Source organism: Amphritea sp. HPY (assembly GCF_050870985.1).
In the GTDB taxonomy this organism is placed as follows: Bacteria; Pseudomonadota; Gammaproteobacteria; order Pseudomonadales; family Balneatricaceae; genus Amphritea.
Window position 1 is genome coordinate 57,672 of the sequence record NZ_CP194015.1, and the last position, 114,000, is coordinate 171,671.

General features: G+C 49.5%; 113 protein-coding genes and 1 tRNA gene (2 of these 114 running past the window's edge). 74 read left to right on the forward strand and 40 right to left on the reverse strand.

Annotated elements, in window-relative coordinates; all coding sequences use genetic code 11:
- The 6 genes from ACQUQM_RS00240 to ACQUQM_RS00265 form a co-directional block, all read right to left on the reverse strand.
- Window positions 1–410, reverse strand: the beginning of a protein-coding gene (locus tag ACQUQM_RS00240; protein ID WP_432472457.1) for a GTP-binding protein. 619 nt of this gene lie to the left of the window's left edge; only the first 410 of its 1,029 coding nucleotides appear in the window; the start codon lies at window positions 408–410; its stop codon lies beyond the left edge, outside the window.
- Window positions 411–591: 181 nt separating this feature from the next.
- The gene (locus ACQUQM_RS00245; protein WP_432472458.1) at window positions 592–1,098 is read right to left on the reverse strand and encodes a disulfide bond formation protein B; all 507 of its coding nucleotides are present in this window, start codon (window positions 1,096–1,098) and stop codon (window positions 592–594) included.
- Between the two features lie 106 nt (window positions 1,099–1,204).
- Window positions 1,205–1,846, reverse strand: coding sequence for an SGNH/GDSL hydrolase family protein (locus ACQUQM_RS00250; protein ID WP_432472459.1), 642 nt, complete (start codon window positions 1,844–1,846; stop codon window positions 1,205–1,207).
- A 23-nt stretch (window positions 1,847–1,869) separates the two neighbouring features.
- Window positions 1,870–2,529: a putative 2OG-Fe(II) oxygenase gene (locus tag ACQUQM_RS00255; RefSeq protein ID WP_432472460.1), complete on the reverse strand. Its 660-nt coding sequence runs from the start codon at window positions 2,527–2,529 to the stop codon at window positions 1,870–1,872.
- Window positions 2,530–2,570: 41 nt separating this feature from the next.
- Window positions 2,571–2,810 carry a TIGR02647 family protein gene (locus ACQUQM_RS00260; protein WP_432472461.1) on the reverse strand — a complete coding sequence of 80 codons (240 nt, stop codon included), beginning with the start codon at window positions 2,808–2,810 and terminating at the stop codon, window positions 2,571–2,573.
- Window positions 2,811–3,290: 480 nt separating this feature from the next.
- A tRNA-Tyr gene (locus tag ACQUQM_RS00265) sits at window positions 3,291–3,374 on the reverse strand.
- A 440-nt stretch (window positions 3,375–3,814) separates the two neighbouring features.
- On the opposite strand from ACQUQM_RS00265, the gene nrdA reads away from it, so the two are divergent.
- The 5 genes from nrdA to ACQUQM_RS00290 all read left to right on the forward strand — a co-directional run bounded on the left by nrdA (window position 3,815) and on the right by ACQUQM_RS00290 (window position 8,459).
- Window positions 3,815–6,082, forward strand: coding sequence for a class 1a ribonucleoside-diphosphate reductase subunit alpha (gene nrdA, locus ACQUQM_RS00270; protein WP_432472462.1), 2,268 nt, complete (start codon window positions 3,815–3,817; stop codon window positions 6,080–6,082).
- 108 nt (window positions 6,083–6,190) lie between these two features.
- Window positions 6,191–7,321 (forward strand): class Ia ribonucleoside-diphosphate reductase subunit beta, encoded by a 1,131-nt coding sequence (gene nrdB / locus ACQUQM_RS00275; RefSeq protein ID WP_432472463.1) that lies wholly within the window; start codon window positions 6,191–6,193, stop codon window positions 7,319–7,321.
- Window positions 7,281–7,604 carry a 2Fe-2S iron-sulfur cluster-binding protein gene (locus ACQUQM_RS00280; RefSeq protein WP_432472464.1) on the forward strand — a complete coding sequence of 108 codons (324 nt, stop codon included), beginning with the start codon at window positions 7,281–7,283 and terminating at the stop codon, window positions 7,602–7,604. Before nrdB ends, ACQUQM_RS00280 begins: the two co-directional genes overlap by 41 nt.
- A 454-nt stretch (window positions 7,605–8,058) precedes the next feature.
- Window positions 8,059–8,214 carry a DUF2986 domain-containing protein gene (locus ACQUQM_RS00285; RefSeq protein ID WP_432472465.1) on the forward strand — a complete coding sequence of 52 codons (156 nt, stop codon included), beginning with the start codon at window positions 8,059–8,061 and terminating at the stop codon, window positions 8,212–8,214.
- Window positions 8,211–8,459, forward strand: a complete 249-nt coding sequence (locus ACQUQM_RS00290) for a VF530 family DNA-binding protein (protein WP_432472466.1) — start codon at window positions 8,211–8,213, stop codon at window positions 8,457–8,459. Before ACQUQM_RS00285 ends, ACQUQM_RS00290 begins: the two co-directional genes overlap by 4 nt.
- 8 nt (window positions 8,460–8,467) lie before the next feature.
- Here ACQUQM_RS00290 and ACQUQM_RS00295 read toward each other — a convergent pair whose 3' ends face one another.
- Complete coding sequence (locus ACQUQM_RS00295) at window positions 8,468–8,803, reverse strand: helix-turn-helix domain-containing protein (protein WP_432472467.1); 336 nt, start codon at window positions 8,801–8,803, stop codon at window positions 8,468–8,470.
- Window positions 8,804–9,227: 424 nt separating this feature from the next.
- Between ACQUQM_RS00295 and ACQUQM_RS00300 the strand changes: the two genes are divergently transcribed.
- Entirely contained in the window at window positions 9,228–10,226 is a 999-nt protein-coding gene (locus ACQUQM_RS00300; RefSeq protein WP_432472468.1) for a cysteine synthase A, read from the forward strand.
- Between the two features lie 36 nt (window positions 10,227–10,262).
- On the opposite strand, the gene ACQUQM_RS00305 is transcribed toward ACQUQM_RS00300, so the two are convergent.
- From ACQUQM_RS00305 to ACQUQM_RS00325, 5 genes are all read right to left on the reverse strand, one after another.
- On the reverse strand, window positions 10,263–11,309 hold the full coding sequence (locus ACQUQM_RS00305; RefSeq protein WP_432472469.1) for an MBL fold metallo-hydrolase: 1,047 nt from the start codon (window positions 11,307–11,309) through the stop codon (window positions 10,263–10,265).
- A 924-nt stretch (window positions 11,310–12,233) separates the two neighbouring features.
- Window positions 12,234–12,866 carry an endonuclease III gene (gene nth, locus ACQUQM_RS00310; RefSeq protein ID WP_432472470.1) on the reverse strand — a complete coding sequence of 211 codons (633 nt, stop codon included), beginning with the start codon at window positions 12,864–12,866 and terminating at the stop codon, window positions 12,234–12,236.
- 312 nt (window positions 12,867–13,178) lie between these two features.
- Window positions 13,179–13,403, reverse strand: a complete 225-nt coding sequence (locus ACQUQM_RS00315; RefSeq protein WP_432472471.1) for a hypothetical protein — start codon at window positions 13,401–13,403, stop codon at window positions 13,179–13,181.
- 320 nt (window positions 13,404–13,723) lie between these two features.
- On the reverse strand, window positions 13,724–13,936 hold the full coding sequence (locus ACQUQM_RS00320; protein ID WP_432472472.1) for a hypothetical protein: 213 nt from the start codon (window positions 13,934–13,936) through the stop codon (window positions 13,724–13,726).
- A 438-nt stretch (window positions 13,937–14,374) separates the two neighbouring features.
- Complete coding sequence (locus ACQUQM_RS00325) at window positions 14,375–15,274, reverse strand: LysR family transcriptional regulator (RefSeq protein ID WP_432472473.1); 900 nt, start codon at window positions 15,272–15,274, stop codon at window positions 14,375–14,377.
- Window positions 15,275–15,483: 209 nt separating this feature from the next.
- Between ACQUQM_RS00325 and ACQUQM_RS00330 the strand changes: the two genes are divergently transcribed.
- Together ACQUQM_RS00330 and ACQUQM_RS00335 are read left to right on the forward strand one after the other, a co-directional pair.
- Complete coding sequence (locus ACQUQM_RS00330; RefSeq protein ID WP_432472474.1) at window positions 15,484–16,683, forward strand: NADH:flavin oxidoreductase/NADH oxidase family protein; 1,200 nt, start codon at window positions 15,484–15,486, stop codon at window positions 16,681–16,683.
- Window positions 16,684–16,864: 181 nt separating this feature from the next.
- Window positions 16,865–17,161 carry a hypothetical protein gene (locus ACQUQM_RS00335; protein WP_432472475.1) on the forward strand — a complete coding sequence of 99 codons (297 nt, stop codon included), beginning with the start codon at window positions 16,865–16,867 and terminating at the stop codon, window positions 17,159–17,161.
- A gap of 320 nt (window positions 17,162–17,481) precedes the next feature.
- Here the strand turns inward: ACQUQM_RS00335 and ACQUQM_RS00340 are convergent, their stop codons facing one another.
- The 8 genes from ACQUQM_RS00340 to cysD all read right to left on the reverse strand — a co-directional run bounded on the left by ACQUQM_RS00340 (window position 17,482) and on the right by cysD (window position 27,283).
- Window positions 17,482–18,192 (reverse strand): electron transport complex subunit E, encoded by a 711-nt coding sequence (locus ACQUQM_RS00340; protein ID WP_432472476.1) that lies wholly within the window; start codon window positions 18,190–18,192, stop codon window positions 17,482–17,484.
- Window positions 18,192–18,833: an electron transport complex subunit RsxG gene (gene rsxG, locus ACQUQM_RS00345; RefSeq protein ID WP_432472477.1), complete on the reverse strand. Its 642-nt coding sequence runs from the start codon at window positions 18,831–18,833 to the stop codon at window positions 18,192–18,194. Before rsxG ends, ACQUQM_RS00340 begins: the two co-directional genes overlap by 1 nt.
- A gap of 1 nt (window position 18,834) precedes the next feature.
- Entirely contained in the window at window positions 18,835–19,890 is a 1,056-nt protein-coding gene (rsxD, locus tag ACQUQM_RS00350; protein ID WP_432472478.1) for an electron transport complex subunit RsxD, read from the reverse strand.
- A gap of 22 nt (window positions 19,891–19,912) precedes the next feature.
- Window positions 19,913–23,086 (reverse strand): electron transport complex subunit RsxC, encoded by a 3,174-nt coding sequence (rsxC, locus tag ACQUQM_RS00355; protein WP_432472479.1) that lies wholly within the window; start codon window positions 23,084–23,086, stop codon window positions 19,913–19,915.
- The gene (gene rsxB, locus ACQUQM_RS00360; protein WP_432472480.1) at window positions 23,083–23,679 is read right to left on the reverse strand and encodes an electron transport complex subunit RsxB; all 597 of its coding nucleotides are present in this window, start codon (window positions 23,677–23,679) and stop codon (window positions 23,083–23,085) included. Before rsxB ends, rsxC begins: the two co-directional genes overlap by 4 nt.
- Before the next feature lie 13 nt (window positions 23,680–23,692).
- Window positions 23,693–24,274, reverse strand: a complete 582-nt coding sequence (gene rsxA / locus ACQUQM_RS00365; protein ID WP_432472481.1) for an electron transport complex subunit RsxA — start codon at window positions 24,272–24,274, stop codon at window positions 23,693–23,695.
- Between the two features lie 206 nt (window positions 24,275–24,480).
- Window positions 24,481–26,196 carry a sulfate adenylyltransferase subunit CysN gene (gene cysN, locus ACQUQM_RS00370; RefSeq protein WP_432472482.1) on the reverse strand — a complete coding sequence of 572 codons (1,716 nt, stop codon included), beginning with the start codon at window positions 26,194–26,196 and terminating at the stop codon, window positions 24,481–24,483.
- A gap of 169 nt (window positions 26,197–26,365) precedes the next feature.
- Entirely contained in the window at window positions 26,366–27,283 is a 918-nt protein-coding gene (cysD, locus tag ACQUQM_RS00375; protein ID WP_432472483.1) for a sulfate adenylyltransferase subunit CysD, read from the reverse strand.
- A 467-nt stretch (window positions 27,284–27,750) separates the two neighbouring features.
- Between cysD and ACQUQM_RS00380 the strand changes: the two genes are divergently transcribed.
- The 6 genes from ACQUQM_RS00380 (at window position 27,751) to ACQUQM_RS00405 (ending at window position 34,499) form a co-directional block, all read left to right on the forward strand.
- Window positions 27,751–28,536: a sulfite exporter TauE/SafE family protein gene (locus ACQUQM_RS00380; protein WP_432472484.1), complete on the forward strand. Its 786-nt coding sequence runs from the start codon at window positions 27,751–27,753 to the stop codon at window positions 28,534–28,536.
- A 98-nt stretch (window positions 28,537–28,634) separates the two neighbouring features.
- Window positions 28,635–30,296, forward strand: coding sequence for a nitrite/sulfite reductase (locus ACQUQM_RS00385; RefSeq protein WP_432472485.1), 1,662 nt, complete (start codon window positions 28,635–28,637; stop codon window positions 30,294–30,296).
- Window positions 30,280–30,762: a DUF934 domain-containing protein gene (locus ACQUQM_RS00390; RefSeq protein WP_432472486.1), complete on the forward strand. Its 483-nt coding sequence runs from the start codon at window positions 30,280–30,282 to the stop codon at window positions 30,760–30,762. Before ACQUQM_RS00385 ends, ACQUQM_RS00390 begins: the two co-directional genes overlap by 17 nt.
- 61 nt (window positions 30,763–30,823) lie before the next feature.
- The gene (locus ACQUQM_RS00395; RefSeq protein ID WP_432472487.1) at window positions 30,824–31,579 is read left to right on the forward strand and encodes a phosphoadenylyl-sulfate reductase; all 756 of its coding nucleotides are present in this window, start codon (window positions 30,824–30,826) and stop codon (window positions 31,577–31,579) included.
- A 246-nt stretch (window positions 31,580–31,825) separates the two neighbouring features.
- Complete coding sequence (gene cysG, locus ACQUQM_RS00400) at window positions 31,826–33,259, forward strand: siroheme synthase CysG (RefSeq protein WP_432474879.1); 1,434 nt, start codon at window positions 31,826–31,828, stop codon at window positions 33,257–33,259.
- Window positions 33,260–33,596: 337 nt separating this feature from the next.
- Window positions 33,597–34,499, forward strand: coding sequence for a pseudouridine synthase (locus tag ACQUQM_RS00405; RefSeq protein WP_432472488.1), 903 nt, complete (start codon window positions 33,597–33,599; stop codon window positions 34,497–34,499).
- Between the two features lie 245 nt (window positions 34,500–34,744).
- Here ACQUQM_RS00405 and ACQUQM_RS00410 read toward each other — a convergent pair whose 3' ends face one another.
- The 3 genes from ACQUQM_RS00410 to mtnK form a co-directional block, all read right to left on the reverse strand.
- A complete protein-coding gene (locus tag ACQUQM_RS00410; protein ID WP_432472489.1) occupies window positions 34,745–35,218 on the reverse strand; it encodes an NUDIX hydrolase in 474 nt (157 codons plus the stop codon).
- 129 nt (window positions 35,219–35,347) lie between these two features.
- Window positions 35,348–35,725: a hypothetical protein gene (locus ACQUQM_RS00415; protein ID WP_432472490.1), complete on the reverse strand. Its 378-nt coding sequence runs from the start codon at window positions 35,723–35,725 to the stop codon at window positions 35,348–35,350.
- A gap of 83 nt (window positions 35,726–35,808) precedes the next feature.
- Window positions 35,809–37,011, reverse strand: a complete 1,203-nt coding sequence (gene mtnK, locus ACQUQM_RS00420; RefSeq protein ID WP_432472491.1) for an S-methyl-5-thioribose kinase — start codon at window positions 37,009–37,011, stop codon at window positions 35,809–35,811.
- A 478-nt stretch (window positions 37,012–37,489) separates the two neighbouring features.
- On the opposite strand from mtnK, the gene ACQUQM_RS00425 reads away from it, so the two are divergent.
- Window positions 37,490–38,782, forward strand: a complete 1,293-nt coding sequence (locus tag ACQUQM_RS00425; RefSeq protein ID WP_432472492.1) for a TolC family protein — start codon at window positions 37,490–37,492, stop codon at window positions 38,780–38,782.
- Between the two features lie 62 nt (window positions 38,783–38,844).
- Window positions 38,845–43,146, forward strand: coding sequence for an Ig-like domain-containing protein (locus ACQUQM_RS00430; protein WP_432472493.1), 4,302 nt, complete (start codon window positions 38,845–38,847; stop codon window positions 43,144–43,146).
- 271 nt (window positions 43,147–43,417) lie between these two features.
- Here ACQUQM_RS00430 and ACQUQM_RS00435 read toward each other — a convergent pair whose 3' ends face one another.
- Together ACQUQM_RS00435 and ACQUQM_RS00440 are read right to left on the reverse strand one after the other, a co-directional pair.
- Entirely contained in the window at window positions 43,418–45,499 is a 2,082-nt protein-coding gene (locus ACQUQM_RS00435) for a VCBS domain-containing protein (RefSeq protein ID WP_432472494.1), read from the reverse strand.
- A 98-nt stretch (window positions 45,500–45,597) separates the two neighbouring features.
- The gene (locus ACQUQM_RS00440; RefSeq protein ID WP_432472495.1) at window positions 45,598–46,884 is read right to left on the reverse strand and encodes a TolC family outer membrane protein; all 1,287 of its coding nucleotides are present in this window, start codon (window positions 46,882–46,884) and stop codon (window positions 45,598–45,600) included.
- Between the two features lie 527 nt (window positions 46,885–47,411).
- On the opposite strand from ACQUQM_RS00440, the gene ACQUQM_RS00445 reads away from it, so the two are divergent.
- The 4 genes from ACQUQM_RS00445 to ACQUQM_RS00460 all read left to right on the forward strand — a co-directional run bounded on the left by ACQUQM_RS00445 (window position 47,412) and on the right by ACQUQM_RS00460 (window position 52,122).
- Window positions 47,412–49,520 carry a type I secretion system permease/ATPase gene (locus ACQUQM_RS00445; protein ID WP_432472496.1) on the forward strand — a complete coding sequence of 703 codons (2,109 nt, stop codon included), beginning with the start codon at window positions 47,412–47,414 and terminating at the stop codon, window positions 49,518–49,520.
- A complete protein-coding gene (locus tag ACQUQM_RS00450; protein WP_432472497.1) occupies window positions 49,517–50,824 on the forward strand; it encodes an HlyD family type I secretion periplasmic adaptor subunit in 1,308 nt (435 codons plus the stop codon). Before ACQUQM_RS00445 ends, ACQUQM_RS00450 begins: the two co-directional genes overlap by 4 nt.
- A 171-nt stretch (window positions 50,825–50,995) precedes the next feature.
- Window positions 50,996–51,844: an alpha/beta fold hydrolase gene (locus tag ACQUQM_RS00455; RefSeq protein WP_432472498.1), complete on the forward strand. Its 849-nt coding sequence runs from the start codon at window positions 50,996–50,998 to the stop codon at window positions 51,842–51,844.
- Complete coding sequence (locus ACQUQM_RS00460; RefSeq protein WP_432472499.1) at window positions 51,844–52,122, forward strand: GIY-YIG nuclease family protein; 279 nt, start codon at window positions 51,844–51,846, stop codon at window positions 52,120–52,122. Before ACQUQM_RS00455 ends, ACQUQM_RS00460 begins: the two co-directional genes overlap by 1 nt.
- A 32-nt stretch (window positions 52,123–52,154) precedes the next feature.
- On the opposite strand, the gene ccoG is transcribed toward ACQUQM_RS00460, so the two are convergent.
- Entirely contained in the window at window positions 52,155–53,558 is a 1,404-nt protein-coding gene (ccoG, locus tag ACQUQM_RS00465; protein ID WP_432472500.1) for a cytochrome c oxidase accessory protein CcoG, read from the reverse strand.
- Between the two features lie 155 nt (window positions 53,559–53,713).
- On the opposite strand from ccoG, the gene ACQUQM_RS00470 reads away from it, so the two are divergent.
- The 3 genes from ACQUQM_RS00470 to ACQUQM_RS00480 all read left to right on the forward strand — a co-directional run bounded on the left by ACQUQM_RS00470 (window position 53,714) and on the right by ACQUQM_RS00480 (window position 57,301).
- Window positions 53,714–55,126 carry a PLP-dependent aminotransferase family protein gene (locus ACQUQM_RS00470; RefSeq protein ID WP_432472501.1) on the forward strand — a complete coding sequence of 471 codons (1,413 nt, stop codon included), beginning with the start codon at window positions 53,714–53,716 and terminating at the stop codon, window positions 55,124–55,126.
- 174 nt (window positions 55,127–55,300) lie between these two features.
- Entirely contained in the window at window positions 55,301–56,368 is a 1,068-nt protein-coding gene (locus ACQUQM_RS00475; protein WP_432472502.1) for a threonine aldolase family protein, read from the forward strand.
- Window positions 56,369–56,491: 123 nt separating this feature from the next.
- Window positions 56,492–57,301: an AraC family ligand binding domain-containing protein gene (locus tag ACQUQM_RS00480; RefSeq protein WP_432472503.1), complete on the forward strand. Its 810-nt coding sequence runs from the start codon at window positions 56,492–56,494 to the stop codon at window positions 57,299–57,301.
- 78 nt (window positions 57,302–57,379) lie between these two features.
- Here ACQUQM_RS00480 and ACQUQM_RS00485 read toward each other — a convergent pair whose 3' ends face one another.
- The 3 genes from ACQUQM_RS00485 to ACQUQM_RS00495 form a co-directional block, all read right to left on the reverse strand.
- Window positions 57,380–57,940 (reverse strand): DUF2231 domain-containing protein, encoded by a 561-nt coding sequence (locus tag ACQUQM_RS00485; RefSeq protein ID WP_432472504.1) that lies wholly within the window; start codon window positions 57,938–57,940, stop codon window positions 57,380–57,382.
- Between the two features lie 178 nt (window positions 57,941–58,118).
- Complete coding sequence (locus ACQUQM_RS00490; RefSeq protein ID WP_432472506.1) at window positions 58,119–58,550, reverse strand: hypothetical protein; 432 nt, start codon at window positions 58,548–58,550, stop codon at window positions 58,119–58,121.
- A gap of 203 nt (window positions 58,551–58,753) precedes the next feature.
- Window positions 58,754–59,671: a LysR substrate-binding domain-containing protein gene (locus tag ACQUQM_RS00495; RefSeq protein WP_432472508.1), complete on the reverse strand. Its 918-nt coding sequence runs from the start codon at window positions 59,669–59,671 to the stop codon at window positions 58,754–58,756.
- Between the two features lie 230 nt (window positions 59,672–59,901).
- Between ACQUQM_RS00495 and ACQUQM_RS00500 the strand changes: the two genes are divergently transcribed.
- The 13 genes from ACQUQM_RS00500 to ACQUQM_RS00560 all read left to right on the forward strand — a co-directional run bounded on the left by ACQUQM_RS00500 (window position 59,902) and on the right by ACQUQM_RS00560 (window position 72,491).
- Window positions 59,902–60,375, forward strand: a complete 474-nt coding sequence (locus ACQUQM_RS00500; protein WP_432472510.1) for a TRAP transporter small permease — start codon at window positions 59,902–59,904, stop codon at window positions 60,373–60,375.
- A gap of 1 nt (window position 60,376) precedes the next feature.
- A complete protein-coding gene (locus ACQUQM_RS00505) occupies window positions 60,377–61,675 on the forward strand; it encodes a TRAP transporter large permease (protein WP_432472511.1) in 1,299 nt (432 codons plus the stop codon).
- 33 nt (window positions 61,676–61,708) lie between these two features.
- Window positions 61,709–62,701: a TRAP transporter substrate-binding protein DctP gene (dctP, locus tag ACQUQM_RS00510; protein ID WP_432472513.1), complete on the forward strand. Its 993-nt coding sequence runs from the start codon at window positions 61,709–61,711 to the stop codon at window positions 62,699–62,701.
- A gap of 290 nt (window positions 62,702–62,991) precedes the next feature.
- Window positions 62,992–63,372, forward strand: coding sequence for a (2Fe-2S)-binding protein (locus ACQUQM_RS00515; protein ID WP_432472514.1), 381 nt, complete (start codon window positions 62,992–62,994; stop codon window positions 63,370–63,372).
- Window positions 63,365–64,843, forward strand: coding sequence for an FAD-dependent oxidoreductase (locus ACQUQM_RS00520; protein ID WP_432472517.1), 1,479 nt, complete (start codon window positions 63,365–63,367; stop codon window positions 64,841–64,843). Before ACQUQM_RS00515 ends, ACQUQM_RS00520 begins: the two co-directional genes overlap by 8 nt.
- Window positions 64,840–65,967: an NAD(P)/FAD-dependent oxidoreductase gene (locus ACQUQM_RS00525; protein WP_432472518.1), complete on the forward strand. Its 1,128-nt coding sequence runs from the start codon at window positions 64,840–64,842 to the stop codon at window positions 65,965–65,967. The genes ACQUQM_RS00520 and ACQUQM_RS00525 overlap by 4 nt, the downstream gene beginning before the upstream one ends.
- A gap of 193 nt (window positions 65,968–66,160) precedes the next feature.
- Entirely contained in the window at window positions 66,161–66,508 is a 348-nt protein-coding gene (locus ACQUQM_RS00530) for a RidA family protein (RefSeq protein WP_432472520.1), read from the forward strand.
- A gap of 249 nt (window positions 66,509–66,757) precedes the next feature.
- Window positions 66,758–67,792 (forward strand): dihydroorotase, encoded by a 1,035-nt coding sequence (gene pyrC, locus ACQUQM_RS00535; protein WP_432472521.1) that lies wholly within the window; start codon window positions 66,758–66,760, stop codon window positions 67,790–67,792.
- Between the two features lie 166 nt (window positions 67,793–67,958).
- Window positions 67,959–68,987 carry an asparaginase gene (gene ansA / locus ACQUQM_RS00540; RefSeq protein ID WP_432472523.1) on the forward strand — a complete coding sequence of 343 codons (1,029 nt, stop codon included), beginning with the start codon at window positions 67,959–67,961 and terminating at the stop codon, window positions 68,985–68,987.
- Between the two features lie 126 nt (window positions 68,988–69,113).
- Window positions 69,114–69,752: a DUF2796 domain-containing protein gene (locus ACQUQM_RS00545; protein WP_432472524.1), complete on the forward strand. Its 639-nt coding sequence runs from the start codon at window positions 69,114–69,116 to the stop codon at window positions 69,750–69,752.
- A 183-nt stretch (window positions 69,753–69,935) separates the two neighbouring features.
- Window positions 69,936–70,673, forward strand: a complete 738-nt coding sequence (locus ACQUQM_RS00550; protein ID WP_432472525.1) for an ABC transporter ATP-binding protein — start codon at window positions 69,936–69,938, stop codon at window positions 70,671–70,673.
- The gene (locus tag ACQUQM_RS00555) at window positions 70,670–71,929 is read left to right on the forward strand and encodes an ABC transporter permease (RefSeq protein ID WP_432472526.1); all 1,260 of its coding nucleotides are present in this window, start codon (window positions 70,670–70,672) and stop codon (window positions 71,927–71,929) included. Before ACQUQM_RS00550 ends, ACQUQM_RS00555 begins: the two co-directional genes overlap by 4 nt.
- Window positions 71,930–71,933: 4 nt before the next feature.
- Window positions 71,934–72,491, forward strand: coding sequence for a DUF3299 domain-containing protein (locus tag ACQUQM_RS00560; protein WP_432472527.1), 558 nt, complete (start codon window positions 71,934–71,936; stop codon window positions 72,489–72,491).
- A 52-nt stretch (window positions 72,492–72,543) separates the two neighbouring features.
- Here the strand turns inward: ACQUQM_RS00560 and ACQUQM_RS00565 are convergent, their stop codons facing one another.
- The gene (locus ACQUQM_RS00565; protein ID WP_432472528.1) at window positions 72,544–72,783 is read right to left on the reverse strand and encodes a hypothetical protein; all 240 of its coding nucleotides are present in this window, start codon (window positions 72,781–72,783) and stop codon (window positions 72,544–72,546) included.
- Window positions 72,784–72,885: 102 nt separating this feature from the next.
- Window positions 72,886–73,785: a LysR family transcriptional regulator gene (locus ACQUQM_RS00570; protein WP_432472529.1), complete on the reverse strand. Its 900-nt coding sequence runs from the start codon at window positions 73,783–73,785 to the stop codon at window positions 72,886–72,888.
- 184 nt (window positions 73,786–73,969) lie between these two features.
- Here ACQUQM_RS00570 and ACQUQM_RS00575 point away from each other — a divergent pair, with 184 nt between their 5' ends.
- From ACQUQM_RS00575 to ACQUQM_RS00645, 15 genes are all read left to right on the forward strand, one after another.
- The gene (locus tag ACQUQM_RS00575) at window positions 73,970–74,581 is read left to right on the forward strand and encodes a glutathione S-transferase family protein (RefSeq protein WP_432472530.1); all 612 of its coding nucleotides are present in this window, start codon (window positions 73,970–73,972) and stop codon (window positions 74,579–74,581) included.
- Window positions 74,582–74,613: 32 nt separating this feature from the next.
- A complete protein-coding gene (locus ACQUQM_RS00580; protein WP_432472531.1) occupies window positions 74,614–74,973 on the forward strand; it encodes a nuclear transport factor 2 family protein in 360 nt (119 codons plus the stop codon).
- A gap of 55 nt (window positions 74,974–75,028) precedes the next feature.
- Window positions 75,029–75,706, forward strand: coding sequence for a DsbA family oxidoreductase (locus ACQUQM_RS00585; RefSeq protein ID WP_432472532.1), 678 nt, complete (start codon window positions 75,029–75,031; stop codon window positions 75,704–75,706).
- 56 nt (window positions 75,707–75,762) lie between these two features.
- The gene (locus tag ACQUQM_RS00590) at window positions 75,763–75,966 is read left to right on the forward strand and encodes a 2-hydroxymuconate tautomerase family protein (RefSeq protein WP_432472533.1); all 204 of its coding nucleotides are present in this window, start codon (window positions 75,763–75,765) and stop codon (window positions 75,964–75,966) included.
- A 274-nt stretch (window positions 75,967–76,240) separates the two neighbouring features.
- Window positions 76,241–76,534, forward strand: a complete 294-nt coding sequence (locus ACQUQM_RS00595; protein WP_432472534.1) for a DUF1330 domain-containing protein — start codon at window positions 76,241–76,243, stop codon at window positions 76,532–76,534.
- A 121-nt stretch (window positions 76,535–76,655) separates the two neighbouring features.
- Window positions 76,656–77,870 (forward strand): winged helix-turn-helix domain-containing protein, encoded by a 1,215-nt coding sequence (locus ACQUQM_RS00600; protein WP_432472535.1) that lies wholly within the window; start codon window positions 76,656–76,658, stop codon window positions 77,868–77,870.
- 114 nt (window positions 77,871–77,984) lie between these two features.
- A complete protein-coding gene (locus ACQUQM_RS00605; protein ID WP_432472536.1) occupies window positions 77,985–78,293 on the forward strand; it encodes a hypothetical protein in 309 nt (102 codons plus the stop codon).
- Between the two features lie 93 nt (window positions 78,294–78,386).
- A complete protein-coding gene (locus ACQUQM_RS00610; RefSeq protein WP_432472538.1) occupies window positions 78,387–78,788 on the forward strand; it encodes a DUF2784 domain-containing protein in 402 nt (133 codons plus the stop codon).
- 160 nt (window positions 78,789–78,948) lie between these two features.
- A complete protein-coding gene (locus ACQUQM_RS00615; protein WP_432472539.1) occupies window positions 78,949–79,299 on the forward strand; it encodes a rhodanese-like domain-containing protein in 351 nt (116 codons plus the stop codon).
- Window positions 79,300–79,442: 143 nt separating this feature from the next.
- Window positions 79,443–80,213 carry a ceramidase domain-containing protein gene (locus ACQUQM_RS00620; protein WP_432472540.1) on the forward strand — a complete coding sequence of 257 codons (771 nt, stop codon included), beginning with the start codon at window positions 79,443–79,445 and terminating at the stop codon, window positions 80,211–80,213.
- Between the two features lie 357 nt (window positions 80,214–80,570).
- Window positions 80,571–81,662 carry a TRAP transporter substrate-binding protein gene (locus ACQUQM_RS00625; RefSeq protein ID WP_432472541.1) on the forward strand — a complete coding sequence of 364 codons (1,092 nt, stop codon included), beginning with the start codon at window positions 80,571–80,573 and terminating at the stop codon, window positions 81,660–81,662.
- 80 nt (window positions 81,663–81,742) lie between these two features.
- The gene (locus tag ACQUQM_RS00630; protein ID WP_432472542.1) at window positions 81,743–82,279 is read left to right on the forward strand and encodes a TRAP transporter small permease subunit; all 537 of its coding nucleotides are present in this window, start codon (window positions 81,743–81,745) and stop codon (window positions 82,277–82,279) included.
- Window positions 82,280–82,291: 12 nt separating this feature from the next.
- Window positions 82,292–83,581, forward strand: coding sequence for a TRAP transporter large permease (locus tag ACQUQM_RS00635; RefSeq protein ID WP_432472543.1), 1,290 nt, complete (start codon window positions 82,292–82,294; stop codon window positions 83,579–83,581).
- Window positions 83,582–83,990: 409 nt separating this feature from the next.
- A complete protein-coding gene (locus ACQUQM_RS00640; RefSeq protein WP_432472544.1) occupies window positions 83,991–85,349 on the forward strand; it encodes a cache domain-containing protein in 1,359 nt (452 codons plus the stop codon).
- 20 nt (window positions 85,350–85,369) lie between these two features.
- Entirely contained in the window at window positions 85,370–86,023 is a 654-nt protein-coding gene (locus tag ACQUQM_RS00645; protein ID WP_432472545.1) for a response regulator transcription factor, read from the forward strand.
- A 47-nt stretch (window positions 86,024–86,070) separates the two neighbouring features.
- Here ACQUQM_RS00645 and ACQUQM_RS00650 read toward each other — a convergent pair whose 3' ends face one another.
- Window positions 86,071–86,619 (reverse strand): DUF924 family protein, encoded by a 549-nt coding sequence (locus ACQUQM_RS00650; RefSeq protein ID WP_432472546.1) that lies wholly within the window; start codon window positions 86,617–86,619, stop codon window positions 86,071–86,073.
- Window positions 86,620–86,881: 262 nt separating this feature from the next.
- On the opposite strand from ACQUQM_RS00650, the gene ACQUQM_RS00655 reads away from it, so the two are divergent.
- The 3 genes from ACQUQM_RS00655 to ACQUQM_RS00665 all read left to right on the forward strand — a co-directional run bounded on the left by ACQUQM_RS00655 (window position 86,882) and on the right by ACQUQM_RS00665 (window position 88,936).
- Window positions 86,882–87,577, forward strand: coding sequence for an aspartate/glutamate racemase family protein (locus tag ACQUQM_RS00655; RefSeq protein ID WP_432472548.1), 696 nt, complete (start codon window positions 86,882–86,884; stop codon window positions 87,575–87,577).
- A 20-nt stretch (window positions 87,578–87,597) separates the two neighbouring features.
- Window positions 87,598–88,419, forward strand: a complete 822-nt coding sequence (locus ACQUQM_RS00660; protein ID WP_432472549.1) for a PhzF family phenazine biosynthesis protein — start codon at window positions 87,598–87,600, stop codon at window positions 88,417–88,419.
- Window positions 88,420–88,492: 73 nt separating this feature from the next.
- Complete coding sequence (locus ACQUQM_RS00665) at window positions 88,493–88,936, forward strand: Lrp/AsnC family transcriptional regulator (protein ID WP_432474880.1); 444 nt, start codon at window positions 88,493–88,495, stop codon at window positions 88,934–88,936.
- A gap of 39 nt (window positions 88,937–88,975) precedes the next feature.
- Here the strand turns inward: ACQUQM_RS00665 and ACQUQM_RS00670 are convergent, their stop codons facing one another.
- On the reverse strand, window positions 88,976–89,860 hold the full coding sequence (locus ACQUQM_RS00670; protein ID WP_432472550.1) for a DMT family transporter: 885 nt from the start codon (window positions 89,858–89,860) through the stop codon (window positions 88,976–88,978).
- Window positions 89,861–90,159: 299 nt separating this feature from the next.
- Window positions 90,160–90,609 carry a MarR family winged helix-turn-helix transcriptional regulator gene (locus ACQUQM_RS00675; RefSeq protein ID WP_432472551.1) on the reverse strand — a complete coding sequence of 150 codons (450 nt, stop codon included), beginning with the start codon at window positions 90,607–90,609 and terminating at the stop codon, window positions 90,160–90,162.
- A 184-nt stretch (window positions 90,610–90,793) separates the two neighbouring features.
- Between ACQUQM_RS00675 and ACQUQM_RS00680 the strand changes: the two genes are divergently transcribed.
- The 4 genes from ACQUQM_RS00680 to ACQUQM_RS00695 all read left to right on the forward strand — a co-directional run bounded on the left by ACQUQM_RS00680 (window position 90,794) and on the right by ACQUQM_RS00695 (window position 91,855).
- Complete coding sequence (locus ACQUQM_RS00680; RefSeq protein ID WP_432472552.1) at window positions 90,794–91,003, forward strand: hypothetical protein; 210 nt, start codon at window positions 90,794–90,796, stop codon at window positions 91,001–91,003.
- A gap of 77 nt (window positions 91,004–91,080) precedes the next feature.
- Window positions 91,081–91,290: a hypothetical protein gene (locus ACQUQM_RS00685; RefSeq protein WP_432472553.1), complete on the forward strand. Its 210-nt coding sequence runs from the start codon at window positions 91,081–91,083 to the stop codon at window positions 91,288–91,290.
- A gap of 78 nt (window positions 91,291–91,368) precedes the next feature.
- Entirely contained in the window at window positions 91,369–91,578 is a 210-nt protein-coding gene (locus ACQUQM_RS00690; RefSeq protein ID WP_432472554.1) for a hypothetical protein, read from the forward strand.
- A 76-nt stretch (window positions 91,579–91,654) separates the two neighbouring features.
- Window positions 91,655–91,855, forward strand: coding sequence for a hypothetical protein (locus ACQUQM_RS00695; RefSeq protein ID WP_432472555.1), 201 nt, complete (start codon window positions 91,655–91,657; stop codon window positions 91,853–91,855).
- A 144-nt stretch (window positions 91,856–91,999) separates the two neighbouring features.
- On the opposite strand, the gene ACQUQM_RS00700 is transcribed toward ACQUQM_RS00695, so the two are convergent.
- Window positions 92,000–92,686 carry a hypothetical protein gene (locus tag ACQUQM_RS00700; protein WP_432472556.1) on the reverse strand — a complete coding sequence of 229 codons (687 nt, stop codon included), beginning with the start codon at window positions 92,684–92,686 and terminating at the stop codon, window positions 92,000–92,002.
- A 336-nt stretch (window positions 92,687–93,022) separates the two neighbouring features.
- Window positions 93,023–94,003 (reverse strand): D-alanyl-D-alanine endopeptidase, encoded by a 981-nt coding sequence (gene pbpG, locus ACQUQM_RS00705; RefSeq protein WP_432472558.1) that lies wholly within the window; start codon window positions 94,001–94,003, stop codon window positions 93,023–93,025.
- 299 nt (window positions 94,004–94,302) lie between these two features.
- On the opposite strand from pbpG, the gene ACQUQM_RS00710 reads away from it, so the two are divergent.
- The 5 genes from ACQUQM_RS00710 (at window position 94,303) to ACQUQM_RS00730 (ending at window position 99,165) form a co-directional block, all read left to right on the forward strand.
- Window positions 94,303–95,241 carry a nucleoside recognition family protein gene (locus tag ACQUQM_RS00710; protein ID WP_432472559.1) on the forward strand — a complete coding sequence of 313 codons (939 nt, stop codon included), beginning with the start codon at window positions 94,303–94,305 and terminating at the stop codon, window positions 95,239–95,241.
- 64 nt (window positions 95,242–95,305) lie between these two features.
- Complete coding sequence (locus ACQUQM_RS00715; protein WP_432472560.1) at window positions 95,306–95,665, forward strand: GFA family protein; 360 nt, start codon at window positions 95,306–95,308, stop codon at window positions 95,663–95,665.
- Between the two features lie 126 nt (window positions 95,666–95,791).
- Window positions 95,792–96,946: a pyridoxal phosphate-dependent aminotransferase gene (locus tag ACQUQM_RS00720; RefSeq protein ID WP_432472562.1), complete on the forward strand. Its 1,155-nt coding sequence runs from the start codon at window positions 95,792–95,794 to the stop codon at window positions 96,944–96,946.
- Window positions 96,934–97,713, forward strand: coding sequence for an amidohydrolase (locus ACQUQM_RS00725; protein WP_432472563.1), 780 nt, complete (start codon window positions 96,934–96,936; stop codon window positions 97,711–97,713). The genes ACQUQM_RS00720 and ACQUQM_RS00725 overlap by 13 nt, the downstream gene beginning before the upstream one ends.
- A gap of 240 nt (window positions 97,714–97,953) precedes the next feature.
- Entirely contained in the window at window positions 97,954–99,165 is a 1,212-nt protein-coding gene (locus ACQUQM_RS00730; RefSeq protein WP_432472564.1) for a multidrug effflux MFS transporter, read from the forward strand.
- Window positions 99,166–99,198: 33 nt separating this feature from the next.
- Here ACQUQM_RS00730 and ACQUQM_RS00735 read toward each other — a convergent pair whose 3' ends face one another.
- The gene (locus tag ACQUQM_RS00735) at window positions 99,199–99,690 is read right to left on the reverse strand and encodes a hypothetical protein (RefSeq protein ID WP_432472565.1); all 492 of its coding nucleotides are present in this window, start codon (window positions 99,688–99,690) and stop codon (window positions 99,199–99,201) included.
- Window positions 99,691–99,921: 231 nt separating this feature from the next.
- Between ACQUQM_RS00735 and ACQUQM_RS00740 the strand changes: the two genes are divergently transcribed.
- The 6 genes from ACQUQM_RS00740 to ACQUQM_RS00765 all read left to right on the forward strand — a co-directional run bounded on the left by ACQUQM_RS00740 (window position 99,922) and on the right by ACQUQM_RS00765 (window position 106,474).
- Window positions 99,922–100,281 carry a hypothetical protein gene (locus ACQUQM_RS00740; RefSeq protein ID WP_432472566.1) on the forward strand — a complete coding sequence of 120 codons (360 nt, stop codon included), beginning with the start codon at window positions 99,922–99,924 and terminating at the stop codon, window positions 100,279–100,281.
- Window positions 100,282–100,492: 211 nt separating this feature from the next.
- Window positions 100,493–101,014 carry a hypothetical protein gene (locus tag ACQUQM_RS00745; RefSeq protein WP_432472567.1) on the forward strand — a complete coding sequence of 174 codons (522 nt, stop codon included), beginning with the start codon at window positions 100,493–100,495 and terminating at the stop codon, window positions 101,012–101,014.
- Between the two features lie 235 nt (window positions 101,015–101,249).
- Window positions 101,250–101,651: a phnA protein gene (locus ACQUQM_RS00750; RefSeq protein ID WP_432472568.1), complete on the forward strand. Its 402-nt coding sequence runs from the start codon at window positions 101,250–101,252 to the stop codon at window positions 101,649–101,651.
- Between the two features lie 112 nt (window positions 101,652–101,763).
- On the forward strand, window positions 101,764–102,621 hold the full coding sequence (locus tag ACQUQM_RS00755; RefSeq protein WP_432472569.1) for a hypothetical protein: 858 nt from the start codon (window positions 101,764–101,766) through the stop codon (window positions 102,619–102,621).
- Between the two features lie 254 nt (window positions 102,622–102,875).
- Window positions 102,876–105,515 carry an ATP-dependent helicase HrpB gene (gene hrpB / locus ACQUQM_RS00760; protein ID WP_432472570.1) on the forward strand — a complete coding sequence of 880 codons (2,640 nt, stop codon included), beginning with the start codon at window positions 102,876–102,878 and terminating at the stop codon, window positions 105,513–105,515.
- Window positions 105,516–105,796: 281 nt separating this feature from the next.
- Entirely contained in the window at window positions 105,797–106,474 is a 678-nt protein-coding gene (locus ACQUQM_RS00765) for a haloacid dehalogenase type II (protein ID WP_432472571.1), read from the forward strand.
- 296 nt (window positions 106,475–106,770) lie between these two features.
- On the opposite strand, the gene ACQUQM_RS00770 is transcribed toward ACQUQM_RS00765, so the two are convergent.
- Complete coding sequence (locus tag ACQUQM_RS00770; protein ID WP_432472572.1) at window positions 106,771–107,451, reverse strand: pirin family protein; 681 nt, start codon at window positions 107,449–107,451, stop codon at window positions 106,771–106,773.
- A 195-nt stretch (window positions 107,452–107,646) separates the two neighbouring features.
- On the opposite strand from ACQUQM_RS00770, the gene ACQUQM_RS00775 reads away from it, so the two are divergent.
- Window positions 107,647–108,396, forward strand: coding sequence for a sulfite exporter TauE/SafE family protein (locus ACQUQM_RS00775; RefSeq protein ID WP_432472573.1), 750 nt, complete (start codon window positions 107,647–107,649; stop codon window positions 108,394–108,396).
- Between the two features lie 15 nt (window positions 108,397–108,411).
- On the opposite strand, the gene ACQUQM_RS00780 is transcribed toward ACQUQM_RS00775, so the two are convergent.
- Complete coding sequence (locus tag ACQUQM_RS00780) at window positions 108,412–109,248, reverse strand: pirin family protein (RefSeq protein WP_432472574.1); 837 nt, start codon at window positions 109,246–109,248, stop codon at window positions 108,412–108,414.
- Between the two features lie 190 nt (window positions 109,249–109,438).
- On the opposite strand from ACQUQM_RS00780, the gene ACQUQM_RS00785 reads away from it, so the two are divergent.
- The 4 genes from ACQUQM_RS00785 (at window position 109,439) to ACQUQM_RS00800 (ending at window position 113,513) form a co-directional block, all read left to right on the forward strand.
- Entirely contained in the window at window positions 109,439–110,353 is a 915-nt protein-coding gene (locus tag ACQUQM_RS00785) for a LysR family transcriptional regulator (protein WP_432472576.1), read from the forward strand.
- A 73-nt stretch (window positions 110,354–110,426) separates the two neighbouring features.
- Window positions 110,427–110,813, forward strand: coding sequence for a DoxX family protein (locus ACQUQM_RS00790; protein WP_432472577.1), 387 nt, complete (start codon window positions 110,427–110,429; stop codon window positions 110,811–110,813).
- Between the two features lie 66 nt (window positions 110,814–110,879).
- Window positions 110,880–111,887 (forward strand): glutathione S-transferase family protein, encoded by a 1,008-nt coding sequence (locus ACQUQM_RS00795; protein ID WP_432472578.1) that lies wholly within the window; start codon window positions 110,880–110,882, stop codon window positions 111,885–111,887.
- Window positions 111,888–112,529: 642 nt separating this feature from the next.
- The gene (locus ACQUQM_RS00800; protein WP_432472580.1) at window positions 112,530–113,513 is read left to right on the forward strand and encodes a phytoene/squalene synthase family protein; all 984 of its coding nucleotides are present in this window, start codon (window positions 112,530–112,532) and stop codon (window positions 113,511–113,513) included.
- A 101-nt stretch (window positions 113,514–113,614) separates the two neighbouring features.
- On the opposite strand, the gene ACQUQM_RS00805 is transcribed toward ACQUQM_RS00800, so the two are convergent.
- Window positions 113,615–114,000: the 3' portion of a prephenate dehydratase gene (locus ACQUQM_RS00805; protein ID WP_432472581.1), read on the reverse strand. The gene runs 481 nt beyond the window's last position; 386 of the gene's 867 nt are visible here — the last part of the coding sequence; its start codon lies off the right edge, out of view — the gene reads right to left on this strand; its stop codon occupies window positions 113,615–113,617.

The window sequence follows — 114,000 nt, forward strand, 5'->3', positions numbered from 1 at the left end:
TCAGGGTAGGGGCTGATGTCGGAGCGGGTTACGGCGATGATCAACGGCTTGTTTTGAACCAACTTATTGAATTCCCGGATATAGAATTCCAGATCCTGTCGGGGATAGTTGCGGCTATTATCTAACAGCAGGATCTGACCGCTACAGTCTGCAGCCAGTTCAGTGCTGATCAATTCCCACATAAACTGAAACCGTTGCTGGCCCGGTGTGCCGTATAAGTGGATCTGTTGACTAGTGTCTGTTTTCAGACGGCCATAATCCATCGCAACGGTGGTGGCTTGCTTGAGTGAGTTTGTGGTATCAGACGGACTCACGTCGGTATCAATACAATCGATTTCACTAACACTGCGGATCGCTGTGCTTTTACCAGCACCTACCGGGCCAAAGAAAATTATCTTATGGTCGATCATCTCTTATGCTTCCTTTCCTGGAACAATGTTACGTTAAGTTGATTGTCCTGGGAGATTCCTGCGTAACCTGAATTAAATCAGCGTCAGAAAACAGAACTATCTGAGCCGGGTCCTTTCGGCTTAGTGGAAAACTTAGGTTGCACTTTAGGGAAGTGATGATGAATCATAACTGAACCTGGGTTTATTTACGGCTGATCACGGCGATCGTAACCAGAACGGTTATAACAAGGGCGCCTGCGGCCATTACCAGAAGGCCTTCAGCCATAGTGATGCCAAATAATAGTTCCGGGGTCCAACCACACAGCTCCCAAGCTTCAAATACGGCAGGGAACCACTGGTCCAGCGCGAACCATGCCGGGAGGCCAGTGGACATCGAACAACTGCCTTCAACCAAATTACGTTCAACGGCAAAAGTCATCCAGGATCGTTCCAGCAGGCCCGCTGCCGCAATCACACTCAGTATATGGGCTGATATCAGAAGTGTTCGGTTATGCCGTAGTAACAGGGCCAGAATAGCCAGCAGTATAAAAGCCATGACCCAGATCCGGATATGGATACAGAGCACGCAAGGGCCGTAATCGAGGCCGTATTGATAAAAAAGAGCAACAGATTCCATCGCCAGTCCGACAACTATGATTGCGAGCCAGTACCTGCTGCTGCGGCCGATGGTTGCTAATGAACTGAGCATGAAAAGATTCCTTGAAAGTGGCACTGAATAGTAAATGTTAAGGCATCAGATTGGTCAGGTGAAGAAAGGTTCCCAAATAAAGCAGAATTGAATTAAATCTTCAGTATCAATCGGTTATTAATTGAGCGATTAATGGGCTTAGCGCTTTACCTAGCGCCATGTGTTGATCCTGATCGAGATGGATACCGTCGACTTTACTGGCGCTGGTGGCCATAGCTGCATCATAGAAATGGCAGTCCTGCTGACTTGCGATTTGTTCTAAGGCTTCTTTAAACCCCTGCCATTTTTCTGCTGCACCACGGAACTTAGCTGCGATTGCGCCTTTAGGTTGAATGATCGGCGGGGGGCAGACAATCAGTATATCCGGTATTGGCATACCGGGTTCGATCGGTGCCTGGCGGATCGCACTGACCAGTGTTGCTACGCCTTGCGCTGTTTCCGCTGCAGTGAAGTTATGCGGACTCTGGAAATCATTATTGCCGAGTAAAATAACGACCAGTGACAGCGGTGAGTTTATTTCGATCCGCTGTTGTAACCCTTGCAGGCCGTTGCGTCCCGGTTTAAATGGATCATCCAGAACCGTGCGCCGCCCATTAAGGCAATCCTCAATGATCCTAACGCTGTGCTGTTCTGCGTGAAGTTGTTGCTCGAGGACTCCCGGCCAGCGCTGCTCAAAACTGAAGCGCTGTCGGGTATTCGGAATGATGCCCCAGGTGAGTGAATCGCTATAGACAAGAATCTGTTTCATAGTGAAGCTCCGGGGCGAGGTATTCAGATAAAGTTTACCTGGCTGTTAAATGCAATAATGACCCGATCCTGTTTGCCGAAGTAGGGCATAGCAGCATGCTTAAGATAGGACGGGAAGATGACAATCTGGCCTTCAACCGCAGAAAAATCCCAGGTGCCGGTGCCATTAAGATAGGCGGTGCCAGCATCGAGGTACTGATCTGCACCGTGGCGTGGATCATAAAACCGATTGATTCCGTTACGGTCTTCTAAGGCGCACTCTCCTGCATCTATATAGTAGATACCACACCAGGAGCAGTTTGGGTGGGAGTGGGTGTCATGGTAGCCGCCATGCTCAGTAACATGGAACCAGGACTCGACGATACTGGCCTGGGCTTCAGCTCCTTCAGGCCAGAACTCCTGATTAACTGAACTGGCGACCATGGTGATCATATCTTCAATAAACAGGCGCAGCTCTTGTATCGCTGGGTCGGGCTGGTCCAGCAGATCCAGGTTGCTTTCATATAACGCCCGCTTTGCTGTGGGTGCAACTTCACTCTCAATAGCCTGGCTTTGCTGGCTTTTTATATGATAGATAAGATCCAGAAGAGGCTGTTTCTGTTGCGTGTGTTGCGGATTGTTTACCGTGAACATCTGGGTTTGCCAGACGCTGATATCCTCGATCAGGATCTCATCTTCATACATCGCTCAGGTTTACCTTATTACTGATTTAAAATGTGACAGGTTTAACTTTTTGCCGAGAGAATATTAAGCAGGGCATGGGCCTGGTCAGCAGCTTCGTGACCGAGTGGGGTCAGGTAGCCTCCATCCATCTGGGTTGTCAGGCCTTTGTTAAACAGGCTCTGTACTGCGGTTACCATGTCCGGTGAAGCATCCTGATGTACCTTTATACCCTGATGATCACTGCTTTGGCTGAAACGCACCAGCAGGTTGATCTCGTTCTGAATGTCGTCGTTATAAGGCATAGTGTATCTCCGAATCGGATAAATAATATCGGCTTTAAAGAAGCTGATAACACCATCGCATAGAGCTATGAAAAGATACAGGGGTAAAAGCAAAAAATACTTTGGAAGTGATACGGCGCAATTGAAGGCGCAAAGGGGCAGACCGTCGAACAAGTTCGACTAGCCAGATCGCTGAACAAGTTCAGCTAGCTAGATGTCGCTCCGCGACTTGTTAGTGGCTAGAAAAAGCCTTCTTACGAAAGTTCAGTGTATGGAGGTCGTAACCCACTTCGTAAGTGATAGCTTTTACATCTTCTTACAGCGTAAAAATCTAGTTTTCATGTATCTGAAGGTATAAAGAAGGCTTTAGGTTTTTCTAGCCACTAGCAGGAAGGTTTACCTTCCGATCTAGCAAGTTGCGTAGCGACGATCTAGCCACTGCTTTTCTGCAGGCACAAAAAAGCCCCGCTATAAAGCGAGGCTCTTTCGTATCGTATTCGATGGTGGTGGGGGGTGGATTCGAACCACCGAAGCTCGCGCGTCAGATTTACAGTCTGATCCCTTTGGCCACTCGGGAACCCCACCACAAGGAGCGCGTATATTATTGATTTATCCTGGGGCTGTAAAGCGTTTTTAATTAAGTTTTTACCCACTTTGCAGAATTAGAATGGTTATTGATTTTATCTATCATAAGTCAGTTTTTAGTAAAAAATTTTCAAAATACTGGCCTGTATTGCAGAGTCCCGGAATACGGGCTCTTGCCCTGATAAACGAGCCGATTACACCCATAAAAATACAAAATCAAGTATTGTATTTATCTACATTCTCACTATATTTAGTGGCTGTTGTTTTGGTGTGCACAAGATGTAGTGCTGGCGGCTAAATAAATACCACAGTATGACCCGCTCACCCCATAGCCATGAAATACCGGGGGGTTAATTGAGTAACCAGACACCGGATACAAGGCAATAAAGCCCGCAGAGGCTTTTAGTCGATAAAGAATTCTACAAATTTGGGAAAGTGCAATGCAGGAACTATTGGTAACGAAACGGAATGGAGTTCAGGAAAAACTGGACCTGGAAAAGATTCACCGGGTAGTTATCTGGGCCGCCGAAGGTTTACAAAATGTTTCTGTATCCCAGGTAGAGCTGAAAGCCCATATTCAGTTTTACGAAGGTATTAAAACTGCTGATATTCATGAAACACTGATTAAATCAGCAGCGGATCTGATCTCTGAAGATGCACCCGATTATCAATATCTGGCAGCACGTCTGGCTATCTTCCATCTGCGTAAGCGCGCTTTCGATAGCTTCGAACCACCACATCTGCTGACCCATGTAGGAAAAATGGTCGATGCCGGTCGTTACGATAAGCATCTTCTGGAAGATTACACCGAAGCAGAATTCAACGAACTGAACGATTACCTGGATCACAGCCGGGATATGAATTTCAGCTACGTAGCGGTAAAACAGCTGGAAGGTAAGTACCTGGTACAGAACCGGGTTAGCGGTGAGATCTTCGAGAGCCCGCAAATTCTGTATATGCTGGTATCAGCCTGCCTGTTTGCTAACTATCCGCAAGAGACGCGTCTGCAATATGTTAAGCGTTTCTACGATGCCTGTTCCCTGTTTAAACTGTCACTGCCGACGCCAATTATGGCGGGTGTGCGTACACCGACCCGTCAGTTCAGCTCCTGTGTCCTGATTGAGGCTGATGACTCTCTTGATTCAATCAATGCAACCTCCAGCGCTATTGTGAAGTATGTTAGTCAGCGTGCCGGCATAGGTATCAACGCTGGCCGTATTCGTGCGCTGGGTAGTCCTATTCGCGGTGGTGAAGCATTCCATACCGGGTGTATTCCTTTCTATAAACATTTCCAGACGGCGGTTAAGTCCTGCTCACAGGGCGGCGTTCGCGGAGGTGCTGCGACACTGTTTTACCCTCTGTGGCATCTGGAAGTCGAATCCCTGTTGGTATTGAAGAATAACCGGGGTGTTGAAGAAAACCGGGTTCGTCACCTGGATTACGGTGTTCAGCTGAATAAGCTGATGTACACCCGTCTCATTAAAGGCGGAAATATTACCCTGTTCAGCCCGGATGAAGTTCCTGGATTGTATGATGCATTCTTTGCTGATCAGGACGAATTCGAACGTCTTTATGTGAAGTACGAGCAGGATGACAGCATCCGTAAGAAAACTATCAAGGCGGTTGAGCTGTTTGGTGTTATGGCGTCCGAGCGTGCATCCACCGGGCGTATCTATATCCAGAACGTTGACCACTGTAATACCCACAGTCCGTTTGATCCGGCGGTTGCACCTGTTAAGCAGTCCAACCTCTGTCTTGAGATCGCGCTACCGACTAAGCCGCTGAAAGATATTAACGATCCTAATGGTGAAATTGCGCTCTGTACGCTGTCGGCATTTAACCTCGGGGCTCTGGAAAATCTGGACGAACTGGAAAACCTGTCGGATCTGATTGTTCGTGCCCTGGATAGCCTGCTGGATTATCAGGATTACCCGATTGAAGCGGCGCGTACCGCTTCTATGAACCGTCGTACTCTGGGTGTGGGCGTGACTAACTTCGCTTACTACCTGGCTAAGAATGGTGTTAAGTATTCAGACGGTTCAGCTAATGGTCTGGTACATAAAACGTTTGAAGCGGTGCAGTATTACCTGCTTAAAGCGTCTAATGAGCTGTCGAAAGAGCTGGGTCCATGCAAGCTGTTTGAAGAGACAAATTACGCTAAGGGTCTGTTGCCAACCGATACCTATAAGCGTGAAGTGGATGAGTTCTGTGAAGAACCTCTGCACTATTTCTGGGAAACCCTGCGTGAAGATATCCGCGAGTTTGGTTTGCGTAACAGCACCCTGACTGCGTTGATGCCATGTGAAACCTCTTCCCAGATCACTAACTCGACTAACGGTATTGAGCCACCACGGGGTTATGTCAGTGTTAAGGCGAGCAAGGACGGTGTAATGAAGCAGGTGGTGCCTGACTTCACCACCCTGAAGGACGAGTATGAGTTGCTGTGGGATATCCCGACTAACGAAGGTTATCTGCAGTTGGTGGGGATCATGCAGAAGTTTGTCGATCAGTCTATCTCGGCTAATACCAACTATGATCCTGCCGCATTCCCTGGCGACAAAGTGCCGATGAAGGTGTTACTGAAAGATCTTCTGACCGCCTATAAATACGGCGTTAAGACCCTTTATTACCATAACACCCGCGATGGTGCGACCGATCAGCATGATGATCTGACCGGTGGTTGTGAAGGCGGTGCCTGCAAACTGTAAATAGCCTTTTAGCTATTTATAAAGGATTAACGGTCTGCAGCCGTAATGCTGCAGACTATCAGTTTTGTGATATCGGGCGCTGTACGGCGCAATTAACTAAGAGCCGAAATGTTATATTCAACTTTTGATCCAACCTTTAATGACGCTACTAAAGAGCCGATGTTCTTCGGCCATAATGTTAACGTCGCCCGCTATGACAAACAGAAATACCCGATTCTTGAAAAGCTGATTGAGAAGCAGTTGTCATTCTTCTGGCGTCCGGAAGAGGTGGATCTGTCTACCGACCGTAAAGACTTTATGGTTATGCCGGAACATGAGAAGCATATCTTCCTCAGCAACCTGAAATATCAGACCCTGCTGGATTCGGTGCAGGGCCGTTCACCGAACATCGCGTTCCTGCCGGTAGTGTCTCTGCCTGAGCTGGAAACCTGGTTGGAAACCTGGTCCTTCAGTGAGACTATCCACAGTCGTTCTTATACCCATATCATTCGTAACATCATGACCGAACCGGCCGAAGTGTTCGATGAAATTGTGACCAACGAAGAGATCGTTAAGCGCGCTAAGAGCGTCACAAAATTGTACGATGAATTCATCGAGTTGATGAACATCTATATGATTCAGGGCCCGGGTCAGCATACTATCGATGGCAAGACATACGATGTCAGCATGCGTAACCTGAAAACCAAGCTGTACCTGACGATGGTTTCGGTGAACGTGCTGGAAGCTATCCGTTTTTATGTCAGCTTCGCCTGTTCTTTTGCATTCGCAGAACGCGCCATAATGGAAGGCAATGCCAAGATCATTAAGCTGATTGCCCGTGATGAAGCGCTGCATCTGACAGGTACCCAGTTTATGCTCAATGTGCTCAGCTCCGGTGCCGATGATCCTGAGTTTAAAGAGATCGCCAAAGAGTGCGAGCCTGAGGTCTATGAGATCTTCCGCGAAGCAGCAGAGCAAGAGAAAGAGTGGGCGGAATACCTGTTTAAAGACGGTTCTATGATCGGTCTGAATGCCAGGATTCTGGCTGACTATGTTGAGTACATTACAAACGTGCGGATGAAGGCACTGAACCTGGAACCAATTTTCCCGGAACAGCAGAATCCGCTGCCATGGATGAATGCATGGCTGGTCAGCGACAACGTACAGGTCGCACCGCAGGAAGCGGAGATCAGCTCATACCTTGTAGGAGCTATAGATAATGAAGTGGACGAAAGTGACTTCGACGACTTCGACCTCTGAGTCAAAGGATCAGGTGATGTCGGGAATTCCAAGAATTAAAGTCAATCACTACAATACGTTCTACTTCCAGTACGAGTTTTCGTTACTGGATGCCCTTGAAGCGCAGGAAATTCCTGCGCCTTATAACTGCCGCGGAGGATACTGCGGTTGCTGTAAGGTACGCTTGATCGAAGGTGAAGTCGAAGAGGTGCAGGATGCCCTTTTCGATACCGTCGGCGATGAGATCCTGACCTGTTGTACTAAGCCTAAAGGTCATATTGAGATAGAACTGCCCGAAGAGTAATAATAACGCTCTTCAGGTAGTTGAAATTCCCGCATCTATATCCTTCCTGGTCTGCCCTGTAAGTGGCTACTACCTGAAAAGTTCTGCACAGCTTTGCTTTAGTTTCTTTAAGGTTCTTTGCAGGCTGCGTTTCGACGCCTCAATAAAACGTTTGTTGGCCTCTAAGTGATTGAATTGTAAGAAGCAATTATGAGACGGGTGTTTTTGTAGACAATCTGCTGAAGGTCCCGTGATATGGGCTTTACAGCGATCTATTAAAAAGTAATTAACAGAGTTATGCACAGAAACTGTGGGTTAAATAGGGGGAGTTATCAGTGCGTTTAAGTATCCTGATTATTGCTATTCTAAGTTCAGACGGTAGAGCCGGAATAGGATAGAATAGGGGCTGATTGTCGAGATAAACAGAGAAGGGTAAGGTTGTGATATTTACCCCATCGCAGCAGGTTTGGATGGTATGAACAGAAAGAAAAAGCTTAACAGTATTCTTAAAAAACGGGCTAAAAAAGCCAATGCCAAAAACAAGATCACTAATAAGCCGCGTTATGTCGCGAAAGCTGATCGTGATGAACAAGATGCTGCAGGGCAGGAATCTGTGGATGAGGTGTCATGACAGATAGTAAGAGTCAGGGCCAGAAAAATAATCCTCTGCACGGAGTTACACTCGAGCAGGTAGTCACCGAGCTTGAAGCGAATTACGGTTGGCAGACGCTGGGTGAATTGATTAATATTCGTTGCTTTCAGAGTGACCCGAGTATTAAATCCAGTTTAAAGTTTTTACGTAAAACGCCCTGGGCAAGAGATAAGGTCGAAGCGCTCTGGATTGAGATGCATGAGCGGCAGAACTGTTGGTCATAACACTGTAATCAGCGTTCTCTGGCGAGCATCTCGGTAATCTTCAGGATACGTCGTTGCATTCTCGGCGTTAGCTTTTCATATGCGCTAAGCAGGCGTGCCTGTAGCTTGGACAGTGGCGTTCCCTGATCTTTGTTGCCAAGAATATACCACTGCAGTGATATGTCATAGACATCACATAACCGCACCACATCATTCAGTGACGCGGGTTCCGCCCCGGTCGGGGATTCCCATTTCTTAATAGTGGCAAGCGATTTGAACAGCAAGTCTGCGACATCCTGTTGCTTTAATCCCTTTGTAATTCTTGCCTGTTGTAATCGCTCAGCTCTTAACGCCCTGTTTTTCATGGCGATGATGATCTATTAAAGCCAGTAGTGAGTCACTTAAAGTGTAAAACGATTATATGTTAAGGAATAAAGGTATAAGCGTAAGACACCTTGCTTTACATAATTCGCAGCTCTCTATAGATTCACTCCTCCGGCTGAAGTCCCGTTTATGTAGTTGTACGTAGATAATGGAGTGTCGGATCTTTTCTCTGATGTTGTCAGGCTGCATCTAGAGCCTAGAACCTAGGCCATAGTTTGCCTGTTTCAGAGGTTAGATAAGGCCGGAGCATATTTGTTCCGGCCTTTTTGTTTTTGTAGTCTGTACTTAGTTAAACGTGAAATTCTGTTGCGGCTTTCAATTTACCGCTTACGGTTTTCATCTACTGGATTATTGCTCATAGTTCGTTGGCTATACTTGAGGCTGTAATACTCACCAGAGGCGTTTATGAACAGCTCACCCGCACTACTTTCTCTGATCGGCAACACGCCGCTGATTCCGCTAAAAAAAGCATCTGAACTGACCGGTTGTCGAATACTGGGTAAGGCTGAATTCCTTAATCCAGGTGGCTCGGTGAAAGACCGGACGGCTCTGGGCATTGTCAGGGATGCGGAACAGCGGGGTGAACTAAACCCTGGCGGTACTATCGTAGAAGGCACTGCGGGGAATACCGGAATCGGCTTAGCTCTGATCGCAAATGCGTTGGGTTATAAGTCAGTTATCGTGATGCCGGAAACTCAGAGTCAGGAGAAGAAAGACACCTTGCGTCTGTTTGGTGCCGACCTGCGCCTGGTACCCGCCGTGCCATTAGCTGATGATGACCATTACACTAAGGTTTCCCAGCGTCTGGCGGTTGAATTAGACCGTACAGAGAAGCTAGGTGCTATCTGGGCCAACCAGTTTAATAACACCGCTAACAGAGATATACACTACCGGACAACCGGTGCTGAGATCTGGCAGCAAACCGCAGCCAGAGTCGATGCCTTTAGTTGTGCGGTAGGTACCGGAGGGACGCTGGCCGGGGTTAGTGCTGCATTGAAAGAGCATAACCCGAATATAGTGATCGGGTTGACTGACCCCCAGGGCGCGGCGCTATATCATTACTATACCAAAGGAGAGCTGCAATCTGAGGGCAGTTCTATCATGGAGGGGATCGGTCAGAGCAGGATTACTGATAACCTGCAGGGAGCGATTGTTGATACCGCTTTTGAAATTCCAGACCGGGACGCGTTGGAATGGATATTCGATCTGCTTATTCATGAGGGATTATGCCTGGGAGGCTCGTCCGGGATTAATATCGCGGGAGCGGTACAGCTAGCTAGAGAATTAGGGCCAGGACACACTATAGTGACAATCCTCTGCGATATTGGTTTACGCTACCAGAGTAAACTCTATAACCCTGAGTTTTTACGCGCGAAGGATCTTCCTGTGCCGTCCTGGTTGTAATAGTCTGAGCATCACCGCTCTGCCGTACTGACCAGATTATTGCTCTTTGTTTATCAGTGGATAGCCTTTCTCACGCCACACACTGATTCCACCATCCATTGCTACTGCACGATCAAATCCCAGCTCTTTAAGTGTCGCCGCCGCAAGGGTCGATATCTTGCCAAATTCACAATAGGTAACGATGCGCTGGGTCGGGTCTTTAAGCTGGTCATTGACCTTTAGCTCAAGTTGCCCGCGGGGAATATTGATGGCGCCGGGTAAATGAGCTTTGCGAAAGGCTTCATGTTCACGCATATCAAGCAGCAAAATATCAGTTGGCCGTTGTTGTATTCGGCGCAGCACCTCTTCCAGTGACATAAAGGGAATCTTTTCTGCAGCATCAGATATCAACTGAGATACCGTTTTACCACCGGTCAGGTTAGTACGGAGCGCTTCGGTAAGATGGGTCGGCATCTCAAGATTCAGACTGTTCATCTGCTCGATAAAGTCTTCCCGGGTGTGTTTCTGCAGGCGTGGATTGTTGGCAATTTCATCAGCCAGAGAAGAGTGAGTTCGCTTACTGTAAATGTGGGCTGGGAAAACCTTCGTTGCGGGATCAAGTTTTAACAGGCGATTGAACAGGCTGTCATATAGCTGATCCGGGTCGCCGCCGGGAAGGTCCGTGCGACCGGTTCCTCCGAGTAACAACGTATCGCCGGTCAGAACCAGGTCTTCGATTTTGACACATATTGAATCTACAGTATGCCCCGGCGTGTGAAGGATCTCTAAACGAAGGTTACCAAGGATGATCAGCTCGCCATCATCGACATGGATGCTGACAAAAGGAGCCGGGCTGGAGCGGTGCATAATCACGGGAATTTGCAGCTGCTGTGCCAGAGTTTGAGTCGCTGAGAAATGATCTGCGTGAGTATGCGTATCAAGCAGATAATGAATTCTCAGGCCCTCTTGAGAAGTCAGGGCCAGGTAATTATCGAGTTGACTCAATTCGGGGTCGATGATGATTGCAGTACGGCTAGCCTTGCATCCGATCAGATAGGACTGACAACCTCTTTCTGTAGCTATTTGATGGAATATCATATCCATTACCCTGTTCCTGAATAATTTTACCTGTGTAATTTTTTCGTCAACTTTATTGCGGATTTCAGTATAGCAGTCTGCTTTTCTACTGTGCCGGTTATGACACTGAATGGCGGTCATCGGGTTGCGTCAGAACCGGTTATCAAAGCAGCGTTGGCAATGGCAAAAAGATAGCTTCGGCTTGGTTAGGAACTACTACGGTTGCAGCCCTTAAATAGCAGGTGGTTTTGTATTTTGAAAATTTAATTCACAGCGTGAAACATCTGTTTAAAGTGTTTCACAAATAATAAAATAAAAGTTTAATATAAACCTATTGATTTATGTAACATGCTGAAATAAAAGGGTTATTTTGCATGTGATGTTTATGTGAACGATTTGTTTCAGTTCCTTTAATAACGGGCCTTATAGCCATCTGCCCCAATACTTTCAACAGAGTTATCCACAGAATATGTGCACAACCATGAGCGTCTGAAAAAGCGGTTTTTTTGACCTATGACGTTGAGCAGGAATTGTGTTTTTGACACTAAAGCTAAGCTTGTAATAAGCGCAATTGTCAACTGATATGGATCAATCTTCAGACGTATGAGATGACCAGGTATTGTCTTTGCCAAGTAGCAAGTTTGCACAGGAAAAAGTCTTAACTGATATTGGTGGAGCTATAAAATTTAGCGATGAAGATAGAGTGGATGTGATGGAATAGGTGACTTATTAATTTCAACTTAAATAAGCATTTCAGTCACGCTATGCTGTCATGGCCGATTGGATTGATGAGTGGTTAAGCGCTGATGAATTGTTGTTTGCTGATACCCTGGCAGTAATTAGCCAGAAAAACTGCTTAGGGGCTTAAGGGGGCGCCTGAAAGTCGTAGAGTAATACACGAAAGTTAAAACCTGTCACTGCAGGCCAATGCCGGGCTGGGAATGCTACCTGCTACTCAGTTTTATCCTTGAATTCACACAGGTCTTCGATGATGCAGCTGCCACAACGCGGTTTACGAGCTACGCAGGTGTAGCGACCATGGAGGATCAGCCAGTGATGGGCATCGATCAGAAATTCCTTCGGCACGAAACGCATAAGTTTCTTTTCAACTTCCAGTACATTCTTACCAGGTGCGATCTTAGTACGGTTGGAAACCCGGAAAATGTGCGTATCGACCGCCATTGCTGGGTGGCCAAAGGCGGTATTGAGTACCACATTCGCTGTTTTGCGTCCGACGCCAGGCAGGGCTTCAAGGGCCTCCCTGTCTTCGGGAACGACTGAGCCATGCAGATCGATAAGCATCTTGCAGGCTTTATGAACATTCTCAGCTTTAGAGTTATACAAGCCGATAGTCTTTATATACTCCTTTAAACCATCAATCCCCAGGTTGTAGATCGCTTCAGGCGTGTTTGCCACCGGAAACAGCTTCCGGGTCGCCTTATTGACGCCAACGTCTGTCGCCTGCGCTGAGAGCGTAACAGCAACCAACAATTCGAAAGGATTACTGTATTCCAGTTCGGTTTCAGGGTTCGGGTTTGCGTCCCGCAGGCGGGTAAATATCTGGTGGCGTTTCGCTTGGTTCATAGCACGGCGTTTGGTAGTGATCGGTTTAGTGTGGGTATGGTATCGGGGTCTGGAGTTTCGGGCAAGCGCGAAACGAGACCGGCGGCAAGCTGCCTTGCCAGACGTCACTACGTGACTTGCTAGCGGCTAGACGCGGCTGCGCCGCTTGCTAGAAAAAGCCTGAGAACTACTGTGCGACAAGGCAGCATCTATAGGGTTTTCGGAATGGATGTTTTTGTAGTGTTCTGCTGCTGTGTAGGGTTAGAACTGAGCAGAAACAATATTTGCTACTTGCCAGAATAAATAAATAGCATATACAGATTAAAGTCAGGCTCAGGATAAAGATCGCTGCGCCAGTGGCCGGCGGCTTTGATTGAGCATCATCTTGATGGCTTGCTTACGTAATGCATCCAGGTAGGCCTGATAATCACCGTAGCCGTGCTCATGGGCTGCCAGGTTAAGGGACTGATTCTCAGTCAGGGCGCGTTGCGATTTCAGCTGTCTGGCCCGTTGTTGGATTCTGGATATGCCGAGCAATTGCTGATTACCTGGATTCATGCCGTATCACCCTTTTCGGTTAACAGAACTTCAAGTGTAGAACGTAATTTAGAAGTTGCCAGAGCGATAATGGTCTGCTGGTGCTTGATTGATCCTGATCAGTTTGTTGGCTTTATCTTTGTTGGCTGATATTGCAAAAAGGTGAGGATCGTCTAAGACCAGATCGTTGTTTGTGCTAAATAATATGCAGAGTTTTTAGGTCTGCTTTTAACGTGAGGCGACATTAAGGTTCTATGACCTGAATACATCCATAGCTTAAGTTGCCCCAAAAGCGGACATTAAGTAGAAGGACAAAGTCCGACTCATTACTGCTTAAGGCGTCAATTTGTCGTTACATTCGTCGAACTGGCGTCGTGCTGTTTGAGAATGTCTTCAATTTCAGGCTCGGTTTCATCCGCTATCATCACCTTGATTTGTTGGTTTTCCTCATCAATATAAATTTGTTCCTGCGGAATTCCGATTGCAATCAGGTCGTTTCGTGCGTTCCTAATTTGATTAGCGGACTCGTACGTTCCGGTAACGGTCTTGGTCATGAAGTAGCCCTCCAGGATTCGGATTAAATTTACATAGGCATAAATTTAGAATAGATGCTCTTCAGGGGCGGCGTCCAGAATGTCGCATACTTATCTATCTGGAGCTGTTGATGCGGTGTTGAGTTAACAATTACTATAGAAACTAGTGTTGGTATTGCATTGTTTGAACGCTTTGATATGAACACTACACTGACTATTCATTAAAAATATAATGGCGTTGAATGTTCACCTTATGTGGGTAGGTGCCGTCCGTTAAAGCACAGCTGAGTCCCCCCAATGTTCGCAGTGTGTTGGTAAGCGATCCGGATCAGGTCTCAGGCGCGTTATGGTCGGCTACGTGCCAAAAGCGTACATTGATAGTTACAATCGGTTTAGATTCTTAACGACCCAATAAAGGCATAGCGGGGGCTTTGAGCCGACCAATTTATTGTAGATAGATTAATAATCAGCAAGCATTACTGCGCATTTTTCTCTAAGTACTTCCCTGAACATGATCACAGCTGGTGTTACTTGTTTTCTGCTAGGGCACAGTAAATAGAGTTGTACTGGTGGTGATTGAAAATCTGATAATACCTGTACTAATTTTCCGCTACGCAGATCTGAAGTGATATCTATCTGAGACCTGTGCACGATACCTTTTCCAGCAACAGCCCAGCGTCTGACAATATCAGTATCATTACTTACTCTATTACTGCTTACTTTTATTTTGTAACTGCCAGAGTTATCAATATATTCCCAATTATCGAACAGCTGACGGTCAAGCCTGTATAACAAACAATTGTGCTTTCTCAGATCTTCAGGGTGCGAAGGTTCTCCAAACTCAGATATGTAGGCAGGAGAAGCGCAGGTTATTCTGCCAATAGTCGCAATATGAAATGAAACCATCGTTGAGTCTTCTGGCTTACCATAACGAAGAGCAACATCAACCTGATCCAGGAAAAAGTTCGAAAGGGAGTCACCTACATTTAAGTTGATTGACAGGGAAGGATGCTTATCCATTATTTCATCTATCCAGGGTAAAACTATATTGCGCCCTAAATCTGATGATACTGAGAACCGTAATTCTCCACCGATCTTGCCCTGCACCTGATGGGCCGATAAACGCCCTTGTTCAATCGATCCAAGTGCCTGACGACAATGAAACAGGAACTGTTCCCCTTCTGTTGTAATTCGTAACTGTCTGGTTGTTCTTATAAACAGTTGTATATCTAGCTGTTTTTCTAGTCGCCTGAGCGCCAAACTGGCCGCTGCGGGCGTGATACTCAGTTGTTTCGCTGATTCGGTGATGCTGCCAGTTTCTGCAATTCGAATGAAGAGGCTCAGATCTGAAGTATTCATTATTAACTTTTTTTTAATAGTGATTAATAAATAACAGCGTTTTTAGTTTATAGATTGTCGTTGATAATGTCTTTAATACTCTTTGTCACTGTTAATCGGAGTTGTTTATTACGTCTAGCCCAGACATCTGTAATTGCTAAAGTTTGTGGATAATTCTGCATGTTGAAGTGCGTAAAAGCATAATGGATTTAGACTCTTAAGAGGTCGCTATGATCGAGATATCAGATTCAATTGATTTACTTAAACGCTCACTGGAGCTGCCTTGCGGTGCTGTTTTAAAAAACCGAATTGCAAAATCAGCCATGTCAGATTCGCTTGCAGACGGAGCGGGCGATCCAACAGAGGCACAGATTCGGCTCTATGAGCGATGGGCTGAAGGAGGGGGAGCACTATCGATTATTGGTGAAGTACAGGGAGATCCACGCTTTCCTGAAAAACCTGGGAATCTGGTTTTTGGAGCTAATTCTAATCTTAAGGCTTTAAACGCATTAGCCACTCGAGCTTCGATTGAGGGGGCGCATATATGGCCTCAGATAGGTCATGCAGGAGCGTTATCGTACTCACCGATAAGCCAGCCTACAGGGCCGTCAGCTCTTGAGATTGGAAGCTTTCAGTGTGCTGGTATGTCGATGGCAGAGTTGAAGAAATTACCTGATATGTATGCCAATGCTGCGGTACTTGCAAAAGGTGTTGGATTTACTGGTGTTCAGATTCATGCGGGTCACGGTTTTTTACTTAGTCAATTTCTGTCACCACTATTCAATCGTCGTAATGATCAGTATGGCGGTTCTATTGAAGCGCGATGTCGCATTATTGTCGAGGTGATTGATAAAGTGCGACGTGCAGTTGGTCCTTCATTTCCTCTCGGGCTTAAGGTTAACTCGTCTGATAAACTAGAAGGCGGGTTAACACAAGAAGATGCTTTAGAAGCTATTCGTATTCTGGATCAGACTTCAATTGATCTGATAGAAATAAGTGGAGGCACCTATTTCCCAGAAGCTAAGGCAAGCTCTTATAGCTCAACTGGTGGCCCATACTTTGTTGAATTTTCCCAAAACGCACAGAATGTAACCAGCGTGCCTTTGATGGCAACAGGCGGAGTTAAAACTCGAGAAGAGGCGCTAAACTTGCTGGCTAGTGGTGCTGTTGACATGGTCGGATTAGCACGCGCTATGGTATTGAATCCTGAGCTTGCAAAAACTTGGTTGAGTGAGGCGGGTGGTGATCCTTATTTTCCTAAATTTATGACATCACCTCCAGGTGGAGTAACAGCTTGGTATACGATGCTTTTAACTGCTTTAGGCAATGACAGTGAGAGTAGCTTCAGGCTAGATCTCCACTCTGCTATTCGCATTTATGAAGAACGTGACGGGAATCGTTGCGCGAAGTGGAAAAAGAAGTTTTCGTGAGAAAAAAAACATATCAAAACCGCCTTGGTGATATGTCTGCTTTGGGGGGATCGACTATTGAGCCATTGTCATTGCTGGACAGTTCAGAAAAGTTATTAAGGGGATAGAAGCCGACTTTTAGAAACTCTGTGTTAGCCTATAGACAGCAGTATCTTTTCTCACAACTAAAAAAGGGGTAAGTATGGCAAGAAATCCTAAAGGATCAGGGTACAGAAGTCCCAATCCGAAGAAGGTCGCTCGGGGAATAGTGGAAGCTGTTGAAACAGAGGGGCCTTTTAATGACTGGGTTGGCATGCCTCAATATTATATCCACCACTTAACCGTTGATTCTCTGGGGTATCGCTATCTGTCGCCTGACAAGGAACTGGGAATTGAATTAGGGAAAAAAGTGACTTTTCGGTACAAAGAAACCACCAATGACAGGGTCATCGACAAAAGATCCCTAGGGGTTGTTATCGATCCGAGTGAACTACTGTAGACGCCCTTGACAGCTAGCTGTTCTGGCGAGAAACGTTTGGATTGTGTCAATATGTGACCAAGACGGGAGCAAAGGATAGGTATTGCTGGAGTCCATAAATTGGGTCAACTACGGTCATACCTTTACGACCTTGTTAAGGCCAGGCCGATAATATCTTCATCATAAAAAAGGAGGCAAATAGCCTCCTTTTTTGATTTTGATTTTGATTTTGATTTTTCTAGCCACTAGCGAGCGGCGAAGCCGCGTTCTAACTACTAGCAAGTCGCGTAGCGATGTCTGACAAATTTCCGCTTTACGGGCAATATCTGAAACGGAACGCTTCAGATATTGCCCGTTACCCGTACCCGTTTAGCTTCACCAGACGGTGCTATCGGTGTGGCTTCTTTACGGCGTTCTTCGAGGCGGGCATCGATGATATTCTTGAGGGCGATCAGCAGTCCCATGCCGACGAATGCGCCGGGTGGCAGGATGGCGAACAGGAAGCCGGTGTAATCGTCGATCAGAACGATTTTCCAGCTCTCAGCCATCGGACCAAATAACAGCTGCATATCAGAAAACAGCGTACCCAGGCCGAGTATTTCGCGCATTGCGCCAAGAATCATTAGTACAGCAGTAAAGCCAACACCCATCATGATGCCGTCCACGAGGGAAGCGCCGACGGGGTTTTTACAGGCGAAAGCATCGGCGCGGCCCATGATGGCGCAGTTGGTCACGATCAGAGGAATAAAGATGCCGAGAATCGTGTATAGCTCGTAGGTAAACGCCTGCATCAGCAGTTCGATGCAAGTTACAAACGAGGCGATAATCATGACAAAGATCGGCAGACGGACTGAGTCCGGCACGAACTTTCGGAACATCGAAATAGTCAGGTTAGAGCCGACCAATACCAATGTACTGGCTATACCCAGGCCCAGAGCGTTAACTACCGTACCGGTAACTGCCAGCAATGGGCAGAGCCCCAATAACTGTACCAGCGCCGGGTTATTGTCCCAGAGTCCGTCGAGGCTGATTTTCTTATAATCGGTAGCCATTATTCTGTGCCTGTCAGGTTGGGTTTACTTTCCATCAGTGCTGCTTTGTTTTCACGGAAGTAGTGAATAGCCCTGGCGGTTGCGTTAACGATTGCCCTGGGCGTAATCGTTGCGCCGGTAAACTGATCGAAGCGGCCGCCATCTTTCTGCACCGCCCAGCTGGGATCGTTACTGCCTTCATAGCGCTGGCCGTTGAAACTCAGTACCCAATCCGATTTTTTCAGGTCGACTTTGTCGCCCAGTCCCGGTGTCTCTTTGTGGGATAAAACCCTGACGCCGGCAATACTCTCATCGGCATTGATGCCAACGATGATATTTATGTTGCCCGTATATCCGTCCGGTGCGGTGGTCGGAATAATAACGGTGACGACCTGACCATCCCGACGTGCCCGGAATACGTCTACCGGTTGTTCGGAAGCAGTCAGGTAGGGCGCGGTAATCGTAACGGTATCTTCAAGCAGACTATTATCGATACTGTCTTTCGGTACTATCTCGTACAAAGCACGGGCGCGCTGTTCCCGCTCGTTGATCTCGATACGTTCTTTGGTAGATACCTGGGTCAGCGCGATAGCGCCGGAGGTGATCACGGCAAAGATACTCAGGCCCAGAGCGCTGTTTCGGATAGCTGTCAGCATTTCCATCTTAGTTATCCCCCTTCATGCCGCGATTAGCTTTGTGGTGACCGTAGGAACGGGGTTGGGTGTACTGATCGATAAATGGCGCGCAAAGATTCATCAGCATGATGGCAAACGCGACGGCATCGGGATAGTTGCCCCAGGTACGGATGACAAAGATCAGTACGCCGATACCGGCACCGAACCATAACTTACCTTTGTTACTGGTTGCTGAGGTAACAGGGTCGGTAGCAATAAAGAACGCGCCTAACATAGTCGCGCCAGCGGTCAGGTGGAAGAACGGGTCAGGGTAATTATCCGGTGCAATCAAGAAGAACAGGGTAGAGATGACAGCCAGGCTGCCCAGCATTGCTACCGGCGTGTGCCAGGTAAATATTTTACGGTACAACAGGAATACGCCACCCATTACGTAAGCGGCGCTGACTGCATGCCATGCGCCGATGCCGTTGGCCAGCAGTGGATCGTTAGCCCACATCTCTTCGGTGGTAAAACCACCACGGTGTTTCATAATATCCAATGGCGTAGCCATCGTATGAGCATCGATAACCAGCGGGCTGCCTGCACCGAAAATGGCACTCAGAGTATCGCCTAGTCCCATTACAGCCCAGCCTTCGCCGGTCATAACAAAAGGCGCAGTCCAGCTGGTCATCTGTACCGGGAAGGAAACCAGTAGCAGGGCGTAAGCGACCATAGCCGGGTTAAACGGGTTATTACCCATACCGCCATAAAGGTGCTTAGCAACAGCGATAGCGATAATAATGCCTACCGTCATGACCCACCAGGGGGCGAACGGTGGTAATGCCAGGCCGAGTAAGACAGCGGTGACGGCGGCACTGTAATCCTGCAGGTAGAAGCTAACCGGCCGCTTGCGCAGCTTGATGATGAGGGCCTCGAGTCCGATCGCCAGAATAAGGCCCCAGATAACCTGAATCAGCGTTCCCCAACCAAAAAAGAAGGTCATTGCCGCCAGCCCTGGAAGGGTTGCCAGCAATACCGTCTGCATCACGTTACCGGTATTGCCGGGGCGGTGGGCATGGGGTGAAGTAATTCGAATTAATGCCATGTCTGCTACTCAGAAAAAGGAGTTACCCGGAGAAACGTTCCAGGGTTGAGTTCAATTGCTCAGCTTGCGCTTTTGCTGTCACCAGAGACGCCTCGAGCTCGTTTTTTTCGGTTTCTTCTGCTTTGCTCAGGGCGCGCTCGGCTTTAGTAACGGCGGCGCGGGCCAGGGCTGCATCTATCTTCAGCTGCTTAAGGTCGACACCCTCAGCAGCAGCAGCGGCGATCTTTACCGCTTCTGCAGCATCAAAGGTTGCTTTGGCTTGATTGTGGCGTAGCTTAAGCTCTGCAATCTCGGCTTCAAGTTCTGCTGTATCCGTGCCTTCTTCTGCCTGATTCAGCTGTTTTTCAGCTTTTTTCAGCTTGGTACGCATAATCGATACCTGCTGCTTGAGCTCTTTCATATCGATCGGTGCTACTTCGGCAGATGTATTTGCAGTCGGTTGCGACAGTCCCAGTGCTTGTGCCAGCTCTTGATTCAGTTCGGCTAGCTTACCCTTTAGCTTGTCGACGCCTGCTGCCATTTTTTCGGCGGCAGGGCTTTCAGATGCAACGGCTTTATCAAGGGCCACCTGGGCTTTATTTACTTTGCCCTGCATTGCGCTGATGTCGGCTTTCAGCTCATCAAGGTTTACAGCTGCTGCTGGTTGTGCCTGCTGCTGAGCTGATGCCAGCTCCTGTTGCAGCTCAAGCAGTTTGCCTTTCAGCTTGTCGACGCCTGCTGCCATTTTCTCGGCGGCAGGGCTTTCAGATGTAACGGCTTTATCAAGGGCTATTTGCGCTTTATCTACTTTACCCTGCATTGCGCTGATGTCGGCTTTCAGCTCATCAAGGTTCACCGCTGCTGCTGGTTGCGCCTGTTGCTGAGCTGATGCCAGTTCCTGATTTAGTTCGGCCAGCTTACCCTTTAGCTTGTCGACGCCAGCTGCCATTTTTTCGGCGGCAGGGCTTTCAGATGCAACCGCTTTATCAAGGGCTATCTGGGCTTTATCGACTTTGCCCTGCATCGCTGTGATGTCGGCTTTCAGTTCATCAAAGTTCACAGCTGTTGCTGGTTGCGCTTGTTGAGCTTGAGTTAATTCCTGCTCAAGCTCGATCAGTTTGCCTTTCAGCTTGTCAACGCCAGCTGCCATCTTATCGGCGGCGGGGCTTTGTGATTCGACGGCAGCTTTCCAGGCAGTTTCTGCTTTACTGACTTTGCCTTGCATCGCTTCAATGTCAGCCCGCAAGGCGGTCAGATCAACGGTCGGTTTTGCGCTACCACTAGTAATAGTGTCGCCAGCTTCAGCCTCTTTAAATGCTTGTTCAGCTGCGGCTGATTTGGCCTGTAGTTGCGATACTTGTGTCTGCAGAGCGGCCAGATCACCTTCACCAGTTTCTTCGGCGTTCAGCAGTTGTTTTTCAGCTTTTTTCAGTTTAGTACGGGCAACGGCAGCGTTAGTCTTGAGTTGCTTAATATCAACGGTAACGGCAGGCGCTGGCGCTTGTTGAGCTTGTTCGTAAGCTTGCTGGGCAGTATCGCATTTAATCTGCAACTGAGTGACCGTTTGTTGCAGTGTCTCGATACCCTCAAGCCCTTTGTCCCGAGCGTTGCTTAGCGCTTTCTCAGCTTTCTTCAGTTTTGTACGGGCGATCGCAGCGTTGCTCTTGAGCTGTTTCAGATCCGGCGTGGCATTGACCTGAGCTGCTGCCTCTGTGGTGGTGCTCTTAGTTACGGGAGCATCTTTTTTAGCCGCCTGAGCTTTAGCTGCTTGCTCAGCGCGGGCTTTACGCCGCTCTTCTTTCTCGATTTTCTCTCGTTCCAGACGCTCCTGACGGGCTTCAAAACGAATTCTGGCGTGATCCGCCTTACGCTGCTCAGCGTCCTCTTTGCGGATCTCTGATTTGGCGAAACGGTAGTACTGGACCAGCGGTATGTTGCTGGGGCATACGTAGGAGCATGCGCCGCACTCGATGCAATCGAATAGATTGTGGTGTTTAGCCTTATCGAATTCGCGACCTTTAGCAAACCAGTGCAACTGCTGCGGCAACAGCTCTGCCGGACAGACCTGCTCGCACATTCCGCACCGGATGCAAGCTTGTGCCGGCGGTTGAGGGGGCAGTTCTGCAGCCGAGCCTGCGATCAGACAGTTGGTGGTCTTGATCATCGGAATCTGATCATTATCCACAGTGATACCCATCATCGGGCCACCGACTATCAGGCGGTATAAAGTGTCGTAGTTAACGTCACAGTGCGCCAGTAACTCCGCAAACGGCGTACCGATACGGGCTTCTATATTCTGTTTGCGGCCAGTCGCTTCGCCGGTAATAGTAACGACTCGGGAAATTAGCGGTTCACCATGGTTGACGGCACGATGGATCGCCGTCGCTGTACCGACGTTCTGACACACGATACCAACATCGGCGGGAATCTTGCCGCTGGGTACTTCTACGCCGGTGAGTAGCTTTATCAGCTGTTTTTCACCACCGGAAGGGTACTTGGTCGGGACGGTAACAATATCCAGATTCAGGGTGCTGTTATCCAGAGCTTCATGCAGGGCGCGGATCGCCTGAGGCTTATTATCCTCAATACCGACCATAATATGCAGTGGCTTAAGCAGGTGAGCGATAATCTCGATACCACTTAGAATCTGATCGGCGCGTTCGCGCATCAGCATATCATCGGCGGTGATATATGGTTCGCACTCGGCGGCATTGATGATCAGGGTGTTGACGATATGATCATCACCGAGATGCAGTTTTACATCGGTCGGGAAGCCTGCCCCTCCCATCCCGGCAACGCCGGACTGACGGATAAATTCGATTAGTTCCTGCTTAGGTAAAACAGTGTAGTCGTCCAGCCCCTCATGCTCTATCCACTGATCGTCGCCATCCGCTTCGATAATAAGGCAGTTGGCGGTCATACCTGACATGTGGGGGACCGGGTGCTGTTCGATGGCGGTTACTATGCCTGAAGTCGAGGCGTGTATATTAGCGCTGATACGGCCGATCGCTTCTGCGACCAGCTGACCTTTAAGTACCTGATCACCGACTTTAACCACTGGATCTGCAGGCAGGCCAATATGCTGCTGTAGTGGCAGGACAATTTTTTTCGGCACAGGTGCGAGACTGATTGGCGCACCGGTGGATTGCTTCTTGTTCTCAGGTGGATGAATACCGCCGTGGAAGCTATGGACTCTAACCTGATTCTTAAGCGTCATGCATCACCTCCCAGGGCAATGCCGGGCTTGCGGTCGGTAGCGATCAGTTCAACGCCAGGCTTTGGCGCAGACCATTGCCAGGTGTTGAGGGTGGTTTCAATCGGATTCATATCAATACAGTCGACCGGACAAGGCTCCACACAGAGGTCACAACCGGTGCACTCTGATTCGATAACGGTATGCATCTGCTTGGCCGCGCCAAGGATGGCATCTACCGGGCAGGCCTGAATACATTTGGTGCAACCGATGCACTCATCCTCGCGGATATAGGCGATCGATTTAATCTGTTCTTCGCCGTGTTCGGCATCCAGTGGCACCGCTTCCACATCCAGCAGGTCGGCTAATGCTTCAATCGTGCTCTGACCGCCGGGAGGACATTTGTTGATCGCCTCCCCGTTAACTATCGCTTCGGCATAGGGGCGACAACCAGGATAACTGCACTGACCACACTGGGTTTGCGGCAGCATGGAATCGACCTGGTCAACCAGCGGATTGCCTTCCACTTTGAAACGGATCGATGAATACCCCAGCAGGATACCAAAGACCAGACCCAGGCCTAACAGAACTAAGACGGCGACTAATACAACGCTCATAATGACGGAGCCCTTAAAACTGAACCAGGCCGGTAAAGCCGAGGAATGCCAGAGACATAAGACCTGCGGTTACCATTCCGATAGCGGAACCTTTGAACGGGAGGGGAACGTCTGCCACTGTGATACGCTCACGCATGGCGGAGAACAGTACCAGTGCCAGCGAGAAGCCGACTGCAGCACCAAAACCGTAGACGATGGAATCGACAAAACCATTCATCTTCTTAATATTAAGCAGAGCGACACCCAGTACCGCACAGTTGGTGGTGATCAGCGGCAGGAAGATGCCTAGTAATTTGTAGAGTAGAGGGCTGGTTTTACGCACCACCATCTCGGTGAACTGCACCACAACGGCGATCACCAGAATGAAGGAGATAGTCTTCAGGTAAGCGAGTTCAAGAGGTGCTAGCAGATAGGTGTAAACCAGATAGCTGCAGACGGAGGACAGCGTCAGTACAAAGGTGGTGGCCAGGGACATGCCCATCGCGGTTTCCAGTTTATTGGAAACCCCCATGAAGGGGCACAGGCCAAGGAACTGCACCAGTACGAAGTTATTCACCAGTACGGTACTGATTAGAATAAGCAGATATTCAGTCATAATGTCCGTTGCACCGTCGAAGGCATTAGCATCGAGGCGCCCGCTGTCTACAGGCTAGAATTAGAAAGTGCTAAATTTTACCGGCTTTAGATGCATTCCGGTATAGCTTTATCGTTGATATGCCTCAATTTTTACGCAACTGCAGCAGTTTTTATGGCTGATCTGCGCGATGCACCCCGGACGACAATGCCGTCCGGGGGCTGAGCTTATACTACGTTGTGCTGCTTGAGTAGCTCCAGTGCAGCATTAACCAGGGCCGTAACTGGCTGTGCTTCACTATTGAGGCTGAGGTCAGCGGCGCCGCCATCCAGATCGACTAGCAGGGCATTTTCAGGCAGTTTTTCTGCCGCTTCTGCCAGTACCAGTAAGCCGTTCTCATTAAGCAGAGTCGCAACCGGAGCCAGTTCTGCTGGCAGGTTGTTGCGATTCAGTACAGCAACCGCACGGCCCATACCGAACAGCTGGGTTTCCAGCGTGTAGAGCAGGGTGTCGCGTTGCTGCTCACTACCGCCGGTTACCGCCAGAGTGATCGCTTTCTGACCGAAACGACGTGCTTTATCTGTCTGGCTGACGCTGGATACGGACGTTACCAGATCGTCGGTTACCGCGGCTGATGCATCACCTGCTTCGGCAATCATGCCCGCAGCAACGGTGGTGTTGGTCAGGCGATCGACAATGATGAATGAACCAGTACCATGATGGGAGCGGTAATCATCAGCGACAATCGGACGTTCCAGCGTAATCTCACAGCGCGCGATTTCGTTCAGTTTCAGGGTCGCAGCAGGCTGCTCTTCCTGAGTGTTTACATCAACACAGTGACGAATACTTGAGATACCGCCAGCGATGGTCTGGGTTGCCAGTTTAACGTCGTACTGACGACCCGGCAGCAGTTCGTCTTCGGCCATCCATACAACCATCGCATCAAAACGGTTGCTGACAATTGGAGTATCGTTGCTGTGTACGATCATGTCGCCACGGCTGATGTCGATCTCGTCTTCCAGGGTCAGGGTAACTGACATCGGCGGGAAAGCTTCCTGCAGTTCGCCATCGAAGGTAACGATCGACTTAACGCGGCTGCTTTTGCCCGATGGCAGAACAGTCACTTCATCACCAGGACGCACGATACCGGAACCGATGGTGCCGCAGTAACCGCGGAAATCCAGGTTAGGGCGGTTAACATACTGTACCGGGAAGCGCAGTTTGTCGAAGTTCTGGTCATTAGCGATCTCGGTTTTCTCAAGGTACTCCATCAAAGGCGCATCCTGATACCAAGGCATGTTTTCGCTCAGGTTTACCACGTTGTCGCCTTTCAGGGCTGACAGTGGCACGAACTGAATATCGTTGAGATCCAGAGTGGCAGAAAATTCCAGGTAATCTTTCTTGATCTGCTCGTAACGCTCTTCGCTGAAGTCCACCAGATCCATTTTGTTGACCGCAACGATGGTGTGCTTAATGCCCAACAGCGAGGCGATAAAGCTGTGGCGCTTAGTTTGTACCTGAACGCCGTGACGGGCGTCGATCAGGATTATCGCCAGGTCGCAGGTAGACGCACCTGTTGCCATGTTACGGGTGTACTGCTCGTGTCCCGGAGTATCGGCGATGATGAACTTGCGTTTTTCGGTAGAGAAGTAGCGGTAAGCAACATCGATAGTGATGCCTTGCTCACGTTCTGCCTGCAGGCCATCGACCAGCAGTGCCAGATCAAGCTCTTCACCGGCATTACCAACTTTAGCGTTATCGGCTTGCAGGGCGGCCAGCTGATCTTCATAAATCATCTTGGAATCGTGTAGCAGGCGACCGATCAGGGTGGATTTACCGTCGTCGACGCTGCCGCAGGTCAGGAAACGCAGCAGTTCTTTATTTTCGTGTTGTGCCAGATATGCTTCGATATCGCTGGCGATCAATTCAGACTGATGACTCATAGTGTGATCTCGTATTCAGTATTCTTTTCAGAAATATTGTTGTGACAGAAAGAAAACGTTTGAACGCTGTCGCTACAAAACGGAGGCTGGAAAGAAAGGCGCTGCCTACATTAATAGGTGAGCGTTTCCAAACCAGCCTGCAAAGCAGTTAGCGCAAGCTCAGGCGTTTTTAGAAGTAACCTTCCATCTTCTTCTGTTCCATCGAACCGGCACCGTCGTGATCGATCAGACGACCCTGGCGCTCGGAGGTAGTGGTTAACAACATTTCCTGAATAATTTCAGGCAGTGTCTGGGCGGTTGATTCAACGGCGCCGGTCAGTGGGTAACAACCCAGGGTACGGAAACGGACCATCTTCATTTGTGGTGTTTCACCTGGTTGCAGCGGCATACGCTCATCATCGACCATGATTTCGATGCCATCGCGTTTGACGACAGGGCGCTCGGCAGCAAGGTAAAGCGGTACGATCTTGATGCTTTCCAGATAGATGTACTGCCAGATATCCAGTTCAGTCCAGTTAGACAGCGGGAATACACGGATACTTTCACCCTTATCGATACGGGTGTTAAAGGTATTCCACAGCTCAGGGCGCTGGTTCTTAGGGTCCCAGCGATGGTTCTTGTCACGGAAAGAGAATACACGCTCTTTAGCACGGGATTTCTCTTCGTCGCGGCGCGCACCACCGAAAGCAGCGTCGAACTTGTACTTATCCAGCGCTTGTTTAAGGCCCTGGGTCTTCATGATGTCAGTGTGCTTCTTAGAGCCGTGGGTGAATGGGCTGATATTCATATCAACGCCTTCCTGGTTCACATGCACAATCAGGTCCATGCCCGCTTCTTCCGCCATCTTATCGCGGAAACTGATCATCTCTTTAAACTTCCAGGTGGTGTCGACGTGCATCAGTGGAAACGGCGGCTTGCCTGGATAGAATGCCTTACGGGCCAGGTGCAGCATTACCGCGGAATCCTTACCGATGGAGTACAGCATGACCGGGTTTTCAAACTCGGATGCGACCTCGCGAATAATGTGGATGCTTTCAGCTTCCAGCTGGCGCAGATGCGTCAGCCTGTGTTCCGGTAATTGACTCATGGGTAATAACTCTTGTTAGCCTTTTATTAACAGTAGTGAAAAGTGGATCAGCGCCGGTCTCGGTTAACAGCCTTTTTCTGTAACCGTCTTGCAATAGGACGTCACAAGATACAGACACTACTTTTCATAATGCAGCGGAGTATGGCAGAGTCTGCTTAAAATAAAAAAGAATATGTTGGAATGTTTTTAAAACTTTTTGGAATATGGAGGGCTGGGTAGGGAGCCGCAGAAACTCACCACAGAGCTGGATCAGGGATTCGACTTTAGAGTGGGTTTTGGCAGAAGGGGCAAGTTGTTAGTTCTTTATTCTAAAAAGTTATCAATAAATTTCCAATTATTATTTTGAGTTATAAGGCGGCAGCAGTATTATAGCCTGCTAATTCTAGTAGTCGGTCTTTGCGCTCTCAATACGCTACGTAAAGAGGCAGTACAGCTCAGACATTATTTGCAGGCAGTAAAGTAAGTTGATGGAAATAGCATATAGCTTTGCCGGCCTGGTGGTTGGTTTCGTAGTCGGTCTGACCGGAATCGGTGGTGGTGCTCTTATGACACCTATTCTGATTGTCGGTTTTGGTATTCCCCCGGTGACGGCGGTGAGTACAGACCTGTTATATGCCGCAATTACCAAATGTGGTGGCAGTGTTTCCTATGCCCGTAAGAAACTGGTCGAATGGCGGGTCGTTCTGCTGTTGTTATCAGGTAGTATACCGGGCAGCTTGCTGACGCTGAATTACCTGCATGGGCTGGGTGGCCTGGAAAAGATTGAGAGCCTGATGAATATCACCCTGGGAGTATCCCTGGTGCTGACCTCAATCGCCGTGTTTATGCGTAACCGGATTCGTCAGGCCGTCACTAATCTGCAGGGTACGAAGCTTGAGTCCAGGGCGCGTCGTTTCCGTCCTTATGTGACATTGTTGATGGGAATCGTACTGGGAGCTCTGGTAACTCTGTCTTCGGTTGGTGCCGGTGCACTGGGTACCGCGTTGCTGATTGTGCTTTATCCGCGAATGAGTATGCAGAGTATTGTAGGCACCGATCTGGTTCATGCCGTAGTGCTGACGGCTATTGCCGGTGCTGGTCACTATAGTATGGGCAATGTGGATCTGTGGTTGCTGCTGTTTCTGGTAGTAGGATCACTACCTGGCGTATATATGGGCAGCCATATAGGCACTAGATTATCGCCAAAGGTTATTCAGCCTATTATGGGCTCGTTACTATTGGCGATCGGCATGCGGTTCATGCTGGCCGGTTAGAGCCGGACAGAACCAAAATGGCTTTTTTGTTTCAAAATTTATATTTGTTAAAAAATTAGGGTGAACGCCGGCTTGCTGGCATTTTAGGGTTTAAGACGATGTATCAATATAACGAACAGGATCAGACACTGATCAACCAGCGGGTATCTCAATACCGCGATCAGACTCGCCGTTTCCTGGCGGGTGAAATTCCGGATGAGGAGTTTCGTGCCCTGCGTCTGATGAATGGACTGTATATACAGCGCCAGGCGCCGATGCTGCGTATCGCAGTGCCTTATGGTCTGATGAACTCGACTCAGATCCGTAAGCTGGCGGACATTACCCGCAAATTTGATAAAAATTACGCGCACTTTACTACCCGTACTAATGTCCAGCTGAACTGGCCAAAGCTGGAACAGGTGCCGGATATTCTGGAGCAGCTGGCTGAAGTGCAGATGCATGCGATCCAGACCAGCGGTAACTGTCTGCGTAATACCACGACTGACCATTTCGCCGGCATTATTCCGGATGAGATCGAGGATCCGCGTCCCTGGTGTGAAATTATCCGTCAGTGGACTACTCTGCACCCGGAATTCGCTTACCTGCCGCGTAAGTTTAAGATCGCTGTAACCGGTTGCGCTGAAGATCGTGCTGCATCCCAGGTACACGATATCGGCCTGCATATTGTTAAGAATGATGCCGGTGAAGTTGGCTTTGAAGTCTTGGTTGGCGGTGGTCTGGGTCGTACCCCTGTTATCGGTAAGGTGGTTCGTAACTTCCTGCCTAAGCATGATCTGCTGACTTACCTTGAAGCGATCCTGCGGGTATACAACCTCAACGGTCGTCGTGACAACAAATATAAAGCCCGGATCAAGATCCTGGTGAACGCACTGGGTGTAGAAGAGTTTACTCGTCTGGTAGAAGCGGAATGGGAGCTGATTCGTAAAACTGAAACCCGCCTCAGTGATACACATATTAAACGTATCAAAGGTTTCTTTGCGCCGCACCCATACGCTGCTGAAGCGGTTGATGGCGTTGCTGCCCTGGAGCAGAAACTGGCTGAAGATCAGGATTTCAATACCTGGTATCAGCGTAATACCCGTGAGCACAAAGTTGCCGGCTATCGTGCGGTAATCGTATCCCTGAAGCCGCATCTCAAAGCGCCGGGTGATATTACTGATGTTCAGCTGGATGTCGTTGCTGACCTGGCCGACCAGTATAATTTCGGCGAAATTCGTAGTACTCACGATCAGAATCTGGTTCTGGCGCATGTTGCCGCAGCTGATCTGTTTGCTGTATGGCAGGTACTGGCAGAACAAAACCTGGCGCGACCGAATATCGGTACTTTGACCGATATGATCGTTTGTCCTGGCTTTGATTTCTGTTCATTGGCCAATGCTCACACGCTGGCGGTCGCTGATCAGATAAACAGTAAATTTGATGATCTGGATTATCTATATGATCTGGGTGATATCAAACTGAATATGTCCGGTTGTATCAATGCATGTGCCCATCACCACGTATCCCATATCGGTATTCTGGGGGTGGATAAGAATGGTGAAGATTACTACCAGATCACGCTTGGTGGTTCTTCCCGTGAGGATGCCAGTTTGGGTAAGATCATCGGTAAGTCAGTGCCTCAGGCCGAAGTTGCCAATACAATCGAGAAAATTCTGCAAGTGTTCGTAGAGATTCGCAGCGAAGATGAGCGTTTTATTGATACTGTTCGTCGTGTCGGTGTAGCACCGTTTAAGGAGAGAGTTTATGCCCCTGTTAATTAATCGTGATGTGGCTACAGAAGATAGCTGGCAGCTGGTCGATGAAGAAAATCTTTCCCTGCATCTCAACGAAGATATTGTGGTGCCGTTCGAACTGTTTATTGCTCAGCGTGAAGCGCTGTTGAATAAAGACGGGCTGCTGGGCGTTGAAATCAACGGCGATCAGGATCTGAATGTGCTGTTGCGGGACTTAGAGAAACTGGCATTGGTGGCGATCGATTTCCCAGCCTTCACCGATGGTCGTGGCTTTAGCTTTGCCCGTATTCTGCGTCGCTCTGGTTTTACTGGTCAGATCCGTGCGGTTGGTGATGTGACCCAGGACCGTCTTGCGCACATGGAGCGTTGTGGCTTCGATGCCTTCGCTATTCCTGAAGAACGGTTTAATCCAGAAATGGTTAACTCTTTTACTGAAGTATCAGTACGCTATCAGGGTTGTGCCGACGACGAACGCCCGATCTTCAGACAGTAAGCTATAAACCGGCCCGGCAGGTCTCAGACCGTTCGGGCCGTATAAGTCAGGTGGAACAAAAATGAGCGAGCAAATTACGCCGGAGCTGGTAGCCAAAATTGCCAACACGGTCGCAGTACTGCAACAGGCTGAAGCTGATCATGATCAGGGCAAAGTGGTGTTTGCCAACAGTCTGGGTGCTGAAGATGTCGTTATTACTGATCTGATCAGTAAACATGCAGATAAAATTGGTATGTTTGTGCTGGATACAGGACGCTTGCCGGAGGAAACTCTGCAGCTGCTGACCGAAGTTCAGAAAACCTACAGCAATGTTGCAGTGGATGTTTACTATCCTGAAGCAGCTGATGTTGAAAGCTTTGTTAAGGAAAACGGAGTGAATGGTTTTTATGAAAGTCAGGCGCTGCGCAAGGGCTGTTGTGCGGTACGTAAGATCAAACCACTGAAGCGTGCTCTGTCTGATCGTGAAGCCTGGATTACCGGTCTGCGTCGTGAACAGTCAGTAACCCGTGACGAGATCGGCTTTAAAGAGTTTGATGAAGGAAACCAGATCGAAAAGTATAACCCTCTGGCGGACTGGACTGAGAAAGAGGTCTGGGCATACATCAAAGCTAACGATGTTCCCTATAACGAATTGCATGATAAGCACTATCCAAGTATTGGCTGTGCACCTTGTACCCGTGCGATCTCTGCCGGTGAAGATGTTCGTGCCGGACGCTGGTGGTGGGAAAACCCTGAGACCCGCGAGTGTGGTCTGCACCCTGGGACGCCTGCCGCCGAAGCGACACCTGTCAATGTTATGGATTTCCTTCCTAAGTGATTCCAGAAGCTCTGCTAGCTTCTCCTGCTTTTCGCTGGGGAATTATGCAGAGCTTGTACAGGGGAGCCACCGGTTCCCCTGTATTTATCCAGTCCTTTGATATATCACAACAAAGATACCTATATTTCGGTACCTCAGTTCGACCCTTTTTGATACATTCCTCATACCGAATCCCGGCGTTTCGTTTTAGTCTTTATATATCTTATTGTTCCGCCGGATTTAATGTCGCTGCCAGGAGAGATCGCTTTGGATTACCTTCCGTTATTTTTTAAGCTTGAAAACCGGATCGCTTTGCTAGTAGGTGGTGGTCAGGTAGCGTTGCGTAAAGCGACTCTGTTAACCCGTGCCGGAGCGAAAGTCACTGTTGTCGCCCATGTTGTCGAAGCCGAGTTGGCTGAACTTGTCGAAAAGAACGGTGGCCAGGTGATCATCGGAGAATATCACCCTGCCCTGCTTGATGATGCCAATCTCGTTGTTGCAGCTACCGATGATGAACAGCTTAACGAGCGGGTACACTATGATGCAGTCGAGCGCCACTTGCCGGTTAATGTGGTTGATAGCCCGCCTTTATGTACCTTTATTTTTCCGGCCATTGTCGATCGTTCACCAATAGTGATCGCAATTTCTTCGGGTGGTGAATCTCCGGTTCTGGCCCGCCTGTTGCGCGCTAAATTAGAGACCTGGATACCGCAGGGTTATAGTCGACTGGGTAAGTTGGTTGGCCGCTACCGTCAACAGGTCAAAGACAGTTTCCCAAGTGTTGAACGGCGACGTATCTTCTGGGAGAAAATTCTACAGGGGCAAGTGGCAGAAAAAGTATTTGCCGGGCGTGATCAGGATGCAGATAAATTGCTGCAAACTGCGCTGGATAATGCCGATCCTGAACATCAGGTGGGTGAAGTCTATCTGGTTGGTGGTGGTCCAGGTGATCCGGAGTTGTTAACCTTCAAAGCCCTGCGTCTGATGCAGCAGGCTGATATTGTGTTGCATGATCAGCTGGTATCACCGGAAGTTGTAGACCTGTGTCGTCGGGATGCCGATCGTATCTTTGTTGGCAAGCGTCGTGATAACCATGCTGTGCCGCAGGAAGGAATTAATGAACTGTTGGTTAAGTATGCCAAAGAAGGTAAGCGGGTGCTGCGCCTGAAGGGCGGAGATCCTTTTGTCTTCGGTCGCGGTGGTGAGGAGCTTGAAACCCTTAAACAACATAATATTCCGTTTCAGGTGGTGCCGGGTATTACCGCAGCAAGTGCCTGTTCGACCTATGCCGGCATTCCTCTGACTCATCGTAACTATGCGCAGTCGGTTAAGCTGGTTACCGGTCAGCTGAAAAACCGTAGCTCAGACCTTAACTTTAATGAATTGATCCATCCAAATCAGACCATCGTGTTTTATATGGGGCTACATACAGTCGGTCACCTGTGTGAACAGTTGATTGCCCATGGCAAGCCTGCCGAAACTCCTGCCGCGATCGTATCCCGAGGTACACGCCCTGAGCAGGAAGTACTTACCGGTACGCTGGAAACCCTGGCAGAACTTCAGGAGCAGGCCCAATTGGCTGCGCCGGCTCTGATCATTGTTGGCGAGGTGGTTAACTTGCATAAAGACCTGGCCTGGTTTGGCGAAGATGTTCTGCAGAACCACGGGTTGGTACTTCCGGATGCGGGGTTAAGTAGCTAGGACGCGCTCGCTGCGCTCAAGTGGCCAGACCGTCGAACAAGTTCGACTCGCCAGAACGCGGCTTCGCCGCTTGCTAGTGGCTATAAAAATCAAAAAAGGAGCTGGCGGCTCCTTTTTGTTTATGAGTAGCTCGTAGCTCGAACGCAGCAAAGAGCGCTTGCTCGTTGCTCGGAAGAGTTGTCGTGCCCCAGCTTTAAAAAAAACATAAACTTCAAACGATCAACCGTTATAATCACCCACTCTAGTCACCACACTCCGCGCATCAGGTCGTACCATTATCAGTAACGTTAACTCTGCTTCTTTAGAGCGAAAAAAAAAGCTGCTTTCCCCACTACCGATGCGTGATGGTGTATCCGCCAGCCGTACATGGCTGCCCAAATGCGAAAGTTATAAAAACGAAAATGAGAACCATGGCAGCTGGGAAACCATTATCGACTTCCTGGTTGAGCGTTTTCCATTTATCCCTGAAGCTGTTTTTCAGCAACGATTGGGCCGTGGTGATATCGTTGATCAGAACGGCAGACCCTATGCCGTAAACAGTCCGTACCAGCCTGAAACCTTTCTGTTTTACTATCGAGAGGTTCCCGACGAACCCGTTATACCCTTCGAAGAGACTATTTTATTCAAAGATGAGCACATCATCGTTGTGGATAAACCCCACTTTATACCTGTTACGCCGACGGGGCGTTTTGTTCGAGAAAGCCTCCTTAGTCGCCTGAAGCATCGCTTTCAACTTGAAGAGATTTGTCCTATACACCGGCTCGACCGGGAAACTGCTGGCGTGATTATTTTTAGTTGCGACCAAAGGGTACGCGGGGCGTATCAGAGCCTGTTTCAGAACAGAGAAGTCAGGAAAACGTATGAAGCCATCGCTGCGCGTTCGACGCTGGAATTCCCCATCAACCATCGTAGCCGGCTCAGTAAGGGGGAACCGTTTTTCAGAATGCAGGAAGAAGGCGGAGAGGTAAACACTGAAAGCATCATTGATCTGGTTGAGACTAAAGGCGAGCTAGCGCGTTATCAGCTCAAACCTGTCACTGGTAAACAACATCAATTGCGGGTGCATATGGCGTCAATTGGTTCGCCGATTATGAATGATCCGTTTTATCCGACATTACAGCCTTGCAAGGGGGACGACTATTCTAAGCCTTTGCAGTTGCTGGCGAAAAAGATTGAATTCATTGATCCTGTTTCAGGTGAGGTGCGGTTGTTTGAAAGTCAGCAGGTGTTAGTTCTTTAGTGGGTAGGGGCTGTTCATGTTTTGCCTTTGGTCGGCTAAAAAAAACAGTGGCTTGGACTGCCCCCGGTTTAGTGGACACTAATTTTCATAGTTATAGGTGTCCAATGCAGTTTAAGAAAAGAAAGCTATACAGTGATGAGTTTAAGCAGCAGGTTGTGGTGGATTCATTGCGTAGCGAGCTTACACTGGTGGAATAATATCGGTGCATTCAGGGCAGAGCAGAATACTAAAGGCTCCTGTGATGCTCAGTCATGATTGTTTTGCATATTGTTCTGTAAGTAGTTCCTCAGCCACTGTTTCTGCTCAGGGAAGCGCCACTCATGTTGGTCAAAATTTTCTGGTGAGAGCCAGAAAGCACGGTTTACTTCCAGCACGAAGGGCGGGTCTATTTCACCGGATTCAGGGGTTAATTTGCAGTGGTAAAGGTGGAAGCCGTTATCGAATTTCCGCACTAACTGATCGGGTTCTACGTTGAGGCCGGTCTCTTCCCATGTCTCGCGATGGGCTGAGCAGCGTGGTGTTTCATTGGCTTCTCCACTGCCGCCGGGGATGCTGATGGTGTTGTCCATTCCTTCCATTACCAGTAGCTGGTTCTGTCTTATGACGATACAGCCGGCACTCCTTACTTCGGTTTCTAAGCTCTGATCAGGGCAGGGGGGTAAGGTCCTGCTGCAGCCGCTGAGGACAATCACTGCGAAAATAATTAGGCTTCTATACATGGAGTATCCAGTGATTGTTTACCAGGGGAAGGTTATGTTCAGTTCTGCAGCTATCTGAACAGATTGAGGTTGAAACATAGAGCGGTAATCATATTTCATCCTGAGGAGTATTCTGTACAGGGCAATCATTCAGGGCTCAAAATGACCGTTGACGAAACGCTGGAGCCTGTTGGTAATGCTGTTGATTCGCTCTTCGCTGCAAAAGTCGGCCACTTTCCGGCTCTGTATGGCATGAAAGCCGATGCCATTCAGCTCATGGCTGCTCGATTTCTCTCCAAATTGCTGCTGCAACAGGGGGATCATATCAGCTTTATCAAATTCTATTTTACAGGTCACTGCTGCACCTAGCCGGGACCAGGCAAATTGTAGTTCCGGGGACCAGCCTAAAGCGTCTTCAGCGGTAAAGCCATTCTCGTAATGATAGAGGTAAGCTTCTGGTTTAATATCCCAGGCGGTCATGCCCCCACTGCCAGAATAGGTTGGTGGGGCCACTGCCTTACTGCCCATGTTTAAACAGCCACCTAGTATGAAAGTACTGCATAGCAATACCATACTTGCGGCTGTTCTTAACGGGTAATGACAATTCACGGTTATGTCCTCAGTTGATTAATCGCATCATCTAATTGTTTCGGTGTACTCAGTGTGTTTCTTTGCAGGATCAGCATATTCGCAATCTGCAGAGAGAGTCGCTCTGAATCAGCACGAAGTTCAGGGTCTTCAATATTCATAATGTCGGCGACATGGGCGATACCGATAGTACGGCGGGTCATCTCCACCCCGGCATAGCCCAGGCTGTCCTGCCAGATTTGTTGCAGATACCACTGCTGGTAGCCCGGTTCACTGAGCGAGGGGTCAAGGGTTTCAGTTTGCATCAGTGAGGCAAAATGGGTACTGAACTGTTGCCAGATATCGCTCAGTGTTTGTAGCAGCCAGCCTTGGTAAGTCATTCGTTCACAGCGGTCACCCGGTAGATTCTGCTGGCCGGCATAGTTCAGCAGAAAGTTAGCGAACAGTACTCCGATATCAAAACCGATGGGGCCGCAGAACGAGAATTCCGGGTCGATAATTTTACAGCTGTCAGTTGTGGCAAATACCGAACCGCTGTGCAGGTCGCCGTGGATCATCGCTTCAGTATCGGACATAAAGCGGCGTTTCAATTTAGCGACTTCACACTTAAGCTCAGAGTTGTTCCAGACTGATTGTGCTTCATCTTTAAGCAGTGGGTTAACATCGTTACGCTCGTGATCGCAGAACGGGTCCCAGAAATAGACCTCTTCTGAAATCTTACACAGTTCCGGGTTCTGACTGGTTTTGACCAAAGCTTTATGGGCTGTGGACTCCATCGCCATACTTGAGCTACGGAACATCATCTGAGCGAGATAGTTACCAAGTTGTTGTGCCAGCAGTGGCAGCTCAGTCCGGTCTATCAGGAGCTGACGCAGATTGTCATGATCACCGATATCCTGCATCAGAATTACACAGTGTTCACTATCGTAATGATATACCTCCGGAACAACTTGTGGGCAGTGCTGCGCTGTTAGTTGCAGGCTTTGCTGTTCTATCCTGATCCGGTCCTGAGTCAGGGGCCAGTCATCACCGATGATGCGAATATAGGGGGGAGCCTGTTTAACAATCAGGCTGTTTCCTGAAGCGTCGGAAACACGGTAGACATAGTTAAGGTTGCCGTCACTGATCTCTTCTACAGCCAGTTCAGAGTGGCAGCTGAACAGATCTGAATGATCGCGGACAAAGTTGATGATCTGATTGTCATCATTGAATTTCACAAAGCTCATGGACGTTCTCAACCGGCCGGATATTTTAGATTACCAGTCTAACGAAGACGCGATCTATGGCAATAGTGAAAGAGTGTTAAGCGCTGGATTTTTTAGCAGTTTTTTTAATGTTTCACAGGAATATATGTCTTGTTCATTCGACCTTTGCATTAACTGCATGCTTGTTTTTGAACAAGCGTATGAGAAAAAAACATGATCACACTGAATAATTACTTCTAACGAGTTAACAAGTTGATTTATTGAGAGTTATTTATAGTTCAGATGTTTTCACAAATTTAATCTGTATACCCTGATTTACAATCTGATCTGTGGACTGTCGGTTAAGTGCTACACTTTTTTATGCCTCAAAGGGATTTGTGGGTAACCACCTGTTTGAAAGGATCATGAAGGGGGGGGGGGGATTCAACAAGCAGATGTTGTAGCAGACGTACCCTCGTACAAGGTGGATCGATTACCTGATCACATTGGAGGTATGGGTATGTACCATAGTTTTTTATTGGTCATAGTGCTGTTGCTGTCCGCAGGCACAGTCAATGCAGCGTCGCTACAGGACTCTGTGTCAGCAAGTCTTGATTATCATCCGGCACTCAGTGCTGCTATCAATGAGCAGAGTGCTGCGCAATATCAGATCGATGAGGCTAAGGGTGGCTATCGGCCGCAAGTCTCAGTTGAATTGTCTTCCGGGCGACAGTGGGCTAATAACACGACTATTCGCAGCTTTCAGGATGACAGTCATGATGCCAGCATCAATAAAGCTGATTTCCTGTTACGCCAGGTCATCTACGATGGTGGCCTGACCAGTGGCCGGATAGATTCCGCAGGCTGGGGTTATGATGCTGCAGGCTATCTGGTCAATGAACGGCAGCAGGATATTATCTTTTCGGCAATTCAGTCTCATCTTAACGTGCTACGCAGCGAAGAGTTGCTGGTGCTGGCTCAGGCCAATCTTGAGGCGCACAAGCAATATCTTGACGATATAGAGAGCAGGGCACGGCAAGGTGTTATTACCGAAACCGACGCGCACCATGCCCGGGCTCGTTACGCCTTCGCAGATGCTTCGCTGATGCAACAGGAAGAGCAACAGTTGGTTTCTGGTCAGCGTTATCTGGAGATCGTGGGAGTAATGGCTGAAGATCTTGATGCTGTGATCCGGCCGGATGTGATGTTCGCTTCTCTGGAAGAGGCTCTTGATCAAACCACTAATCATCCTACGGTCCAGCAGTCGGCGGCAACCGTCGAGCAGGCCAGTGCTAATTATAATCAGACGAAGGCTGCATTCCGGCCCCGGTTTGATTTTGAAGTAAGAAGCACCGTTCAGGATAACTCAGCCAGCTCTGATTTGTCTCCGTTTAACAGTGAGTCCCATGAAACTTTTGCCGGTGTGGTCATGAGTTATGACCTGTCCCGCGGCGGATCAGATCAGGCACGTCGCAATATAACCGCAGCGCAGCAGGCCGCTGCAGGGGAATTGCATAAGCTGGCTGCCCGGGATACCCGGGAGGCGATCAGGACAACCTGGTATGCGCGGGAGAAAACAGCGGCCAGGGTTCCTTTGCTACAAACCTATACCAGTTCACTAGAGCAGGTATTAGCTGATTATGTGGATCAGTTCTCGGTTAACCGCAGGGATCTGCTAGACCTGCTGGATCGACAGGTAGAGACGTTTCGGGCCCAGGCTGACTATGTCAATGCTCGTTATGACCTGATGATTCAGGATTACGAGCTGCTGCAGGCAACAGGTCTGTTAGCTGGACGTTTTAGCAACCAGTAAAGCGGTTGTCACTGCTCGTATGAGCAACAAATCTCCATCATGAGATGGGGAGGAGTTTTATTATGAACACAGAATTAAAGTTGGTTACCCGCAGCGGTGACGAAAAGACAAAAGACGTTAATCTGGCGGCCGATCCTGAAGTATCGATGGACAACCTGCAGTCAGTTACTCTGCCTTTTACCCGGGATGATATTGACCGGATCGATTTTGACGGCAGTGAGCTGAAGATATCGCTTGAAGATGGTGAGTTGGTTCTTACTGAATTCCTTGATGAAACGGGTGATATTAAGGAGATCTACACCGTTAATGGTCAACTGTTGTTTAAGGATACCAGTGATCTGATTTCCCAGTTAAGTGCACCTGCTGCGGGTAATGTGGCTGCAGATGGCAATAGTTCCGTATTTAGCTTTCTTGATAATCAGTTCCCATTTCTGGAGGGTAACGGTCTCGGTTATCGTGATCTGAGGGGGGGGCTTAATGGTCCGGATATCACTGTTACGGACTTGGATGGTGACCCGGATAACCCATTGGTAGGTTTGCTTCTGAATGAAGCTCCGGATGTTGATAGCGGCAGTATCATTGTCGATGAAGAAAGTGCAGACAACAGCCTTGGCCTGAGTGCGCCGACAGATGCCGATATCCCGGCAGATACCCTGACCATCACCGTGACGGGGCTGCCAACTCTGGGCACGATAACGCTGGCTGATGGCAGCGCCGTTGCAGTCGATGACACCCTGACTGCCGCCCAGTTGGAAGGCCTGGAATATGATACGCCGGATGATTACGACGGCAGCGATCCGGGTGACTTCACCTACGACGTATTCGATGGCACTGATATGGTTGGCGGTAGCGTGGATATCACCGTTAACCCGGTTAACGATGAGCCGGATGTCTCCAGCAATAGCATTGAAGTCGATGAAGAAAGTGCAGACAACAGCCTTGGCCTGAGTGCGCCGACAGATGCCGATATCCCGGCAGATACCCTGACCATCACCGTGACGGGGCTGCCAACTCTGGGCACGATAACACTGGCTGATGGCAGCGCCGTTGCAGTCGATGACACCCTGACTGCCGCCCAGCTGGAAGGCCTGCAATATGATGCGCCGGATGATTACGACGGCAGCGATCCGGGTGACTTCACCTACGACGTATTCGATGGCACCGCTACGGTTGGCGGTAGCGTGGATATCACCGTTAACCCGGTTAACGATGAGCCGGATGTTTCCAGCAATAGCATTGAAGTCGATGAAGAAAGTGCAGACAACAGCCTCGGCCTGAGTGCGCCGACAGATGCCGATATCCCGGCAGATACCCTGACCATCACCGTGACGGGGCTGCCAACTCTGGGCACGATAACGCTGGCTGATGGCAGCGCCGTTGCAGTGGATGACACTCTGACCGCAGCCCAGTTGGAAGGCCTGCAATATGATGCCCCGGATGATTACGACGGCAGCGATCCGGGAGACTTCACCTACGCAGTGTTCGACGGCACCGATACGGTGGCTGGCAGCGTGGATATCAGCGTTAATCCGGTTAACGATGAGCCGGATGTTGATAGCGGTAGTATCGAAGTCGATGAAGAAAGTGCAGACAACAGCCTCGGCCTGAGTGCGCCGACAGATGCCGATGTCCCGGCAGATACCCTGACCATCACCGTGACGGGGCTGCCAACTCTGGGCACGATAACGCTGGCTGATGGCAGCGCCGTTGCAGTCGATGACACCCTGACTGCCGCCCAACTGGAAGGCCTGGAATATGATGCGCCGGATGATTACGACGGCAGCGATCCGGGTGACTTCACCTACGACGTATTCGATGGCACTGATACGGTTGGCGGTAGCGTGGATATCACCGTTAACCCGGTTAACGATGAGCCGGATGTCTCCAGCAATAGCATTGAAGTCGATGAAGAAAGTGCAGACAACAGCCTTGGCCTGAGTGCGCCGACAGATGCCGATATCCCGGCAGATACCCTGACCATCACCGTGACGGGGCTGCCAACCCTGGGCAGCATAACGCTGGCTGATGGCAGCGCCGTTGCAGTCGATGACACTCTGACTGCCGCCCAGCTGGAAGGCCTGCAATATGATGCGCCGGATGATTACGACGGCAGCGATCCGGGTGACTTCACCTACGAAGTATTCGATGGCACTGATACGGTTGGCGGTAGCGTGGATATCACCGTTAACCCGGTTAACGATGAGCCGGATGTTTCCAGTAATAGCATTGAAGTCGATGAAGAAAGTGCAGACAACAGCCTTGGCCTGAGTGCGCCGACAGATGCCGATGTCCCGGCAGATACCCTGACCATCACCGTGACGGGGCTGCCAACTCTGGGCACGATAACGCTGGCTGATGGCAGCGCCGTTGCAGTCGATGACACCCTGACTGCCGCCCAGTTGGAAGGCCTGGAATATGATGCGCCGGATGATTACGACGGCAGCGATCCGGGTGACTTCACCTACGACGTATTCGATGGCACTGATATGGTTGGCGGTAGCGTGGATATCACCGTTAACCCGGTTAACGATGAGCCGGATGTCTCCAGCAATAGCATTGAAGTCGATGAAGAAAGTGCAGACAACAGCCTTGGCCTGAGTGCGCCGACAGATGCCGATATCCCGGCAGATACCCTGACCATCACCGTGACGGGGCTGCCAACTCTGGGCACGATAACACTGGCTGATGGCAGCGCCGTTGCAGTCGATGACACCCTGACTGCCGCCCAGCTGGAAGGCCTGCAATATGATGCGCCGGATGATTACGACGGCAGCGATCCGGGTGACTTCACCTACGACGTATTCGATGGCACCGCTACGGTTGGCGGTAGCGTGGATATCACCGTTAACCCGGTTAACGATGAGCCGGATGTTTCCAGCAATAGCATTGAAGTCGATGAAGAAAGTGCAGACAACAGCCTTGGCCTGAGTGCGCCGACAGATGCCGATATCCCGGCAGATACCCTGACCATCACCGTGACGGGGCTGCCAACTCTGGGCACGATAACGCTGGCTGATGGCAGCGCCGTTGCAGTCGATGACACCCTGACTGCCGCCCAGCTGGAAGGCCTGGAATATGATGCGCCGGATGATTACGACGGCAGCGATCCGGGTGACTTCACCTACGACGTATTCGATGGCACTGATACGGTTGGCGGTAGCGTGGATATCACCGTTAACCCGGTTAACGATGAGCCGGATGTCTCCAGCAATAGCATTGAAGTCGATGAAGAAAGTGCAGACAACAGCCTTGGCCTGAGTGCGCCGACAGATGCCGATATCCCGGCAGATACCCTGACCATCACCGTGACGGGGCTGCCAACTCTGGGCACGATAACGCTGGCTGATGGCAGCGCCATTGCAGTCGATGACACCCTGACTGCCGCCCAGCTGGAAGGCCTGGAATATGATGCGCCGGATGATTACGACGGCAGCGATCCGGGTGACTTCACCTACGACGTATTCGATGGCACCGATACGGTGGCTGGCAGCGTTGATATTAAAGTGTTGGCTGTGAATGATGCACCGACTTCAACTGATGATAGCGTGACCACCGATGAAGATACTCCAATCATATTGGCTGTCAGCGATTTCGGTAATTTCAGTGATGTGGACGGTGACAGCCTGGCGAAAGTGAAGATAACCTCCCTGGAAACCGATGGTCGGTTAGAGTACTCCGATGATGGTGGCAACACGTGGCAAAATGTCACGCTGAATCAGGAGTTTACAACCGCTGAGCTTGATGCGGACGTATTGCGCTTTAATCCGGATGCGGATGAGAACGGCAGTCCTTATGCAACGTTTGGCTTCTCTGTGAACGATGGCACAGCGTACAGTACCAGTAGCTATGTCTTGACAGTTAACGTTACCCCGGTGGATGACGACGGATGTCCAACAGATCCTGATCCAACTGATAATAACGGCGTTTATATATTTGGTAGTACAGGACAAGATAACCAGATTGATGCTGGAGATGGATTTGATATTCTGGTGGTAAATGATGTTTCCTTGAATTTTGATACTCTCAGAACTTACGATGGAATTGAAAGAATTCATCTATGTGCAGATGGAACAAATGCAAAAAACTCTCAGAAAATATTCGATCTGAATGCTGAAGATGTGTTGGATGTAGTTGCGACCGGTTCAATCCTGGAGAATGAAAATATTCTGATTATCACCGGTGATCCTACTTTACCTGGCAACGGGAATATCAATGCAGGCGATACCGTGCTGCTTGATCCTGATGAGTGGAATAGCGCAGGAACGGTTGAATATATGGGAGATAGTTATGATTCCTATACATCTATGTTTGATGGAGAGGAAGTCACCTTATGGATAGAGGATGAAGTTGTAGTCGATATATAAATCTGTTTGTCTGAAGTAAAAGCAGTCTGTAGTAAAAAGCCCTGGATCTCTGAGGCTTTTTATTAGTCTCATTATTAATGTGTCAAAAAATTATCTTAAAGTCGCAGGCTACTAATTTTTAATTTGTTTTATTTTTGTGTAGCGAAGCTGAAATCCCGGTCATCGAGGACTGAAAATAGGTGCTCTATCGGAATAATGACAAGAGATTCATTTACGTTGAGCAGGGACAGCAACCGGGATATTTCCCGGCTGCTTAGTTGAAACAAGCTAATCAGATGGTATCGATAGTGGTATCAATATCGGCATCGACTTTGAGTATAGCGCTGTCTTTTTCAAAGACATTAAAAAGCTGGGTGCCAATAGTTTCTGTTCCACTGTCTGTCCAATCCGTTCCTAATACTATGACGCTGTCATCATCATCCCCGCTGATTAACAGGGTTTTGGTAGAGTCATCAGTCAGATCTAGTATATCCTGCGCGTCTAAGTTGTTTAACGTCTGGCTACTGTTCAGAGCCAGTTTAACCTCTGCGACTGAATTGTTCAGGGCAGGGTCTGTCAGAAGAAGATCGATATCAAGTGCGTCATCGGTCAGGAGAAGGTTGCTTCCAGCTAAACGATAGGCTTGTCCTTCAACGGTCATCGTGGTTGTTGTCAGATTACTGGGGTTACCAGCACTATCAATAAGTCGATACTCGATAGTAAAATTTAAACTTTCGCCATGCTTCAGGAAGTTAAAGTCTGAATCCGGTAAGGCATTGTCGTTTATATGAAACCGGACAAAGTCGGCCACGTCGGCGGTATTTACGACTTCCATTAAACCGTTGGTCGGATCGTTATAGAGGTTTTTCAGTACCGCTTCGTCTAAGCCGATGGAGCTGACGTTAAGATTATTGCCTGTATCGCCATCATAAGTGATCGCTGTGACCTTCACTGAGCTTTCAATAATATCCAGAGTCTTCCAATAACCTGAAGCGTTGGTGAAGGGCGGGGGAAAATCACCATCAGTAATATCGTTATGACCGTCACCGTCGAGATCATTTTGCCACAGCTGTTTTTGATTCAACGTCAGGGTTTTTGATCTGGCAAAGTCATTGATTGAGTTGCTGACGACGCTATCGAGCCTGGGGTTGAAGTGCTTACCAAGAATACTGAGAGATACTTGCTGTTCAACAGACTCTGCTGACTGATCATCGATAACTTTGACGTTAAAGCTGATTTCTGCAATTTCGCCGATGGAAAGGGCATCAATACCGCTACCAGTAATACTGTAATCACCATTAGCATCGATCGTTACCTGTACATCGCTGACAATATCGATACCGCCGTGCTGTGCGGAGCTGGTTACTGTTGCCGTTACGGTTTCGGCTACGAAGTCGTAACTGCTATTGGCGTCCGCATCGGTAACGATTTCGATTAGGCTACCCGTAAGGTTATCTTCGAATACGTCAGCTGTGCTGAGGGCGGTGATAACAGGTGCATCGTTACTACCGATAATATCCAGGGTCACTGTTTTAGGCAGAGACTCGGCGGATTGATCATCAATCACTTTGACAGCAAAGCTGATTGTCGCTGTTTCACCTGCAGAAAGGGACTCGATACCGCTGCCGCTGATGCTGTAGTCACCGTTGCTATCGATGGTAACTTGCAGGTCGCTGACGATATTGCTGCCGCCGTGTTGCGCCGAGGTGACGACTGTAGCTTCAACAGTGCCGACGACGAAGCTGTAGCTGCTGTTGGCATCCGGGTCGGTGACAGTCTCTGTCAGGCTACCGATGAGAACATCTTCAAGCACATCCGTTGCCGACAAGGTTGCAATCGTTGGAATATTATTGGTGTCTGGCTCAGATGGTGGGGGTGTTATATTGCCATTATCTAAAACGTCATTCTCTGTATTCAGCCCGTCAAAAGAGGTACTGGTGAAAGCAGGATTATCTAGCGGCCCGCGCAGATCCCGATATGTGTCGACACCGTCTATCAGGTCGACTCGAAAGTTGTTCTCTTCCGGAGTGTAATTGGAAGTGCCTTCGACTGTGGGCAGAGGCTCTGGCCCGCCTGCTGTTTTTTCCAATTGTGCCAGAATCTCGCCTAAGTCGTTAAATAGTAGTGAACCAGAGTTTTCATAAATTGGAACCAGAGCGCCAAGTTGATCAATAACCGCGTCAAAGGTAACCTTCGATCCGTTTTTTAAATGCAGACCCAGTTTGCCCTCTTCAAATGTGATTTTACTGATATCGTCACGATTAAAAGGCAGGTCGACTCTGTTGATGTTCTCCAGGCTGACAGAGTTCGCTTGCGCTACGGAAAGTTGTGTCTCTTTGCCGTTTCCCTGAATCAGATTAATAAGTCCATTCATAATCATATTCCTTAGCCTGTTAGGTAAAGTCCGTTACCCGGGATTACAGCCATCTCTTATTTGATATTTCAGCCGCTACGGCTATTTCAGATAGCTTATTAAAACTGTTCCTGAATTTTGCCTGTGGCATGTAACAGCTCAAAAGTGATGATTTTATAATCATAGCTAGCTGTCACGAGGTCAGTGTCTGCACGATATGACTCAACCTGACGGTCAAGCAGGTCAAGCAAACCCCTGCGGTTTACCGAAAACTGATCAATATAATCACGCATCACAAGATGGATCGCTTTCGAATAGTCGAACAACAGTGGAATTCGTTCTTCCAGTTTTTTCCTGCTATCCCAGGCGCTTGCAACCGATTCCCGAATATCCCGCTGGGACAGCTTAACCAGGGCGTCGGTAGAAGCCATAGTGGATGCAGCTGCAGACTGTTGTGCCGTATCCGAGCCGCCCCGATAAATATCCCAGGACATCGTCAGCCCGGCGAAGGTATCATGTGACTGACCATTCTGCGGGGACAGGTCAGAGCTGGCGCTGCCATCCTGAACCGAGCTGGTAACTTCAAAGTTGATATTTGGGCGAAAGGCAGCTTTAGTCCGGCTGTATTCAGCGTCGGCTGCTTCTGAGGTTGCGAAGGCCTCAGCAATAGTCGGATTATGTGTGAGGGCGTATTCAACCGCTTCAGCTCGCTTCTTGAATGGGAAGCTAATCGTGCTGTCTTTTTTAAGTTTCAACGGCTCTGAGCCGGTCACTTCCTGATAGTGAATATGTGCTTTGAGAAGGTTTTCCTCCATTTCGGATAAAGATGCCTGGGCAAGGGCCTGACGCGCATCAGCATGGTAAGCGTCGGTCTTCGTAATTACCCCGTTGTTAGCCCGCTCCTTGATATCCTCGGCATAGTTTTTATGTGCGTTCAGATTAGCCTGAGCTAAGGTGACCAGTTCCTGAGCTTTTAGAACCCCGATATGCGCCTTAACGGCCTCAAGCATTACATCCTGAACCCGTTCAGTTTCAAGGTGGCCGGCAGCGACATAGCGTTTTTCGGCAGAAAGAACGTTATTTGATGTATTGCCGCCATCGTAGATCATCTGTTGCAGCCTGACGTCAGCGCTATTTATCCAGGATTCATTGCTGTCGTCCTGATATGAGCGGATTGTCGTGTTGTTGGCTATCTGGGTGCCCGTTGAGAGCGAAACCGATAGTTGCGGCAGGTAGTTACCTTTAGCAGCATCTATAGCGAATCCGGCAGCTTGCTTTTCCGCCTGAGCAGAAGAAACGGCTGGATGGTACTGAACAGCAGAAGTAACAGTTTCATTGAGGGTGGTAGCTACAGCAGTATTTGCTATAGCTGCACACAAAAGTGCTAGCAGCTTGTGCAATCTCATACAAATTCATTCCTTTGCGTATGTTGAGACTAAATTGTGATGGCTGTCGGAATTTCCTTAGCAGCCACTGTTGCTAAATGGCAACAGTTATCCGAATTTAAACGTAATCATAAACAATAGTTCTGAAAAGTAAATGATTTTTTTGTGCTACATTAATATTCCATTAATTTTCGGGAGGCATTTGACGTTAGGCTAATGTGCCGGGAGTTGATTTTCAAAGACTGCTATCTAAGCGTAGATTTAATCTATATCGGAGCTAACTAAGCTCATCTACATTGGTCTTGAATCAAGTGGCGTTCTGCCTAAAATTCTTAGTAGGTATGGCTGTTTATGATCTGATCCCCCTGCTTACTGCATCACCGCTTATAACCAATATGCGCATCGTGTTGGCGAGATCCTGTGCATATTGAGTATTCTGTGGATAGCCTTCAACGATCGTATAGTGTTACATTTTCTAGAACAGCGGGCTGTTACCCGGGCCGAATTGTGTGAAAAAATATGCAAACTCAGTGAAAAATAAGGGACTTATGAGTGTAACTGAAACCACAGGTTTACTGGCTGGCGTTGCTGCTACTGCCCGAGTGCTAGGAAGGCATGTAACGGTGAGTGAGTTGACTGTTGGATTGCTACCAAAAGGAGAGCTTGCGACAGTCGATTTTTTACCCGATATTCTGGAGCGTGCTGATCTTGCATACGACAGTTTACAACTGTCTTTTAAAGAGCTTCCAGCAGAGCTCAGTCCAATCTTATTGCAACTTGATAATAATGATTGGGCGCTTTGGTTAGGGCCTCATAAAATACATAAGTACGGCGCTGAAGGTGAGTCTTTACTTTCTCTTAATCAATTGTCTGAGCAGTATTCTGGTAATGCTTGGGCTATCTATCTTCCTGTGTGCTGGCAGCAGGAAAAGCTACCGGCAAGTGACACTAAAACCCCCTGGTTCAGGCAATTACTAGCAAGTCAGAGTTGGATTTACGGTTATGCACTGCTGGCGACTCTGTTAATTAATGTTTTTGCCCTGGCTATCCCCTTTTTCACAATGGCGGTTTATGACCGGGTAATCCCGAATAATGCTTTGACCAGCCTGACCGCTCTGGCCATTGGGGCTGTGGCTATTTTACTGTTCGATTTTCTGATGAAAAATATCCGTACTTATCTGATAGAGGCGGCTGGGCGGCGGCTGGATAATCATTTAGGTGTGGTCGTTTTTGCCAGGCTGATTAAATTAAAGAATGCGGCCCGAACCCAGCCAGCAGGTCAGCTGGCAGCAACGATGAAGGACTACGAGACACTGCGTAATTTTATGTCGGGGGCTACTGTGACCCTGATGGGCGATCTGCCTTTCGCACTGCTATTTATTGCCGTTATCGGGCTGGTTGCCGGACCTATGTGGGTCTGGCCTTTGATCGGTCTGACAGTGGTTATTGTCATCGGTGTCGCGATGCAGATTCCGCTGCGTCGTCTGGTCAGTGAAAGTCAGAAAGACAGCACAGAGAAAAATGTCCTGCTGTATGAATCTCTCAGCGGTATTGAATCGCTAAAAGCTCTGGGGGCTGAAGACTGGAGTACCCAGCGCTGGCGTCAGTTGGTTGGCATAACCAGTGTTAATCAGGATATGTATCGTCGTTGGAGTGGTTTCTCACAGCATAGCGCCAGCTTTATTCAGCTATTAGTGAGTATCGCGATCATTGTGCACGGTGCCGTGCTGGTTGCCGCAGGTGAAGTGACTTCCGGCGTTTTGATCGCATCGTTGATGCTGGGTAGCCGTGCCATGGGGTCTTCCGGGCAAATTGCCAACCTTCTGATTAGTTACCACCAGGCATGCCTTAGTTTTGCCGTTGTGAATGGAGTTATGCAGGGCGAATCAGAAAGCCGGCCGGTGAATGAAGTGGTATCTAAATCTCGCTACCAGGGCAATCTCAATCTTCAGGATGTGAGTGTTCGTTATCAACCGGACGCACCTGAGGTGTTGAAGGGGTTGAATCTTGAAATCCAGGCCGGCGAAAAAATTGGTATTCTGGGAAAAATTGGCAGCGGTAAAAGTACCTTACTAAATGTGATGATGGGGCTGCAGAAGATTGAAGATGGCAGGGTGCTGATTGATGGCTTGAATATTGAGTCGGTAGATCTGGTTAACCTGCGGCGAAATATCGGTTTTATGCAGCAGGAAAACCACCTGTTCAGTGCCAGTCTGCGCACAAATATAGCGCTTCGTGATCTGACTCTGGGTGATGATGCTGTTATGAAAGCGATGCAGATCATTGGCCTGGATGAGGTAATCGGGCAGACAGAGAAAGGGTTGGATCTTCCGATCGGTGAGCGGGGTAGTAGTTTGTCCGGTGGTCAGCGCCAACTCGTATGCCTGGCACGGGCTTTTTATGGTGATCCGGCGATCATGCTGTTGGATGAGCCGACCAGTCTGTTGGATAACGGTTCCGAACATCGTGTTTTGCAGGGTATGGCTGAAGCGGTGAAAGATAAAACCCTGGTATTAGTAACCCACCGGCCTAAATTATTGGCACTGGTTGATCGGTTGATCGTTCTGGATGGCGGCCAGATTGTCGCAGATGGGCCTAAAGATCAGGTGCTCAGCGCACTGAGTTATAAGAATACTAATGTAGGAGAGGAGGCATGAGTATTTTACAGTTTAATAGCCTCCCGTTGCGCCTGGATGTTAACAGAGGTCCCCGCAAAGCAATTGTTGCCTTATTACTGCTGATCGCTTCTTTTCTGTTGTTTTTCCTGCTCTGGGCCAGCGTCGCGTCACTGGATATTACCGTGTTTGGTTCCGGGCGGGTGGTGCCGTCAGCTCAGTTGCAGGTAGTGCAAAACCTGGAAGGTGGAATCATCTCTGATATACATGTCAGGCAAGGAGACTTGGTTGAAAAAGATCAACTGTTGCTGGAGATTGATAACATCGGGTTTACCGCCGACCTGGAAGAGCTGCGCGCAAATTATCAGGGAGCGTTAGCCGTAGCGGCACGCTATACCGCAGAGACGGAAGGGCGGGTGCCTGTTTACCCAGAAGAGCTTGCGAACAGACCAGATCTGATCAGACAGGAGAATGCGTTATTTCTGGAGCGGGCGTTGGAGCTAAAATCGACTCTGGATGTTCTTCAGCGACAGGTCGAGCAGAGAAGGCTGGCACAGGATGAGATTCAACAACAGATCAATTCTGATCGGCGTAATCTGGCATTGATTCGGGAAGAGATCCGTCTTAATAAACCGTTAGTTGAGCGTGGCGCAACATCGAAAGTCGAGTTTATAAAGTTACAGCGCGAAGAAGGCTCACTGATCGGTAAGATCGAAGGTCTTAAGGTTGCCTATAACCGGACCAATGCAGAGATACAGGAAGCGCAGGCCAGGGTTAGTCAGCAGGAAGCTACTTTTAACTCGGAAGCCCGCTCCAGTTTAAATGAGCTACAGGTAAAAATTGCTGCGATGAAAGAGTCTATCGTCGGCTCACAGGACAGAGTTGCCAGGCGTCAGGTCAAAGCACCTGTTTCGGGTATTGTTAATCGGGTACTGATAAACACTATTGGCGGCGTTAGCCGGCCCGGTGATGATCTGGTCGAGATTGTACCTGTTGAAGATGAGTTGCAGATAGAGATGCGGGTGAAACCGGCAGATATTGGATTTATTACGGCGGCTCAACCGGCCATTATCCGGTTCACGGCTTATGATGCTTCGATCTTTGGTGCACTTGATGGCCATGTACAACAGATAGGCGCGGATACTCTTACGGATGATCAGGGTGAAGTGTACTACCAGGTAGTAGTCAAAGCAGGGCGCAACCACATGGGTAGCAAAGAAAAGCCGCTGCCGATTATCCCTGGTATGGTAGCCGAAGTGCATGTAACAACCGGTCAGCGCACGCTTCTGGATTACATCATTAAACCAGTGACCAAGTTGCGGCAACAAGCGCTGAGGGAGCGTTGATCCTGGCTAAGTGCTCAGATGCTTTTTGTTATTAAACTCAATCTGGGTAGTGAAATCCACAGTTTGTTAAAAGAGCTTGCTTAAGCTCTTTTTTTATAACGATTTTTTCATTATATTCTGTAGATTAGCGTTTTTTCGCAGTTCCTTAAAGGATGTATCCGAGGAGAAACAATGCCCAGCGTAATGATCAATGACAGAGAGATGCACTATCTGGATCAGGGAGAGGGCTTTCCTCTGTTGCTGGGCCACAGTTATCTCTGGGATAGCCGAATGTGGGCCCCGCAGCTGGATCTGCTGTCGCAGCATTTCCGCTGTATCGTGCCCGATCTCTGGAGTCATGGGCAGTCACAACCGGTAAGCACTGATGCTCTTAGTCTCGATCAGTTGGCAGAAGATAAGCGTGCCCTGATGCACCATTTGGGGATAGATCGTTATAGCATTGTCGGTATGTCGGTCGGGGCTATGTGGGGCGCGAAACTGGCGATGAATTATCCCGATGAGGTGGCCAGTCTGGTCATGCTGAGCAGCTACCTGGGTTCTGAAAAACCAGAGACTGCTGCCGATTACATGGAGCTGCTCAGTATCGCTGAACAGATGGGGGAAGTACCGCCAGCTGTGATCGATGCGGTCGTGCGTATCTTCTTTTGTGCAGAAACTCAGCAACGCCATCCGGCTTTGGTGGAGACTTTCCGTTTTGATCTGATGTTTCTGGCTCCGGAGCAGATCCGGGGCATTGTTGCGATGGGTGAGCAGGTCTATCAACGGCAGTCGATGTTGGATCGGATCACCGATATACGTTGCCCAACCCTGATCATGGTTGGCGATGGTGATCTGGCCCGCCCGGTCGCTGAGAGTGAAGAGATGCACCAGCTTTTGCCGGGCAGTCAGTTTGCCGTTATTGAGAACGCCGGCCATATGAGCAGTTTAGAACAACCGGATCAGGTTAATCAGTTGCTGGCTAATTTCCTTAGCTCGATCGATGGTGTGCAGCTGGGCCTGACGGAAATGGCCCAGGTCTGATGGCAGATCAGAAGGAGATGGTGTCGTCCTGGTGCGTCTATATTCTCCGGTGTGCCGATCAAACTCTCTATACCGGTGTTACCACTGACCCTGACCGACGACTCAAAGAACATAATGAGAGTGACCGCCTGGGCGCTAAGTATACCCGTGTGCGGCGGCCTGTTGAGCTGGTCTATCAGGAGCCCCGTGATAACCGTTCACTGGCTTGCCAGCGGGAAGCCGCGATTAAGAAACTGTCCCGTAAGGCTAAGCTAGAGCTCATTAACAGTGTCAGTTAATAAAAATCCCGGCTAATCAACAAGGCTGTTGATCAGAACTGGGGTGGAAAAATAAAGGAACTCTGCTGCTGCCAGAACTGCCCATCGGCTGATAACACAAACTGCATCGCTTCAGAGTTCGATCGTGGTTCAATTTCAATAGCGTTATCCCGTTGCTTAGCACAGACCCGGTAATTAAACTCATTTCGTTTACCCTGGGTCAGCTTCAGATAACCCGGTCCTTCCAGCTCAAAGCGCTCATTCTGACCTCCCTCGTGGCTTATTGCGACGGTAAAACCAGTGCTGTCCAGTGACAGGTTTTCTGCGATAAGCAGGTAATCGTTACAGATCTGTCCTTCGCCGGTAATGCGGTAGATATTCTGCCGGTCCCTTAATACTTCGATCAGCAGCTGATCCCGGTCGTTGAACTCCCACACCAGGTAGCCAAAGGTTGCCAGTATGGCTACGAGATAACCGACCAGTCTTGGCCGCAATACAGGGCTTGGTTTGTTCTGTTCAGTATTGGCCGAGATAAAGCGGATCAGCCCGCGGGGTTTGCTGAGTTTATCCATCACTTCATCGCACACATCGATACAGGCACCGCAGGCAATACAGTCCGCCTGCAGGCCGTCACGGATATCGATACCGGTAGGGCAAACATGAACGCACAGCTTACAGTCCACACAGTCGCCGCCACTGATCTTTTTAGCTGAGCCTGTTTTAACAGAGTTCGTACGCGGTTCGCCACGGGTCTGATCGTAGCTGACAGTACGGGTATCTTCATCAAACATGACCGACTGGAAACGAGCGTAGGGGCACATATGCAGGCAGACCTTTTCCCGGGTCAGACCGGCATTAACATAGGTCAGCAGAGTGAATATCAATATCCAGCTGAACATCTCCAGGCTTATATTCAAGCCGATGATATCGCTGGCGATCTCCCGGACCGGTACAAAGTAACCGATAAAGGTAATAGAGGTTGCCGCAGCGACTAGTAGCCACAGAGCATGCTTTACAATACGACGTGTCAGGTTTGCGGCTTTAAGGCGCTGTTTATCTCTTTTAATCCGGTTATTCCGGCTGCCTTCGACCAGGGTTTCAATGCGGATAAAAATCCAGGTCCAGATACTCTGGGGGCAGGCAAATCCGCACCAGATCCGGCTGTATGCCATCGCCATGGCGAACAGAGATACCGCGCCGATGATCATAAACCCTGCCAGCAGAAACAGGTCCTGAGGGCTGAGCTTTAATCCAAACAGGTGAATGCGGCGGCCATAGAAATCAAACAGAACAATCTGTTCGCCGTCCAGATTGATCCAGGCAGTGGCGAAAAACATCAGTATCAGGGAGCCGCTGATCAGGCGTCGCAGGTTTTGAAAAAAGCCCCGGGTCAGACGGACATAGATTGTTCCGTTTACCTGTTTTGGGTTGTGTTGATGTACCGGAATCTGTTGCATGGGAACCTGGGCAGAAAAAGAAAAGAGGAAAGAACAGGCTGACTATTTTAGGCGGAGATAAAAATAAGAACAGATTTAAAAAAAAGTATATTATCGAGCACAGATGACCTGTTTAAGCGTCTGTACCTATTATATTTCTGGGATTTGTACCCTTTATGGCCTTTCTTTACGAACAACTGGAGCAGCAACTAAGGGAACAGATCGAATCCGGGCAGTTGGCATATGGCAGCCGACTACCTTCGGTGAGGGAGGTCTGTACCGAACAGGGGCTGTCAAAATCCACCGTGCTCAATGCGTATGCGCGGCTTGAAGCGGCGGGTCTGATCCGGGCAAGGGCTAAGTCCGGCTATTTCGTCTGTCAGGAAAGTCATGAGCCAGCAGTGACCCGGCCAAGCCAGCCGGATATGGAGCCTGCGTATATCTCAGCCGACAGCTTGTTGCTGGATATCATGCAGCAGAGCGCGGCATTTGATATCCGGCCAGATTTCACGCCCACCCAGTATTCCGAACCGCTGCGCCGCTGTTTGGCGCGAGCTGCCAGAAGCCAACGCGGTGAAGAGCAGCATTATTATGATGAACCGGCAGGTTTGCTCGGCTTGCGACAGCAGTTGGTGCGCCGCTGTGCCGAGGGCGGTAGCCATGTTGACGCCGAAGACATCATCGTCACCGGCGGTTGCCAGCATAGCTTGCTACTGGCATTGATGGCGGTGACCCGGCCCGGCGATACGGTTGCGGTTGAATCACCTGGTTTCTACGGAGTATTGCAATTAATTGAAGCGCTGGGCCTGAAGGCGGTAGAGGTTCCCTCATCCCCGGCAACCGGCATCAGCCCTGATGCGCTGGAGATGGCGATACGACACTGGCAGATCAAGGCCGCGGTACTGATGCCCAGCTTTGCCACACCGACCGGCGCCTGCATGCCGGAACAGCATAAGAAAAAAATACTCAGTCTGGCCCGGGAACAGGATGTCGTGCTGATCGAAGATGATATTTATGGCGATCTGGCGTTTGGTCTGCAGCGTCCAAGAACGCTCTATTCCTATGCTCAGGAGATGGCAGCTGCTGATCAGATGATACTTTGCTCTTCGTTCTCCAAGAGCCTGTCCCGGGACCTGCGTATCGGTTGGATTGTACCTGGCAGATTTCATGCCCGGATCACTAAACTTAAATTGGTCACCCAGCTGGCCTGCAGCCGTACGACTCAAACTGCATTGCAGATGTTTTTTGAAGAGGGCAGCTTTGACCGATACCTGCGTCAGAAACGGCAGCAGTTATCGGATCAATGCCGACAGCTGCAGCAATTGATTCGTGACTTTTTTCCTCAGGCCCTGAGTTGCAGCCAGCCCAAAGGTGGTTTGGCGTTGTGGCTTGAACTGCCGGAAACGATTGATACCGTAGCCCTCTACAACCTGGCTCGAAAAGAGGCTATTAGCCTGACACCGGGGCGACTGTTTACCTCGCAGCAACGCTATAACAACTGCCTGCGATTAAGCTTCGCCCAGCCGTGGAATGAAGATCGGGTTGCTGCGCTGAAGCGGGTAGCAGAGTTGGTCAATAACAGTAGCTAAAGCAACCAGCAGGTCTGATGAGGCAGGGGGCTTGTATGTGAGAATAAATACAGCCTAACCGTTCTTTTCTGGTCTGATTCCGAAAATTGCAATTTTATACAATGCCTCAGATAAAAAGCCCTGCATAGTGGTATCAGTTACCGGGTGATTCCCCGGGTGTTTGGAGGAACAGTAGTGACTAGCACTAAACAAAATTTGAACGGTTCATTAAATACAGGTTTTGCCAGCGATAATATTGAAGGCGCATCGCCTGAAGTGATTGACGCGATTGTAAACTGTAACTCTGGTCAGCAGACGCCGTATGGTGCCGACGAGTACACTGTCCGGGTTGAACAAAAGCTATGTGATATTTTTGAAACAGAGGTCAGTGTGTTTCTGGTGCCGACGGGTTCTGCGGCTAATGCTTTATGCCTGAGTACGCTAACACCGCCTTGGGGATCAGTCCTCTGCCATCCGGAAAGTCATATCAATAACGATGAATGCGGCGCCCCCGAGTTTTTTACTAACGGTGCCAAGCTGGTCTGCATTGATGGCGATAACGCTAAAATTGATCTTCAGATTTTGCAGCAAAAAGCCCGCAACAAAGTGGGTGATGTGCATTCCGTTCAGCCTTCTGTGGTGAGTATTACTCAAGCCACTGAAACCGGCAGCATATACTCAATTGATGAGATTCGGGCCATAGGTGATGTTTGCCGTGAATCGGGTTTGCGCCTGCATATGGATGGCGCGCGGTTCGCTAATGCGCTGGTCGCTTTGGGGTGTTCGCCTGCAGATATGACCTGGCGGGCGGGCGTTGATGCATTATCTTTCGGTGCCACGAAAAACGGCGTTTTAGCTGCGGAAGCTATCGTCCTTTTTGATCGTACTCTGGCTGAAGAGATGGGCTACCGGCGTAAGCGAGCCGGACACCTGTTATCGAAAATGCGGTTTTTATCATCGCAGATAGATGCCTACCTGAGTAACGGTTTGTGGCTTAACAATGCAAAGCAGGCAAATCTGATGGCGGCAAGGCTGGCAACAGGTCTGGCTGAAATTGAAGGTGTTGAATTACAAAACGCTACAGACGCTAATATTATTTTCTGTAAGCTGCCTGAAGCTGTAATTGCCGGGTTGTTAGATCAGGGCTTTCGTTTCTATCATGATCGCTGGGGTAAAAATGTTATCCGTTTAGTGACGACCTTTGCCAGCCAGCCTGAAGAGATAGATCATTTCATCAGTGCTACCAAACGGCTGCTGGTATAAGCCTGTATCCAGTTGCCTGGGCTTTAGTTTCCGGGCTTAGCTGTTAAATGTGACAGTTGAGCTTTTGCTAGTATTAGCGCTGCAGTTAAATGCTTTTCATTGCTTAACTCTTAAGAGGGCTTCGTGAAGGATCATATCGAGTTTCATCGTATACCTGATACGCCGGATCTGGTTCTGAGTGAAGGGGTTTTCTCTGAATACAGGTTTGATCCCCATTACCATATCGATTACCACATCGGTCTGGTGGTTGAGGGTGTTCAGCGCCAGAAATTTCAGGGTAATACGGTTTTGCTTGGTCCGGGAAGGGTTTCAATCATGCCGCCAGGGGAGATTCATGACGGTATCGGGCATGAGAAAAGTGAGTACAGGTTAAAAACGTTTCGTCTCTCCCCCGATCTGATCACTGATTACTTTAGCGATATATACGAAACAGAAGGGGATCCCTTCTTTGCCGGTGCAATGCTCGAGAATAGCCGTATTGCAACGCAACTATTACAGTTGTTTCAGGGTATTCAGAGCAGCAACTCCCTCTCGTCCATAGCAGTGGAAGAGAACTGGATAGGCTTGCTAGAGCCTCTCCTGTCACAGCTCTGCAAGATTTCTCCTAATGAGGGAAAAGGTGGTCTGGCACCACTGCAGCGGAATTTGATTCGGGAGTACTGTCACGAAAATCTGAGTGACAAAATTGTCCTCGATCAGCTGGCTCAGCTGTGTGGCCTGAGTCGATATCAATTTCTAAGACGGTTTGAAAAAACCACAGGCGTGACTCCCCATGCCTGGCTAACCCGTTTGCGGTTGGAAAATGCCTGTAAGCTGATGCGCCATACCGATGATAGCATTGCCAGTATCGCCGCTGATGTTGGTTTTTACGATCAGAGCCACTTCAACCGTGCATTTCGTCAGGCCTATGGCGTACCGCCTTCGTGCTATTAATAAACTAATGCCTATAGCCCTGGAGCAAAGGGTTTGCAAAGCAAGGTCAAGGCTGTTGCTCACTGCTTAGTCTGACATTTAATGATGGTTTTCTGTATCGTGGCTATGTTCATGGTCTGACCCGTTATGCAGTGTCTCTTCAGCCCTGTTCTCTTCAGTTCTTTTATCTTCAGGCCTTTTATCTTCAGCTCTGTGCTCTTCAGTGGCTCGCACGCCTATCCCCTCAGAGTAAACCAGTTCACCCCCTAAATAAGCCTGAAATGTAATGCCAGTAACACCGGTCAGTATCAGTAACAGGTAAAGCTTTGAAGCAAGTCCTTTAATCCGATACCTCAGAATGGCTAATCCACAGAACAGTATGGCCAGAGCTATACCCAGTTTCATATGGAGTCCGATCACCGAAGCATCATCATGGTGATGCTGACTAGTGGCATGCCATGTTTCATGATCAAACCAGCCGGTCGCAATTGTGATGACAGCAGCGATTGCCACAAAACAGGTAGTGAGCTTTGCAAACTGTGCAATTGCCGCGTCACTCTTGAAGGACGCCCAGATATCCAACGCTGCAGCGAAGATTGATAAGGCAATAACAAAATGCACAGCTATCGGATGGATAGGAAAATCAAATAGGTAGTCCATAGTGTGTATCTGGTATTCAGGAACTCAAAATCAAAAGCTGCATGGCAGCCAGATATAACTTCTCAATCAAGGCTGGTAATCATTTGGGCCAGCGTTACCGTCAATTGCTCCGGCTGCTCAGTTAAGAAAGTTGTTCCGTTAGCTGCCGAAGCAAATGGGTAAAGATAAGACTTGTACCTCAGTGTTTATGTTCGTAGCCCTTAGCGCTCTTACCCGACGACATACCTTCCAGCAACTCGATATAATTCATAGCAGCTTCACCAAGCTGATGCGTGTAAGCCATCGCTGGTAATTCTCCAGCCCCGGAAGCATGCAATTTTCCCATAGCCTCACCGCTCATCATCTCTTCGACCAGGTGTTTGGCATGGCCTATCATTTGCTCGCCATGAGCAATGCTGATCTCATCCACACCCTTAGCCATATTCATTTTTCCCAGCATGATAAGGTTCGAGCCCTGAGCCGCCATTTCCATCGCGTGGTTAATCATTACGTGCATATGGTGCAAGGTCATATCGGCTTTTTTCATATGACCGTCTGCCTGTGCCAGTGGCGCAGCAATGCAACCTAGAAAGGCGAGCCCAAGCAGTAATTTATGTATTGAGTGACGCATTTTTTATCTCCTATTTATGCTGTTCCCAAACGGAGAACGCCCGTAAGATCTCATCAGTATAGTTGAGCGTAGCGGGCGAAATACTCAGTACATTTGATATTGAACTGTGCTGATTCAGCCTCTGGAATGCAGAGCTTGCAGAGGTGAGATGGTTAGCATCCAAGGAGATGTGGTTTGGTGACTGCTCGACGGTTTAAATGAATTTATTTGAACTGATCATTCAGCCGGTCGAGTTCGGTGGTCAGCATTTCAGTAAAGTTGCTGGCCAGAACCGATGCCGGACGGTGTGCCGGAGTCAGTACCGAGACTGACAAGATTACTTCCGGAGCAAATGGCTTGAACACCAGTTGAGCCCGGTCATCAAAACGTTGCAGATAGCCGCTGGCGGTCATCGGATCACAGATACAGTAACAGAGGTTCTCTTCTACCAGTTTCAGGGCGGGTTGAAAGGTCAGCAACTCGAAGCGTTGATTCATCGTGGCCCCCTGGCTGCGAAACGCTTTCAGGGTAGACTGATAGTTCGGATGATCTTCCTGCAGTGTGGCAAGGGGAAGGCCATCAAGGTCTTTCGGTCCGATAAATGCCTTTTGCGCTAAAGGGTCATCAATCGGCAGCGCGCAGACACACTTAAGGTCAAAGGTCATGGCTGAAAGTGCCCGGTTTGGTGGCGGGGTTTCAGCCAGGCCGATGTCGTATTGCTGAGAGGCAACCCACTCTTCGATCACCGACGAATCACGCATCATCATCGATACGTTCACCTTGGGCTTATCCTGCACAAAATCGGCTACCAGCCGGGGCATCAGATAGTTGGAGGCCGCCGGCATACAGGCGATCTTCAGTCGGCCCAGCTCCAGGCCTGCAATCTCCTTCATGGTACGTGCAGTTTTATTTAACCGTTTCAGAATTTGTTCAGACTCTTCAAGAAAGTAGTGCGCTTCCGGTTTTCGGATCAGCCGGCCACGCTGTCGTTCGAACAGCTCTACTCCCAGCTCCTCTTCTAATGTGGCGATCATATTACTCACCGCCGGCTGGGTACGTTGCAGGGTTCGCGCTGCTTCAGAAATGGATCCCGTGCGCATGACCTCACGGAAGCACTGCAGCTGTCGGATGGTGATGTTCATAAAATTCTTTATAACCCTGTTTTTGTCAGATTTATAACTGACTGTAAGCAAAGAGGAATAACGTTAACCATAATTTAAAATTATGGAGGTATCAATATTTTGAAATTGATTTTATACCCTTGTGAAACAAATATGAACGCTACCAGTGTGTAACAGGGCTGGTCTCGTAAGAGGCCGAGTAGTCTGGATGAGAGTCACTGGAATAATAAGAAGTATCTGAGGAAACCCGAATGAACAAGTTTGCCAGCTATCTGCTGACTGGACTGATATGTCTGGTAGCGGGTGGCCAGTTTATCCAGGTAGTGACGCGCTACGTTCTTGAAATCCCGGTGATGGGATTAGAGGAAACGTTGCTCTATCCGACGATGTGGCTGTATATCCTCGGGGCGGTGAATGCCTCCCGTGAAAATACCCATATCCGTGCCAATGTGCTGGAAATCTTCCTGAAAACCAAGCGTCAGGTTGTCTCACTGGCCATTATTGGTGAAGTACTGAGTCTGATAATCGGCTGCTGGCTGATGTATTGGGCCTGGGATTTTACCAAATACTCCCTGCGGGTCTGGAAAGAGAGTCCGACCCTGTATATCCCCACTTTTTACGTAGATGTTGCCCTGCTCACCGGAATGGTTCTGATGATGATCTATACCGCGTGGCACCTGTGGAATCACATCCGCGACCTGACTACTGATAATAAGGAGCAATAAGATGGTTGAAATTGCACTGATTGCAGTGGCGGTTCTGGTCGTTTTGCTGACCCTGGGCCTGCCATTACCCTACTGTTTCGGCGGCGGCCTGATGGTGATGTATTTCCTCGGCGACGTAATAATGAAAGGCAATATGCTGTGGGGTTTCCAACAGCTGGGTAACCCGGTATTGCTGGCCATACCTCTGTTCGTACTGGCGGGCACTATTATGAGTGTCAGCGGCATAGCCGCCAGTTTGCTTAACTTTGTTAATATTTTTGTCGGTCATCTGCGCGGTGGTCTGGGTGTTGTGGCAACGATTAGCTGTGCGCTGATCGGCGCGATCTCCGGCTCCGGCCTGACCGGTGTGGCGGCGATCGGTCCATTACTGATTCCTGAGATGGAAAAGCAGGGCTATCCCCGTGAATACGCCACTGCACTGATCGCTAACGCATCTTTGTTAGGCCTGCTGATTCCGCCAAGCGTAACCATGATTGTTTATGGCTGGGTGACGGATACCTCTATTCTGGCTTGCTTCCTGGCGACTTTAGGCCCGGGCTTGTTGATCATGTTTAACTTCTCTGTGGTCAACGTCTGGCTGGCGCGTAAGTTCCCGCTGGTGCTGGATGAGCGGCCACAGGGCAAAGAGTTTGTTGCTGAAGTGACTAACCGTGGCTTCAAGGCAACGCCTGCACTGCTGATGCCGGTGATCATACTGGGCGGTATCTATGGCGGTATTATGACGCCAACTGAAGCCGCGGCTGTTGCTGTTATCTATGCGCTGCCGGTTGGTTTCCTGATCTACAAGGGCCTGGACCTGAAGACCTTCCTGTTCGCAGGTAAGGAAGCCTCCACTGCGGTTGGCGCCATCATGCTGATGATTCTGTTCAGTATGATCCTGTCGCAGATGTTTGTGGTCGAGAGCGTACCGCAAGCGCTGGTGGAGTCGATCTTCCAGATCACCGAAGACAAAACCATATTGCTGATATTGATTAACATTCTGTTGTTCCTGGTGGGCATGGTCGTTAACGATGTCACCGCAATTATTCTGATCGCCCCTCTGCTTCTGCCGTTGATGGAAGCGATCGGTATCAGTCCAATTCAGTTCGCTGCGATTATGGGTGTGAATACTGCTATGGGTGGGGTAACTCCGCCATACGCATCAATCCTGTATCTCGGCGCTCGCATCGGTAAAGTTCAGGTAACTAAGGTGATAAAGCCTGCCATGCTGCTGATTATTACTGGCTACCTGCCAGTAGTGTTCCTGACATCGTTCTGGGATGACCTGTCGATGTATCTGCCTAACTTCTTTGGCTATTAAAAAGAAATCTAAAAAACGAAAGAGGATTCTGTAATGAAGAAATCGTTTCTAACAACTGCGGTACTGGCCGGCACACTTGCCCTGACATCTATCGCTGAAGCGGCTGAACTGAAGATCAGTCATATCCGTCCACAGGGCGCAACTATCGATGTAGAGCTGCAGGAGCTATCTGCCGATATCGAAAAAGCCACTGGCGGTGATCTGTCGCTGAAGATTTTTGCAGCCAGTGCACTGGGTGACTACACCACAGTTCAGGAACGTATCTCCGTAGGCGCAATCGATATGGCGGTTCAGCCAGCGGCGACTGCAGCATCCCGTAAGATGCAGATCTCTGCATTCCCATATATCGCGGCAAACTGGGAGCAGGCACAGTCTATCTACGGCCCGGGTGGTGCAATCAACAAAGCGATGAAAGAGTTGTATGCCCAGCAGGACATAGAGATGCTGGCAGCATACCCGGTTTATTTCGGTGGTGTAGCGCTGAATCGTGATGCTGTTTCACCGGGTGACGCTGATGTTGAAAAGGGGATCAAAGTACGTGTTCCGGGTATCAAGAGCTTCCAGCTGACCGCTGATGCACTGGGTTACATCAGTTCACCAATCCCGTTCTCCGAGGCATTCACTGCGGTACAGACCGGTGTTGTTGATGGTGTAATCGGTTCCGGTGCAGAAGGTTACTACGCTTCTTTCCGTGACGTCACTAAGACCTACATCCCGGTTAATACTCACTTTGAAGTGTGGTACATGATCATCAATAACGAGTCTATGTCTGATCTTGACTCTGAAGATCAGGTAGCGCTGCGTAAAGCTGCAGCTGACTTTGAAGTACGTCGCTGGGCTAAAGCTGAATCTGACCAGGCGGCTAACGAGAAGAAACTGGAAGCTTACGGTGCAACTATCGTCAAGCTGAGTGACGACCAGCTGGCAGCGGCAGCTAAGAAAGCCCGTGCTGAAGTATGGCCTCAGATTCTGGAAGACGTTGGTGCTGATTGGGGTCAGGGTATCCTGGACCAGATCGCTAACTAAGCATCACTCTGTAAATTTCTGTACCTGAAGAAGGGGGCTGCGAATTCACGGCCGTAGTCCCCGGTTATTAAGCCTGATATGTCGTCGCTCACCCGAGCGTCTTCAGTTCAGGTAACGATAACCTCTGCTCCGTGAGTTTTTGCCCGGCGGCGGTCCCTGTTGTAAGCAGTTTAGTCGATCAGAATTGATACATTGAGCTGTGATAGCACGATGTTTCAGCGACACTGCTCGATCGTATCGCCGGGCGTTTTTTACCCTGAATAAGGGCATCAAAGAAAAGCGGTGAGGATATGTTCCGTTCTCTTACTGAAAAGCAAAAACATCAGTCCATGATCAGTTTAACGATCAACGATAAGCCGGTTACCGTGCCCGAAGGCAGCACCTTATGGGCGGCGATGGCCCTGGCTGGTGAAACCGCGACCCGAATTTCTCCGGTGACCCGTCAATCACGTTCCGCCTACTGCGCTATGGGTATCTGTTTTGAGTGCATGGTTGAAATTGACGGAATGCCAAATCAACAAGCCTGTCTGACCCAGGTCAGAGAGGGAATGACGGTAAACTGCCAGGTGATCACCGAGCATACGTCTCTGCTGGACAGTGCTATGACAGCACCGAGCGCTACTCAGACCTCAATGAACCTTGCACAAGAGGTTGGAGGAGATCATGCCTGAAGTGAGCCTTAACAGTTACGATATCGCAATCATCGGTGCAGGGCCTGCCGGTATGTCCGCCGCAATTACCGCGTCAAAAGCGGGGGCTTCGGTAGTGGTACTGGATGATAAACCCAGAAGTGGTGGGCAAATCTACCGCAATGTAGATGCCAGTCCGTTGGCGGATCCTGCTTTACTGGGTGAGGATTATCTTAAAGGAAGCCAGCTTACAGCTGTCTTTAAGCGTTGCTCAGCTGAACATATAAGTGGTGTCAGTGTCTGGCATGTAGGTGATGACGGCGAGCTGCTATTTTCACTGGACGGTGAAACCCAGCGCCTGACGGCACGACAAATTATTATTGCTACTGGTGCGATGGAACGCCCATTTCCGGTTCCGGGCTGGCATCTGCCCGGTGTAATGTCTGCCGGCAGTGCCCAGGTGATGCTTAAATCCGATGGTCTGGTGCGTGATGGTGCCGTGTTTGCCGGAACAGGACCTTTGCTATACCTGATTGTTGCTCAGTATCTGCGTCTTGGCGTTAAGGTCAAAGCGCTGGTGGATACCACGCCTAAGAACAATTACCTCAGTTCAATGTCCGAAATCACCGGCGCGATGAGCGCGGTGGGAATGTTGATAAAGGGACTGGGGTTGATGAACGAAATTCGAAAGTCAGATACCAAAGTGTACCGCTTTGCCGAAGGCCTGGAGGTACAGGGGGAAAGCGCATGCCGGGGGTTGTCCTTTACCATCTCAGGCAAAAGGCATGAAATAGAAACCGAGCACTTATTTCTGCATCAGGGGGTTATCCCGAACCTGAATATGACCCGGGCACTGGGCCTCAAGCATACCTGGTGTGAACAGCAGTTATGCTGGAAGCCGCAAACCGATATCTGGGGGCAGAGCTCGCACAGTTTCATTGCTGTTGCCGGTGATTCCAGTGGTATCGTCGGTGCTGATTCTGCCGCTGCAATGGGCCGTATCTGCGCCCTGCGGCAGCTGGCTAATCAGGGCCGCATTACTGAGCTTCAGGTCGAACATGACGGGGCAGAAGATCTGCGCTTTATAAAACGACAAAATCGTTTCCGTCGCTTTATCGACCGCTTATATCGACCAGTGGATCAGCACCGTAAACCAACCGCTGATAATACTGTGGTTTGCCGTTGTGAAGAGAGAACCGTCAAAGACCTGAAACAAGGTTTTGCCCTGGGAGCCCGGGAGCCTAACCAGCTTAAAAGCCAGACCCGCTGTGGTATGGGGCCTTGTCAGGGACGAATGTGCGGTCACACAGTGAGCGAACTGCTGGCCGACTGGCGTCAGCAACCTGTTTCTGAGGTCGGCTATTACCGACTACGTTCACCCATGCGTCTGGTGACGTTACAGGAGCTGAGTCGTTTTACTGATGTTATGCCTGCTTCTCCAGTTACCGCAGCCAGCGATGTACAAGTGAAGGCGGCTGGCGAAGAGACAAAAGAGCAGGAGCTGGCGCAATGACCGTTACCCGTAAAAGTGAAGTGTTGGTGGTTGGTGGTGGCATTCAGGGTTCATCAACGGCTTACCATCTGGCCCGTCGGGGTGTCTCGGTAACGGTACTTGAAAAAGACACCGTATCGCGCCATGCCTCTGGTGTGAACGCGGGTGGTGTACGACTGCTGGGCCGAAATGTTGCCGAAGTTGAACTCAGTAAAGTAGCCATGGAGATGTGGCAGCAACTGGACGATGAGCTGGATGCCGATACCGGTTTTCGAGCCCGCTCTCTGATCAATGTCGCCGCTGATGAAGCCGACCTTGAAACATTGCGTAACCGCGAACAGCAGATGCACGCGTTGGGTTATTTTCACGAAGTGAGGCTGGACCAGCAAGAACTGCGGGAGCGGCTGCCCCATGTTGCTGATCACTGTGTTGGTGGCGTGGTGTCTGAGCAGGATGGTTATGCTATTCCGTTTCACTCGACCCAGGCTTTTCGTATTGCCGCTGAACGTCAGGGGGCACTGTTTTGCGAAGGAGAGCAGGTACAACAGATCCGTAAAGTCGGTGACAGCTGGCTGGTGAACACTGCTACGGCCCAATATCAGGCTGAGCATCTGGTGAACTGCGCCGGTGCCTGGGCGGACCTGATCTCGGTGATGATCGGTGACAATGTGCCAATGTCATACAGCGCACCGATGCTGATGATTACCGCTCGGATGCCGCATTTTGCAACGCCGGTAGTCGGTGCTGTCAGTCGCCCACTGTCATTTAAACAGTTTGAAAATGGCACGGTACTGATCGGCGGCGGTGCTAAAGGGTTTGCCGATAGGGCGAATAACACCACGCGTCTGGATTACAGCCTGCTGGCCAGCGGCGCGCATAATGCGATTGATTTTTTCCCGATTATGAAAACCGCCTGTATCAATCGTATGTGGTCCGGTCTTGAAGCCTATATGCCGGATAACCTGCCGGTAATCGGTAAGAGCGTACGTGGCGAAAAGGCCTATCACGCGTTTGCCTTTTCAGCGCACGGTTTTCAGTTAGGTCCGGTAATTGGTCAGGTAATGGCCGACCTGATCACCGAAGGGAAAAGTCGGTTTGACCTGGAGTCGTTCCGGGTAAATAGATATGAACGGAAAACCCTCTGAATCAAATTCTTGTAGACGTATTACTAACTGATCATGGGTAGGATTAATAGCCGGGATTAGCGCCTCAGGACAAGGCAAAAAATAGCGAAAAAGCGGAGTCTACAACTGTAAATGAGCACTATGAGCTATTTTTTAACGCCGTCATGGGGTGATAAGACTGCTATGACACTGCTCTTTCAAAAAGGGAAACTAAATGACCATTGAACGTATCGGCTCTAACGACCGCATGAGCAAAATCGTAAAGCACAATAACACTATCTACCTGTGCGGCCAGACCGCCAGTGCCGATGAGTGGGACACAGCAGAGCAGACTCGCCGCTGCCTGCAGCAGGTTGAAGACCTGTTGGTTGAAGCCGGTTCATCCGCCGACAAAATCCTGTCTGTGACTATTTACGTACGGGATATGAAAGACTTCGCTGCTATGAATGAAGTGTGGGATGCCTGGGTTGCAGATAAGCCAAAACCGGCCCGTGCTTGTGTTGAAGCGCACATGGCCCGCCCGAATGTACTGGTTGAATTGACGGTTGTCGCTGCACAATAAAACAGTCGTTTAGCAGCCCGCTGATAGCTGGAAAAAGCGTACTCAGGAAGTGATTCCGGGTACGCTTTTTTGTGCCTTCTGTTAACCGTTTACAGAGATCATCTGTTTCTTTAATTCACTTATTAGCCTCAGTAGTAGATGAAGAAGGCTATTCGTTTCATTAAGTGGTAGTCGCTCTGCTTCCCGGTCTGGTTCTGCGAGGGTATAATGGCCGTAATATGCATTTATACCCGTAAGGACCTCCTCTCTATGACCACTTTGACTATCCAGACCCCCGATGACTGGCACCTGCACTTTCGCGATGGCGATATGCTGTCGGAAACAGTGCCTGCGACTGCTCGCTGTTTCCAGCGTGCTATCGCGATGCCGAACCTGGCACCGCCGGTGGTTAACGCTGAGATGGCAATGGCTTATAAAGAGCGAATCCTGGCTGCCCGTCTGGCGGGGAACAACTTCGAACCTCTGATGACCATCTACCTGACTAACGATACCTCAGCAGAGGATATTGTTACGGCGAAGGCGGCGGGTGTGGTTGCGGCTAAACTGTACCCAGCCGGTGCGACCACGAACTCCGCTGCGGCAGTGACCGATCTGGAAGCGATGTATCCGATCTTTGAGGTGATGGCCGAGCAGGGTATGTTGCTGCTGGTACACGGTGAAGTAACCGATAACCATATCGATATCTTTGATCGTGAAAAAGAGTTCATCGATCAGAAGATGACCCGGATCGTTAACAGTTTTCCGCAGCTGAAGATTGTCTTCGAACATATTACTACCGGCGATGCCGCGCACTTCGTAGAAGAAGCCTCTGATAATGTTGCAGCGACCATTACTCCCCAGCACCTGCTGCTGAACCGTAATGATCTGTTGGTTGGCGGTATCCGTCCGCATAACTTCTGCCTGCCGGTACTGAAGCGTAATACCCATCAGGAAGCGCTGCGTAAGATGGTGCAAACCGGTTCGCCTAAGTTCTTCCTTGGCACCGACTCCGCCCCCCACGCTAAAGAAGCGAAAGAGAACGCCTGTGGTTGTGCTGGTTGCTACAGCGCCTGGAGTGCTATCGAGCTTTACGCCCATGTCTTTGAAGAGCTGGGTGTACTGGATAAGCTGGAAGGTTTTGCCAGCCATTATGGTGCTGATTTCTACGGCCTGCCGCGTAACGAAGGCACTATCACCCTGGTACGTGAAGAATGGACCCTGCCGGAAGAAATTACCCTGCCGGATGGTCGTCCGATTGTACCGTTCTTTGCCGGCCATAAGGTTAGCTGGAAATTACAGGCATAAGTCGAAGATATAAGCGTTTCCATAATCCGGTAACGCTTATCTGATAATGCCAGCAAGAGGCCCGGTTTTTCCGGGCCTTTTTGGTTGTGCTGGCAGGGAAGAGCGGCTAACGTAAAGCGGTTAAGCGAATCAGTGCAGTGAACGATAACCGGGGCAAAACAGACCGATGAAACGAAAAATACTTATTCTCTACACCGGTGGCACCATCGGTATGCAAGCGTCTGATAACGGTTATATTCCAGTTCCCGGTTTTGAGGCGTTGCTGCGTCAACAGCTACGAACCGGCGCTACCCAGCAGCTGCCGGACTTTGAAGTGCAGGAGCTGGATCAACTGATCGACAGTTCTAACCTGCAACCGGCGCACTGGACCGAACTGGCTGAACGTCTGACCAGTCAATGGCAACAGTACGATGGTTTTATCCTGCTACACGGCACCGATACCATGGCCTATACCGCTTCGGCGCTGTCATTCATGCTGCGTGGTACCGATAAGCCGGTAATCATCACCGGCTCGCAGATCCCGCTGTCAGAACTGCGCAACGATGCCCTGGATAACCTGATTACCGCACTGATTCTGGCCGGTAACTATGATATTCCCGAAGTCTGTATCTACTTCAACGGCCGCCTGTTACGCGGTAACCGCAGCAGTAAACTGAAAAGCGCCGGCTTCGACGCCTTCGATTCCCCGAATTTCACCTGGCTGGCTCAGGTCGGCATCCATATCGACCTGCACAGCCATCTGCTGCTCGAATCGCATCCGCAACCAGGCTTTCTGGCTGCCGGTTATAAAGTGCCGCAATTTAATCCCAATGCCGTCGTTATTCTGCCGGTCTATCCGGGGCTGTCGGCCCGGATCGCGCAAGACATGCTCAGCCACGATGATGTGAGCGGGCTGATCCTGCTCAGCTACGGCGTGGGTAATCCACCGGATGCCAATGCCGAGTTGATGCAGACGCTGGAGCAAGCGGTGCAGAACAACGTCACAGTGGTTAATATCACCCAGTGCCTGCAGGGCAAGGTCAGCCAGGGCGCATACGCGACCGGCGCGGCCCTGAACCGTATCGGTGTTGTACCGGGCAGCGACCTTACTCTGGAAGCAGCCTTTACTAAGCTGCATTACCTTATTGCCACGCAGAAGCCGGAAAGCTTAAGCCGGCTGATGTCACAGTCTCTGTGCGGTGAACTGACAGAGTAATCACCTCTGAACAGAAACAGAATGCCTCTATGTATCTGAATACGTAGGGGCATTTTTTATTTAGGGCTGTAAAGATAATCTCTTTTTGTTATAACATAACAATTGTGGTTTTGATCGGAGTTAACAGTGAAACAGAAAGTGACCGCAGCCAGTACCGCAACCCTGGCCGTAACCGTTATTGTCTGGGCGATGTCTGCATCTGTGCATGCATTTGAACGCCAGCATGACAGCCATGAACATGGTGCTGCGACAATGCTGCTGGCCATTGAAGGCGATGAGATGCAGCTGCGAATTGAGAGCCCGGCCGCTAACTTGCTGGGGTTTGAGCATGCCCCTGAGACTGCAGAGCAACATCAGCAGCTGGCGCAAACAGTCGCCTTGTTGCGCAACAGTGAGTCGGTGATCGCTTTACCTGAGGCCGCTAATTGTCGTACAGAGATGACAGAGGTGCGTCACTCGCTGGAGGATGAGGAGCATGCCGGGAATGAAGGGAGTCATGTTCATTCTCATGATGATGAACATGAAGAGGCTCATGCCGAAGCTCATACTGAAGATCAGGCCACAGCCGAAGCCGAGAAGGGGAGCCACAGTGATTTCGCGATGGAATACCATTTTGAGTGTGCCAGAATTGAATCTTTGAACAGTATCAGGGTCGAACTGTTCCACCAGTTTCCACTGCTGAAAGATCTTGATGTGCAGTACATCACGCCAACGGGGCAGGGGGCAGTGGAGCTGACGCCTGAAAATGCTCAGCTAAGCTTTTGAGTAACGGCCTTAAGTAAAAGGGCCGATAAAAAAGCTGAGCAAAACAGCTGAGCAAAACAGCTGAGCAAAACAGCTGAGCAAAACAGCTGAGATATATCGCTGGGGGTAAGTGGCTTATGGCGGTAATACTTATCCAGCTCAGCAAAATGGACATCAGGGCGCACATATGAAAACAGGAAAGCTATGACCAAGCCGGTAATTGAACTGCAGCAGCTGTGTTTTGGCTGGAAGCAAAATCAGAACCTGCTACATATTGAAGAATTCTCCGTAGCAGCAGGCGAGCGGGTCTTCCTGCGCGGCCCTTCCGGCAGCGGTAAGACCACCCTGCTAAACTTGATCACCGGTATCCATACCCCCGTTTCCGGCAAGGTGACGCTGACCGGCACCGACATCACCGGCCGTAGCGGCGCCTGGCGTGACCGCTTCCGGGCCGATCATATCGGGCTGATTTTTCAGCAATTCAATCTGCTGCCTTATCTTTCAGTGCTGGATAACGTGTTGCTACCTTGTCGCTTTTCACGCTTGCGTCGGCAAAAGGCCGGTGAACGTTACGGCACGCCTGAAGCCGCAGCGCTGGCCCTGCTGTCTGAGCTGGGGATCGATGGCCTGCTGCAACAACCGGTAACGGACCTGAGTATCGGCCAGCAACAGCGGGTGGCTGCTGCCCGGGCTCTGATCGGTAGCCCCGAGATCCTGATTGCCGATGAGCCCACCTCCTCACTGGACAGTGATACCCGCAGCGCTTTTATCGAACTGCTGATCAGCGAGTGCGACCAGAATAATACCTCGCTGCTGTTTGTCAGCCATGATAATCAGCTGGCGTCGCATTTCTGCCGTATCGTTGGCCTGGCTGAGATTAATACAGCAGGGTTGTCGGTTGGGGGAAGTTCTGGGGAGAATGTTGGAGAGAGGCAAGCATGAAACTCATTTTCTCCCTGGCACTGCAAAGCCTGTTTAACCGTCGGGTCACAGCCCTGATGATCGTATTCTCCATTGCGGTCAGTGTGGCGTTACTGCTCGGCGTTGAGAAAGTACGCAACGGTGCAAAGCACAGCTTCAGCAGTACTATTGCCGGTACTGACCTGATCGTGGGGGCACGCTCCGGTTCGGTGCAGCTGTTGCTCTATTCAGTGTTCAGGATCGGCAACGCCACCAATAATATCAGCTGGCAGAGTTATCAGGAGATCGCAGCACACCCTAAAGTGGCCTGGTCGATACCGATCTCTCTGGGCGATTCGCACCGGGGTTACCGGGTGCTGGGCACAACCACCGATTACTTTAAGCACTATCGCTATGGCCGCAAACGCCCCCTGACATTCGCGCAGGGGGCGCCGTTTAACCTGCTGCATGATGTTGTATTAGGTGCGGAAGTGGCCCGCACCCTGGGTTATAAAACCGGTGACAAGATCGTGATCGCCCACGGTATGGGCAGTACCAGCTTTAGCAAGCATGAAGACCAGCCGTTTACCGTGACCGGGATTCTGGCGACAACCGGCACCCCGGTAGACCGCAGCCTGCACGTCAGCCTGCAGGCGATCGAAGCGATCCATATTGACTGGAAAGCCGGTGCCTATATTCCCGGCTCTGGCGGTAAAACGCCGCTGGACGAACGTGACCTGCAACCGCACCAGATTACCGCGTTCCTGCTAGGCCTGAAATCCAAACTGGCAACATTCCAGCTGCAACGCTCGATCAGTAACTACAGGGCCGAACCGTTGCAGGCGGTACTGCCGGGCGTAGCCTTACAAGAACTGTGGGGGATGTTGGGCATCGCCGAAAAAGCGCTGCTGATCATCTCCGGCTTTGTCGTCGTATCCGGTCTGTTTGGCATGCTGACGGTATTGCTGACCGGCTTAAACGAACGCCGCCGGGAGCTGGCTATCCTGCGGTCGGTGGGGGCGCGTCCGGTGCAGATACTGTCCCTGCTGGTGCTGGAAACCTCGCTGCTGACCCTGTGCGGTATTTTGCTCGGAATGGTTTTGTTGTATACCGGACTGGGTGCTACCCTGCCGCTGCTGGAACAGGAATATGGCCTGCAACTGACGCTCTCTTTTCCGGCAATCGCTGAACTAAAACTGTTGGGCATAGTCTTTATTGCAGGTACCCTTGCCGGGCTGATTCCCGGTTACCGGGCGTATCGCTACTCCCTTGCTGATGGTATGACTGTACGGATCTGATGTTATGAAATTTATGCGACAGCTGTTGCCCCATTTAATGACCAGCTTAATTCTGAGCGTCTCGATGATGCTATTACCGGTGCAAGCCGCGACCATCAATGGCCAGGAAGTTCAGGATACCGACTGGGACAGCCTGATGCCGGCCGACTTCACCCCGGACAGCCTGTTTGATAGCAGCGAGTTTGGTAACCTGGACGACTATGATCCGATGGCGGAAGCCAGACTCCAGGCGATGATGGCTGCCCTGAGTTCAGCGCCGGTGGTTGAGGCTATGGATGGCAAGATGGTCCGCATCCCCGGCTTTGTGGTGCCGCTGGTGGAAGAGGGGATGAAAGTCACAGAATTCTTCCTGGTGCCGTATTTCGGTGCCTGCATCCATGTGCCGCCACCACCCTCTAACCAGATGATCCACGTAACTTACGAACCGGGTACCAATGTGGAAAACCTCTACGATGCGATCTGGATCAGCGGCGAGCTGAAAGTGGCAACCGTCGCCCATGAACTGGGCACCTCCGGCTATAAGCTGGAGGCTTTTCAGATCGAGCCCTATGAAGAGGAATAAAAGGGCAGACCGGTGAGCAAGCTCACCTCGCTAGAACGGCGCTTCGCGCCTGCTAGTGGTTAGACGTCGCTTCGCGATTTGCTAGAAAAATCGTTTGAACGCCGTAGCTATAGGCGGGCCGGTCAAAACCCCGGATATTCCAGGTGGCAAGCAGAAGGGGTTCATCGATATTTTTTTGGGGGAGGGCGGCGGACACACCTGCCATCTGAAGTTGCGCCTTTAAGGCGATCAGGTTTTTAATGGTGCGCTTGCCCTGAGGACTATCTGAATCGATTTGCTGGCAGTGCGGCATATCCTGAATCCTTTCATGATTGGGCTGCTGTGAAAGCGATCGCCCTTCAGACAGGCACGCTAAAAGCGTGCATTCGTCACAACACGGCCTGCTATAAAAGCGTCAGACTGAGCCATCCTGGTTATTCACATTTTCCTTAAACCACTTCTCGAGAAAGGCGATGCAATGAACCAGCTTCGGTGGCGCAAACTGGCGTTCCGGGTAAAGTGCATATAAGGTCAGACTGGGCTTTTTAATCTCGGCCAGCACTTCTACAACCTCTCCGCTGGCAAGTGCTTCACGGCATACGAAATCGGGTAAAAAACCAATCCCCAGACCGCTTTTTATAACGTCCATCATGAAGATCGTGCTATTGACGGTCAGTGCGCCATTAATGGCGACACCTTCACCCAGGGGCCAGACGTTTTTGCCCCGAAAATAACTGTATGTAAAGCAGTTGTGCTCTTTAAGGTCGTCGGGACTGTGAATAGCCGGGTGAGATTCCAGGTATTCGCGCGACGCGCAGATATGGTAGCAGAACTCAGTCAGTGGACGGCCGATATAGTTGGAGTCAAAGGATGTGCTGGCGGCGCGAAAGCCTACGTCAAATCCTTGTTCAATCAGGTCAACGGGTTCGTCGCCGAGATGAATATCCAGTTCGATTTCAGGATAAGCCCGCATGAAATCCGCAAATAAGCGGGAGAGGTCGGTTATGCCAAGGGCCATCGGGGCATTGATTTTCAGCTTGCCCTTTGGGCTCTCTTGTAAATCCTGAACATAGGATTCGGCATCATCCATCTTCAGCAGGATTTCCCGGCAACGCTGCAGGTAGCCTTCGCCAACATGCGTGAGCTGCAGTTTCCGCGTAGAGCGGTGAAACAGGCGCGCCCCGATATCCTCTTCAAGTCGGGTTATCTCTTTACTTATCATCGATTTAGACGTGTTGTTCTGCTCGGCAACCCTGGTGAAACTGCCTAAGTCCGCCAGCCGGACGAATAACTCGATGGCTCTCAGTTTATTCATTTTGTTTCCATGGTGAGAACAATGCGTTCGCATTATATGTATATATGGAATTAGTTGGTATCGCTAATATCGCTAATGTCGGTTGTATCTCAGTATCTCAGGCTCAGACGGCAATGTAGTTGTCGTCGCTGCCGGAGTATTGAAAACCTGAAACAACGAAAAAGAAAAAGAAAAGGAAAAGATTATGTATACGCTGCATTACCTGCCCGATGCCTGCTCGTTAGCGACGCAGGTTATTTTACGCGAGTTAAATCAGCCGGTGAGACTGGTAGAAAGACAAGATATGGCAGACTTTTCTGTCCTCAATCCTGTCGGGGCAGTACCTGTACTAATTGATGGCGAGCGGGTATTGCGGGAGGGCGCTGCCATTATTCTTTATCTGTTAGATAAGCATGATAACGCGTTAATGCCTACTGAGCCTGAAGCAAAATCCCGGGCGATCGAAAATCTATTATTCGCCAATGCAACGATGCATCCGGCATACGGCCGCTTGTTTTTTAATGCCGATCACCTTGCCGATGGTCCTGAAAAGACTAAGGCATTTGCGGCTGCGGCAAATGCAATTAACCACCTTTGGGATGTTGTAGAGCAGAAGCTGGAGCAGCAGGATTTTCTTGGCGGTGACAAGGTTTCTGCCGCTGATATTTTGTTGGCCGTGTATGCCCGCTGGGGTGAATTTTTTCCCGTTGATATCCGCATTGGGGAAAAAACCACTCGCATGCTGAATTCGGTTATGCAGTTGGAAAGTTTCCGGCTGTCGCTTGAAGCAGAAAAAGCAGGCTCGGCGGCGGCATGATCTGCTTGTCGATTAAAGAGGGGGTTACGCAAATGGCTAAAACTGAAGCGCAATTGGTAGAGCAGATTATCACCGATTATTTTGATGGGCTCTATGCAGCGGACGTCGCAAAGCTACGCAATGCTTTTCATGCTGATGCGTTCTTAAAGGCACCGGGTCTGCGCCGTAGCCGGGATGAGTGGCTACAGGCGGTTGCGAATCGCCCAGTACCGAAACACGAGGGCGAGAGCTACCGATTCAACATTCTTTCAATGGATGTTATCGGCGAGCAGGCGATGGTAAAGCTGGAGTGTCCCTTGTTCGAAAAATTCTATATCGACTTTATCGGCCTGCTAAAAGAAAACGGGCAGTGGAAGATAGTCAACAAAATGTACTGTGATATTGCTCAGTAAAAAACTCTCAGTAAAAAACTGGGGGCTTTAAAAAGCACATAAAGAGGCTTTTAAAATGAAAAGACTAAAGATCGAAATGATACATGACGTAGTGTGTTCGTGGTGTCCTGTCGGTTACCAAAACCTGCGGCAGGCACTGACAAATATGCGCGGTGAGATTGAGGCTCAGTGGTATTTCCTGCCATTCGAGCTTAACCCTGATATGCCGGCAGAGGGGCAGGAAATTGAGCAGCACCTTATGGAAAGGTATGGCTGGTCTGCTGAGAAACAGAAGCTGTACCGTGCCAATCTGGTTAAAACGGCAGAGGACGCGGGACTCATCTATGACTTCAGTAAGCGTACCCATTATTACAATACTGCAGCGGCACACCGCTTATTGCACTGGGCTGAGAGTCTCGATAGGCAAGTAGTGGTCCATGAGGCATTAATAGCGCATTACTTTGCAGGCGGTATGGATGTTGGCAGTCAGGTGCAGCTGATTGCGTTGCTGGATAGCCTGGGGCTCGATGCAGAAAAGGCCAAAAAAGAGATGTCATCGATGCTTTTTACTCAGCAACTGCAGCGTAAGTATGACCGTGTAAAAAACCTTGCCCTGGGCAGTGTGCCGGCGTTTATTTTCAACGACGATCATTTGATTACAGGTTCGAATTCAGTTGAGTTTTTTCAACAGCAATTATTGCTGCTGGCGAAGCCGCCGCACAATTTTGAACTTGTTGCCCGGGCCACAGCGTGAATTCTCTATTCCAACCATTTCAACTATTTAAAGTGTAATAACTCAGGAGAAGAATAATGCCATACATTAATATTCAGGTTACCGATGAAGGTGTTACTGCGAATCAGAAGAAGCAACTTATTCAAGGTGCGACTCAATTGATGGTGGATGTGCTGAATAAAGATCCCGCGGCTACATTTGTTGTTATCGATGAGGTGAGCACAGATAACTGGGGAATTGGATACGACGTTGTTACTGATTTAAGAATGGCGCAAAAGTAGCAAACAACTGAAGGTGCGGCATTTAGGGTTGACCCCCTTAGCTCCTTAGCCCTTAATAAGGCAAGCCTGCGGGACAAAGTCGTCGCATTGCGTTTACCGGCGGGTGCTGGAGGCGATAAATTTGAAAAAGCCTTCTCTCCTCAATCACCTAAGTAGTTTTGGTCTAAATGGGGGGCAGAGTAGATTAAAAAATTAACTCTGACCCCCATTCATGCCCATTCATGCGCTCCAAACCAGCCGCATATGCGGGCGTTAGCTGTAAAAGAGGTATGAAATGAGTTGTTATATTATTTATCACTACAACATTCTTGATAAAGAAAGAATCGAACTGTTAGGGCCACTATCACTGCCAATAGTTGAAAAGTTTGGTGGCGAATTAGTCATTGCCAGCTCTGCAACATGTTTAGAGGGGGCCTCTCCGTATCTTCATATGGTTGTTTACAAATTTAAAAGCAAAGAGGTAGCAAAAAGCTTTTATGAATCAGAAGAAAGTCGAGAGTTATCTAAACTAAGAAATGAAATTACTGAAGGTTTTGCGGTTTTAATGCCACAATACGAGGCACCCTAAATAAAGCTTAGAGATTAGGTTAGTGATTAATCAGGAAATTACAGCTAACAAAGCCATCAATTTGACCGCTTTACGCTGCGCTTCAGTTGGCAAATTTTGACAGCGTTAGGCAAGTATGACCATGATTGAAATTAAACGTCCACAAGAGCTGGCGCGTCTACGCCGCCTTGCTCTGGCTGCACAAGGTTTGCTGCAGGCTCAGCCCTATGGGTGTGGTTTGGCGGGGGCACGTAAAGCGATTAACCACATAGGTTACGTACAGATCGACACCATATTGGTGGTGGAACGAGCACACCATCATGTTTTTCACTCCAGAGTGCCTAAGTTCAAGCCTGCCATGACAAATCAAATGTTACTCGATGGCGACGTTTTTGAGTATTGGGCACACGCGGCAGCTTTTCTGCCCATCGCTGATTTTCGATTTTCCTTACCCTACAAACTCGCCATTAAAAGCGGCCAGACCCATTGGTATAAAAACCGTGATAAGAAGCTCATGGGTGAACTGTTGGCCCGCATACGTATCGATGGCCCGATACGATCCCGGGATATTGAAACTAACACCACAAAACGTGCAGGCTGGTGGGACTGGAAACCAGCCAAAAAGGCACTCGAACAGATGTATATGGAAGGCGACCTGATGGTCAGCAACCGCGAAGGTTTCCAAAAAACATATGATCTGACCGAGCGGGTACTGCCATCTCACGTAAATTTACAAATGCCCAGCATTGAAGAATTTGCGGCGCACATTGTAGACCAACAGTTGCGCTGCCATGGGGTTGTTTCACTTAAAGGGCTGACCTACCAGCGCCGAAATACTGAACTACGCAAAGCTGTAAAAACCCTGGTAAACGAAAGGTTGGCGCAGCGCGTTTTAGAACAGGTAAAAGTGAGCAGTGGCGAAATATTTATAATGGAAACGAGTGCGCTCGAGCGCACCCAACCCCGGTTGAGCAGCCGCATGTTGATTCTTTCGCCATTCGATAACAGTGTCATTCAGCGCGAACGGCTCAAAGCACTGTTTCAGTATGACTATCAGTTAGAATGTTATGTACCCGCAGCCAAACGTCAGTATGGCTACTTTTGCTTACCGCTACTTTACCGCGGTGAATTTATTGGGCGGATGGATTGTAAAGCCCATCGAAAAACCAGCCATTTAGAGATTAAATCGCTACACTTTGAACAACACAATTTTGATGAATGTTTAGTCATTACTGCATTTGTAGAGGCCATCATACAGTTCTGTCATTTTCAGCAATGTGACTCAGTCTCTTTGACTAAAGCCAACCCAAAACATTTAACCCAACCTTTGCGCAGTGCGCTAAAACCTCCAGGGTGACACTAAGGTAAAGGCAGTATTCAAAGTGAGCGGCCTAGCAAGCCGCTGCTGTCGGACAAATTTTCAGCAGCGCTCCAAGCCAGCCGCTGATACGGGCATTAACAGGCAATACAAATGAGCAAAGCAGAACAATACGTTGAGTGTTGTGAGCATGGCAAGCAGCAAGCAACCTATGTTTGCCAGCACATCGTAGAGAGCCTTCGGGACGGTAAGCCGAGAGGTTTCTGGTCATCTGAAGAAAGCCCGGATAATCCAAGACCCGATTCATGGTGTTCTGCATGTGAAGACGTCGTGAACCGTGCTGGTGAATGGAACGATGAATCAGAGGCATTTGCGGGTGTAAAATTGTTATGTGGTGTGTGTTACGACCGGGCAAAAAGCATGAACAAGTCCGGTCATAAAAAGTGGTGGAAGCTTTGGTAGCAAGCCTTTTCACAAGTCAGTCAACCGCGCGCCTGCGGGCCTGACGCAGCAAAGCTGCGCCGGTTCTTGAGGCGTTAGATATCGGTTTAGAATATGAACCTCTTATATCAAACCCTGGCCGATGCAGTTTTGCTTCTGCACACGTCATTTGTTGTCTTTGTGGTTGCTGCATTAGCCTTGATTATAGTGGGCGGGTATCGGCAGTGGCGGTGGGTTCGTAACGGGTGGTTCAGGATTGTTCACCTTGGCGGCATCGCGATTGTCGTTGCTCAATCCTGGGCGGGGTTATTATGTCCGCTCACCACCCTTGAAATGTGGCTTCGGGGTCAGGCCGGTGGCGTGCAGTATGAAGGGAGCTTTATTCAATACTGGCTGGAACGTGTTCTTTACTATGAGGCGCCTGGATGGGTTTTTGTGGTGGCCTACACGGTTTTCGGCCTGCTTGTTATCCTTACATGGTTGCGCTTTCCGCCGAAAAAAATATCGGGTTCTTAGTGTTAGGATATCTGTCTAAACGCTGCACTATCGGCCAATGAATTGGCTCTGACCTCCACGTGCTGCGCTCGTCACCGGCCGGTGAACTTAGCGTTATACTAATATTAAAAACAGCTGATCTTTAAGGGCATTTCTTCCGTCACCTATACGAGTAATTATTATGATAAAAACCGCCGGCGAATTGATCGCTGAAGCTCAGGCAAAGGTTGATTGTCTTGATGTGCAATCCGCCAAAGCATTATATGAGCGTTCAGAGAATGCCTTTATTATCGATGTGCGGGAGGCTGATAGTGTGGCATCTGACAAACTTGCAGAGTCCACACATATCTCTCGCGGTTTAGTCGAAATGAAAGTGCCGAAACTCTGTTCTGATCCAGATGCATTAATTTTGACGCACTGTGGCGGTGGTGGTCGGGCATCACTGGCCGCTTTAACGCTACAGGACATGGGGTACACCAATGTCCACGCTATCACGGCAAAATTCCAGGACATAAAGGATACTTTTGAGTAGCCGGTAGTAGAGGGTCCAGGCAAAAATATAACAGGTTTATCAACGATCGGCCTTCGGGCAGGAACGCGAAAAGCGTGGCTTCCTCACAACGCGGCCCGTTATAAAAGCGTTATGTGCAGTAACAGACATTCATCGAGTGTTGTATGCGGATATTAGAAGAAAAAAACGGCATAATTTTGATAGCGTTATCTGCCATTGCTGTATCTGCCTTACTCCTTATGAAGGGGCCAATACCTCAAGCTATTGAGTACCATAATTTCTCCGATACGAGAACTTTTCTATCTATCCCTAACACGCTTAATGTCTTGTCCAACTTGCCATTGTTATTTGTTGGCCTGGCAGGGGTTTATAGCTTAGTTGGTTTAACAAAAGACAAACTTAAAATTCATAATAACAGAGCTGCATACTACGCCCTTTTTGGTGGTGCGGTTCTCGTTAGTATCGGTTCAGGCTATTATCATTTGTGGCCAGACAATCAAACCCTGGTTTGGGATAGACTGCCAATGACGATCACATTCATGGCTTTTTATTCGATTGTCATTAGTGAGTTTGCGTCTGAAAAACTAGGTAGCAAGCTTCTGATACCTTTGCTATTTGCAGGCATTCTGTCAGTTCTGTATTGGTGGCTTTCTGAGGAAATGGGCTCAGGAGATCTTCGTTTTTATGCGGTAGTTCAATTTTTTCCAATAATTACAGCGCCAATTTTTCTGGTTTTTTTTAAGTCTGGATATAATTTGACAGGTTACTATTGGCTGCTCCTGTTTGCGTTCGTATCAGCAAAACTGTTCGAGCATTTTGATAGTCAGGTGTATGCATCATTATCGTTCATAAGCGGGCACTCTCTTAAACATATTATGTCTGCAGTTGGGCTGTATTTTTTATTATTATCATATAAAAAACGGGGGTACAGCTAACAAGTTGGACGCAGCAAACTGTACCAGTGTTTTAAGCATGAGGTTTTACTTTTCTGAGTACGCTAATCTCCTCTCCCTCCCCAATAAAAAAAAGAAATACCTTACCCTCCTAATGCACCTCAGTAGTTCTACTGAGTATCTCGGTAAAACTACTGATCTTCCTCTACGTAGTCTTTGTCGGTTGTTTGCGCAGTAACCCGAATGGGATCGATAGCAGGCTTTCGTCACACTGTTTGTCATGCTGGTGCCGTCTCAATTGGCACCCTTTGGTAGTTACCCGGGCGATTAGTTCCGGTCGGCTGCCCTCACTGATGATCTTCCCGAGTGGGAAGTTGCAAACAGAGGATGACAATAACAATGCTAAAACTGAACTTTGCAAAGAAGCTTGCAGCTGTCGCGGCTTGTACCGCGTTGCTGGCGAGCCCACTGATGGCGGCGGAAAAGGTTTATCGCCTGAAACTGGCTGAAACCTGGCCGACCAACTTCCCGGTATTTGGCGATGCGACCAAGAATATGGCGGCACTGGCTGAAGAGATGTCTGACGGTCGCCTGAAGATTACTATCGATTCTAAGAACAAGCATAAAGCCCCGTTCGGTGTTTTCGATATGGTCCGCTCCGGTCAGTATGATATGGGCCACTCGGCGTCTTACTACTGGAAGGGTAAGGTACCTAACACCCTGTATTTCACCACGATGCCGTTCGGTATGACCGCGCCGGAACAGTATGGCTGGTTCTACTACGGTGGCGGCCAGGAGTTGATGGATGAGGTGTACGGTAAGTTCAACCTCATGTCATTCCCGGGTGGTAACACCGGTAACCAGATGGGCGGTTGGTTCCAGAAAGAGATCAACTCGCTGGAAGACCTGCAGGGTCTGAAGATGCGAATCCCTGGTTTTGCCGGTGAAGTGATGGCTAAGCTGGGCGCTAAGCCGACGAACATTCCGCCGGGTGAGCTATACACCGCATTGGAGCGTCGTACTATCGATGCGTTGGAGTGGGTCGGTCCGTCACTGGATCTGCGGATGGGTTTCCACAAGATCGCACCGTTCTACTACACCGGCTGGCATGAGCCTGCGACCGAACTTCAGTTCATGATCAATAAGAAGAAGTTCGAAAGCCTGCCTGCAGATCTGCAGCAGATCCTGAAGACTGCAATGCGTACTGCGGCGTATGACATGTATATCCAGTCTTACAATGATTCTGGCGAGAACTGGGACAGCATGAAGAAAGAGTTCCCGAATATTCAGGTCAAGTCATTCCCGGCAGATGTTGTCGCGGCGATGCGTACAGCTAATGCTGAGCTGCTGGCTGAGAAAGCGGCGGCTGATCCACTGGCTAAGAAGATCCTCGATTCTCAGGCTGAGTATATGAGGAAGTCCCGCGCCTGGACCGAAATCTCGGACAAGGCTTACCTGGACAGCGCTGCTAACTTGCCCCTTTCAAAGTAAGCGCCTGATCTGAATGTCACACTGCGGCCTGTCTCTGATCTTCAGAGCAGGTCGCTGCAGTTTTAATTGCGGGAGCGGCCATGTTGTTAGTCAGACTCGAGCAGATAATCAACGGCTTTTCTGAGCTGTTGGGTAAGATCTCTGCGGTGCTTTTTATAGTCATGCTGTTTAACGTCTTTATCGACGTGATCATGCGTTATCTGTTGAACGATGTATCGATCGGTATGCAGGAGCTTGAATGGCATCTTTACGCGGCGGTGTTCCTGCTTGGCGTACCTTATACCCTGAAAACCGGCGGCCATGTACGGGTCGATCTTATCTATGAACGTCTCACCGGCAATACGAAGGCGTTGATCGATATGTTTGGCACTGTGCTGCTGTTGATGCCGTTCTGCGCATTGGTCGGTTGGTACGGTATCGGCTTCGCCTGGGAATCATTTGAGCTGGGGGAGACCTCCGGCGACCCCGGTGGTTTGCCTTACCGCTGGCTTATTAAAGCGGTTATCCCGTTTGCTTTCTTCTCTATTTTTATCAGTGGCCTGGGACTGTTTCTCAAGTCATTGAATATCCTGCTTGGCCAGCGTCAGGCGGATAACTACCAACCCCCACAGCATTAAGAGGCGTTTACGATGATTGGTATTGTCATGTTTGTTGTGGCGCTGTTGATGCTGTTAGTAGGCTTCCCGGTTGCCTTTACTTTTGGTGGTGTAGCGCTGGCTTTCGGTGTTTTTGCCGAAGGTCCTGAGCTGTTTGCGTTTATGCCGTTCCGCATCCAGAGCATTATGGAAAATACGGTACTGATGGCAGTGCCGCTGTTTATCTTTATGGGCATCGTGCTGCAAAAGACCCAGCTGGCGGAACAGTTGCTGGAGTCGATGGGTAAACTGTTTGGTGGCGTGCGCGGCGGTCTGGCTATCTCTACCGTATTAGTTGGCGCCTTGCTGGCGGCTTCTACCGGTGTTGTGGGTGCCTCGGTCGTCGCGATGGGTCTGATCTCGCTGCCAGTGATGCTGAAGTATAAATACGATAAATCCCTGGCCTGCGGCACTATCTGTGCGTCCGGCACATTAGGGCAGATTATCCCGCCGTCTATTATCCTGATTATTCTCGGTGATGTGCTGGGTATCCCGGTCGGTGACCTGTTTAAGGCTGCGGTAGGCCCAGGCTTTATCCTGATCGGCGTGTATGTTATTTACATTCTGGTTTACGCCTGGATGAAACCAGAGGCCGCCCCGGCGATGCCGATGGATGAAGATGTAAACAGTAAGCGGGAGCAGTATGTTAAGGCCCTGAAAGCGATTGTGCCGCCGTTGGCGCTGATTCTTATCGTACTGGGTTCTATCTTTGCGGGTATCGCGACACCGACTGAATCGTCTGCTTTGGGTGGTGTGGGCGCTATTGCACTGGCGGCGATGTATGGCCAGTTCAGTTGGAAGATGGTACTTGATTCTGCATCTGAAACCGTAAAAGTAACGGCGATGGTATTTGCTATCCTGCTGGGCGCGACTGCGTTCTCGATGGCCTTTACCTATACCGGCGGTGACTACATCGTAGAAGAGCTGTTGTCTGACCTGCCTGGCGGTGCAACCGGCTTCCTGATCTTGTCGATGCTGGCGATTCTGGTGCTGGGCTTCTTTATCGACTTTGTTGAGATCAGCTTTATCATCGTGCCGATTCTGGCACCGGTGGCCGATGCATTGGGTATTGCCCCGGTATGGTTTGCTATCCTGATTGCGATGAACCTGCAAACCAGCTTTCTGACACCACCGTTTGGTTTCAGTCTGTTCTATCTGAAAGGGGTGTCACCACCGGATGTGCGCACGGTGGATATCTACCGTGGAGTGATGCCGTTTATCCTGATGCAGGTCGCGGTGGTTATCTCGATACTGTTGTTCCCAGGGTTTTATGGGTTGAATTAATACAATACCGATACTGTTGAGTTTTTGTGGGAGGGACGCCTCAGTGTCGATAGTTTGGTTTATTGCCAGGTTCAGATTATCGCGACGGGGCGTCGCTCCCACATAGTTAGATTTTAATTATGAACTGTGGGAGGTACGCCCCCGTGCCGATAGTTTGGTTTATTGCCAGGTTCAGATTATCGCGACGGGGCGTCGCTCCCACATAGTTAGATTTTAATTATGAACTGTGGGAGGTACGCCCCCGTGCCGATAGTTTGGTTTATTGCCAGGTTCAGATTATCAAGACGGGGGCGTGCCTCGCTACATGGAAGGCTAAGATATAGCTGCACTTGCTGATTAACTCTCAAAGAGCAACAAAGTTCAGGCAACGATATACTGAAACTCAATAAGTCATGCTGTAACCGATTTTATGAAACGTGTTGTAACCTCACTCAAGACAAAAATGCTGCTGCTGTCGATCATTCCGCTGATCATTGTGACGGTGGCGATCACCCTGATCAGCCTGAATCAGGCGCGGCAGTTGTCTGAGCAGGAGATACAGACCTTCGAGGAAAACCTGCTGCGCTCAAAGCGGCAGGAACTGCAGCACTATGTGGGTTTGGCGATGACTTCAATCGCTCATGTTGTAGCGGAGGCAGAGCCGGGAGATAAGGTCGCCGAGGCGGAGGTGAGACGGATATTACATAGCCTGACTTTCGGTGATGATGGCTATTTCTTTGTTTATGATAAGCAAGGGGTCAACCTGGTGCATCCGATTCAGCCGGAGTTGGTGGGGCAAAACCTGTCGGGCCTGCAGGATCGCAATGGTAAGTATGTGATTCGTGATCTGCTGCAGCTGGCGCAAGAGGGCGGTGGCTTTTACCGCTATATCTGGCGTAAGCCTTCAAAAGGCGATCTGGAAGATAAGCTCAGCTACGTGGTTCAGATTCCGAAACTGAACTGGATGATGGGCACCGGGCTGTATATCGATGATATAGCTAATGAGGTGGCGGCTACCCGGGAGAAGGTGACCCTCAATATCCGTAATACCTTTTTTACCGTAGTGGCCATTCTGGCCGGGACGGTGATCGTGATTGCCCTTGTGGGGCTGGGTATCAATGTCCATGCGTCACAACTGGCGGATGCCCGGTTGCGGCAGGTTGCCCACCGTTATGTTCAGTTTCAGGTTAACCAGCGGCGTAATTTTGCCCGCGAACTGCACGATGGTATCAACCAGCTGATGGTGTCGGTAAAGTTCCGGATTGAGCTGGCCCGCGACAAGCTGCAGCCTCAGGAAGCAAAAGCCATAGCTGAACTGGATAAAGGCAGCGAAGCGCTTAATCAGGCGATCCAGGAAGTGCGGCGAATCTCTCACGATCTTCGTCCGATTCAGCTTGATGACCTGGGGCTGGAATCTGCGCTGCACAGTATGGCTGATGAGTTTGCGGAGCGTACCGGAACCGATACCAAGGTTCGATTGGAGCTACCGGAACAACGGCTGCCGGATGATATTGAGATTACCCTTTACCGCCTTACCCAGGAAGCGCTGACCAATATTGAGCGACATGCTGAGGCTGATGCAGTAGACCTGCATATATGGCAGGATGAGAACCTGATCTGGGTTGAAATCAGGGATGACGGCCAGGGTTTTATCACCCATGATAAACAGGGTGATGGTATCGGGTTGTTGAATATGCGTGAGCGTACCGAGTTGCTCAGCGGCCACTTCAGTATCCGTAGTAAGCCCGGTGCCGGTACCCTGATACGAGCTGGTTTTTCCCTTTTATAATTGGTGACAGAAGTAACGCGATGATAGCTGACAAAATACGGGTCGTTCTGGTTGATGATCATCCTCTGGTGCAGGAGGGGATTATTGCCCGGCTGGAGACTGAAGCCTCGCTGGAAGTTGTCGGAGCCGCCAATGATGGCGCACAGGCGCTACAGCTGATCGCCGAGGTGAAGCCTGATGTGGTATTGATGGATATTTCGATGCCGGTGATGAACGGCTTTGAGGCAACCGAACGGCTGCGGGCTGAACAGCCGGATGTGCGGGTGCTGATCCTGAGTATGCACGAAAGCCGTGAGTATATTTTAAAGCTGATTCAGTGCGGCGCCGCCGGCTACGTGCTGAAAGATGTTTCGTCCGTTGAGTTGATCACCGCGATTAAAACCGTACACAGTGGCGCGACTTACTTCAGTGCTGGCGCGTCGCAGTCACTGTTCAGCCAACCTGATTTACAGCCGCAGGCGGATGCCGATAATCAGGAAGAGGCGCTGACTGGAAGAGAGACCGAAGTGCTGCGGCTGTTGGCCGAAGGTGCCAGTAACAAAGAGGTAGCACGTAAGCTTGATATCTCAGTAAGAACTGCGGAAAGTCACCGTCAGAATATTAAGAACAAGCTGGATATCCAGACCGCGGCGGGTCTGGTCCGGTATGCGATCGAGCATAAGCTGATCGATTAATTTAGATTCTTTCCCTTTCCCTCATTTTCGCTTAATCACCCCCGCCGCTAAAAACTTGAACCGGGTTGATTCAGAAACTCGATCTCTTGCGGGGTTGAGGTCCGTCCCAGTATCGTATTACGGTGCGGATAGCGGCCAAACTGTTCGATGATCTGTTTGTGTCGCAGCTCGAAGTCCAGATTATCCGGGTTGCCACTGGCGCGGTAGAGTTGCTCCGCCACCTCATGAATTGTTAACGACTCACTGTGCATGAAGGGCAGGAAGAGGAAACTTCTTTGCTGTTCATCGACCTCGGCATCGCTGCCCAGCATGATCGCTTCCTGTGCTAACGCCAGCGCCAGTGGATCGGCAGCAAAAGCTAGGGGAGTATTACGATAGATGTTGCGGGAAAACTGATCGAGCACAATGATCTCGGCGAGCCGGCCCTGATGTTGTTGCCGCCAGCGATAAAGTTCACAGCGGGCCGCCTGCTCATGAATATCTGAAAACCTGTCACGGATCAGCTGATCAAATTGTTCATCGACCTGCCACCATTGTGCGGGTTCAATCTCTTCAAACCAGAACTGTAAAACATCCATATAGCTGCTTTGGTTCATTGCCCGGTCCTGTTTTGTTGATGAAAGTTTACGCTAAAGATATGCCAGCTTAGTCCTTTTTCACCCTTTTAAAAACGGCAAAAGTGGCAAAACAACAAAAAGGCAAAACTAAAAAAAGACCCTGTATCAGCGATGGAAAAGCGCTGATCATCAGATCTGTACTGCTTAATCCGATTGAAACTGACTCTGTATTCTCAGCTTTAGCTGTTGATAATTGAAGACAGTAAAGGGGAAAGCTGGTCAGGGGAGAAAAGAGGAAGTTATGAAAACTATCGGCATGCTGGGTGGTATGAGCTGGGAATCTACCACCAGTTATTACAAAGCGATTAACGAAGGCGTTAAAGCTAAACTGGGCGGTTTTCATTCCGCTAAAATCGCACTCTACAGTGTCGATTTTTCCGAAATTGAAACCCTGCAGCACCAGGGGGACTGGCAACAAACCGCCGATATCTTAAGCGCAGCGGCCCGCTCAGTTGAAGCCGCAGGTGCCGATTTCCTGCTGATCTGTACTAACACTATGCATAAAGTGGCACCGCAGATCGAAGCCGGTATATCAATTCCGTTGCTGCATATTGCCGATGCAACTGCAGAGCAGTTACTGGCTGATGGTGTTAAGACTGTAGGACTGCTGGGTACAGCATTCACCATGGAACAGGATTTTTATAAAGGTCGGCTAAGCGACAAGTTTGGTATTGAGATGATAGTGCCTGATTCAGAGCAACGGGCGGTGGTGCATAAGGTTATCTATTCCGAGCTATGTCAGGGCAGGATCAATCACCGCTCACGCAAACAGTATCTGGATATTATTGCTCAGTTACAGCAACAGGGTGCCGAAGCGATAATTCTCGGTTGCACCGAAATAGCCCTGTTAGTGCAGCAAGAGCACACCGCTGTACCGCTCTATGACACGACAGAGATTCATGCTGCTGCGGCAGTCACTTTTGCGCTACAAAAATAACAGATAAAGAGAGGTCTGATATGAAGTTAAGAATGAATGTTATCGATGCATTTACCGACAGCAATTTTAAAGGCAACTCAGCCGCCGTTATTATTACCGAAGAGTGGCTTGCGGATGAGCTGATGCAATCAATTGCGATCGAAAACAATCTCTCTGAGACAGCGTTCGTTAAGCAAATTAACCCGCAATATTTTGAGATACGTTGGTTCTCGCCTATGACCGAAATCGATTTCTGCGGTCATGCGACCCTGGCATCTGCGTTTGTTATTTTTGCCGATAACGCGGAGCTTAAAACGATCACCTTTTATGCTGAGGCGGTGGGGGAGCTCACCGTTAGTCGTGCTGCGAACGGTTATATCGAGATGAGCTTCCCGAACCGGAAGCCTGAACTGGTCAGCGATATCCCTGCCGATCTGTTACAGGGCCTGTCGATTGAGCCGGTTGAAGTGCTGCAGAGTGAGCAGGCTTATTTTGCTGTCTACGCGAATGAAGCTGATGTGCTCGAAGTGGCGCAAAATAAAGAACTGATTAAAAAACTGGCACCTTATGATGTGGTCGTTACTGCACAGTCAGTTACTGCAAAATCGGCTACCGCACAGTCAGAAAAAGTCGATTTCATCTCCCGCTATTTCTGGCCCGCAAGTGGTGGCGATGAAGACCCTGTGACCGGTTCGATCCATGCAGGGTTAGCGCCGTACTGGGCTGAACAATTGGATAAACCGGAACTGACCGCTTACCAGGCCTCTGCCCGTGGTGGTGTCCTGTTATGCCGTGTAGCAGAAGATCGGGTCTACGTTTCAGGTCAGGCGGTACAGTATCTGGAAGGTTATATAACCGTTTAATTGTTTAGACCTTGAAAGGAAGGGCAGAAGTGACGATAGTAGATGCTCCTTTTGCCGCCTCCTTTTTGTGACTATGAACGATACGATTAACCGTAAAATACTCGCTGCCTTGCAACAGAATTCCCGTATCTCTTACGCAGAATTGGGTAAACAGGTGCACCTGTCTGCCCCGGCGGTGGCTGAACGTATTCGTAAACTGGAAAGTGCCGGTGTTATCAGCGGTTATACCCTGAAGGTTGATCTGGATAAGCTGGGTTATCCGATCGTTGCGTTGGTGCAGTGCAAGGTGTTTCGTACTAAAGAGCGGCAGTTTAAAGCGCTGGTGCTGAGTTATGACGAGGTGATTGAATGTCATAACGTGACCGGTGAACAGGCTTTCCTGATAAAGCTGGCGGTACAATCAATGTCTCAGCTGGATCTGATTCTGGAAGCTTTCTGTGACCTCAGTGATACTAACACGATGATGATCCTGTCCACCCCGGTAGAGCGGGCCCTGCCTGAAACCTACTTCAACTAATTGTTGTATTAACAGCAGAGCAGGGCGCTCAGGTTCATCTTAGCTCTGCACCATCGCAGCTCTGCTTTTACGGCTCGGCCATTGGCTGACCAGCATCCCCGCCAGCATCAGGCTGCAACCCAGAAGTTCCTTGCTGCCGAAAGTTTCGTCCAATAATAACCAGCCGCCGAGCACCGCGAATATCGCCTCTGTCGATAGGATCAGTGCGGTAATACTCGGTTGTATTTTACGCTGGCCAATAATTTGCAGGGTGCAGGCGATGCCGCTGGAAGCGACCCCGGCATATAGCAGCGGTAGCCAGGCGGCCTGAAAATCCACCAGTACCGGGGTCTCATAAAGTATGGCTGCGATGGTTGCCCAGAGTGCAGCGACCAGGAACTGACTGATAGACAGGCCAATGGCATCCACCTTACGGGACAGCCAGCCAATTATTATTACGTGAGCAGTCCAGAACAGCGCACCGATAAGCTCCAGCAGGTCGCCATAACCGATAGTAAGGTCAGGACCAATCGAAAGGCTGTACAGTCCCAGAACAGCCAGAATCACACCGCTCCAGGTCTGGATGTTAGTACTTTGCCCGAGCAGAATACCGGCCACAGGCACCATCACGATATACATGCTGGTAATAAATCCGGCGTTGCCTGCGGTCGTGTACTGCAGACCGATCTGCTGAAAACTGAATCCCCCGAACATCACTGTTCCGGCAGCAAGTCCGCCAAACAGCAAGGTCTTTCCCTGAGGCAGGCGCTTTTTGGTCATTAAAAACCAGAGTGGCAAAAGTGACAGAGCACCAAGCATAAACCTTGCTGCGTTAAAGCTGTGAGGACCCAGATACTCCATACCCGCACTCTGCGCGACGAAGGCAAAACCCCAGATAGCGGCAACACAGATCAACAGCAGGTGAGAGGGGCTAACAAAAGGCATTCGCTATACTCCGGCGCAAGAATAAATAAAGGAGAGCTATTTTAATGAGGCACCGCGAAAAGGAACAGTTAAAGACTAATGATTAAATAGTATGTAGCCATAATTAATATGGTTTAGTTGCCTGTTTGCTTTCGAATCGAAAGCGTGGAGCTTTTGCTTGCACTGCTAGCGGGTTAAAGAACAGAACCCTGCCAACTATGAATCTGGAAGTGAGTAATTGGCTATGGCCGATAGTCGGTGCATAGGTTATCTCAGATAAGCTGATGATAACCCTCAAATACTATACCTTGTCGTTATTGTTATGATTTGCTGCACAGCCCCGTGTGCAGCTCATCGCATAAACGCTTCAGCGTCATCTTATCTTCTTCTGACAAGCAACTTTTACAGGCCATCGTCGCAGACATTTTGAGTGCTTGCTGTTTTAAAGCGATGCCTTCATCAGTCAGGCTGACAATGCATGATCGCTCATCCTGTTTACAGCGCTCTCGTAAAACCAGGCCTTTTGCCTCCATTCGTTTGAGCAGGGGCGTTGTCGTACCAGAGTCCATGTGCAGCTTTTTACCTAATGTTTTGACATTAAGCGCATCGCCACTCCAGAGCACCAGCATGGCCAGATACTGTGGGTAGGTGAGATCAAGACTATCCAGTATTGGGCGATAAGCCCGAACCATTGCGTTTGCAGCACTATAAAGAGAGAAGCAGGAGAGGTTTTCCAGCTGCAATGAAGACTCGTCAAATTCAATAGTCATAAGTTTATTCCTAATTATTATTTATTAATTGCTCACAATTAACTTGCACGCAAGTTTAATTGAGAATAGTATTGTTCGCAAGTTGCTAGCGCACAAGTTACTTGTGTTCAATCAACACCCGAATCTTAGCATGAATAAATCGAGTCACACCCCTTTTTTTATAAAACAGTTTAAGGAACACATTATGAAAACTCTGATCACTACAATCGCTTTAACATCCGCGCTGGTTGCCGGTTCTGCAGTAGCCGCAGGTTCAGTCCAACTGGAACAACTCGGTGGCGGTATCGCTTTCGATAGTCGCTCGCACTACAGCAGTAAAGAACTGGTTACGATCGATGGCGCAAATGTATCACGCGGCCACTTTGGAGAAGAGCTGTATAGCGGCAGCAAATAAGCAATAACGCTGATTACCTGATTGTCGTTCGCAACATCTAAAGCGAGCTCTATCACCCAACTTTAAGGAAATACATCATGAAAACTCTGATCTCCACAATCGCTTTAACATCCGCACTGGTTGCCGGTTCCGCAGTAGCCGCAGGTTCAGTCCAGCTGGAACAACTCGGTGGCGGTACCGCTATAGATAGCCACTCGCATTTCAGCGGTAAAGAACTGGTTATGACCGATGGCGCAAATATACCACGCGGTCACTTTGGAGAAGACCTGTATAGCGGCAGCAAATAAGGAATAAGTCTGATTACCTGGTTGTCGCTCGCAACATCTTAAAGCGAGCTCTATCACCCAACTTTAAGGAAATACATTATGAAAACTCTGATCTCTACAATCGCCTTAACATCCGCACTGGTTGCCGGTTCCGCAATAGCCGCAGGTTCAGTCCAGCTGGAACAACTCGGTGGCGGTATCGCAATAGATAGCCACTCGCACTACAGCAGTAAAGAACTGGTTACGATCGATGGCGCAAATGTATCACGCGGCCACTTTGGAGAAGACCTGTATAGCGGTAGCAAATAAAGATGTCCGTGAATACCTGATAGATGCCTGTGATAGATAAAACAGGCTTTATCACACCAAAATTGAGGAATAGATTATGAAAGCACTGATGACTACTATCGCCTTAACAACAACTCTGGTTGCCGGTTCTGCAATAGCATCAACAAACTCTGAAGCGGGCTTAGATATTGTGCTACAAGGAACGTTTCACCATAACACTGAAACACTGGTGATTATCGACGGTCCTACTATGCCTGGCTTTAGCCTGGATTCTGAATTTTATCTCGGTGGTAACTAAGTCGTGGCGTATATGGCAAGAGCCGCCCTGTTAAGACAGAGGCGGTTTTTTTATAACTGATGTATAGCGGTGAGGGTGTTGTTACTGAGATCACAAATAGTATTCAGACTATCAGTAAGAAGCTCTGAACCGAAAGAATCCATTTTAACTGACATTGACTGCCTTTTCGCAGCGCTTTCGATAGCAAAAAAACTGAATGATTATCCCGAGTTTTAACAGTGCGCTGATACTGCCCAGCAACAGCAATGGCCAACCGTCGGTGAACCCCAGAACAAGTCCAAACGCTACGTTAGCCAGATCTTTGCACATAAAAATCGCGTTCATCGGTAGAGAGAGTACGCCGGTGGTTTTCTCTTTATGAATTTTGCGTATCTGCTGAATACCGCCCTGTAACATTACCAGTGTTGCACCCAGGGCTAGTACTAGCGATGTTGAACGCCCGACTACCAATACATCCTCCCGATAGATAAAAGCCAGACCGGCAATAGCCATACAGACCAGACCGGTAATGAAAGGTATTTTCTGCGATATACGGTCCCTGTCGATATAGATTTCATACAGAATGGTCAGCGTCATTAAGGCTGCGAACAACCGCGTGACAAACATATAGTACTCAACCTCATCGAGCATGATTGAGTACAGAAAGAAGGCATAGAAAGCGATGAAGCTGGAAAAGAACGCGTTGGCCGAAATTGATTGCGTGGCATAGCCGATAGTTTTTGATAGCCCGTCAGCCTTACGTTTTCTGATCCGTCGAAGCTGATCAACAAGACCAAACAGGCAACCAATAAAGAATATGGAACTGAGCATTCCTACTGCGTTATATAACATCGTGACCCTTGAAAACGAAGAAAACGGGACTCTGGAGAAGAGTCCCGTTATTTGATTATTCTTTATCAGACAGAATGCGGATTGTAACCGTTATCGATGGTTATTAAACGCCTGAAAACGGCATTCTTTTTACTTCAAACCGTCGCTGACATCGGCCCATAGTCGGTATAGCCGGCAGCGCCTTCGGTATAAAAGCGGTTGGTATCCGGCTCGGTCAGCTCCGCTTTTGTTTTATAGCGTTAAACACTGTCGTTGATTTAGTTAGCCAAAAAAAACGCACCGGATAATTAAATTGGTGCGTTCCATATTGCGTTTTGGTACGCTTTTTCGTTTTGGTTACTTCAAAGCCACCTGTTCCGGTTTCAACTCTTTCAGCTTCTGACGCTGATAATGTTTCGCCGTGCTGCTTATCTTGCCGCTTTCACCGGTGGTGATCCAGCGTTTGATACGGCCGGCATCACCGACCGGGGTGCGCTTGCCGTAGGAATTGAGCATCACCATTACCACATCACGGCCTTCGACTTCGGTCATCATCACCAGACAGCGGCCAGCTTCGTTAAGATAACCGGTTTTAGTCAGATCGATATCCCAGCTTTTACGGTGGACCAGTACGTTGGTATTGCCGTATTGCAGTCGGTAGCGGGGTTTCTTGAAACGGGCGGTGAAACCTCGAGTGGTACTGAATTCAGTTATCTCAGGGTAAGTGGCTGCAGCTGCCACCATTTTTGCCAGGTCGCCTGCGGTGGAAACGTTTTGTTCCGAGAGGCCGGTGGGGTCAACAAAACGGCTGTTGTTCATACCCAGCTGCTGGGCCTTGCGGTTCATCGCCTTAACAAAAGCAGTTATACCCCCGGGGTATGTATGGCCCAGCGCTGAGGCCGCCATATTTTCTGAAGACATCAGTGCGATTCGAATAACATCTTTTCGGAGCAGGGTAGAGCCGACCCTGATCCGGGTGTAATAGTTATTGTTGGCCTGGCGTTGTTGCTTGGTAAACAGGATTCGCTCATTCATAGGTTGCTTGGCATCAAGCACTACCATCGCAGTCATCAGCTTGGTGATCGATGCGATCGGCATAACCAGGTCGGCATTTTTCTCAAACAGTGGGGCTCTTGTTGTGCGATCAACGACGGTTGCGCTGACCGAGGCTAACTGGATCTTTGAACTGTCCAGGTTGCCAAACTGTTGGGAGATCTTAGATGCAGCAGCCAGCTGGGTCGAGACGATCGCTTCAGTCTGCGCGCCAGCCGGAGCAACTATCGCCATACTCAGACCGATAGCCGATATAAATCGGATTGTATTTTTTATTATGTCCACAATATTTTGCCTTTAAACAACGGGTGGTGTTCTGTGGCCCGCAGTAACAGTATTTAAGCCGGATAATCTACCATAGTCGGCAGGGTTATTGATTAGTTTAATTACTCATTTTTGTTTTTACTTGTCGTTATATTCAGTGCCTGTACTGAGTGTAGAGTGCGATGTTGCCAAAATTCAGGTGTCATAAGTCCTTTTTCTGGTCAGGCCAGCTGTAAAATAATTATTTATACCGCTGTAAGTTAGAATACACTCAACTTCTTTTGCCAGGTTTTTATACCGTTTTACAACAAGGACTTTCAGTGGAACAGATTATCACCCTTATTCTCGACTCCGGTCGTGCAGCTATCGATATGGCGCTCTATATATTGCTGCCGGTGATGGTGGTTATGCTGGCGATGATGAAATTGCTGGAGGCTAAGGGAATCCTGGCAATGATGGCGAACTGGCTGTCACCTCTGTTGAGGGTTTTCGGCATCCCGGGGCTGGGGATCTTTGCCGTGGTGCAGATCCTGTTTGTCAGCTTTAATGCGCCGGTGGCAACGCTGGCGATTATGGACCGTGACGGCACCGCCAGGCGGGCTATCGCAGCGACCCTGGCGGTGGTTCTGACTATGTCACAGGCTAATGTGGTGTTCCCGATGGCGGTGGTCGGGCTGGATGTACCGATGATAATGCTCACGTCACTGATCGGTGGTTTGATAGCGGCAGCCTGCACTTACTATATTTTTGCCCGGGATCCCGCGCTGGAAGACGACTACAGCCATGCCGAACATCTTGCGCCAGAGCTGCATGAGAAAAAGAATTTTATCCAGATACTGTCAGATGGTGGTCAGGAAGGAGTCAAAATAGTACTCAGCTCCCTGCCGCTGCTGATATTGGCTCTTTGCTTTGTGAACCTGCTTAAAGTGACCGGTAGTATCGAGTTGCTGACGCTGGTTTTGGCGCCGGTACTGGCCTTAGTGGATCTGCCGGAAGCCGCAGTACTGCCTATCGTGACTAAGTTCATTGCCGGCGGCACTGCGATGATGGGGGTGACACTGGATATGATTAATCAGGGTGCTCTGTCAGTGACTGATCTTAACCGGATCGCCGGTTTCATTACCAATCCTTTCGATGTTGCGGGTGTGGCTATTTTGTTGGCGGCGGGTAAGCGGGTCGCCGCCGTGGCTAAGGCGGCAATGCTGGGAGCCCTGATCGGCATCATTATTCGCGGCGTGCTGCATCTGATTATCTTCTGATGCGCTTGTAGCAAACCGCTGATAGAGCCTATCCTTAAACGTCTTATCAGCTCTGGAGATCGCTATGTCAGAAGTTAAGTTGTTTCACGGCCAGTGCCACTGCGGTGCTGTCGAGTTTGAGATTAAAACCGATCTGACTCCGGTTGTACGTTGCAATTGTTCACTGTGCAAACGTAAGGGCGCGGTAATGCACCGTACCGGCAGTGAGCACTTTCGTTTAATAAAAGGCGAAGATAATCTCAGTCTGTATCAGTTTCATACTCATAAAGCGGAGCATTACTTCTGCAAGACCTGTGGTATTTACACTCATCACCGGCCACGAATGAACCCGGCCCTGATCGGAGTGAATGTGGGATGCCTGGATGGGGTTGACCCGCTGGGGCTGGACAACATAGAGTTGATTGACGGCGCGGCATTCGATTAAACGCGTACACTATCAAGTAATTGGGTCATGTAAGCAATAGAGCCATGTAAGTATCAGCGCCGTTAAGCCTCATAGCTATTAATTCTCTGGTCCATTAAGTATCAGAGAAAAGGATCTCTCATCTCCATGCGATACCCGGAAACAAAATTACCTAAAGTCGGCACGACTATTTTTACTGAGATGTCGCAGTTGGCAGCAGAACATGGTGCTATTAACCTGTCTCAGGGCTTCCCAGACTTTGACGGCCCGCTGGCATTGCTGGACCGGGTCACTTATTACCTGGAAAACGGCGCTAATCAATATGCACCGATGATCGGTGTACCTTCACTGCGCAATGCTATCGCGGTGAAAGCCGAGCGGTTGTACAGCTGTCAGGTTAATGTCGATACTGAGGTCACGGTGACTTCAGGTGCAACTGAAGCGTTGTTTGCGGCTATCAGTTCGGTGGTCACCCCGGGCGATGAGGTGATAGTGTTTGACCCGGCCTATGACAGTTATGAACCGGCGATCGAGCTGAATGGCGGTAAAACGGTTCACCTGGCGCTGCAGGCTCCCGATTTTGCGATCGACTGGTCGCAGGTCGCTACGGCGATGACTGACCGCACCCGGATGATTGTGATTAACTCGCCGCATAACCCAACCGGATCGGTGTTGTCTGAATCTGATCTGGATCAGCTGGAGGCTTTGCTAAAAAGAACGGATATTCTGCTGCTCAGCGATGAGGTGTATGAGCATATCTGTTTCGATGGTGAGCACCAGAGTATGTTGCGCCGCCCGGAACTGGCAAAGCGAGCTTTCGTTGTATCGTCCTTTGGCAAGACCTTTCATACCACCGGCTGGAAAGTAGGCTACTGTATTGCGCCTGAACCGCTTACCCGTGAGTTCCGCAAGTTACACCAGTATCTGACATTCTGCACGGTACATCCGATTCAGCTGGCTCTGGCAGATTTCATGAATGATTTTCCAGAACACTATCTGGAGTTACCCGCATTCTATCAACAGAAGCGGGACCTGTTCTGCCAGCTGATGGCGGGTAGCCGCTTCAAATTTGTACCGGCTGATGGTACCTATTTTCAGTTGATGGATTACTCAGGTATAAGCGAACACTCAGCGAAGAGTGATGTTGAATTTGCCCGCTGGCTGACGAGCGAAGTGGGTGTTGCTGCTATACCAATTTCTGTGTTCTATGAAACGGCACCGGAACAGAAACTGGTTCGTTTCTGTTTTGCGAAAGATGACGCAACACTGAAACGGGCAGCGGAAAAATTATGCAAGATCTGACACTTACTCTGATCCAGCCGGATATGCTTTGGCAGAGTCCGGCTGAAAACCGGCAGATGTATGCTGAACTGATGGACCGGCATGCCACACAAACTGAGCTGGTGGTTCTGCCTGAAATGTTTAGCACCGGCTTTACCATGGATAGCCGTACTGCCGCTGAACCGATGGGCGGGGTGACCTGTCAGTGGTTACAACAGCAGGCACGGGATCGGGGGATTGCCATCTGCGGCAGTATCGCGATAACCGAGAACGGTGAGTTCTATAACCGGATGATCTGGACCTATCCGGATGGGCGCCAGATTCACTACGATAAGCGGCATCTGTTCCGTATGGCAGGTGAGCATGAACGCTATCAGTCCGGTAGTGAACGGGTGGTGGTTGAATATAACGGTTGGAAGATTCTGCTCCAGGTTTGTTATGACCTGCGTTTTCCTGTATTTTCCCGCAGTCGAAATGACTATGACCTGGCCCTCTATGTGGCTAACTGGCCGGCGGCCAGACGCCAGCCCTGGCGTAAACTACTGCAGGCCCGGGCGATTGAAAATCTCTGTTATGTGGCCGGAGTGAATCGGGTCGGCAGCGATGCCAACGGCCTGGATTATAGCGGGGACAGTATGCTGGTGGATTTTAAAGGGGATCTGCTGGTGGATCACCCCCCAGGTGAAGTGTTTTGTGAAACATTGACCCTGTCGGCGTCTGATCTTATTGAATTTAAAAAGAAATTTCCTGCCTGGATGGATGCGGATCAGTTCAGTTATGAAGACTGAGGTAGTTCTGAAAAAGTTCTGAAAAAGTGCTGAGAGAGTGCTGAAATAGTTCAGCGATGGTGCTGTGGCCTGGTACAACTGAAAAGCTAAAGAGCTCCGCTACGATATTTGTTTCATCCGTTTGTTTGTTGGCCATCGTTATGCCAGAGCAATGCGTTATTGATTGTTTCTGACCTGCTGCGTGACTACGTAGCTATTTGATTACTTAACAACTTAAATATTTTATATCAGGTTCTTTATATGACCCACAGAACAGGGCCCGGTGCTACTTCAGCGCCGGGTTTAAAAGAATTTGTTGCCCTGCTGGCGATGATGATATCGCTGGTGGCCGTTTCGATTGATGCGATGTTACCGGCGTTGACCCAGATCGGTTCGGATCTGAATGTGGCAGACAGGAATGACAGCCAGTTGATTATAGGAATATTCTTTGCCGGGCTGGGCATAGGCCAGCTGGCTTATGGGCCGTTGTCCGATAATATAGGCCGCAAGCCAGCCATCTATATCGGGCTGGCTCTGTTTATTCTTGGTACTTTGATTTCGCTGTTCGCGGCTAACTTTGAAATGATGCTGGCGGGGCGATTTTTGCAGGGGCTGGGGGTGGCGGGACCCAGAGTAGTGGCTATTGCTCTGGTCCGGGATCTCTATGTCGGCCGGGCAATGGCCCGGGTGATGTCGTTTGTTATGACAGTGTTTATCCTGGTGCCGGTGCTGGCGCCAGCATTGGGGCAGTTGATTCTTCTGGTGACCGGCTGGCGGGTTATTTTTGTTCTGTTTCTGCTGATGGCGTTGCTTGTGACTTTATGGTTCGCATTGCGCATGCCAGAAACATTGCAGCCGGAAAACCGTCGACCAATGACTCTTACTTTCCTTCTGGCTGCCTGTAAAGAGGTGCTTTGCCATCCTGTAGCGATGGGCTATACCCTGGTTTCGGGGCTGGTGTTCGGTGCTTTTATGGGCTATCTCAACTCAGCCCAACCGATTCTCCAGGATCAGTACGCACTGGGCGGACAGTTCCCTCTTTATTTCGGTGGGCTGGCGGCAGCAATCGGCGTTTCGACTATTACCAATGCCCGATTAGTTGGGCGCTTCGGTATGCGCCTGCTATCGATCATCGCGCTCGGAGAAATTACTCTGGTGTCATTGATATTTATGGCGGTAGCAGTTTACTTCTCGGGCCATCCGCCACTCTGGTCTCTGATGCTCTACCTGCTGCTGGTGTTTTTTTCTGTCGGTCTGTTGTTTGGTAACCTAAGCGCTCTGGCGATGGAACCATTGGGCCATATTGCCGGTATCGGGGCGGGACTGGTCAGCTCCCTGTCGACCCTGATCGCGCTTATTCCCGGAGTGCTTATCGGTCAGCTGTTTGATGGTACAGTGATGCCGTTGGTGATCGGGTATCTGATCCTGATGCCGCTGGCGTTAATTATCTGTATCCGGCTATATCGCCATTAATAATCTTGTTATTCAGGGGCTCGCTGTCAGGCGTTAATTGAGACAGCGGCGTAGCTTCTTCAGACAGCTGTCTGTTTCGTCCAGGCAATCCTGATACCCGTCGAATCCGCCATAGTTGTGGCTATGGCGTTTGATTGCGTTTATCGAGTTGATCAGGTTGCCTGAGATTGGCCAGAAACCGGGGTGATCTCCTTTTACCAGCTCGATAAGGCGGTAATGCACGGAGAGTAAAAAATGCAGTTCCAGATCTTCCCGGCCTCCCTTGCTACAGCATTCAGCAAGATGATGACCTGCGATCATAAACCGATCAATATGATTTAATTCAGTGTCGCTACCGATCAGTTTCTTTTCAATTACCAGCCATTCTGCAGCTTCGTAGCTGCATCCCAGATATCGAAAAGCTTTGCCCCATTGCTGTTGTTCAAATAGTGCAGAGCCTTGCTGCATCCATTCATTCCAGATGGCGGCAACCTGGAGTTCATTATTCAGAAGCTGTTGACGGTGGCCGTCACATAGAAAGCGCATATTGATATCCATAAATGCAAATGAGAATGGTTATCATATGCGTTGCTGTGTCATTGTCAAGATTAACCTTTTATCGGGGAGGCCCGGTCTGTAACCAGATTGGGCAAAGACGGCAGGACAGTTTTCATTTTTATCCTAGAATGGAAGCTACACCTGTTTTTGTAATCTTTGTATGTTGTGAGTGACGCGCATTTTCAGGCCTTATCGGGTAAACGATATTTGGAGTTAATCATGAGAGAGTTCCGGTTTCTCGCCACGATTATTTTTCTGTTCTGTTGCAGCGCTCAGGCTGAGGATGCATTGCGCTGTGTGAGTGTTGGGCAGGGGGACCGCTCTCAGACACTGAATAACACCTGCGATTTTGACGTTGAAGTACTCTGGTGCCATGACCGTTCTGATACGGGATATAAGCGCAGCCTGTGCGGTAGTAATGGTCGTTACTATCAGAAACAGGCGGTACTTTCCCCAGGTCAGGTGAAAGAAAATCAATTCTCTCTACCCTTCAACAGTACTATCGTATTTGCTGCCTGCGGCGGCAGTTATTACTCTATTCGTGAGATGGATTCCGGCGGTGGCTATCTCTGTCAATGAGTAGCTCTATCTATCCATCACTGCCTGCGGCGGCATAAGCTCCTTTAATTATCACCTGTTATCAGAAGTGAGTGCCTGCTTCTGGTCTATACTGTGGCAGAGGAGTCTGCACCTGGGTCCTTGTCGCCAGCTATTTGTTCACAAAACACAATACCGACTTATTTGCAGCTTCCCTAACTTAATGTAGGCAGTTACTGCCTGGAGGTTTGTTATGAAGCGTTTAACCTTTCTGGCACCCGACCTGGAGCGGGCGCAAGCAGTCGTAGAGGAGCTTCGAAATATGGATGTCCCTGAGGATATGATGCATGTGGTGGCTGCCGATCATGAGATGTTAGTCAAAGCGCATATCCATGAAGCAACAGAAATGGAAACCTCAGAACTGGAAACCGATTTTGACTGGGGTATTGTTGCCGGAGGCGTATTGGGGCTGATTATCGGCTTTATAACCTATCGGTCGGTTGTGTTTGGCTTTGAGTTTGGCGCTTTGTCGATTTTGGCAATTACCCTCTTTGGTGCATTCCTTGGCGGCTGGGTAGGTAAGGCTATCGGTGAAAGCACGCCGAGTGGCGAGCTGGAAAAATATCAGCATGCCATAGACGCGGGCCAGATTCTGATGATGGTTGATGTCGCAGTGGAGCAGGTACCAGAGATCTATAAAATGGTGCGTAAACATTGCCCTAAAGCGTTGGTCGAGAGCTCCCATCTTTTTCACGATCACCCACTTGCTGCGTAGGCCGTTTTGTCGACAGCCGGTATAGGTAACGGGTGATAGTTAACGGATAGTACCGAGTGAAGGCTGCAGTGAGAGTAACAAAGCAGCCTGAATCAGAAGCTCTTTAAAAGGGCGGTTATAGCAACCGTCTTTTTTATATTTATTTAGCGCTAGAGTTGCAAATAATGTGCTACTGTTTTAATAATTATTTGTTTTGTAAGATATTTTTTAAGGTGTTTTTTTAAGGGCTTAGGTTATGTCTAAAGGTCATGCTAAACATCAGGAGCGGCACCACGGTCTGTCTTTGTTTGGCAAGGACCTGGTGCGGCGTAGTGGTTCTAAATGTGAGCTGTGTGAGTCTTCAGGGGTAAAACTGGGGGTGTTTGAAGTCCCGCCTATAGCCAGTGAACCGGACTTCAATCATTGCATAATGATCTGTGACACTTGTCAGGGGCAGATTGAAAAACCGAAATCGATCGATGCCAGTTACTGGCACTTCCTGGCTTCCTCTATGTGGAGTACAACGCCGGCGGTTAAAGTGTTGTCGGTGGCTATGTTGAAACACCTGTCGGACAATAATGATTGGGCGGTGCAACTGCTTGATCAGGTTTATATGGACGCGGAAGAAGATAGCTGGGCTACTAAGATCGTTATCTGACAGGCTGAGCTTTCGGTCCATCACGCCCTAAGCTGGGTGTATGATTTATTTTCATTTAAGAAGTTTTCCCCGCTGACGATAACCCCGGGACAGATAATATCCCGGAGTCGTTATGTTCAACCCCGTTAATTTCTCCCCGTTGGGCCTGCCTCCTGGTTTTTCAGAGCAAGCTTCAGAGCAGGTTTCGGAGCGCGCGCAGCCTTTTACCAATAACGGGCATTCCCGGTCTGAAGAGTTAAGCCGCGAGGCTGTTGTTTCATCTGCAAGCCGTATTGATAGTCGGGAGCGGTTTCAAAATGCTGAAAGCTTCTCGTTGAGTCTGCAGACCCGCGATGGTGATACGGTGACGATTGAGTTTAGTAGTGACACGAATATCCATTCCCGCTATAGCGCTACTAATAATGTGAAGAATGATGGTCGCTCAAGTGCTATGAGCTACAGCATCGATCGCCAGCACAGCAGTGAGTTTGGTTTTACTGTGCAAGGTGACCTTGATGTTGACGAGGTCGATGCTATCGCCACATTAGTGCAGGATCTTTCACAGCTTGCCGATGAGTTTTTTAATGGTGATCTGCAATCCTCAATGGATCTGCTTAGCGGTATCCATTTTGATAGCTCTCAGCTGGCGGCGATGGATTTCTCGATGCAGCAGACGCAAAGTTACTCCGCTATTTCTACCTATCAGCAAGTTCAGTCGATGGGTCAGCCACCAACCCCCGACAACAGGGCGCTGCAGGCTTATGGTCAACAGCTGCTGGAGCAGTTCAGCAAGGCTGATTTGCAGCTTGAACAAGCCAAAGAGGTAACTATGTCGCTGATGCTTAATCTGGTGCAGGTTGATACACGCTTTTCTCAGAGTTCAATGCCAGAACAGGCTTCACTGTTAGAGAATATAGAGGCTTTAGAACAACTAATTACCCAGTTTGGGTACGGTCAGGCTCAATTTGGGGAGCGTGGGGCTGAACACTGAGCTATGCTGAGTGCAACCTCATTGGAGCAGTAAGAGTCTTCGGGACTGTGATGTTTGAGTGATCTTTGATCGTTGTTTACGCCGCATCTGATGCGGCGTTTTTTTTTGCCCGCTGCCAGCCTCTGCCCTGATACAATAAACCACCACATTCACTACAATTCTCAGTTAACCATGATTACCCTGCTTGTTTCTGACGTTACTGCCTCTGCCCTGATACAATAAACCACCTCATTTAATACAGTTCTCAGTTAACCATGATCACCCTGCCTGTTTCTGAAGTTATAGATCAGCTTCGTTGTGCGCTCAGCATGGCTGATGAAGCGGTCCTTGAAGCCCCTCCCGGCGCTGGTAAAACCACTTTAGTACCCTTAAAACTGTTGCATGAAGGCTGGCTTGAAGGCCAGAAGATACTGATGCTGGAGCCGCGGCGATTAGCGGCACGTATGGCTGCTGGTCGCATGGCTCAATTGCTTAACGAGGCGGTCGGAGAAACGGTTGGCTATCGGGTGCGGATGGACTCAAAAGTCGGGCCGCAGACCCGTATCGAAGTTGTTACTGAAGGTATTCTGACCCGGATGTTGCAGCAGGATCCTGCTTTAGAGGGGGTCGGACTGGTCATTTTTGATGAGTTCCATGAGCGGAGCCTCGATGCAGATTTTGGCCTGGCGCTGGCGTTGCAGGGGCGAGAACTTTTTCGTGAAGAGCAACCGCTGAAACTGCTGTTGATGTCGGCAACACTGGACAGTGCCGTGGTGGAAAAACTGCTGCCAGACGCGCCGGTTGTACGCTGTGAGGGGCGAATGTATCCGGTTGCGGTGAAATACCTGGGGCCGGTAAAACCCGATCAGAGACTGGAGCAACGGATCGCCCGGGCGGTCATGCAGGGGCTGGAAGAGGAGAGTGGCAGCCTGCTGGTTTTTTTACCGGGGCAGCGGGAGATCCGGGCAGTCGCTCAGGTGCTGTCGCAATGCCTGCCTGACAAGGTAAAGATTACGCCGTTGTATGGTGATCTGACTATCGATCAGCAGCAACAGGCAATTCAGCCGGCCGAGAACGGCTGGCGTAAAATTGTACTGGCCACCAATATTGCTGAAACCAGCCTGACAATTGAGGGCGTCCGGGTCGTGATCGATGCCGGCCTGAGCCGGGAATCGAGGCTTGATCCGGCGTCCGGCATGAGTCGCTTACATACCCGCAAGCTTTCCCGTGCGGCGAGTATCCAGCGTATGGGACGGGCCGGGCGGATGGAGCCGGGTTGCTGTTACCGGCTCTGGTCAGAAAGTCAGCAGGAACAGCTGGCGCCTTACACCGATCCGGAAATTCTCAATGCCGATCTGGCCCCTCTGGCCTTGCAACTGGCGCGTTGGGGAGTTGATGACCCGGCAGAGTTGAGCTGGCTTAATCTGCCACCTACCGGTGCTCTGAGCCAGGCGCGTGAACTATTGCTGCGCTTAGGCGCTCTGGAAATGACCGGGGCAAGTGGCTATAAACTGACGGATATTGGTGCCCTGGAAATGGCCGGATCTAGTGGCTATAAACTGACGGATAATGGCACTCTGAAAATGACCGGGGCAAGTGGTTATAAACTGACGGATAATGGCGCGATGATGGCGGATCTACCGCTGCACCCGCGGCTGTCGCATATGCTTTTGATCGGCTGGCAAACCGGCTTTACGCAACTGGCCTGTCAGATCGCGGCATTGCTTTCTGAGCGGGATCCATTGACTGGAGATGCCGATCTGAGCCGTCGCATCGCCTGGATTAAAGGGGAGTTGACGTGCAGTAACAGGGATCGCCCCACGCTGTCCCGGATACGTCAGCTGAGTAAACAGTTTAAACGGAATGCAGAGCGTCGTTTACAAAAGGTAGCGCAGAAATCGATCAGCTTGAATGAAAGTCAGGCGGTGGCAATGCTGCTGGCACAGGCCTATCCGGACCGTATCGCTTCACGCCGTAGTGAAGGGACTGATTATCGCCTGAGTAATGGCCGGGCGGTACGATTAAATCAGGGTGATGCTTTACAGAAAAGTGATTGGCTGGCGGTGGCCAATAGCGGAGGACAACACGGGCAGAGTTCTGATCGGGTATTTCTTGCTGCCGCACTGGATGGCGGGTTATTCAGTAACGCGTTGCGTGATCTGACGACTACCGAGGAGGTTGTGGCCTGGGACAGTAAAACAGACCGGATGCTCTGTGAACGACAGCGACGAATAGGCGTGTTGGTTATTGAACGCAAAGCGATGCAGAATATCCCGGTAGAAGCTAAGTGCCGGGCGTTGATCACCATGATCAGGAAGCAGGGCCTTGGCATACTGCCCTGGAATGATGCTATTAACCTCTGGCGACAGCGATTGGCGTTTCTGCGCCGGGCTGAGTTGGAAGCAGGCACCGCAGATAGCGATTGCCGCTGGCCGGATTTTTCTGACAGCGCTTTGCTCGGTTCGCTGGAGCACTGGCTAGGACCCTATCTTGCCCCGGTAAATCATATTAATCATTTTGCCAGACTCGATCTGAACAGCATTTTGCAGGGCATGCTGGAGTGGCCATTACCCCGAGATCTGGATAAGCTGGCCCCGGAACGGATTCAATTGCCGACCGGTAACCGGACACGGATCGATTATAGTGAGTATCCACCGGTACTCGCGGTCAAGCTGCAGGAGATGTTCGGCTGTGTCGACACGCCGACTATCGGTAACGGTGTCGCTCTGAAAATTCACCTGTTGTCCCCGGCCCGCCGGCCGCTGCAGGTAACTCAGGATCTGGCTAGCTTCTGGGCCAACAGTTACCGCGAAGTGCAGAAAGATATGAAAGGGCGCTATCCTAAGCATCCATGGCCGGATAATCCGCTTGAGGCGCAACCATCAGCCGGAATCAAGCGAAAAAAACACAATTGAGTCGGGCTGAGGGGTAAAATTTTTCAAGTCAGCAGTGATAAGGTTGTACTAAGCTTTCAGTACTCTGAGCAAGTCAGAGATTTATTAGCCTCAATAACTTGGGGCCACCAAAAGAAGAAGATACTTCGCATGCCACATGTAGCCCCGCCAGCGCGGGGCTTTCTTCGTTTTGGGCCTGTCTAGCGACTTAAACTGTATTGCCTCCCCGCTATTAAAGCTCCATAGTCCTAAGAAAGCAGTGCAAAGAAATATCAAATAGAAAATATAAAAAGGAGTCTGCGATGCCCGGTTCTACTATTGCCTTTGATGTGTATGGCACCCTGGTTGACCCATTGGAGATGGGACTGCATCTGCAGGGGATGGTGGGTGAAAAAGCCGATGACCTGTCGCGCCTGTGGCGTGAAAAACAGCTGGAGTATGCGTTTCGACGTGGTCTGATGCAGCGTTATGAGCCTTTCAGTGTTTGTACTCTGCAGGCGCTTGATTATGCCTTGTCGGTGTTGCAGTTACGGCTTAGTGAGGAACAGATTCAATTCCTCATGGCACAGTATCAGCAGCTTGATGCTTATGCAGACGTTATTCCCGGTATCGAGTCGCTTAACGCTCAGGGCTATCAGTGCGTCGCTTTCTCTAACGGTCCGGCAGTAAAGGTCCGTGAATTGCTGGAAAATGCTCAGGTGTTGGAACATCTCAGTGACGTAGTCAGTGTCGATGAAATCAAGACCTATAAACCCAATCCGGTTGTATATGAGCATCTGGTTCAGCGCACGGGCTGCAGCAGTGAGAATACCTGGTTGATATCCAGTAATGCCTGGGATGTGATGGGAGCCAAGAGTGCCGGCTTGAACGCGGCATGGATACAGCGAAGTGACAGTGCAGTATTCGATCCCTGGGGGATTGAACCTGACCTGATCGTTCAGAATGTGCAACAATTAGCGGAAAAAATAGGCCGAATCTGATATTTATGTCAAATAAAAGATACAAGTTATTGATTGTTTGTTGCAGTGCGGAATTTGTGGATAAAAAAGACCCGGCTGTTTCCGGGTCATAAATAATAGCCAAATCAGTGGCTCAAAAAGCAAAGTGCTATATCAATATAGCTAGTTTTTGCTGCAATGCAATATAATTTTTGTAAAGCTATGTGGGTCGTAGGTATTTGTCTGGTTATTTGCCGAGGCATGTCGTTCCTGACAAACCTGCACAGGATTCAGAAACAGCTCTGGCGAGGCGTAAATTCAGGTCTCCAGTGGTCAGTTTATGGCAGAGCGAAATACAGTATTTCTGCCCGGCCTAAACTGCGTAAGGAGAGGAATTGCTCGTCCTCGATTATTGCGCCATCGCCTGGTTGCAGATAGCTACCATTCAGTTCAACTTCACCTTTTAAGACATGTAAAAAGCCATTGTCGCTTGCCGGTAAGCCTCGCGAGGTATTGTTCAGTTTCAATTGATAGAGAAAGAGTTGTTGTCTGATCTGTAAGGAGTTATCCCGCCCATCGGGTGAGATAAGCAGGGTTGCGCCATCTTTCAACTTGATACGGGTTGATTGATAGCCTGGCTCCGTAGCGATCTGGTCCGGCACTATCCAGAACTGGAGCAGATTCAGGTTTTTATCCGCTGAGGGGTTTTGCTCACTGTATTCAGCTCCGCTGCCTGTACTGAGTAGCTGGATACTGCGGGCGGGAAGCAGTGTCTGATTGCCCAGTGAATCCTTGTGCAGGGTCTGGCCATCCAGAATATAACTGATGATCTCCATATCCTGCTGTTTGATCGGATCGAGACTTGCACCCGGAGATAACAGGTCATCATTGGCGACCCTCAGTTCGGATATGCCCATCTGTTGCGGGTCAAAGTAACTACCGAAAGAAAATGTGTGGCGGGATTCAAGCCAGCCAAAGTGGGCATATCCACGATCAGCGTTACGTCTTATCTTTATCATGACAGAGCCGTGTTATCTGAGAAGCAGACTTATTTTGTACCTGTTACCGGACAAAGAGTAAAGGAAGTTGCGAACAAGTCCCTTACGCCTCTGGCTTTCAGAGAATATATTGGACTTATTGGCACCTTCCTAAACAAAACAGGAAATTAAGAAGGTATTATTGTTGCCCGGCTTTGGCATCAAACGGAACATTATGTGGAACTAATACAAAGTTTTGACCTTGCATTCTGGCTTCTTGCTGCCTTCGGCGTGCTGCTAATGGGTATTTCAAAATCAGGCTTTGCCGGCGGTGTCGGAGTGATTACTGTGCCATTGATGTCGATCTATATCGGGCCGATCCAGGCTGCGGCGATAATGCTGCCCTTGCTGATTCTGATGGACATCTTCAGCGTCAGGGCCTGGTGGCGCTATAAGCGTACTGACCTGTTGCAGCATATGTTGCCCGGTGCCGTGCTGGGTATTTTTATAGGCTATCTGCTGTTCGATTACCTGAATGATGACATTCTGCGGGTACTGCTTGGGTTTTTGTCGATCTCATTTGCGTTGTGGGGATTATTGAAGGGTGCCCAGCTGGGGCGTTTTACTTCACCCAGAGTTGGTCAGGTTGCCGGCACTGTTGCTGGGTTTACCAGTTTTCTCGCCCACGCCGGTGGTCCGCCGATGAATTTTTATCTGTTACCGCTGAAGCTGCCGCGCGAGCAGTTCCTCGGTACCGCGGTGGTGTTTCTGGCGGCGGTTAACTTCGTCAAACTGTTCGCCTATTCAGCGCTGGGACAGATCAATACGGAAAACCTTACCCTTGGCCTGGTGCTGGCCCCGGTTGCCTGGATCGGAATACGGCTCGGCCTGATCATTCAGAAGCGACTGAATGATCAACTGTTCTACCGTATTATCCTCATAATGCTATTAATAGTCGGCACCAAGCTGCTCATAGATGGTATCTGAATAGTTTGTTTTGGCTTAGTCTGTCAGAATACCTTGCTGGTAATCGCTGATGGCCTGTTCGATCTCTTGTTGCGTATTCATAACGAACGGACCGTAATGGGCGACAGGTTCACCCAGAGGAATACCGCTGAGTAGCAGTACGCCAGCGGACGGGCTGCTCAGACTAAGCTCTTGCTGATCGGTTACTTTGACCATGCTTTGCACAGAAACCGCTTTACCATCCACAGTGATTTCTCCCTCATATACGTAGATCAGAAGTGTCTTACTATTCAGGTCGTCGATCATCAGCTCGGTGCCAGCAGACAGGCGTAAGTCAGCAACAGCAGCGTTGCCAGGTAAGGACTGCAGTGGGCCCTGATAACGTGTGCCGGAAATATCAAAATGACCCGCCATCACTTTAATTTCAATGTTATCGTTGTCGTTTCCCAGTGGTTGCCATGGCAGTTCAGATTGTTTCAGATCCCGATAATCTGCCGCTTTCATTTTGTCTGCAGCGGGTAGATTGATCCAGAGTTGAAAACCATGCATAAAGCCATCTTTCTGCAGCGGCATCTCTGAGTGAATGACGCCGCGCCCGGCGGACATCCACTGTGATTCGCCGCTACTGATTTCACCCCGGTTGCCCATATGGTCCTGGTGAACAAAGCCGCCGTTACGCATATAGGTCAGGGTTTCTATGCCTCGGTGTGGGTGGGATGGAAAGCCTGCACCATAATCATCGGGGTTGTCAGAGCGGATTTCGTCCAGCATCAGAAATGGGTCCAGAGCGTTGTTCTGAAAGCCGTGGGTACGTTGTATTTTAACGCCGGCGCCGTCAGAAGATGGATGGCTTGGGATAACCTTGATGGGCATGAATACTCTCCTCTACGGCATACAGGCCGCTATATAAGTCACTTTGATATCCATATTATTCTTTTTAATCGAAATAAAAATCGGTATATATCGGCTATTCTTTTCTAAAAAATAGAATGAATGTCGACTTGCCCGGTCGTGTCAGTCTTTAAATAGCGGTGATCTTTATGAAAGTAACCTTGGAGCTGTTATGAAAGTAACATTAGAACAATGGCGTATGCTCAAGGCGGTGGTTGACCATGGCGGTTTTGCCCATGCTGCGGACGCGGTACATAAAAGCCAGTCCAGCATTAACCATGCGATTCATAAGATGGAGGGATTACTCGGGGTAAAACTGCTCGAAGTGCGAGGTCGTAAGGCTTTCCTCACCGATGCCGGAGATCTGCTGTTACGCCGAGCAGAGCGCCTGCTGGAGAGTGCAAGTGGTATCGATGCCCTGGCGGCCAGCTTACAGCAGGGGAATGAGCCGGAGATTGCGCTGGCGATCGATCAGACCTTTCCTGCTGATTACATCACCGAAGTGCTGGTGCAGTTTGCCCAGGATTATCCCAACACCCGGATTCAGCTGCATGAAACGGTTTTATCCGGTGCAGCAGAGGCGTTGATTCAGGGACAGGTTGATCTGGCGATTGCCGGTTCCGGCGTGTCACATTTCCTAGCCGAGCCTCTGTTCGGCATCGACTTTGTCGCGGTGGCGAGTCCCGCGCATCCTTTAATACAGTCAGCTGACAAGGTGAACATTGATGACCTGATTAACTACCGCCAGCTGGTGACCCGGGATTCCGCCCGGGACCAGAATATTGATTCCGGCTGGCTGGAGGCGGAAGAGCGCTGGACGGTCAGTAATATCGCAACGTCAGTCGACATGATACGGCGCGGGGTAGGATTTGCCTGGTTGCCGGTGACCCGGATTCAGGACCTGCTGCAAAAGGGGGAGCTGGTGCCACTGCCGCTGGAGAATGGTGGTGTCAGAAGTATGATGCTGCAGCTTTACTATGCGCAACACGACCGTTGTGGTCCGGGTGTGCGTCACTTGGCGGAGCTGCTGCATCGTTATGCAAAAGAAGATAGTTCTAATTATACGAATGTTATGAGCGATTATTAGTAATTTTTTATCTAAAAAATAGAAACTAATATGGAGGCATTGAGTAACAACACAACATTGAGGTTTTAACACTATGAACTATTCAGCGACTCTTTCTCTGCTTGCGCGAATTGGACTGGCGTCCATCTTTATTATGGCGGGTCTCAACAAAATTGGCGGTTACGAAGGTACTGCCGGCTATATGGAAAGTATGGGCGTGCCCAGTATCCTTCTTCCAGCTGTTATAGCGTTGGAAGTGCTCGGCGGTATCGCTATTGTAGCTGGTTTCCTGACCCGTCTTGCAGCCTTTGGTCTGGCTGTATTCTCACTCGCTGCTGCGCTGCTGTTTCACTTAAACTTCGCAGATCAGATGCAGTTCATCCTGTTCTGGAAAAATATCGCTATCGCCGGTGGCTTCATGCTGTTGATGGCAAGCGGGGCGGGAGCTTTTAGTGTCGATGCCAGAATGGGCCGCAGTTGAAGCTATTGAGCTTACAGCCTTTTAACTTTATAGAGCTTGATACAAACAATTGCTGAGGATTCCAGTATGGGTTTATTGATCAACGGCCAGTGGCATGACCAGTGGTATGACACAAAGAATGATAATGGTGAATTCGTTCGTGAACACGCCGGCTTCAGGAATTGGATTACGCCTGATGGAGAGGCGGGGCCGAGCGGTGAAGCGGGTTTTAAAGCTGAAGCCGGACGCTACCATCTGTATGTATCACTGGCCTGTCCGTGGGCCCATCGCACCCTGATATTTCGTAAACTGCTTGGGCTTGAGGCGTTGATTTCGGTATCGGTGGTCAGCTCATTGATGCTCGATCAGGGTTGGTCATTTGATCAGAAAAACGGTCCCGAGGATGATCAGCAAACAGGCTCCAGCGGTGACCATCTGTACGGCTCTGAGTTTATGCACCAGATCTATACCCGGGCGCAACCGGACTACAGTGGCCGGGTCACGGTACCGGTGCTTTGGGATAAGCAACAACAGACCATTGTCAGTAATGAATCATCCGAGATTATCCGGATGTTCAACAGTGCGTTTAACGGTCTTACCGGAAACCAGGCCGATTATTACCCCCTGGAGCTTCAGGAACAGATAGATGAGCTGAACAGCTGGATCTACGACACCATCAATAATGGTGTATACCGGGCCGGATTTGCCACTACCCAGGAAGCTTACGAGCATAATGTCAAAGACCTGTTCGCCAGCCTTAACCGTTTAGAAGGCATTCTGTCGGAGAATCGATATCTCACCGGCCGGCAGCCGACAGAAGCTGACTGGCGCCTGTTTACCACTTTGATCCGGTTTGATGCGGTCTATCACGGACACTTCAAATGTAATCTGAAACAGCTCAGAGAATACCCGAATATATCCGGTTATATCCGTGAGTTATATCAGATACCCGGCGTAGCAGAAACGGTCGATATGCAGCATATAAAAAGCCACTATTATGAAAGTCATTCCATGATCAACCCGACCGGAATAGTACCGCTGGGGCCGGAGCTGGACTTTGATCAGCCGCATGGGCGGGAAAAGCTTCTGGCATAGTCCATAGCTTGCCCGCGCCGTTGGCGACGGGCTGGCTCACTTATGCTTAGCTAAAAAATAATCTGAGCTAACGCAAGCATCGGAAAGCAGTACCGATACATATCGTACCTTAACTTGATGCCCCGGCTCAGCGGGTTACCTTGCTGGTGGCAGCTCTGGTGCGCTCAGTTTGGCTGACGTTAGCCAATACGGTAGCCTGGGAATCACTGTTCCGGTGAAATAGAGTTCTTCCCAGGCGCCTGTTTCAGTCTGTTACTTCAAAAGGTACAGACTAAAGAAGCCATTCCGCTTCCATGGTGGCATTACTCGAGTTCCCTAACCCAGAATCCATCTTCTTGTTGCTGCTCGTTAAGCCAGTTTCGGGTGAGATGAAGTGCTGTTGAAATTTCCTAAGTAGTGAACTATTACTCGGTAAACACTCTCCGGTGTCGGCATGCGCATGTGATTCCCTTCACATTATTTTTTTCATGTCATTGTAACCAGAGGGAAGGAAAACTAATATGAAGGGCGTTTTTTGTTCTGGTTAAAACAACTGAATCAGCAACATAATTTCTAAAGAGTTCCTCGGGATGGGAAATGCCTAAGCCTAAATTCTGTCAGAACAATACAATAAGTGATGCATTAGTATTTCAGAAATCAATTTTGAATTATGTATCAAGATCGTTTGCGCTCACTATTCCACAGTTACCCGGTGAACTTGAGACCCCCATAGCGAATGCCTACTTATGGTGTCGTGTTGTCGATACGGTTGAAGATGATCCCGGTATCAGCCTGGATTCTAAGAAAGCATTTTTCATTCGGATTAATGATGTGCTTCATGGCCGGGCCTGTTCCGGGGAAGTGGCTACTGAGATTACTCCGGTGCTTTCTGATTCGACACCCGCTGCTGAGCGGGAACTGATAGAGAAGCTGGCATTGATCGATGCGGTGTATAAAAGCCTGCCAGTCAGTCAGCAACGGTGCATTCAGTCCTGCGTCGATACTATGACGCAAGGCATGCTGGATTTCTGTGATAATAGCGGGGCCGGATTGGACACTATGGCGGACCTGCAACGTTACTGTTATTGCGTAGCAGGCGTTGTTGGTGAATTACTGACGGAGTTATTCTGTGACTTTTCGCCGGACATTGAAGAGCATCGTCCGTTGCTTGAAAAATACAGTGTTGCTTTTGGTGAAGGGTTGCAGTTAACCAATATCATTAAAGATGTCTGGGTCGATCAACAGCGGGATTGCTGCTGGTTGCCCCGGGATATCTTCAGTAGCGGAGGTTACGATCTGCAGCAGCTGGCACCTGACTATAAAGCACAGGAGTTTAAGACCTGCATAGACCGACTTATTAGCGAGGCGATGGCAAGGCTTAATGAAGCTTTGACCTACACCTTACTGATCCCGCCAGAACATAAAGGTATTCGAGTGTTTTGTCTCTGGGCTGTCGGAATGGCGGTTGCGACACTGGCAAAGATTCAACGCTCCCCTGAGTATTACCAGGGGCAGCAGGTAAAAATATCCCGTCGTTATGCCGTGTTTATAATGAAAAGTACCTCTCTGGCCGCGGGCAATGATTATCTGATTAAAATGCTGATCAAAGGCTTTAGCCGGGGCGTTTCGGATACTAAAAGGTCGTAAAGTACTGGCGGGCATTTGGACCTGAAAAAAACAAACTGGGTAAATTGCAGAAGTTTTTCCAGGTCCTGCTGGTAAGTGGCGCTCTGGCTCGCGTAACGAGTCTATTCAGGCAGTGGTCTGTTCTGGGCCCGGAACGGGTGGGCTTTGTAAGTGCCCAGGTTGCGCATCTCTTTAGCGAAGAACCCCAGCTCCTGCAGAGCGTATTGCATCATGCGGTCGTCTGGATGGCCCTCGACATCAAGGTGGAAGCTACTGCCCTTTGGTACGCCGCTGCCCATATAACTTTCCAGCTTCACCATGTTGATGCCGTTGGTGGCAAAACCCCCCAGTGCCTTGTATAGCGCTGCCGGAATGTTGCGCACGGTGAACATCAGGGAGGTGATGTACAGCTCATCTTCAATTAAAGGCGGAATGCCACCTTCTTTGGACAGGATCAGGAAGCGGGTAGTGTTGCCGTTTACGTCCTGGAAGTTGTCTTGCAGAATCT

Coding starts and splice junctions, on each gene's coding strand:
- ACQUQM_RS00245 (WP_432472458.1), bottom strand. CDS start 1,098: ATGCTCAGTTCATTAGCAACCATCGGCCGCAGCAGCAGGTACTGGCTC.
- ACQUQM_RS00250 (WP_432472459.1), bottom strand. CDS start 1,846: ATGAAACAGATTCTTGTCTATAGCGATTCACTCACCTGGGGCATCATT.
- ACQUQM_RS00255 (WP_432472460.1), bottom strand. CDS start 2,529: ATGTATGAAGATGAGATCCTGATCGAGGATATCAGCGTCTGGCAAACC.
- ACQUQM_RS00260 (WP_432472461.1), bottom strand. CDS start 2,810: ATGCCTTATAACGACGACATTCAGAACGAGATCAACCTGCTGGTGCGT.
- nrdA (WP_432472462.1), top strand. CDS start 3,815: ATGCAGGAACTATTGGTAACGAAACGGAATGGAGTTCAGGAAAAACTG.
- nrdB (WP_432472463.1), top strand. CDS start 6,191: ATGTTATATTCAACTTTTGATCCAACCTTTAATGACGCTACTAAAGAG.
- ACQUQM_RS00280 (WP_432472464.1), top strand. CDS start 7,281: ATGAAGTGGACGAAAGTGACTTCGACGACTTCGACCTCTGAGTCAAAG.
- ACQUQM_RS00285 (WP_432472465.1), top strand. CDS start 8,059: ATGAACAGAAAGAAAAAGCTTAACAGTATTCTTAAAAAACGGGCTAAA.
- ACQUQM_RS00290 (WP_432472466.1), top strand. CDS start 8,211: ATGACAGATAGTAAGAGTCAGGGCCAGAAAAATAATCCTCTGCACGGA.
- ACQUQM_RS00295 (WP_432472467.1), bottom strand. CDS start 8,803: ATGAAAAACAGGGCGTTAAGAGCTGAGCGATTACAACAGGCAAGAATT.
- ACQUQM_RS00300 (WP_432472468.1), top strand. CDS start 9,228: ATGAACAGCTCACCCGCACTACTTTCTCTGATCGGCAACACGCCGCTG.
- ACQUQM_RS00305 (WP_432472469.1), bottom strand. CDS start 11,309: ATGGATATGATATTCCATCAAATAGCTACAGAAAGAGGTTGTCAGTCC.
- nth (WP_432472470.1), bottom strand. CDS start 12,866: ATGAACCAAGCGAAACGCCACCAGATATTTACCCGCCTGCGGGACGCA.
- ACQUQM_RS00315 (WP_432472471.1), bottom strand. CDS start 13,403: ATGAATCCAGGTAATCAGCAATTGCTCGGCATATCCAGAATCCAACAA.
- ACQUQM_RS00320 (WP_432472472.1), bottom strand. CDS start 13,936: ATGACCAAGACCGTTACCGGAACGTACGAGTCCGCTAATCAAATTAGG.
- ACQUQM_RS00325 (WP_432472473.1), bottom strand. CDS start 15,274: ATGAATACTTCAGATCTGAGCCTCTTCATTCGAATTGCAGAAACTGGC.
- ACQUQM_RS00330 (WP_432472474.1), top strand. CDS start 15,484: ATGATCGAGATATCAGATTCAATTGATTTACTTAAACGCTCACTGGAG.
- ACQUQM_RS00335 (WP_432472475.1), top strand. CDS start 16,865: ATGGCAAGAAATCCTAAAGGATCAGGGTACAGAAGTCCCAATCCGAAG.
- ACQUQM_RS00340 (WP_432472476.1), bottom strand. CDS start 18,192: ATGGCTACCGATTATAAGAAAATCAGCCTCGACGGACTCTGGGACAAT.
- rsxG (WP_432472477.1), bottom strand. CDS start 18,833: ATGGAAATGCTGACAGCTATCCGAAACAGCGCTCTGGGCCTGAGTATC.
- rsxD (WP_432472478.1), bottom strand. CDS start 19,890: ATGGCATTAATTCGAATTACTTCACCCCATGCCCACCGCCCCGGCAAT.
- rsxC (WP_432472479.1), bottom strand. CDS start 23,086: ATGACGCTTAAGAATCAGGTTAGAGTCCATAGCTTCCACGGCGGTATT.
- rsxB (WP_432472480.1), bottom strand. CDS start 23,679: ATGAGCGTTGTATTAGTCGCCGTCTTAGTTCTGTTAGGCCTGGGTCTG.
- rsxA (WP_432472481.1), bottom strand. CDS start 24,274: ATGACTGAATATCTGCTTATTCTAATCAGTACCGTACTGGTGAATAAC.
- cysN (WP_432472482.1), bottom strand. CDS start 26,196: ATGAGTCATCAGTCTGAATTGATCGCCAGCGATATCGAAGCATATCTG.
- cysD (WP_432472483.1), bottom strand. CDS start 27,283: ATGAGTCAATTACCGGAACACAGGCTGACGCATCTGCGCCAGCTGGAA.
- ACQUQM_RS00380 (WP_432472484.1), top strand. CDS start 27,751: ATGGAAATAGCATATAGCTTTGCCGGCCTGGTGGTTGGTTTCGTAGTC.
- ACQUQM_RS00385 (WP_432472485.1), top strand. CDS start 28,635: ATGTATCAATATAACGAACAGGATCAGACACTGATCAACCAGCGGGTA.
- ACQUQM_RS00390 (WP_432472486.1), top strand. CDS start 30,280: ATGCCCCTGTTAATTAATCGTGATGTGGCTACAGAAGATAGCTGGCAG.
- ACQUQM_RS00395 (WP_432472487.1), top strand. CDS start 30,824: ATGAGCGAGCAAATTACGCCGGAGCTGGTAGCCAAAATTGCCAACACG.
- ACQUQM_RS00405 (WP_432472488.1), top strand. CDS start 33,597: ATGCGTGATGGTGTATCCGCCAGCCGTACATGGCTGCCCAAATGCGAA.
- ACQUQM_RS00410 (WP_432472489.1), bottom strand. CDS start 35,218: ATGTATAGAAGCCTAATTATTTTCGCAGTGATTGTCCTCAGCGGCTGC.
- ACQUQM_RS00415 (WP_432472490.1), bottom strand. CDS start 35,725: ATGGGCAGTAAGGCAGTGGCCCCACCAACCTATTCTGGCAGTGGGGGC.
- mtnK (WP_432472491.1), bottom strand. CDS start 37,011: ATGAGCTTTGTGAAATTCAATGATGACAATCAGATCATCAACTTTGTC.
- ACQUQM_RS00425 (WP_432472492.1), top strand. CDS start 37,490: ATGTACCATAGTTTTTTATTGGTCATAGTGCTGTTGCTGTCCGCAGGC.
- ACQUQM_RS00430 (WP_432472493.1), top strand. CDS start 38,845: ATGAACACAGAATTAAAGTTGGTTACCCGCAGCGGTGACGAAAAGACA.
- ACQUQM_RS00435 (WP_432472494.1), bottom strand. CDS start 45,499: ATGAATGGACTTATTAATCTGATTCAGGGAAACGGCAAAGAGACACAA.
- ACQUQM_RS00440 (WP_432472495.1), bottom strand. CDS start 46,884: ATGAGATTGCACAAGCTGCTAGCACTTTTGTGTGCAGCTATAGCAAAT.
- ACQUQM_RS00445 (WP_432472496.1), top strand. CDS start 47,412: ATGAGTGTAACTGAAACCACAGGTTTACTGGCTGGCGTTGCTGCTACT.
- ACQUQM_RS00450 (WP_432472497.1), top strand. CDS start 49,517: ATGAGTATTTTACAGTTTAATAGCCTCCCGTTGCGCCTGGATGTTAAC.
- ACQUQM_RS00455 (WP_432472498.1), top strand. CDS start 50,996: ATGCCCAGCGTAATGATCAATGACAGAGAGATGCACTATCTGGATCAG.
- ACQUQM_RS00460 (WP_432472499.1), top strand. CDS start 51,844: ATGGCAGATCAGAAGGAGATGGTGTCGTCCTGGTGCGTCTATATTCTC.
- ccoG (WP_432472500.1), bottom strand. CDS start 53,558: ATGCAACAGATTCCGGTACATCAACACAACCCAAAACAGGTAAACGGA.
- ACQUQM_RS00470 (WP_432472501.1), top strand. CDS start 53,714: ATGGCCTTTCTTTACGAACAACTGGAGCAGCAACTAAGGGAACAGATC.
- ACQUQM_RS00485 (WP_432472504.1), bottom strand. CDS start 57,940: ATGGACTACCTATTTGATTTTCCTATCCATCCGATAGCTGTGCATTTT.
- ACQUQM_RS00490 (WP_432472506.1), bottom strand. CDS start 58,550: ATGCGTCACTCAATACATAAATTACTGCTTGGGCTCGCCTTTCTAGGT.
- ACQUQM_RS00495 (WP_432472508.1), bottom strand. CDS start 59,671: ATGAACATCACCATCCGACAGCTGCAGTGCTTCCGTGAGGTCATGCGC.
- ACQUQM_RS00500 (WP_432472510.1), top strand. CDS start 59,902: ATGAACAAGTTTGCCAGCTATCTGCTGACTGGACTGATATGTCTGGTA.
- ACQUQM_RS00505 (WP_432472511.1), top strand. CDS start 60,377: ATGGTTGAAATTGCACTGATTGCAGTGGCGGTTCTGGTCGTTTTGCTG.
- dctP (WP_432472513.1), top strand. CDS start 61,709: ATGAAGAAATCGTTTCTAACAACTGCGGTACTGGCCGGCACACTTGCC.
- ACQUQM_RS00515 (WP_432472514.1), top strand. CDS start 62,992: ATGTTCCGTTCTCTTACTGAAAAGCAAAAACATCAGTCCATGATCAGT.
- ACQUQM_RS00520 (WP_432472517.1), top strand. CDS start 63,365: ATGCCTGAAGTGAGCCTTAACAGTTACGATATCGCAATCATCGGTGCA.
- ACQUQM_RS00525 (WP_432472518.1), top strand. CDS start 64,840: ATGACCGTTACCCGTAAAAGTGAAGTGTTGGTGGTTGGTGGTGGCATT.
- ACQUQM_RS00530 (WP_432472520.1), top strand. CDS start 66,161: ATGACCATTGAACGTATCGGCTCTAACGACCGCATGAGCAAAATCGTA.
- pyrC (WP_432472521.1), top strand. CDS start 66,758: ATGACCACTTTGACTATCCAGACCCCCGATGACTGGCACCTGCACTTT.
- ansA (WP_432472523.1), top strand. CDS start 67,959: ATGAAACGAAAAATACTTATTCTCTACACCGGTGGCACCATCGGTATG.
- ACQUQM_RS00550 (WP_432472525.1), top strand. CDS start 69,936: ATGACCAAGCCGGTAATTGAACTGCAGCAGCTGTGTTTTGGCTGGAAG.
- ACQUQM_RS00555 (WP_432472526.1), top strand. CDS start 70,670: ATGAAACTCATTTTCTCCCTGGCACTGCAAAGCCTGTTTAACCGTCGG.
- ACQUQM_RS00560 (WP_432472527.1), top strand. CDS start 71,934: ATGAAATTTATGCGACAGCTGTTGCCCCATTTAATGACCAGCTTAATT.
- ACQUQM_RS00565 (WP_432472528.1), bottom strand. CDS start 72,783: ATGCCGCACTGCCAGCAAATCGATTCAGATAGTCCTCAGGGCAAGCGC.
- ACQUQM_RS00570 (WP_432472529.1), bottom strand. CDS start 73,785: ATGAATAAACTGAGAGCCATCGAGTTATTCGTCCGGCTGGCGGACTTA.
- ACQUQM_RS00575 (WP_432472530.1), top strand. CDS start 73,970: ATGTATACGCTGCATTACCTGCCCGATGCCTGCTCGTTAGCGACGCAG.
- ACQUQM_RS00580 (WP_432472531.1), top strand. CDS start 74,614: ATGGCTAAAACTGAAGCGCAATTGGTAGAGCAGATTATCACCGATTAT.
- ACQUQM_RS00585 (WP_432472532.1), top strand. CDS start 75,029: ATGAAAAGACTAAAGATCGAAATGATACATGACGTAGTGTGTTCGTGG.
- ACQUQM_RS00590 (WP_432472533.1), top strand. CDS start 75,763: ATGCCATACATTAATATTCAGGTTACCGATGAAGGTGTTACTGCGAAT.
- ACQUQM_RS00595 (WP_432472534.1), top strand. CDS start 76,241: ATGAGTTGTTATATTATTTATCACTACAACATTCTTGATAAAGAAAGA.
- ACQUQM_RS00600 (WP_432472535.1), top strand. CDS start 76,656: ATGATTGAAATTAAACGTCCACAAGAGCTGGCGCGTCTACGCCGCCTT.
- ACQUQM_RS00605 (WP_432472536.1), top strand. CDS start 77,985: ATGAGCAAAGCAGAACAATACGTTGAGTGTTGTGAGCATGGCAAGCAG.
- ACQUQM_RS00610 (WP_432472538.1), top strand. CDS start 78,387: ATGAACCTCTTATATCAAACCCTGGCCGATGCAGTTTTGCTTCTGCAC.
- ACQUQM_RS00615 (WP_432472539.1), top strand. CDS start 78,949: ATGATAAAAACCGCCGGCGAATTGATCGCTGAAGCTCAGGCAAAGGTT.
- ACQUQM_RS00620 (WP_432472540.1), top strand. CDS start 79,443: ATGCGGATATTAGAAGAAAAAAACGGCATAATTTTGATAGCGTTATCT.
- ACQUQM_RS00625 (WP_432472541.1), top strand. CDS start 80,571: ATGCTAAAACTGAACTTTGCAAAGAAGCTTGCAGCTGTCGCGGCTTGT.
- ACQUQM_RS00630 (WP_432472542.1), top strand. CDS start 81,743: ATGTTGTTAGTCAGACTCGAGCAGATAATCAACGGCTTTTCTGAGCTG.
- ACQUQM_RS00635 (WP_432472543.1), top strand. CDS start 82,292: ATGATTGGTATTGTCATGTTTGTTGTGGCGCTGTTGATGCTGTTAGTA.
- ACQUQM_RS00640 (WP_432472544.1), top strand. CDS start 83,991: ATGAAACGTGTTGTAACCTCACTCAAGACAAAAATGCTGCTGCTGTCG.
- ACQUQM_RS00645 (WP_432472545.1), top strand. CDS start 85,370: ATGATAGCTGACAAAATACGGGTCGTTCTGGTTGATGATCATCCTCTG.
- ACQUQM_RS00650 (WP_432472546.1), bottom strand. CDS start 86,619: ATGAACCAAAGCAGCTATATGGATGTTTTACAGTTCTGGTTTGAAGAG.
- ACQUQM_RS00655 (WP_432472548.1), top strand. CDS start 86,882: ATGAAAACTATCGGCATGCTGGGTGGTATGAGCTGGGAATCTACCACC.
- ACQUQM_RS00660 (WP_432472549.1), top strand. CDS start 87,598: ATGAAGTTAAGAATGAATGTTATCGATGCATTTACCGACAGCAATTTT.
- ACQUQM_RS00665 (WP_432474880.1), top strand. CDS start 88,493: ATGAACGATACGATTAACCGTAAAATACTCGCTGCCTTGCAACAGAAT.
- ACQUQM_RS00670 (WP_432472550.1), bottom strand. CDS start 89,860: ATGCCTTTTGTTAGCCCCTCTCACCTGCTGTTGATCTGTGTTGCCGCT.
- ACQUQM_RS00675 (WP_432472551.1), bottom strand. CDS start 90,609: ATGACTATTGAATTTGACGAGTCTTCATTGCAGCTGGAAAACCTCTCC.
- ACQUQM_RS00680 (WP_432472552.1), top strand. CDS start 90,794: ATGAAAACTCTGATCACTACAATCGCTTTAACATCCGCGCTGGTTGCC.
- ACQUQM_RS00685 (WP_432472553.1), top strand. CDS start 91,081: ATGAAAACTCTGATCTCCACAATCGCTTTAACATCCGCACTGGTTGCC.
- ACQUQM_RS00690 (WP_432472554.1), top strand. CDS start 91,369: ATGAAAACTCTGATCTCTACAATCGCCTTAACATCCGCACTGGTTGCC.
- ACQUQM_RS00695 (WP_432472555.1), top strand. CDS start 91,655: ATGAAAGCACTGATGACTACTATCGCCTTAACAACAACTCTGGTTGCC.
- ACQUQM_RS00700 (WP_432472556.1), bottom strand. CDS start 92,686: ATGTTATATAACGCAGTAGGAATGCTCAGTTCCATATTCTTTATTGGT.
- ACQUQM_RS00715 (WP_432472560.1), top strand. CDS start 95,306: ATGTCAGAAGTTAAGTTGTTTCACGGCCAGTGCCACTGCGGTGCTGTC.
- ACQUQM_RS00720 (WP_432472562.1), top strand. CDS start 95,792: ATGCGATACCCGGAAACAAAATTACCTAAAGTCGGCACGACTATTTTT.
- ACQUQM_RS00725 (WP_432472563.1), top strand. CDS start 96,934: ATGCAAGATCTGACACTTACTCTGATCCAGCCGGATATGCTTTGGCAG.
- ACQUQM_RS00730 (WP_432472564.1), top strand. CDS start 97,954: ATGACCCACAGAACAGGGCCCGGTGCTACTTCAGCGCCGGGTTTAAAA.
- ACQUQM_RS00735 (WP_432472565.1), bottom strand. CDS start 99,690: ATGCGCTTTCTATGTGACGGCCACCGTCAACAGCTTCTGAATAATGAA.
- ACQUQM_RS00740 (WP_432472566.1), top strand. CDS start 99,922: ATGAGAGAGTTCCGGTTTCTCGCCACGATTATTTTTCTGTTCTGTTGC.
- ACQUQM_RS00745 (WP_432472567.1), top strand. CDS start 100,493: ATGAAGCGTTTAACCTTTCTGGCACCCGACCTGGAGCGGGCGCAAGCA.
- ACQUQM_RS00750 (WP_432472568.1), top strand. CDS start 101,250: ATGTCTAAAGGTCATGCTAAACATCAGGAGCGGCACCACGGTCTGTCT.
- ACQUQM_RS00755 (WP_432472569.1), top strand. CDS start 101,764: ATGTTCAACCCCGTTAATTTCTCCCCGTTGGGCCTGCCTCCTGGTTTT.
- hrpB (WP_432472570.1), top strand. CDS start 102,876: ATGATCACCCTGCCTGTTTCTGAAGTTATAGATCAGCTTCGTTGTGCG.
- ACQUQM_RS00765 (WP_432472571.1), top strand. CDS start 105,797: ATGCCCGGTTCTACTATTGCCTTTGATGTGTATGGCACCCTGGTTGAC.
- ACQUQM_RS00770 (WP_432472572.1), bottom strand. CDS start 107,451: ATGATAAAGATAAGACGTAACGCTGATCGTGGATATGCCCACTTTGGC.
- ACQUQM_RS00780 (WP_432472574.1), bottom strand. CDS start 109,248: ATGCCCATCAAGGTTATCCCAAGCCATCCATCTTCTGACGGCGCCGGC.
- ACQUQM_RS00785 (WP_432472576.1), top strand. CDS start 109,439: ATGAAAGTAACATTAGAACAATGGCGTATGCTCAAGGCGGTGGTTGAC.
- ACQUQM_RS00790 (WP_432472577.1), top strand. CDS start 110,427: ATGAACTATTCAGCGACTCTTTCTCTGCTTGCGCGAATTGGACTGGCG.
- ACQUQM_RS00795 (WP_432472578.1), top strand. CDS start 110,880: ATGGGTTTATTGATCAACGGCCAGTGGCATGACCAGTGGTATGACACA.